This is a genomic window from Nocardia sp. NPDC052001 (genome assembly GCF_040680615.1).
In the GTDB taxonomy this organism is placed as follows: Bacteria; Actinomycetota; Actinomycetes; order Mycobacteriales; family Mycobacteriaceae; genus Nocardia.
On the sequence record NZ_JBFAXC010000001.1, the window covers coordinates 1,555,649 to 1,669,448 of the forward strand.

The following is a 113,800-nucleotide window of genomic DNA, read 5'->3' on the forward strand; positions in this document are numbered from 1 at the left end:
GGGCCGCTTCACCCCCGATGCCGCTGCCGCTCTCGGTCCGCAGATCGCCGAGGCGGGCCACGAATGGCTCGGCACCCCATACGTTTTCGGTGGCGGCACCACATCGGGCCCCAGTGGCGGCGGCTTCGACGAACCCGGCCTGACCGCCGCGGCCGTCTTCTCCGCCAGCAACGGCACCATTTCGCTGCCCGGCACCGCCGAACAGCAGTGGGAGATCGGCACCGAGGTGGCGCTGCTGAAGGCCAAATCCGGTGACCTCGTCTTCGGCAACTTCGGCCCCCGCGGCCCGGCCACGGTGGGCATCTACCTGGGCAACGGTCGCATGTTGCACGCCGAACCCGGCGGTAAGGTCGCCGAGGTTCCGCTGCTGAACGGTATGAAGGCCCGCCGCATCGGCCAGTGAGCCCGCTCACGAAATACACACTTGCACTGGTTCGTTGGGATTGGTTAGAGTGGCAAACGTTCTTGCCCCGATCGATCGGAGACAATGCGTTGATTTCCTGAGGTAACCGCCGCGTGGCCCGCAGTCCTTGCGCGCCGCATCTCGCGAGTACCTGTGGGAGTCCGCATGTCATTACCTGTTATTTCCATTTCCGATCTCGCATTCGCCTGGCCGGACGGCACCCCTGTTTTCGATGGTCTCGATGCCCGGCTCGGTCCGGGTCATATCGGCCTGGTCGGGAGCAATGGCGCCGGTAAATCCACGCTTTTCCGCCTGATCACCGGTGAACTCCAACCCGGTAGGGGATCGGTGACCGTTCCCGGGGTGCGCGGATATCTGCGGCAGGACCTCGGTCTCGCGGCGGGTCAGCGGGTGGATGCCGTACTGGGGATCGCCGAGATCCGGAAAGCGTTGCACCGCATAGAATCCGGAACCGCGGATGCGGCGGACTTCGAAATCGTCGGGAATGCCTGGGATATCGAGGAACGCGCACTGGCCTTGCTCGGGCGCCTCGGATTGCACTATGTGGCAGGCGATATCGCGCAATTGGATCGGCGACTCGAAACGCTCTCCGGCGGCGAGACCGTACTGCTCGGGCTGGTGGCCGAACTGCTGCGCGAGCCCGAGATCCTGCTGCTGGACGAGCCGACGAACAATCTCGATCAGGTGGCGCGCGAGCGGCTCTACGACGTGGTCGGGCAGTTCGACGGCACCGTGCTGACCGTCAGCCATGACCGGGAACTGCTGGAACGGGTGGATGCCGTCGCCGAGCTGCGGCAGGGCGAAATCCGTTTGTTCGGCGGTAATTTCAGCGAGTACGAGCGCATTGTCGAGGCCGAGCAGGAGACCGCGCGCGCCGCCATTCGCGATGCGCGCGGCGATGTCCGCAAGCAGGCCCGGGAATTGGTGGAGACCCATATCAAGCTCGATCGGCGTAAGCGGTACGGGCAGAAGATGTGGGATCAGAAACGCGAACCCAAGATCGTCATGGGCAATCGCAAACGCGAGGCTCAGGTATCGGCGGGCAAGTTGCGCAATCAGCACATAGGGAAATTGGAGGATGCGAAGGATCAGCTCACCGAGGCGCAGGAGAAATTGCGCGATGACCGGGAGATTCGGGTCGATCTGCCCGATACCCGGGTGTATCCGGGGCAGGATGTCATCGAATTGGATGAGCTCACCCTGGCGTGCGGGCCGACCGTATCGCTGAAGGTGATCGGACCCGAGCGGATCGCGCTCACCGGGCGCAATGGCGTGGGCAAAACCACTCTGCTGCATCGTATTCGACAGGAATCGCCGAAGGTGCCGTGGCGCATGCTGCCGCAGCGCCTGGATGTCTTCGACGAGAACCTTTCGGTATTCGAGAATGTGGCCGCGACCGCGCCGCACGCCTCGCCGGAACGGATTCGGGCGCAACTGGCTCGATTCCTTTTCCGGGGGAGCGCCGCGGATGTGCTCGCGAGCGCGCTCTCGGGCGGGGAACGGCTGCGCGCGGCGCTGGCCATGATCCTGCTGGCCGAACCCGCCCCGCGACTGCTCCTGTTGGATGAGCCCACCAATAATCTGGACCTGCCCAGCCTGCGGCATCTCACCCAGGCGCTGGCCGGATTCCAGGGTGCGCTCATCGTGGTCAGCCACGATCCGCGCTTTCTGGCCGAGATCGGGGTGACGCGCCGCCTGGAGCTCACCGCGGCCGGTCTGGCAGACGCCCCGGTCGAATAAGGGATGAGGTTTCGAGACCGGAGCAATCAGGACGCAATGCCGCCGCGAAGTGTCGGTACGGGAGAGTAAGGTTCAACGCTCCGGGCAGGTCCGGTCAGGCGGCGTTCGGCGTTCCGGTCTCGAAACGTTTCCAGGACTAAAGTGGGTGGTCTACGTGGTTGGACGGTCCGGTACGGTGTTCCGATCGAGGCCGGGAGAGGTGGTGGCATGACACAGAATCTGGAGAAGGCGAACGCCGGGCAATCGGAGAATGGCGAGTCCGCCACTCCTGTGCCCGGCGCTCCCGTGCGTCCAGCCTCGGCCGCCGTCCCCACTTCCGCGTCCCGCCGCGTGCGCGCCCGCCTCGCCCGCCGGATGACCGGCCAGCGCGGTATCGCCGCTGTGAAACCGGTGCTCGAGCCCTTGGCGACGGTGCATCGCGAGCTGTATCCGAAGGCGAATCTGGCTCTGCTGCAACGGGCTTTCGATGTCGCCGATGAGAAGCATCAGCATCAGTTCCGGAAGTCCGGCGATCCGTACATCACCCATCCGCTCGCGGTCGCGAACATTCTCGCCGAGCTCGGTATGGACACCACCACGCTGGTGGCGGCGCTGTTGCACGACACCGTCGAGGACACCGGCTATTCGCTCGACGAGCTCACCAATGAGTTCGGCACCGAGGTCGCCCACCTGGTCGACGGCGTCACCAAACTGGACAAGGTCAATCTGGGCGCGGCCGCCGAGGCCGAGACCATCCGCAAGATGATCATCGCCATGGCGCGCGATCCGCGCGTACTGGTGATCAAGGTCGCGGACCGGCTGCACAATATGCGCACCATGCGCTTCCTGCCGCCGGAGAAGCAGGCCAAGAAGGCGCGCGAAACCCTCGAGGTGATCGCCCCGCTGGCACATCGCCTGGGTATGGCCACGGTGAAATGGGAGCTCGAGGACCTCGCCTTCGCGATCCTGCACCCCAAGAAGTACGACGAGATCGTGCGCCTGGTCGCCGACCGCGCGCCCTCGCGCGATACCTATCTGGCAAGGGTGCGCGACGAGATCGTCAATACTCTTGCCGCGAGCCGCATCAACGCCATCGTCGAGGGCCGCCCCAAGCACTACTGGTCGATCTATCAGAAGATGATCGTCAAGGGCAAGGACTTCGACGATATCCATGACCTGGTCGGTATCCGCATCCTCTGCGATGAGGTGCGGGACTGCTATGCCGCTGTGGGCGTTGTGCATTCGCTGTGGCAGCCCATGGCCGGGCGCTTCAAGGACTACATCGCCCAGCCGCGGTACGGGGTCTACCAGTCGCTGCACACCACCGTGGTCGGACCGGACGGCAAACCCCTGGAAGTGCAGATTCGCACCCAGGACATGCACCGCACCGCCGAATTCGGTATCGCCGCGCACTGGCGGTACAAGGAGACCAAGGGCAAGCATTCCAACGATTCCACCGAAGTCGACGATATGGCGTGGATGCGTCAGCTCCTCGACTGGCAGCGGGAGGCGGCCGATCCGGCCGAATTCCTGGAGTCGCTGCGCTTCGACCTGAAGTCGCCGGAGATATTCGTCTTCACCCCCAAGGGTGAGGTCATCACGCTGCCGCAGAAGTCCACCCCCGTGGACTTCGCCTATGCCGTGCACACCGAGGTCGGCCACCGCTGCATCGGCGCGCGCGTGAACGGGCGATTGGTCGCGCTGGAACGCCAGTTGGAGAACGGTGAGGTCGTCGAGATCTTCACCTCCAAGGCGCAGAACGCCGGACCCTCCCGGGACTGGGCGAATTTCGTGGTGTCCCCGCGCGCCAAGGCCAAGATCCGGCAGTGGTTCGCCAAGGAACGCCGCGAGGAAGCCCTCGAGGCGGGTAAGGACCAGATCTCCAAGGAGGTCCGCCGGTCCGGGCTGCCCTTGCAGCGCCTGATGAGCGCGGACGCCATGACCAATCTGGCCGCCGAACTGCACTACACCGATATCTCCGCGCTGTATACGGCGGTCGGCGAAAGCCAGGTCTCGGCGCATCACGTCGTGCAGCGCCTGATGGCGCAGCTCGGCGGGGTCAGCGATGTCGAGAACGAGCTGGCCGAAAGGTCCACGCCGTCAACGGTTCCCTCGCGGCAGCGGCTCACCGGTGATGCGGGCGTGGAGATTCCGGGTGCGCCCGGTACGGTCTCCAAGCTCGCCAAGTGCTGCACCCCGGTGCCGGGCGACGAGATCATGGGCTTCGTGACCCGGGGCGGCGCGGTCAGCGTGCACCGCACCGACTGCACCAACGCGGATTCCCTTCGCGCGCAACCGGAACGGATCATCGAGGTCAAATGGGCCCCGTCGCCGTCCTCGGTGTTCCTGGTCGCCATTCAGATCGAGGCGCTCGATCGCACCCGCCTGCTCTCCGATGTCACCAAGGTGCTGGCCGATGAGAAGGTCAATATCCTCTCGGCGGCGGTCACCACTTCCGGTGACCGCGTGGCCATTTCGAAGTTCACCTTCGAGATGGGCGATCCCAAGCACCTCGGCCACCTGCTGAATGTGGTGCGCAATGTGGAGGGCGTCTACGACGTCTACCGGGTGACTTCGGCCGCCTGATCCGCACGACTCCGCACGGCGGCGCTTCCCATCCGATGGGAAGCGCCGCTTTTTCTTTCCCGCATCGGGAATCAAAGCCGCGTGACTAACTGTTGAAGTAGGTATAGGCGGTTAAATACGTGAAGGAGTCGTGTCATGACGGGGCACTATGCGCAGGTGGCGTTCACGCCCGCCGTGCGCGAGCATCAGCGCGAACACGGCAGTCTGCGCGCCTACGAGCGGATGGCGCAGGTACCCGAGGTGCCCGATCGCCTCGGGCCGAACGAGGCGTTGTTCATCGCCGAACGCGACAGCTTCTATCTCGCCACGGTAGGCGAGACCGGCTGGCCCTATATCCAGCATCGCGGCGGTCCGCGCGGATTCCTGAAGGTGATCAACGCGAACACCCTCGGCTTCGCCGACTTCCGCGGCAATAAGCAGTACATCAGCCGCGGCAACCTCGATCATGACGATCGCGTCGCGCTGTTCCTGATGGACTATGCCGCCAGGACCCGATTGAAGATCATGGGCCGGGCCAGAGTGGTTGAGGCGCAGCAGGATCCGGACCTCATCGCCGCCCTGGGCGATAAGGACTATCCGGCCCGGATCGAGCGCGCGCTGCTCATCGAGGTCGAGGCGTTCGACTGGAATTGCAGCCAGCACATCCCCGAGCTGTATCCGCGCGAGGAAGTCCTCGAGGCGGTGCAATCGCTGCACGACCGCATCGGCGAACTCGAACGCGAGAACGCGCGCCTGCGGGCGACCCCGCCTGGTTCCGATCTTGGTCGGTAGCATCGAGCGATGCCGCTGATCGAGGTCACCTACGCCGCCCATGTTCCCGAATCCGCCCTGCCCGCCCTGGCTGATGTTCTGCCACATCTGGTTTCGATCGCGGTGGAGTGTCCGGAGGAGCCCTACGACGGCGATCTGCGGCCGGGTGATGTCGAAATGCGTTTCCGCGCCCTGGGGCCGTTCGATGTGAGCGGCCTGGACGTCGTGATCGAGGTGCGCTCCAAGTTCTTCGAGAGCCGCGCGAAGAACCGGCAGGATCGGGCCGATGCATTGCACGCCGCCCTCGAAGCCGCCACCGGCCTGGAGAACTTCGGCGTCTACCTCACCTTCCCGATCGCCGCCTGGGCACAGTCGCAATAGCCTCGAACACCCAAAAACGTTGGGTGGCACTACGATCGTCGTGCACGCCGTGCGGTGGCGTGTGAGTGATCGGGGGTCGTATGGCTGGAATGTTCGAACCAGCCCATGCCGTATGTGGTCGATATCGGCTCGTCGAGGTGCTGGGTTCGGGTGGCTTCGGGCGGGTGTGGCGGGCGCACGATGAGGCGCTCAATGTCGAAGTGGCACTGAAGGAAGTGACGTTCGCGCGGATTCTGCCCGATGACGAACACCAGGAATTGCTGCTGCGGGCCAAGCATGAGGCGCGCAATGCCGCTCGGCTGCGGGATCATCCGAATATCGTCGGCGTCTACGACGTGGTCATCGAGCACGGGATTCCGTGGACGGTCATGCAGATCGTCAACGGCCAGTCACTGGAGCAGCGGGTCAAGACGGGCGGGCCGCTGTCGGTCGAGGCCACCGCGGGTGTCGCCGAGGCGCTGCTGAACGCCCTCGAGGCCGCCCATGACGCCGGCGTCGTGCATCGCGATGTGAAGCCCTCCAATGTCATGCTCGCCGCGGGCGGCCGAATCCTGCTGGCGGACTTCGGAATAGCCGTGCACGAATCCGACACCCTGGTCACCAAGACCGGGGTGCTGATCGGCTCGATGGAGTTCATGGCACCGGAACGCACCGGCGATAAACGCAGCGAACCGCCGAGCGATCTGTTCTCCCTCGGCGCGACCCTGCATTACGCGTGCACCGGCATCTCCCTGTTCCACCGGGACACGGTGACCGCCACCCTCAGCGCCGTACTCTTCGAACCGGTGCCGCCGATTCCCGCGGCCGGACGCCTGGAACCACTCATCACCGCGCTGCTGGCGAAGGATCCGACCGAGCGCCCGAGCATTCGAGCCGCCCGTGCCCTGCTGAATCGCCCGCAGCACACCGTGATTCGCCCCGGGACGGCACCGGAACCGATGCGCGAGCGCGCTCCGAACCCGCCCGTCCCCACCCCGGAGTCCCCGCCCGCACCCGAATCCCGCCCGGCGCGAGCGCCTTTCGGCAGAACCCGGCTACTGCGCACCCTCGCCGTCGCCGTCACAGTGATCATTCTCGGCACGGCCACGGTGCTGACCCTCTACCGGAACAGCGTCTGGTTCTCGAGCTTCGCCGATGACACCTTCGACCTGGCCGATGGCCTGTCCGTCGCCCCCGGCAGCTGCATCCGGAAACGCGACAGCGCCGACCCACCCCGCACCGCCGTCCCGTGCGCCGCCGCCGAAGCCGAATGGCTCATCGTCGATCGCCTCCATTTCGCCGCACCCCAGCCCACCGATGACGCGGCCAAAACCAATTTCAACCTGCGCTGCGATCGCACCGGCGGCGTCTCCTTCACCTACCCGGCACCCTCCGAACTCGAACTCTGGTGCCTGCGCCGCCGATGACCCGGCCACCGCGCGGCGGGTGTCCGGGCCACCGGTAGGCTGACCTCTCCCAGCGTCACTACCAGGAGAGTTCATGACCGCGTTCGAGAATGTCAGTGTCACCAAGAAGGCGAATGTCTACTTCGACGGCAAGTGCGTCAGCCACAACATCACCTTGGCCGATGGCACCGCGAAGTCGGTCGGTGTGATTCTGCCCGCGACGCTGACCTTCAACACCGGCGCGCCGGAGATCATGGAACTCATCGAGGGTGAGGCCAAGGTGACCCTGGCGGGCTCGGACGAGACCGTCGTCTACCGGGGTGGCGAGTCGTTCTCGGTGCCCGGAGACAGCAGCTTCCAGATCGAGGTCGTGGAGCCGGTGCACTACGTCTGCCACTTCGGCTGAGCTTCCGGTCGCGCCCGCGGCGCGCACCGCACGCCCGTGTCATCCCTGCGATGGCACGGGCGTTGTGCTGTCAGTCCAGGTGCTGGGCGTACCAGTCGGTGACGCGCCGCCAGGCCATGATGGCGGCGGTCGGGTTGTAGCGGGGCCCGGTGTCGTTGAAGAAGGCGTGATCCGCGCCGTCGGCGACGAAGGATTCGTGGGTGGCGCCGATCTTGTCCAGGGCGGCTTCGGCGGCGGGGCGGGAGGCGTCGACGCGGGAGTCCAGGGCTCCGTACACGGCCAGTACCGCGGCCTTGGTCTTGATCTCACCGTTGTCGGGGAAGGGGCCGTAGAACGGGGTGGCGGCCGCCAATTCCGGTGTGCCGGTGGTCAGTAGCAGCCAGACCAGGCCGCCGCCGAAACAGAAGCCGGTGGCGCCGAGTCGCTTTCCCGGTGTGCGACGCCCGAGTTCGGCCACACCGGCCCGCAGATCGGCGACGAAACGTTCCTGGGGGAGTTTGCCCAGTGCCGCGGTGGCGGCGGCCGGATCGGTGAAGGTGGCGGTGCCGCCCTCCTCGGAGAGCAGGTCCACGGCCAGGGCGTTGTAGCCGATGCCCGCGAAACGCCCTGCGATGGAACGGATGTGGTCGGTCAGGCCCTTGTTCTCATGGATCACCAGGACACCGCCGCGCGGTTGCGCGGCTGCGGCCCAAGCCGCCTGCAGGGTGCGGCCGTCGGGGCCGGGGAAAGTGATGGCGGCGGTGGGCAGCGCGGTCGCCGATCCCGGTGGCGGACCCGCGGGTGCGCCGGAACCCGGCGCGGCGCTACCGGTCGCCGATGTCGCTGGGGGAGCACCGGATTCATCGGCCTTATCGGCGCAGGCGGCCAGTAGCGCCACGGCGGCCGGTGCGCCCAGCCCGAGCATGCCCAGCCGGCGCAGCGCCTCGCGGCGGCTGAGCAGGCCCTCGACATGGTCGGTGGCGATTTCCTCTGCGATATAGCGCTGCAGCGGCGTCATGAAGATCAGCCTAGGCGCAGTGCGGGCGAGCCGGGGAACACAACGGCCTCGTCTTCGTTATGACTTCACGTCGCTGTAAATCAGGATCTGGAGGTGCCGCATGCGCGGTGTGCGTTTCGAGGAGTTCGGCGGACCGGAGGTACTGCGGGTGGTCGAACTCGACATCCCCGAACCCGCCGCGGGCGAGGTGACCATCGATATCGCCTACATCGGCGTGAACTTCGCGGATCTACAGGCGCGGTCCGTCGGCTACCGGGTGCCCGGTCTGCCGTTCGTGCCGGGTCTGGAACTGTCCGGCCGGATTCGCGCCCTCGGTGCGGGCGTCGAAGGTTTCGAGATCGGCCAGCCGGTCGCCGCGATCACCGAGGGCGGTGCGTACGCCGAGGTGGTGCGGGCCAAGGCCGCCACGGTGTTCCCGGTTCCCGAGGGCGTCGATTTGCGCACGGCCGCAACGCTTCCCACCGTGCTGCCCACCGCGTACGCGCTGGTGCACACCGTGGGCCGGGTACAGCCGGGGGAGACCGTGCTGGTGCAGGCCGCCGCGGGCGGTGTCGGTACCGTGGCCGGGCAGGTGGCCGCACTGGCCGGTGCGGGCGCGGTCTACGGCGTGGTTTCCAGTGCGGCCAAAGCGGATTACGCGCGCAAGCTCGGCTACGACGATGCCTTCCTCACCGACACCTTCGATGACGATGTGCGCGCCGCCACCAACGGCCGCGGTGTGGATCTGGTGCTGGACCCGGTCGGCGGTGAGACCATGCGCCGCAGTCTGGACACCCTGGCCCTGTTCGGCCGTCTGGTGTCCTTCGGCAACGCCGGCGGTGAACCCGCCTGGCAGATCGGCCAGCCCGAGCTGTATCCGCGCGGCCGGTCGATCGCGGGCTTCTCGATTCTGAGCCTGACCGCGAGCGAGCCTCAGGTGCTGCGTGAAATCGCCTCGCGCGCCTTCGAATTGGTGACCAGCGGCAAGGTCGAGTTGCCGATCACCGCCGAATTCCCGCTCGCCGAGGCGGCCGACGCCCATCGCCTGATGGACAGCCGCACCTCGACCGGGAAACTCATCCTCGCGGTCTGAACCGCGAAACCGGCCGGGAGTCAAAGACTTCCGGCCGGTCGCGACGTTCAGGCGGTACCCGGGTTACCGGGGTGCCATACGGATTGCGCCGTCCAACCGGATGACCTCACCGTTGAGCATCGGGTTCTCCACGATGTGGCGCACCAGCGCCGCGTATTCGGCCGGATCGCCGAGCCGCGCCGGATGCGGCACCTGTGCGCCGAGCGCCGCGATGGCCGAATCGGGCAGCGTGGCGAAAAGGGGCGTGTGGAACAGCCCCGGCGCGATGGTCATCACGCGAATCTTGATCGGGGCCAGGTCACGCGCCACCGGCAGAGTCAGGCCAACGATGCCGCCCTTGGAGGCGGAGTAGGCGGCCTGCCCGATCTGCCCGTCGAACGCCGCGACGGAAGCGGTATTGACAATCACTCCGCGTTCGCCGTCGGCCTCCTCGGTCGCCGAAATGCGCTCCGCCGCCAGGCGAATGACATTGAACGTGCCGATCAGGTTCACGTTGATGATCTTCTTGAACGCGTCGAGCGGGAACGCGCCCTGCTTGCCGACGGTCTTGATCGCATTGCCGATTCCTGCGCAGTTCACCGCGATTCGCAGCGTGCCGAGGCCCTGAGCTGCGTCGAGGGCGGCGGTCACATCCTCTTCGCTGGTCACGTCACCGGGCGAGAACACCACGCGCTCACCGAGTTCCTCGGCCACAGCCTTGCCGTCGGACGAGGGAAGATCGAGGATAACGACCTTCGCGCCGGCCGAGTGCAGTTCGCGCACGGTAGCCAGGCCGAGTCCCGACGCGCCACCGGTTACGACCGCGGCGATGTCTGCTGTCTTCACAAAACCTCCAAATATCTGGTCTTGTGAATGTAGATTCTGCTGTGGCGGTGCGGAAAAGCGGGTCCCCGGCGTGGTGCGCACACCATGCTCGCGGGCCTGCTATCGCACGCGCGCGTGAAAACAGGAGTGCGCTTCCGGCGCGTCGACGCGCTGGAATCCTGCACATGCGAAATAATTTCCGACTGGGACCGTCCTGACTGCGACGCACCCGGCGGCGCGGTGACGGCGGGCCGCCGTACGACGATCGATCGTCCCGTCACGACCAACCGCCGAGAGGGTCCGACGATGCAGCAAGACTCGCCTGGCTCCACGGAGACCCGAGCAATGTTGAAGTCGTACAAAAAAGTCTCGCGCTGGTATCCGGCGCTGGAACCGATGGCAGCCGACGGGAGTACGTCCGCACCCGCGGATGCCAACGGCGAGACGGTCTTCGGCGGCGAGGACGGCCCCGCGCGCTTCCCGCACTACATCCAGGACGACGAGCCCGAGCTGGAAATCCCGCCGGTGCCCGAATCGGTGCTCAAGCGCACACACTTCTCCGGCGCGTGGTCGGATTGGATGACCGATCGCGAGACCACCTCGTACACACCGAAACTCCGTTACCGCGATTCCACGGTGGTCGAATTCCCGTGGGAGGGTGAGCAAGACGATGCGCGCCCGGACGTCGCCACGGCACTGCTGGACGCCGTCGACACCGAGGCGGAGGCGCCCGCGCGCCCGGCCCCGGTGTCTCCGGCGCAGTTTCGCCGCAGACGGCTGTACGCCCTCGGATTCCTGATCGTTGCCATCCTGTTGCTAGCCGCTGCCGGTGGAGTTGCCCTATATGTGCTCAACTCACACAGCGGCACTTCGCAATCCATCGGCACACTCGGTATGGACTCGCAATCGGGTACGAGCGACCTCCCGGCGGCGTACAACAAAATGACGGCCACCGTGGCGATCGGCGACCATATCCCTACCGCGGGCACACCGGCTGGATAAGAGGGAGAGCTGACAGAGATGGATCAGGACTGGAGCCGCTGGCTCGACGAAGTGCCCGAAGAGGGCGAATCGTCGGACAGTGCCGCGCGTTCCAAGGCTCCGGTGGTGCGGCTGCGCAAGCGTCGCGGCGACTCCGGTGAGCCCGGCCCGGCGCCACGGCCGATTCTGGTGGTCGGCGGATGCGGTGGCGCGGGCGTGACAACGACCGCCCTCGGCATCGCCGGTGAGATCGGTGCCGCGGGTGCGCAAACCGTAGCCGTGGACGCCACTTTCGCGGGCAGCGATCTCGCATTACGTGGCGCCGATGAGCATTTGAGCCCGATCAGCCTGCAATCGTGGCTCTACGGGCGCGGTGACGATGAGGCCGCACCGCTCAAGGAATGCCTGTCCCGCGCCACCTCGGGCGTCGGCCTGCTGTGGCGCGATCCGGCCCCGCTGCGCCGCCGCGCGACGTATCTGACGGTCGCGCGCGCCATCAACGACTCCGGGTACACGCCCGTCTACGACGGCGGCAGCCCGATCGCGAGCCGGCATCTGCGGCCGCTGCTCGAGGACGGCGATATCGCTCTGGTGCTTGCGATCCCGGCGCGCGTGGACGCCGCCAACCGATTGCGGGTCACCCTGGAGTGGCTCGACGATCAGTTCGGCGGACCCGGCGAGGGGCAGGGCGGCGGAATTGTCGGCGATACCACAATCGTCGTCTCACATCAGTTGCCAGGCAGCGACTCTCGGATCGCTGATCATTTGCGGGAACACCTCGACGGTTGGGTGGGCGATATTCTCGAGCTGCCGTACGACCCTCACCTGGCCCGCGGAGAACTGGTGCGGCACAGCGACCTCGCGGCCGAGACACGCCGTGCGTATCGCCGCCTGCTTGCTGGAGTGGCATCATGACCGCAGCCATGAAGGAACGCCGATCTTCCTCCGAGACCGCTATGGCGGCAGGCGTGGTGCCGCCCCCGGAGGCCCGCCGCGCACCGATTTGGGACCGACCCGTACCCGGCGGCGGCCGCGCACCCCTGGTGTGGCTGCTCGGCGTACACGGCGGCGCGGGCGCGAGCACCCTCGCGCATGTGCTTGCCCCGGCGGCGGATTCGTACCGCCGCTGGCCCGGCGTCTTCGATCGCGAATCCCCGTTCGTGGTGCTGGTGGCCCGCGAAACCATCTCCGGCCTCACCCGTGCCCATGACCTGCTGCGCCAGCATCACGCGGGCCTGGCGGGCGACTGCGAGGTGCTGGGCCTGGTGACCGTGGCCGCCCGTCCGGGCCGCATCCCCGCCGAAATCCGCCGCTATCGTGATGTGGTCGGCTCGCTCGCCGGTCAGGTCTGGCAGGTGCCGTGGCATGAGGAGTGGACGCTGGTCGAACCCGATCAGCTCCCGATCTGGTCGCCCGGCGATCAGCCGCCGGTGCAGCGCAAGCGCAAACCCGATGCGCTGCAAGAGGTTACAACCGATGTCCGGGAACTGGGCCTGAGCATCGTCTCCGCCGCGCAGGAGGCGCTGGACGCCCCCCGCCCGGCACCCCCGGAAGCCGGGGAGTGATCATTGTGAACATTGGAAACCATTGCGCGCGAACATGTTCCCGGATTCCGGGAGCGGCGGAACGATTAGCCGAAGAAGGAGATGCCGGGACCGTGCGTGCGTGCGCGCCGGTCGGCGGCGAGATTGTCACTAGCAGTTCGCTTTTGGAGAAGGACAGACAATGAGCATGATCCTCGCCGTGCACGACGCGTATGGGCAGTTCCTCGCCCAGGTCGGTAATCCGACCCCGGAGGCGCCGCCCGCATCCGACAAATTGCTGAAGCTGGTTCGGTACTTCACCTGGTTCGTGCTGTTGTCCGGAATCATGGGAATCACCTACGCGGGCGGCAAGTTCGCCTGGGAGAAGTGGACGGGAGGCGGTTTGGAGTCGCCGAAGATGGTGGCAGGGGCCATGATTGGCGGAATCATCGCCACCAGCGCCGGAACCATCATGAACGCTGTGATCACCTAATGTCCGCCACAGTGGCCCTACTGGCCTACAAACAGATGCCGGCCGATGTACTGCGGCCGATGATGCAGCTGATCGACTGGCTGCTGTGGTGCGTACTGCTGTTCTGCCTGGCCTGGATGATCCTCTCGGCGGGGCGGCTGTGGTACGCGTTCCGCGACGATCTGGCCGCCAATGACGCGACGCACGGGGTGGTGGTGAGCCTGCTCGGCGCGATCATGGCGAGTTCGGCCAGCGGCATCGCACTCGCGCTGCTCCCGACGTAAGAGTTCAGGCATCGCAATTGTCCAGTGACGAAAAGACTTTGGAGGCGCCGTCATGAGCGAGAAGGAGTCGCCCGAGCGCGACCGCGTCTCGTTCGGCGTCATCGCCTCGGCCGCCGTGGTGGCGTTGATCATCATCGCGGGCGTCGTGGTGTACATCAACCACGGCGACAGCACCCCCTCGGCGGCGAAACCCGATGGGACGGCCCCCACCACCTCCGAACCGGGCGCGACCGGTTTCGCCTCACCCGAGGTGGATCTGTTCGGCCGCCGCGTCGACATACCCAATAACGCTGCCGGGCAACCGCTTCCGCAGCAGCCGAGTAAGCGCAAGGCCACCGATCAGGATTGGCTGACCGCCGCCCCCGAGGGCACCGTCGAGCCGCACGGCTGGCAGCGGGTGTACGGCGCATCGGTACCCTTCTCCACCTCCGACGGCCCCACCCGGCTGGAAGACGGTCTGGCCGTTGGCTATTCGCACACCCCCCAGGGTGCGGCGCTGGCGGCGGCGCAGATCACCTACCGCCTCAACGCCCGCCCCGCCGACCGTGAACTCTATGTGCGGCAGGTGCGTGTTTCCGCCCAGCAGGTGTCCGCCTACGACCAGGCGCTCGCGGATCAGCGACTGCCGAAACAGCAGCCGGAGAAGGTGACCCGCTATCTGGTCGCCCCGGACGGCTTCCAGATCGAGAACTACGCCGACGATATGGCCATCGTGCGGCTGGCCGCACGCGGTCCGGTGCTCGACAGCAGACAGACCTGGGCCGCGGTGCGACTGATCATGGTGTGGGACGCCGGTGACTGGCGCCTCAAACCATCGAGTTCCAAGGCCTCGCAGACCGAATACGTGGACTCCCTGGCCGGGTGGACACGGTGGTAGACGAACGAGTGGTGACCAGTGAAGTGGCCCAGCGACCCATTGAGGGGTGGAACCACATGGTGAGGCGTATCTTTACGATCCTCGCGGTCGTGTTCACCGTCATGATCGCTACGCCGACCGTGGCGTACGGACAGGACTACGGATTCGATCCGGCCTGCAACCAATTACACGACTCGCTCGATGGTCTCGGCATTCCCGGGCTGTCCCTGGGCGATGCCGCCTCGGCCGCGTGCAAGGCGGGCAATGTCGCGACCCATCCGACCGACGCGGCCGCCGCCGTACGCGATAAGGCGTGGGACTCCACCTTCGGCAAGGTGGTCGACTCGCTGATGAACGGCCTGGGCGAGGCGCTGATCCTGGCATTGACGTTCTGGATGAAACTGCCCAATGAACGGGTCAGCGATTCCGGATCGCTCTTCACCAAGATCAACGACTACACGTATCAGGTCCAGATACTGCTGTTAATGGTCTCCGTAATCCTGTCCGGCGCAAAGCTCGCCGAGGCCAGACGCGGAGCCGCGGTCAGTGAGGCCGCCGAATCGTTCCGAATGTACGCGCGCGTGGTCTTCAGCTCCTGGATGCTGGGCGCGGTGATCGTCGCCGCGACACAGGCTTCGGACAAGTTCTCCGAATGGGTAATCAACGACGCCACCAACGGCCAGGCCAAGGATCTGGCCGAGCTGATGGTGAAAACGTCCAAGCTGCAGGCATTCTCGCCGGGTCTGGTGTTGATCATCGCCATTGTCGGCCTGCTCGGCGCGCTCGCGCAGATCGTGCTCGCGATCGTGCGTCAGGGTCTGCTGGTGGTGGCCGCGGGCGTATTGCCGCTCGCGGCAGCGGCTTCGGGCACCAATACCGGTAAACAGTCCTATCCCAAGCTGATCAGCTGGATCATCGCGTTCATGCTCTACAAGCCGGTGGCGGCGATCGTCTATATGATCGCCTTCGTCACCGCGGGCAATACCGATGATCTGACCTCGACGGCCGGTCTGCCCGACGCCGATCAGGCGCAGCGCATGCTGGTCGCCATCGTGCTGCTGTGCAGTGCGGCCTTCGTGCTCCCGGCGCTCATGCGCCTGGCCACCCCGGCCGTGGCCATCGTCGGCAGCGGTGGTTCGGGTCTGACCGCCACCACCGGCACCCTCGTCGGTGTGGCCGCCGTCGGAGCCGTCGGTTCGCGCGCGGTCGCCGTGAAGGCGACGGCCGCACCGGGAGCCGCCGGATATGTCGGACCCGGCCGCGGCGGGCGACCGCCGGGCGGCGGTCCGCGCGGCGGAGGCGGCGGTGGTCCACGACCGCCCGCACCGCGTCCGGCGCCGGGCGGCGGCGGCGCGACGGCCGCGAGTCCTTCCGGTCCGGGCAACTCCGGCGCAGTACCGTCGGGCGCGGCGCGTTCGGCCGCGAACCGGGTCGCGCAGGTCCGGGCGGCCACCGCCAGCCTGAACAAGGCCGATACCGCCGCCGGCGATCTCGCCGGTGACCGCTGGGCCAACCGCGCACCCGACCTCGGCAGGAGCACCATTCCGCGATGACGATGACCGATACCTACGAGCGCCGGGCCTACGGTCTGTGGCAGAAGCCGCGCAGCGCAGGACTTTTCGGTCTGCGCTGGGGCGAGACCCTGGTCGGTTTCGCCGTCGTGATCAGCGGCCTGCTCACGGCGATGATCTTCGGGCCGATGCCCGCGCTCTTCGTCGCGGTATTCGGTCTGATCGTGATGGTTCCACTGGTGTGGCGGACGGGGGGCCGCTCGGGCTACGAGAACGGATTGATGATGTTCCATTGGTTGCGCGGCCGCAGCAAGGGCGAGCACGTCTACCGCGGCGGCCGGTTCTCCCGGATTCCGGGCGGTGTGACCCGGTTGCCCGGGCTGATGGCGCCGTCGCGGCTCTACGAGGGCATCGACGCCGGCGGTTACAGCTTCGGCATGATCCACCTACCCCAATTCGGCCAGTACACAGTCGTTTTGCGGGCCTGGCCGCAGGGGCACGAGGCCGTCGATCAGCCGGTCATCGACCGCTGGGTGTCGGCCTGGGGCACCTTCCTGGCCTCGCTCGGCCAGACGTCGGACATCGTGGCGGTGGTGCCGGTCATCGATACCGTGCCCGAGACCGGAAACCGTTTGCTCACCGAGGTTTCCGCGATCACCCGCCCCGAAGCGCCGGATCTGGCGCAGCAGGTCATGTACGAGCTGGCCACCGAACTGCCGCAGGAGCGAGTGCAGCTGCTGCCCCGGGTGGCCATCACGTTCAAGGCGACAACCGCTGAGCGGCGCAAGAATCCGGCGGAGGAGGCGGTCGAGATCGGCCGCCGCCTGCCCGGTATCTGCGCGGCGCTGGCGGAGGCGGGCGTGCGCGCCCAGCCCATGTCGGCCGACGATGTCATCTCCTTCATCCGCCGCAGCTACGATCCGGCCTCGCAGGCCGATCTCGAGGTGGCGGCGGGCGAACCCGGTGGGCACGGGCTGGATTGGGCCGATGCCGGACCGGTCTCGCATGAGGAGCGCTGGGATCACTTCATCCACGACGGCGGCCGTTCGGTCACCTGGGAGATGGACACCGCACCCGAGGGCGCGGTGGACGAGCGCGTGCTGCAGCGCCTGCTCGCCCCGAATCCCGAAGTGCCGCGCAAGCGCGTCACCATCGTGTACCGCCCGCACTCCGCGGGCGACGCCGCCCAGATCGTGGACGACGATTTCAAGAACGCTCTGGTGGCGCAGCAGAGTGAGCGCGGTGTCGTCTCGGCGGCGGCGTCCATTCGCGTCGGCGCCACCCAGCAGGCGCGTGAAGAACAGGCCAGGGGTCACGGTGTGACCCGCTTCGGGGCGCTGGTGACCATCACCGAACCCCTGCGCGGCGATCTGCCGCGCATCGAAGCCATTACCCGCGATCTGTCCACACAGTCGCGTTTGAAGATCCGGCGCTGCTATCGCTACCAGGCGGCGGCCTTCGCGGCCTCGCTCGGCTGCGGGGTGATCCTGCCGGAACACGCGACAATTCCGAAAGCGCTTGCGGGGTAACCCTTCATGCCACGTGACTTCGAACCTCCGGTCCGGGAACGCGATATCGCGCCACCCGCCCGCCGTTCCACGCGCCGGGACACGCCCCCGGAACCGGACCTCATCCCGGAGGATCCGGCCCTGCCGGTGACCCGCGTGGCCCGCGATGAACACCGCCCGCGCCGCGGTACCCTGCCGGACCGTCGCATGCTGCGCCGCGATCCGTTGCCCGACGGTCCGGTGCAACTCGGCCCGGATCCGGAATCGGCGGAGCCGGAACAGCATTCGAATCCGGAGACGCCCGCGGGCCCGGTTGCGCGGAACCGGGAAGAGCTCGCTGTCACGGCTGCGGAGTCGCGGCCGGAGCCCGAGGTGGTCGCGCCGGAACCGGAGCCCGATACGTGGTCTCGGGCCGGGCTCGGCGGCGTCGCGGATAGCGCTGTGCCGGAACTGTTCTCGGAACCGGAGCCCGAACTCTCCGCCGAGGAAATGCAGGACCGCGCACGATCCACCGAGGCGCTGCGATCGAGTGCGAGCTGGTCACTCGGCCGCCGGAAGAAGTTGCCCAGTCTGGAGCCCGAACCGTATTCGGGGCCGGAAACGGTGTCTCGCACCGAGATCGGTATGTCCGAGGGCGCGAACGCGTCCGCGGCGAACACGGCGGGCGGACCGGAATCCGCCGATGGCTCGAAACAGTCGGAGCGCGAACGCGCGCCCCGCGCGGCGGAGGGGATGCGCCCGCGCGGTTCGGATCGAGTCGAGGGGGAGCGCATGGACGAGGACCACACGCGAGGGTTAGCGGGTAGTGAGACCGCGGCCACGCTGGAAGCGGAAACCGCCGGGCGCGAACGGACTCCGGGATTCGACTCCGGGGAAGCCGCGGTCAGTGCGCGGCGCTCGCGCGGTACCGAGGGTGCGACGGCCGAGGGTTCGGCGCACGGTACGGAATCGGATCCGGCGATCCGGCGACGGGAAACGCCGCCGGGCCGGGAGGTCGCGCGCCGCGCCGACACGGGCGATCGGACGGCCGATCCGGCCGGACGGGAACACCGCCGGGCGGCGGGGCCCGAGCGGGAGGGACGACGCGGTGAGGGCCGGGACGCCCCGCGCGGTGGCGGAACCGAGGGGCCGCGCGGCCGCGGTCGCGAGTCGTCCCCGGCTGACGGCCGCGATATCGCGGGCGATGGGCACGAACGCGGGCATCGGGAGGGATACGACGCCACCCGTGGTGACGGTCGTGAACCCGGCCGCAGGCGTGCTGACGGTCGAGATGCGAGTCAGGGACGCGAAATCCCGCGCGGTGACGGTCGTGCGGCCGCGCGCGGTGAGATTCGCGGTGAGCGTGGTGAGGTTCGCGAAGGCCGCGGTGAGCGCGACGGGCGCGGTGAGGTTCGTGACGGGCGTGGGGAGCGCGATGGGCGGGCCGAGGCGCGCGAGGGTGCGCGAGATCCGCAGCGCGCCGCGGGAAGTGACGCGCGCACCGGTGAGGGCCGTAAGCGGCCCACCGATCCGGATCGGGTGCATTTGGGCGGGCGGACCGGTTCGCCCGGGCGTACCCGGCGGCCGCGGCCGGACGGTGAGCCGGGGGAGCGCACGGGGCGGGATCGGCGCGGGCGGACCGAACGCGGTGCGGCCGAAGCACAGGGCCGCGGGTCCGCGGGTAAGGGCAAGGGCGAGACCAGGAGTGAGCGCGCCGAGCGGACCAAGGCCGCGAAATCGGCTGCTGCCAAACGCCGGGCCGCCGCGAAGAAGAAGCAGAAGCAGGCCGGTCCGAAGCTGCTCGATGATTCGACGCGCGCCAAGCTCGAGGTCATCACCCGTGAGCAGAACGGGCTCGGCGCGCTGTGGGCGACCTTCCGCCTGCACACCGATGATCTGCGGCGGCGCAATTTCGCGGCGCGCGCGGAGCGTATGGAGTACGGCAGCTTCGACGAATTCGACCGCACCACACAGCAATTGACCGATCGCGGCTATATCGGCGCGGGCGGCGGGCGGATGAACGTGGTGGGCAGGCCGGTGGAGTACCGGGCCACCACCGCGCAGGTCGCGGGCCTGTGGCCGTGGTCGGTGGGCGCGGGCGCACCGCTGATCGGGACGCCGCTGGGTTCGCATCTGCATACCGGCGCACCGGTGTGCTTCGACCCGATGAACTGGTTCATGCGCGGCAGCTTCATCACCGCACCGAGCCTTTTCGTGCTGGGGCTCAACGGTTTCGGCAAATCCTCGCTGGTGCGCCGGATCGTGCTCGGCGGTGTGGCGCAGGGCATCACCCCGCTCATCCTGGCCGACGTCAAGCCGGACTACCGCAAGCTGGTGGAACTGGTCGGCGGTCAGGTCATCGATCTGGGGTACGGCCACGGCAAGCTGAATCCGCTGGCCGCGGGCGTGCTGGGTTCCATCGTCCCGATGCTGACCGAGCTGCCCGCACTGCACACCCAGGTGATGCAGGAGTTGCGGGCCCGTCAGGTCACCCTGGTCGCGGGTCTGGTGGAGCTGGTTCGCGGTGCGCGCGTACGGGATTACGAGGAGACCCTGCTGGCCACCGCGCTGCGCATTCTCTACCGCCCGGGCAGCGCGTTCACCCCCGACAAGCCCCCGATCATCGAGGATCTGCTCACCGTGATCGTGGCGGGCGGCGATGAACTCCAGCTCGACGCGGGCGCGGACAATCCCGACGAATACCAGAACGCGATCAAGGGCCTGCGCCGCTCACTGCGCGCGCTCACCCAGGGTCCGTTCGGTGCGGTCTTCAACGGCCAGACCACAACTCCCATCGACACCACCGCCACCGCGGTCTGCATCGACGTCTCGCATATCCCGAGCGGTGACAAGAAGCTCAAGGCCGCGGTCATGCTGGCCTGCTGGGCGGACGGTTTCGCCTCGGTCGAGGCCGCGCACGTACTGGCGGACGCCGATCTGGGTCCGCAGCGCTACTTCCAGGTGGTGATGGACGAGCTGTGGCAGGTGCTCGGCCTGGGCGATTTCATGGTCGACCGCGTGGACGAATTGACCCGTCTGCAGCGCGGTATCGCCACCTCGCTCATCATGATCAGCCACACCATCAAGGACCTGCAGGCCCTGGGTTCGGAAGCCGCCATCGCCAAGGCGCTCGGCTTCCTGGAACGCGCCCGCGCCAAGATCTTCGGCGCGCTACCGGCCGAGGAGATCGCCCGCCTGGACTCCACGGTCCCGTTCACCTCCGCCGAGGAGGATATGGTCACCAGCTGGTCCGCGCCGCAGGCGCTGACCGGTGAGGCGCTCAAACCGGGGCAGCAACGCCCGCCCGCGCCCGGCACCGGCAAATTCCTGCTCAAGATCGGTGAGGATCGGCGCCCCGGTATCCCGTTCCACATGGAGTTCACGTGGTCCGAGAGGGAAAGCGGAATCCACGACACCAACCAGCGGTTCAGTGAATTCACCGAATCCACCGCCCGCCGCGGCACCGACGACGGGAGTGTTACCGAATGATGCCGCACAGGTCCTACCGAAGAGTGTCGCCGGAAGTGCGCCAGGCCGCCGTCGAGCAGGTCATCGCACTCACCGGAAAACTGCGCTCGGAATCCGAGGCATGCCGGGTGGTCGCCGAACAGATTGGCGTGCACACCAATTCGGTGCGCAATTGGGTTCGCGCCGCCGAAACCCCAGGCCTGGAACAGATGGACGCCACCAACCTGCGCCGCAAAGTAGCTCTGCTGCAACAGCAGCTGGCCGCCGCCGCGGAAATGAACCGCACCCTGGTGGAAACCCTCTACGACGCCAAGCGGGGCATGTGACCGCGGGCCGGGTGACCCTATGACCGCACCGCCGGTACGTGGACACGCCGGGCCGGGAAACCCGCTGGTATGGCCCGGGTGTCGGTCACAGCGTCTAGCCTGGATATCAGGTCCGCAATCGCGCGAACAGCGCGCGACGGCCGGTGCGGCAACCGTACGAAGGACTGGGCAACGCACGAAACTGGTGGTGATGCTGGTGCTGAGCGTCGCAATGCTGGTGTCCGCGTGCAGTAGTGGCAGTGACGGTGATTCCAGGCCGAGCAGGCTGAATCCGCCGACATCCACCACGCGCCTGCTGCAGAGTGCCCCGGCACCGGACCCGACCACCGCGGACGGAGTCGCGGTGGCGGCGCTGCGCGAGATATTCACCTGGTATCCGGTCACCGAGACCCAGAGCGCGTCGCTGGGCCGGGCGCGGAAATGGCTGGGTCCCACGCTCGTCCGTACACTGGATACACCACCCACCAGCGCCGAAATGCCGAAGGCGACGCTGCAGTGGGCCGACTGGGCCAAGGCCGGAGCGCATATAGAGGCGTTCGCCTTCGCTTCGGGTGAGACCGCACCACCCGGGGCGGATCCCAATCGGGCGCAGTACAAGATCGGTATCGAACAGACGGTCGTCTATCCGGACGGGCGGCGCAGCCCGCTCCCGGCCAGTACGGTCGTCGCTACCGTCGTACGAACCAACGGCACCTGGCAACTCGACGGATTCCGTTGAGCGGCAACGACATACAGGTCATCTGAGGAGGCTGGAGATGGCGAAAGCACCGGTGAAGGATCCGGCCGACCCGGGTCCCGACCGTCAACTGCACATGATCTACGCGGGCTTCGCGGTCTTCGGAACCCTGTGGCTGGCAATCCAATTGGGCAATCTGCTGTCCACGCCGAAGCAGGACGTCCCGATCAACCCGATCGCCATCGGTGTGGCCCTGGCCAAGGGCAAGCTGGAATGGCGCTGGAGCTCGACCGTCATCGTGCTGCTGGTGATCGCCGCCGCCCTCGGGTACCAGTGGTACAAGCGGAAGGCGAAGGCGCGCAAGGCCGTCGGACGGCTCCCGGTCGACGACAAGGCCGACCACATGGGCAACGGCGGCGCCATCAAGGCGCTCACCGACGCGGGCGTGCGCGAGAAGGCCGAACAGCTCGGTATGCGCCTGGGGCGTGAGGATATGCCCGGCGTGCCCATCGGCATGTCCGTCGCGGACGGCTGCATGCTCTACGGCTCCTACGAGGATCTGCACATCGACATCTGGGGTCCGCGCCAGGGCAAGACCACCTCGCGGGTCATCCCGGCGATTCTCGCCGCCATCGGCCCGGTGCTGGTCACTTCCAATAAGCGCGATGTCGTCGATGCCACCCGAGATGTGCGCGACAGCAAGGGCAGTCCGATCTTCATCTTCGATCCGCAGGACATCGCGGTCGATCCGATGAACTCCGATGACCGTGCCCGCACCTGGTTCTGGGATCCGCTGGCCTGGGTCGACGCCCGCAGCGACGGATGCGAAATGCGCGCCGCCCGGCTGGCCGGACACTTCGCCGACGGTGATGACAGCTCCGGTTCGGTCGCCACCTCGACCGACAGCTTCTTCGATCAGGAAGCCGAGGATTTGCTCGCCGGTCTGTTCCTGGCCGCGGCGGTGGACGAGCGCCCCATCACCCAGGTGTGGGAGTGGGTCACCAACCCGCAGGACACCGAACCGATCGAATTGCTGCGCCGCTCCGGCCGTTTCCACTTCATGGCCTCGGGCCTGGCACAGCAGTACAACGTCGACGAGCGCACGCGCAGTGGCGTTTTCGGTACCGCCAAGAAGATGGTGCGCTGCCTCAAGCTGTCGAATGTGCACCGCTGGATCACCAAGGAATTCGGCGGCCAGCAGTTCGACGAACTCGCCTTCATCCGCGATAACGGCACCCTGTACTGCCTCTCGCTCGAAGGCCGCGGTTCGGCCGCCCCACTGGTCAGCGCGCTCACCGAGGCGGTCATCGACGTCGCCACCCGCGAGGCGTCCCGCTCACACGGCGGCCGCCTGGAGATCCCGCTGCTGGCGGTGCTCGACGAGGCCGCGAACGTGGTGCGCTGGAAGGATCTGCCCAAGCAGTACAGCCACTTCGGCTCGCGCGGCATCGTGGTCATGACGGTGCTGCAGTCGTGGGCGCAGGGCGCCCGCTGCTGGGGTGCGGACGGTATGGAAGCGCTGTGGGCCGCGGCCAATATCAAGGTGCTCGGCAGCGGTGTCGACGATACGAAGTTCCTCACCGAACGCTCCGAGGCCATCGGCGATTACGACAGCATCTCCCAGTCCGTCTCGGAATCCTCTGGCGGCAAGAGCTATTCGCGGTCGCTGGGTTCCTCGCGCACCTTCAGTGTGAACGGCCTGGCCACCCTGCCGCGCGGGCGCGCCATCGTATTCTCCTCCGGCACACCGGCGGTGCTGGTGCGCACCGTGCCGTGGTGGGAGGGTGAATACAACGAAGAGGTGAAGAAGTCGATCACGCATCACGATCCCTCACCTCGCCGCAAGACCGAAATCGTTGATCTGATCGGCGCGCCGTCGCTGATCAAGGCAGAGCCGGCGAGCGACGCCGGGCAGATTGAGGAGGTCCGGCCGCTGTGAACGAACAGCAGGAAACACCGATGGTCTACGCCAGCGTGGTGGAGTTCGTGGAGAACTATCTGAGCCTGGTGTACCGGCGGCAGGTAACCGATATCAGCGATACCGTCTGGTGCCCGGAATGGTGGAAGCACGCCGAGGCGGTGGCGCGCCTGGATGCCATGTGGCGCGCGTGGGAGCATTTCCGCAAGGACGGCAAAACCGGTCTGTCGGTGTGGTTTCTGGATCACGCCGATCCGCATATGGCGAAACTGTTCGACCCCAAGGGGCCGTTCAAGTACTGCAGCGTGCGCAACGGCCATAAGGACATGCTCACGCCGCTGCCGTTGAAGTCGCCGGTGGGCGGACTGTTCAGCGATCCCACCATGGGTGATTTCCGGATGTAGCACGCGGATCACCCCGGCAGGACAACGGGCCGAATCGGGGTCGCGCTGTCGAAAGCTATGTGGCGGATCGTGTTTCGACGCGATCCGCCGCTTCGCTGTATCGAGCCGAATGGATCAGGAACGAACGCGTTCGCGCCCGCGGGCTTCCTGTTCCCGGGCCCGGCGCTGTGCCACCGCGGCCTCCTGCTCCTTGGCGCGCACGGCCTCGGCCGCGGACTGCGCCTGCCCGACCTCCATCAACATGCGCACCGCCGCCAATTCGGGAGCGATACCCATGCGCGAAAGATGTTGGGCCAGAGCGGTTCGGCGCTCGACGGAGTCATAGCGCACCAGGGACTTGTTCATCGCGGCCTGGGTCGCGGCCATACGGGTGGCCTCGGCCTGCGCGGCGAACCGGTCCTTCTCGAGGGATACACCCTTGTCGAGCGGCGGCTTCTCGATCATCCGCGCGAGAGCCACATTGCGCGGATCCTTGGCCTTGGCATCCGCTGCCTCCCGGAGCTGACGCTCACGGGCTTCCTTCTGCCGGGCTTCGGTGACTTTGACGCGGGCTTCCGCCTCTTTCTGGCCACGTTCCCGGGTTCGCAGCGCGACAAGTGTCGCGAGCTGCAACATTTGCCTCATCATCGCCGCGGTTTCGCGGCCGATGTCGTCGAGTTCCTCGGCCATCGCATGCTCCCCGATGCTGCAGTGATCACTATGGATGATTGTGGTGCTTCGTCACGGACATCGCCACACGAACGGTAATTCGGGTAGTCATGTCCCGCCTGCAAACGTGGACACCGAGAGCACTTGGAGGCGTTGGGGTTACTGCCCGTTGGGGGTTGCCCGGTGGGCTGTACTACGCCGCTTCGTACTCCGTTCTACGAGATTACCAGCGAAAACTCGGATACCGCCGTACGCGCGCGTCGCGATACAGCATATATCGCACAATTCCGGCAGTGTGCGGAAAACTCAGGATTTTCTTTGGTTAGGAAAGCCTTACACAGAAGGTTCGGTGGCCGCTTCCCGCACGTTTCACTGGAAACCAAACGGTCCCGGTGTCGAATGACACCGGGACCGAAAGACCATGCCGGTCAGTCGTTTTGGGGCGGTCAGTCGATTTTGACCGACTTGATGGCCACGTTGTCGACCGGCGGGCCATCCTGTCCGCCGCCCTGCACGCCCGCGGCCGCGATCTTGTCGAGCGTGGCCAGACCGGCCTCGTCGACCGTCCCGAAGATGGTGTACTGCGGCGGCAGCTTGGAATCGCCGTAGACCAGGAAGAACTGGCTGCCATTGGTTCCCGGCCCGCTATTGGCCATGGCCAGCGTGCCGCGCTTGTAATCGATCGGGGTGTCCGCCGCCGGATCCATCGGGCTGATCCCGGCGGTCGGGTACTCATTGTCGAACTCGTAACCGGGTCCGCCCGAACCGGAGGCGCTGGGATCGCCGCACTGCAGCACCTTGAGGCCCTCGGTCGTGGTCATCCGGTGGCATTTGGTGTCGTCGAAGAACTTCTGGTTCGCCAGATTCTCGAAACTCTTTACCGTGCAAGGGGATTGCTCGGCGTTCAGCTGAACCGGGATCGGGCCCTCGGTGGTGTCCAAGGTTGCCTTGGCGTTCTTCACATCCGAGAGCTTGCCCACCTTGCCGGGCTTGTCCACCGGGCGCGCGGCCGGCGACTGCGCGGCGCGGAAATCACACGCGCTCGCGGTCGTATCGGCGTCATCGCCCTTGGTCCAGTAGTAGATGCCGACACCCGCCGCGACCGCGACCACGACGCCCACCGCGGAGGCGAGAATGGTCATCTGCTTGCGCTTGCGCGCCCGCTGGGCCCGGCTGGCGACCTGACGCTCCAGCTTCCGTTTCGCCGCAGCGCGTCGCTGTTCATTGCTCGGCACTAGCTAGTCCCTCCGTATCGGTTGCTTCCGGGCTAAGAGTGTGCCATCAGTTCCTGAGACAATCCCTTATAACCGCTGCACGATAACCGGTTGGACTTGCGGAAGCACCATGGGGAAAACTGGACGCCGTGACCAAGACCAGCAGCTTCCGTGCCCCGAAGGGTGTGCCCGACTATCTCCCGCCCGTATCGACGGAGTTCATCGCCGTGCGCGACGCGCTCATGAACACCGCTCGACTGGCCGGATACGGGCATGTGGAGCTGCCGATCTTCGAGGAGACCGCGCTCTTCGCGCGGGGTGTCGGCGAGTCGACCGATGTGGTCTCCAAGGAGATGTGGACCTTCGCCGATCGCAACGGTGAGAGCTTCACGCTGCGGCCCGAAGGCACCGCCGGTGTCATGCGCGCGGTCATCCAGCACGGGCTCGATCGCGGGCAGCTGCCGGTGAAACTCGCCTACGCCGGGCCGTTCTTCCGCTACGAACGGCCGCAGAAGGGCCGCTATCGGCAGTTGCAGCAGGTCGGCGTGGAGGCCATCGGCGTGGATGATCCGGCGTTGGACGCCGAGGTCATCGCCATCGCCGATCGGGGTTTCCGCTCCCTGGGCCTGGACGGCTTCCGCCTGGAGCTGACCTCGCTCGGTGACGATTCCTGCCGCCCGCAATACCGGGAGTTGTTGCAGGAGTTCCTGTTCAAGCTCCCGCTCGATGAGGAGACCCGCCGCCGCGCCGAGATCAACCCGCTGCGGGTGCTCGACGACAAGCGTCCCGAGGTCAAGGAGATGACCGCGGGCGCGCCGCTCATGATCGATCACCTGTCCGAATCCGCCAAGGCGCACTTCGATCTGGTGCTCGGCTACCTGGACGCGCTCGGTGTGCCGTACGTGGTCAACCCGCGCATGGTGCGCGGACTCGACTACTACACCAAGACCACGTTCGAATTCGTGCACGACGGTCTCGGCGCGCAATCCGGTATCGGCGGCGGCGGCCGCTATGACGGACTGATGGCCGAACTCGGCGGTCAGCCGCTGTCCGGCATCGGTTTCGGCATCGGCGTCGACCGCACCGTGCTGGCCCTGGAAGCCGAAGGCAAGTCCGCCACGGACGGTTCCCGGGTGGACGTGTTCGGCGTATCGCTCGGCGATATCGCCAAACAGCGCCTGGTCGTGCTCGCCGCACAGTTGCGCGCGGCGGGCATCCGCACCGACCTCGCCTACGGCGGGCGCGGCGTCAAGGGCGCCATGAAGGCGGCCGACAAGTCCGGCGCCCGTTACGCATTGGTGCTCGGCGATCGCGAGGTCGCCGAGGGCGAGATCGGGCTCAAGGATCTGAGCAATGGCGAACAGCGCCAGATCCCGCTGGACGAGGCCGTCGCCCGGGTGACCGCAGCCCTTGCGGGCCAACAGGATTGATCGACCTTCCCGGACGGCCCCCGCGCCGTCCGGGAAGCACGGCGATATCCGGGCGGATAGACCGCTCCGACTGGTAGCGTCCCGTGCGGCGCGCGGCCAGTGCGCCACGCCCACCGGCGCGCCTCCCGGATGAATGCGCAACCGTGACTGAACAATCCGCACCGGGGCCCGTCGCCGAGATCGGGCTCGATCTGATCGCACCCGAGGTGCTCGCGCCCGCACTGCGCCGATTGACGGTGGCGGCCATCGGCATCGGGGCGGGGGTGGGACTGCTGGCCGCGGTACTGGTGAGCTGGCAGGTGGGCGTCGCGGTGGGACCGGTGCTCGGCGCACCGACCGCGCTCTACGCGATCGCCGTGCAGCGCAGGCGAATTCGGCTGTCCGGCACCGAAATCCGAGCTCGGACCTGGCGCGGGGAGAAACGGCTCGATCTGGCCGCCGCCACCGGGGTGGAAATCCTGGTGCATCCCGGCCGCCTGAGCCGAATCGTCTTGCGCGCCACTGCCGGACCCGATACCCGCATCGTCCCGCTCGGCATGTACACCGATACCGGTGAGGGTCGCGAACTGCACCCGCTGGGCTTGCGCAAACTGGCCGACGCACTCTCCGCCTGCCCGCTCGCCGCCGCCCTGGCGGTCTCCGATGTGCTCATCCTGCAATCGCGGACCGAGGCGCGCGACGCCTATGCCGAGGAACGGCCGCTGTACCGGGCGGTCCGGCTGGTGCGGGATCGGGACGCGGTGTCCACGATTGTGCTGACCGACGCCGATATCGCCCAATTGGCCCGCTGATGGCCGTGTCCGCGCCGCGCGGCGGCAGGGCGCACACCCCGGCCTTATCGGGGTTGCCACGCCATATCGGCGGGCGCGAAATACTCGCACGTCGCAGGCTGCCGGAGGGTGCGGGTTCGGGTGTGGATCACCGCCGCGACCCCCCGCGGGCGGTGTCCGGAGGTCTCGCGCGCGGTGTCTGATTGCTCACGAACGGCCTCACGAGCCGGGTGTTCGGACGGTGAGCACGGTTAGGGTTGGGGCGGAGAATCGACTACCGCTAGGAGTTCGTCGTGAGCACTGCCGCTCGGCCGGAGCCTGTGACCGTCACCGTTACCGGGGCCGCCGGACAGATCGCCTACGGGTTGCTGTTCCGGATCGCCTCCGGGGCACTGCTCGGGGCCGATACGCCGGTGCGATTGCGACTGCTGGAGATTCCGGCGGCGGTGTCCTCGCTCGAGGGCGTGGCCATGGAGCTCGAGGACGGCGCGTTCCCGCTGCTGGCCGGGATCGATATCTCCGATGATCCGTGGGTCGGGTTCGACGGTGCGAATATCGCGCTGCTGGTGGGCGCGCGCCCGCGCACCGCGGGTATGGAGCGCGGGGATCTGCTCGCCGCCAACGGGCCCATCTTCACCGATCAGGGTGCGGCCATCAATGCCAATGCGGCGCAGGACATCAAGGTGCTGGTGGTCGGAAATCCGGCCAATACCAACGCTTTCATCGCCGCGAGCAACGCACCTGATGTGCCCGCCGCGCGTTTCACCGCGCTGACCCGCCTCGACCACAATCGAGCGATCGCGCAGGTGGCGAAGAAGACCGGTGCGGCCGCGGCCGATATCGAGCGAATCGCCATCTGGGGCAACCACTCCGCCACCCAGTACCCGGATCTGAGCTATGCCACGGTCGGCGGGAAGCCCGCGCTCGAGTTGATCGGCGATCAGGCGTGGGTGGAGAACGACTTCATTCCGACCGTGCAGCAGCGCGGCACCGCGATCATCAAGGCGCGCGGTGCGTCCTCGGCTGCGAGTGCGGCCAGCGCCGCCATCGACCACATCCACGATTGGGCGCTGGGCACCGCGCCCGGTGAATGGGTCTCCATGGCGGTGCCGTCGGACGGTTCCTACGGTGTGCCCGAGGGCTTGATCAGCTCGTTCCCGGTCACCTGCGCCGATGGCGAATACCATATCGTGCAGGGCCTGGAGATCGGCGAATTCTCCCGTGCCCGAATCGATCTCAGCGTCGCGGAGCTGGCGGCCGAGCGCGATGCGGTCATCGACCTCGGCTTCGCCAAGCGTTCCTGACCTAGCGCACCTTGGCGATGATGTTATCGCCGTACCACTTGATCTTGGTGATCTTCTCCTCCAGGGTCTCCGTATCGTGCTCCTTGGCGTAGGAGTTGCGGAAACCGACGATCAGATCGGTGATGCCCTTCTCCTCGACGCGCTTGACCCCGTCCGGGGTGTAGCCGTCGTAGGAGACGGCGTGGATCTCGAACTCGCCGGGATTGTCACGCTCACTGCGCAATTCGTTGATCCGGGCCAGATACTTGTCCAGCTCCTCGGCATTGCCGCCCGCGTGCATCCAGCCGTCGGTCAGGCGCACCGCGCGCTTGAGTGCGGCATCGCTGTGCCCGCCGACCAGGATCGGCAGCGGCTTGGTCGGCGCGGGGGTGAGCTTGATCTTCTGGATGTCGTAGAACTCGCCGTGGTACTCGAAGTACTCGCCGGTGGACAGGCCCTTCACGATCTCGATGCATTCGTCCAGGCGCTTGCCGCGGCGCTCGAACGGTACGCCCATGATGTCGAAATCCTCCGGCCACGGGCTGATGCCGACGCCCAGGGCGAAACGGTTATTGCTCAGGCGCGCAAGCGAACTCGCCTGCTTGGCGACCAGCACCGGCGGGCGGATCGGCAGTTTGAGCACGAACGGGGTCAGCCGCAGCGTGGTGGTGGCCGCCGCGATGGCCGCCGATAGCACGAAGGTCTCGATGAACGGCTTGTCCTCGAGGAATTCGCGGTTGCCGTCGGAGTTGTACGGGTACTTCGAGTCCGATTCGGCCGGATAGGCAATGCTGTCCGCCACGGTGATGCTGTCGAACCCGGCCGCCTCGGCCGCCTGAGCGAGGGGGATGTAGTAATCCGGGTTGGTCATCGCCTCCGCATAGGTGAAGCGCATCGGGTTCGTCCTCTCGACGGTGAGCAAGTTCGAAAACTAGAACAGATTCTAGTTGTTGTCGTGATGCTAGCCCGATAACGGCCGCGGCGGCAGATGAACCGGCCGAAACCTGCCACCCGGCCGCGATATCGCTGAGGTGCAGCATTTGTTGTAGCGCAGCCGTAGTCGACCGGCCCGTGCAGGTCTCGGTAGCTGAGATGGCCCAACCTAGGGGGTTGCCTTTCGAATCTGCACCTTGTTCTAATCCAAGGCATGACCATCGCCATCACCGGATCCGGGTCGGGCATCGGAGCGGCCACCGCCGCCGCGCTCACCGCGGCGGGCCACGACATCATCGGCATCGATCTGCGCAATGCCGATGTGACCGCCGACCTCACCGATCCGGCCGCCCGCGCCGCCGCCGTCGAGGCGGTGCTGGAGCGTTCCGGCGGTGTGCTGAACGGGCTCATCCTGTGCGCGGGCGTCGGCCCGCACGTCCCGGACCCGAACTTCGTGGTCGAGATCAACTACCGCGCCACCATCGCCTTCCTCGATGCGCTGTTCCCCGCCCTGCAGAAGGGCGAATCCCCTGCGGCAGTGGTGGTTTCGTCGGTGGCCTCCACCCACATCAAGTGGGAGGACAACCCGATCAACAAGGGTACCGAGGCCGAATCCTTCGCCTCCGCAGGCGATTTCGCGGGCCAGTACGCCTACGCCTCCTCCAAGAACGCCGTCACCGTCGCGGTCCGCCAGCGCGCCGTCGAATGGGGTAACGCCCGCGTCCGCCTGAACACCGTCGCCCCCGGCAGCGTCGACACCCCGCTGCTGCGGGCGGGTATGGACGATCCGCGCTACGGCGACGCCATCCGCAACTTCGTCGCCCCCATCGGCCGCAATGGCACCCCGGCCGAAATCGCCTCCCTCATCAAGTTCTTGATCGGTCCCGACGCGGGCTTCATCCACGGCGCGCAGTTCGTCATCGACGGCGGTATCGACGCCCAGGCCCGCCCCTCGGCGGTCTGACCCGGCGCCGGGCGATCCCCGGCCCACGAACGGTGGCCGTCGCCCGCGAGGTGTACAAATCCGCAATCGGTCTCGGCCCCCACGATGCCGCGGTCCCGGAGCAGCTACTCCGGGACCGCGGCATCATTTCGTAGGGGCTGGCAGCCGCTGGTGTGGATCCCGGCCACAAGCCCGCCGGGATGACGGTGGGGCGATTCGGCTGGGTGCCGGTCCAGGGCTGTGCGGTTCCGTGTATCCGTATCGAGTCAGAGCTGGTCCGAGATGTGGTCGCCGGTGGGCTCGTCGTCGGGCTGACCGATGACCCCGGGGCTCGCGACGCCGAGGTTGCCGGTGAGTTCGCTTTCGGCGGTGCGGCTTTGGTGAGGCTGGACGGTGCGGGAGGAATCCTGATCGGAGCCGCCGCGCTGGCCGGCGCCCGCCGCCGGGGAGCCCATGAAGCCGGGATTGGCGGGGCCGACCATGCCGGGTGTCCCCGCCGCTCCGGAGCCGAAGGGGTTGGCCTGGGCGGCGATTCGGCCGCCGGGGATCGAGGAGCCGGGGCCGCCGGGGACCGAGGGGATGCCGCCGCCGAGGCCGCCGCCGCCACCCGCGCCGCCGCCACCGGCCGCACCACCGCCGCCTCCGCCCAGGCCCGCGGCCTTGGTGTCGATATCGGTGGGGGAGTTGGGGTTCGGGCTCGCGGGGGTGGTCGCGGACGGGTTGATCGCGCCCTCCAGGAGCGACTTGGCCTGTTCCAGGATGGGCTGGCCGACATTCTGGGCGAGCGATTGGGCTACCTCGGCGGGGTTGACGCCGGTGCCGTTCCGGCCGAGCAGTTGGCCGATGACCGCGTTGAGTTGGGCGGTATAGCCGGAGAGTTCGCCGTGGGTCAGGTTGACGACGGTGATGGCCGAGCCGAGATGTTCTGTGGCGGAGGCGATCAGGGCGGTCTGGCCCGGGGGAGTCAGGGCCACCGGGGCCAGTGCCGTGGCCTGTGCGGCGAAGGATTGCGCGATGGCCGTGAGCTGGATATTGCCGCGCTGCACCACCGCGGCGGCCTGTTCGGTGAGGGCGGACAGATCGAAGCCGCGCTGGGTGGTTTCCTGACCGTGCGCCTGCGCCTGCTGACCCGCCGACTGCGCCTTATCGGAAGCCTGTCCCTGCCACAGTGATTCGACGGTTTTGAGCGCGCCGCCGCCGACCTGCACGGCGCTCTCGATGAATTTCGAGCCCTGGCTCAGCAGTGTCGCCGGGTTCACCGCGCCCAGGACACCGGTGCCGAAGCTGTTGATCAGATCCAGGAACGGTCTGAAGAGGGCGTCGATACCCGGAATCGCCGGGACGGACAGGCCCTTCATGAGGTCGCCGACCGGATCGGCGGGCAGCGGCGGCACCACCGGATTACCGGCGGCCCGGGTGAACGCGGCCTGCGCGGCATCGAGCGCGGCGGGGACACTGTTCAACGCGGTCTGGGCATTGCCGAGCACACCCTGGGCGTCGCTCAACGCCCGTTGAGCGCCGGACAGCGCACCGTGCGCGGAATCGAGTGCGGGCGAGATCGCACCGTCCAGCACCGAGGCGGCATGCGTATCGCCGCCCGAACCGCCCGGAAAATGCGGCAGGCCACCCGAGAGCGGGGTGCCGTCCTGTTCGAATTCCTTGCGGGACAAGGCGAATGCTGGTGGTTCGAAGTCGGCGATATCGGTGGGGAGATCACCGAGCAGCAGCGTGGGCAGCGCACCGGGGTACATGGTCGGCACTGCCTGCGCGGGATCGGCTGTCGGAGCGATCGGATGGTGCGTTCCGATCACGCCGGAATCGAGGGGCCTCATACCTGCTCGCCGATCCGGCTCGCCGCACTGCCCAGCCCGCTCGCGAAGGAGTCGTCGGTGGCGTCGTAGGTGGCGGCGGAACCGAAGGCGGTCTGCCCGATATGTGCGAATCGCTGGGACAGCGCGTTGATATCTCTATCGTGCAGTAGCTCGGCGACCGCGAAGCTGGCCAGGAAATCCGCGCCGATGAGTCCGAAGACGGGTGTCATGGCGGCAACGTGCGAGGCCGTGTCGATGCCGCCGGTGGCGGCGATATCGGCGGCTACGCCGTGCTGTGCGGTAGCGAAGCCGCGGACCGCGTCGGTGTCGACCGAGAGATCGGCCATGGGAGCCCCCCCAATCAGCGTGACTGGCATCGAGTCGAAAACACATGCGGTTGCGAATATAGCCCACCGAGAGTCCAGCTCGGCGTGCCGTTCGTCTCCACGCCGCAGGTAGAAGCGGTTTACGGATCGTCGCCCGGCCGTTCTTGCAAATTAGAACAAGTTCTATATTCTTCATCACATGAAGGTCGCAGTCACCGGCGCCGCCGGGTTCCTTGGCACCAATTTGCTTCGCCTGCTTACGGATCGCGGTCACGAGGTGACTGCCATCGATCGCGTCCGCCCCGCCACCGACACGCCCGGCGTGACGTGGGTGAGCGGCGATGTGCTCGATCCCGCCTCGATGCGCAAGACCCTCGACGGGGCCGAGGTGGTCTATCACCTGGTGGCGCTCATCACCCTCGCGCACAAGAACGATCTGGCCTGGCGGGTGAACACCGAGGGCGTGCGCGTGGTCGCCGAGGCCGCCCTCGAGGTCGGTGCGCGCCGCATGGTGCACACCAGCTCGATCCACGCGTTCAACCAGTACACCTGCGGTGGCGTCATCAATGAGCGCGCGCCGCGGTCCATCGATCCGGAACTGCCGGTCTACGACCGCTCCAAGTTCCAGGGTGAGATCGAACTGCGCAAGGTCATCGACAAGGGCCTGGACGCGGTCGTCTGCAATCCGACCGGTGTGTACGGCCCGATCGACCACACCGATTCGCGCATCAACAAGACCCTCTGGGATGCCGCGCGCGGTCGCGTCCCGGTCATGATCAGCGGCGGCTTCGACCTGGTCGACGTGCGCGATGTGGCCGGCGGCCTGGTGCTCGCGGGCGAGCGCGGTAAGACCGGTGAGAACTATCTGCTCGGCGGCCACTTCACCAATATGTTCGACGCCACCCGGCTCGCGGCCGAGGTGAACGGAAAGATGAAGCCCGCCTTCGCGATTCCGGCCAAACTGATCAACTCGCTGATGCCGGTGATGGAACCGGTCGCCAAGGCCATGGGCAGCGATCGCATCTCCAAGGCCGCCATGGGCGCGCTGCTGTCGGCCCCGATCGTGGAGCACGACAAGGCAACCGCCGACATCGGTTACCGGCCGCGCCCGGCCGAGGAGACCATCCGCGACCTCGTCGCGTTCTACAACGGTCAGAACTTCAAGGTCGTCCCGCAGAAGATCGCTTGACATCAGGCGTAACGCTTGACTTCAGGTAGAACAAATGTTCGACTTGGGTGGTGCGGTGGCGAAGCCAGACCCTGGAGGCCGATGACGGCGCGCTGCCCGGGCTCGAACGCGCGGGATTCGTTCGCAGCGTACAGACTCCGGAGTTCGAGGGCATCACCTTCCACGAGGTGCTGTGCAAGTCCGCGTTGAACCGGGTTCCCGAAGGCGGGAACCTGCCGTTCAATTGGACGATCAACCCCATGCGCGGCTGTTCGCACGCCTGCACCTACTGCTTCGCCCGCGGCACCCACGAATACCTGGATCTGGACGCGGGCAATGACTTCGACAGTCAGATCGTGGTCAAGACCAATGTCGCCGCGGTGCTGCGCCGGGAGCTGCACAAGCGCTCCTGGCATCGGGAAACCGTTGCGCTGGGGTCGAATACGGATCCCTATCAGCGCGCCGAGGGCCGCTACCGGTTGATGCCGGGCATCATCGGCGCGCTCACCGAATCGGGGACGGGCTTCTCCCTGCTCACCAAAGGCACCCTGATGCGCCGGGATCTGCCGCTGCTCACCCAGGCGGCGCAGCAGGTGCCGGTGCATCTCGCGGTGTCCATCGCGATTCTCGATCCGGAATTGCACGCCAGTCTCGAGCCCGGTACACCCTCACCGCGAGCGCGCCTGGAGTTGGTGCGCGCGTTGGCCGATGCCGGTTTCGCCGTGAATGTCATGGTGGCCCCGATCATTCCGTATCTCACGGACGGCCGCGCCCACCTCGATGAGTTGATCTCCGCCATCGCCGCCGCGGGCGCCGCGAGCGTGGTCGCATTCCCCATGCACCTGCGCGGCAGCACCCGCGGCTGGTTCCTCAATTGGCTCGCCGAACAGCACCCGGCGATGCTGCGCCGGTATCGGCAGCTGTATGGTCGCGGTGCTTCGGTGACACCGGAGTACTCCGCATGGCTACGCGGTCGGATCGAGCCACTGCTGGAGAAGCACGGTTTGAACCGCGAACGGCAGGCCGAACCCGAGGTGCGCGCCGCCGTATCGCAGACGCCCGACCCGCAACTGGCCCTGTTCGCCTGACGCCAGTCGCGCAATCTTTGCCTGATTCACCAATCTCTGCCCGTTTCACCGCTCACATCGCGGGCGTGCCGCGAATATAGCGGAGTAGTTTGGCGTTGGTACCTCTCACGGACGAGGAAGTGATGTAGGCGCATGGGAAACAGCGGTGCCCCAGAGAAATTGGAAAAGGTTGTAATTCGGTTCGCTGGCGACTCCGGCGACGGTATGCAGCTCACCGGTGACCGATTCACCCACGAGGCAGCCGCATTCGGCAATGACCTCGCCACCCAGCCCAGCTTTCCCGCCGAGATCCGCGCGCCCCAGGGCACGCTGCCGGGTGTTTCCTCATTCCAGATCCAGATCGCGGACTATGACATCCTCACCGCCGGTGACCAGCCCGATGTGCTGGTGGCGATGAATCCCGCCGCACTGAAGGCGAATCTGGAGGATCTGGCGCGCGGGGCGACCTTGATCATCAATACGGACGAATTCACCAAACGCAATCTCGCCAAGGTCGGGTATGCCGGTGATCCGCTCACCGATGACACTTTGACCGATTTCGTGGTGCACAAGGTGCCCATGACTTCGCTGACCCTCGGTGCGACCGAACCGACCGGTGTGGGCAAGAAAGACGGTCAGCGCGCCAAGAATATGTTCGCGCTGGGATTGCTGTCCTGGATGTACGGGCGGCCACTCGGTGGCACCGAACAGTTCATGCGGGAGAAATTCGCCGCCACGCCGGATGTGGCCGAAGCGAATATCCTCGCATTCCGGGCAGGGTGGAATTATGGCGAAACCACCGAATCCTTCGCCACCACCTACGAGGTCGCTCCGGCGACGCTGCCCGCGGGTACCTACCGGCAGATCACCGGCAATACCGCGCTCGCCTACGGCATCGTCACCGCCGGGCAGCTGTCCGGGCTGCCGGTCTTCCTGGGGACCTATCCGATCACCCCGGCCTCGGACATCCTGCACGAGCTGAGCAAGCATAAGAACTTCGGCGTCACCACCTTCCAGGCCGAGGACGAGATCGCCGGAATCGGTGCGGCACTGGGGGCTTCGCTCGGCGGGGCGCTGGGGGTCACCAGCACCTCCGGACCCGGACTGGCGCTCAAGAGCGAAACCATCGGCCTGGCCGTGATGACCGAACTGCCGCTGCTCATCGTCGATGTGCAGCGCGGCGGACCGTCCACCGGACTGCCGACCAAGACCGAACAGGCCGATCTGCTGCAGGCGCTGTACGGGCGCAATGGCGAATCACCGGTCCCCGTGGTGGCACCGCGTTCGCCCGCGGACTGTTTCGACGCCGCCGTGGAGGCCGCGCGCATCGCGCTCACCTATCGCACGCCCGTGCTGCTGCTCTCCGACGGCGCGATCGCCAATGGCTCCGAACCGTGGTCGATCCCCGAGGTGAGCGAAATGCCGCGCATCGACCCGGGATTCGAGCCTGCGGGCGATCCAGGCGATCCATTCGAACCCTATGCCCGCGACCCCGAAACCCTGGCCCGTCCGCTCGCGGTGCCCGGTACGGTCGGGCGCGCGCATCGCATCGGCGGCCTGGAAAAGGCCGACGGCAGCGGCAATATCTCGTACGAGCCCGCCAATCACGAACTGATGGTGCGGCTGCGGCAGGCCAAGATCGACGGCATCACCGTGCCCGATCTCGAGGTCGAGGATCCCAGCGGGCGCGCCGAACTGCTACTCATCGGCTGGGGCAGCTCCTACGGACCGATCGGCGAGGCGTGCCGCCGGGCCCGGCGGCGCGGCGTGCCGGTGGCGCAGGCGCATCTGCGGCATCTGAACCCGTTCCCCGCCAATCTCGGTGACGTGCTGAAGCGCTATCGCACCGTGGTCGCACCGGAGATGAACGGCGGCCAGTTGGCCATGCTGCTGCGCGCCCGCTATCTGGTCGATGTGCAGCCGTGGACCAAGATCGCCGGGCTGGCCTTCTCGGCACAGGAACTCGTCGGCGTCATCGACGCGGCACTGGACGGATCCATCGCGGAGATGGAACAGGCCAAGGCCTTCGCCGCCCGAGCGCGGGCCACCTACCGCACACCAGGGGGTAACGCATGACCATCCTCGAAAACCCGTTCGTGGGAACCGATCTCGGCCTGACCGGGCTGTCCGGGGTACCGCGCGCGGACGGACCGCAGAAGGCCAAGGACTACACCACCGATCAGGAGGTGCGCTGGTGCCCGGGCTGCGGTGACTACGTCATCCTCGCCACCGTGCGCGGCTTCCTGGCCGATCTCGGGCTCGAACGCGAGAACCTCATGTTCGTGTCCGGGATCGGATGCTCGAGCCGCTTCCCGTATTACCTGGAGGCGTACGGGATTCACTCGATTCACGGGCGTGCGCCCGCCATCGCCACCGGGCTCGCGGTCACCCGGCCGGATCTGTCGGTGTGGGTGGTGACCGGTGACGGTGACGCGCTGTCCATCGGCGGCAATCACCTCATTCACGCGCTGCGGCGCAATGTGAATATGACGATCCTGTTGTTCAACAACAGGATCTACGGGCTCACCAAGGGGCAGTACTCGCCGACCTCGGAGACCGGCAAGGTCACCAAATCCACGCCGATGGGGTCGATCGACCATCCGTTCAACACGCTGTCGGTGGCGCTGGGCGCCGAAGCCACCTTCGCCGCACGGGCTTTGGACTCCGACCGGGCCGGGCTCAACGAGGTGCTGCGGGCCGCCGCCGAACATCGCGGCACCTCATTCGTGGAGATCCTGCAGGACTGCCCGATCTTCAATGACGGGTCCTTCGACGCGCTGCGCCGCGACAACGCCGAATCGCATTTGATCCGGCTGCGGCACGGTGAACCCATCAGGTTCGGGGCAGAGAGTGAATTCGCCGTGGTGCGAAGCGGTTTCGGGCTGCGCGTGGTGCGCGCGGACAGCGTCGCCGACTCCGAGATCGTGGTGCACGACGCGTACACCGATAACCCGGAATACGCGTACGCGCTCTCGCGGCTCTCGGATCAGGACCTGTCACACGTGGTGACCGGCGTCTTCCGCAGCGTTGCGCGCGCCACCTACGACGACGGCGTGCGCGCACAGTTGGAGACGGCGGCCGAACGCACACCGGTACAGGGGAATTCGCTCCAGCACCTGCTCACCGGCCGCGAAACCTGGACGGTCGCCTGAGCTTTCGATAACTGAGAAGGCGTTCCGCAGGCGCTCGGGCATGACAACGAAGCGCTTGCGGGACGCCTTCCGCATGTCTGTCGCACAACACCATTGCATGGGTATATGTACGACCGTATGCTTACTTTCATGACCGCATTAGCGCACCCTTTGACCGAGGACACGGATCCGTATGTCCTGCCACCCACCGAACTCGCCGCACTGCTGTTCGACGCGCCCTGGCGGCGGTACGCGGTATTCGGCGACAGCCTGTCGGTGGGCGCGGGTGATGTCACCCCGGGTTACGCGGATCTGGGCTGGCCTACCCGCGTCGAGCGCGTGCTGCGCATGGTGCGCCCGGATCTGGAGTACCTCAATACCGCTCGCATCGGGGCCACCACCGCGCAGGCGCTGGCCGAGCAGGGTGAGCGCATCCACGATTTCGCGCCCGATCTGCTGCATGTGAACAGCGGCGCGAACGATATCGTGCGCCGTGAGCTCGATTGGGATCAGATCGAGCACGGTCTGCGCACCATGTACCGATTCGCCGCGGCCACCCGCGCCCAGATCGCCGTATACACCCTCGGCCGCGCCTTCGTCATCCCGGTCTTCCCGGATTGGGGCGACCGATTGCGCAGGCTGAACGACCTCACCCGCACGCTCGCTCGCGAATTCGATGCCGTCCTGGTGGATTCCGAGGATCACCCGCTCAATGACCGCCCGAACCTGTTGAGCGAGGACGGAATCCACTTCTCCACCTCCGGTCAGGCCATTCTCGCGACGCTCATGGTCCGGGAACTCGCACATCGCCTGGCCTGATCCGGACCAAAAAATTTTAGGGAAACTAGCTATGGTTGAGTCTAGTCAGACTCTGATATCGCCGCCCGCCCGGGATCGGTCGAATCTCATTCTGCCGGTGCTGTGTTCGGCGGCCTTCATGGCAATGCTGGACACCTTCATCGTCAACGTCGCCTTCACCGCCATCGGCGACGGCTTTCCGGGATCCTCGCTCGCGGATCTGAGCTGGGTGCTCAACGCCTACACCATCGTGTACGCGGCGCTGCTCATACCGGCCGGACGGCTGGCCGACCGATACGGCCGCAAACGCGGATTCCTCACGGGCCTGGCCGTTTTCACGGCCGCGAGCGTGGCGTGCGCCCTCGCGCCGAGTCTGTGGTCGCTGATCGGATTCCGCGCGCTCCAGGCGGCCGGGGCGGCGCTGCTCACACCCACCAGCCTCGGACTGCTGCTGACCGCGCTACCGGTCGAACGCCGCGCGACCGCCGTGAAGATCTGGGCCACCTCCACCTCCCTCGCCGCCGCGATCGGCCCGATCATCGGCGGGGCGCTGGTACAGCTGTCCTGGCAGTGGGTGTTCCTGGTCAATGTTCCGGTCGGGGTGATCGCCATGGTTGCGGCGGTCTACGTGGTGCCCGATCTCGAAGACGCTGTGGCAGGAAGGATTCCGGATCTGCTGGGCGCGCTGGTGCTGGCGCTCGGGCTCGGCGCGCTGGCACTGGCCTTGGTCAAGGGGCAGGAGTGGGGCTGGTCCGGGACGTCGACGCTCATCGCCTTCGCCGTGGCCGCCGCCGGATTCGGCACGGTGATCGTGCGCGTGCTGACCCACGCCATGCCGATCGTGGATCCGGGACTGCTGCGGGTGCGCACCTTCCTCTGGTCGAACATCACCGCGCTGCTGTTCTGTACGGCGTTCGGTGCCGTATTGCCCAGTGCGGTACTGCGATTGGAGACCGGTGCGCACTACAGTGCCCTGACCACCGGTCTCGCGCTCGCGCCGGGACCGCTCATGGTCATGGTTTTCGCCGTGGCCGGACAGCGCCTCACCCGGCGCGGCTGGCCCCCGAGTCGCATTGTCGCCCTGGGCAATGCGCTGTTCGCCTGCGGCGCGGTGCTGTTGGCGGTGAGTGCGGGCGAGGAGGTCGACTATCTCACCCGGGTCCTGCCCGGCTGGATGATCATCGGTGTGGGAGTGGGGTTTTCACTGCCCAGCCTGCTCGCCGCGGCGACCGTCGGCCTGCCGCCCGCGCACGTGTCGAGCGGCAGCGGTGTGGTCAATACCAGCCGCCAGCTCGGCTACGTCTTCGGCGTCACCATGCTCGTCGCCATCCTCGGCACACTGAGCGCCGACGCGGGGGCCGCCGTCACCGGGTTCACCCGCGCCTGGTGGGCCATCGCCGCGGTGGCACTGCTGAGCACGCTCACCGCGCTCGGCATTACCGCACGCGCCGAAGCGATTGCCTGACAGCGCTGTTCGCGACTACTTCAGGCCGGGCGGATTGTTCAGATCGCGCGCCGAGAAGGTGTCGCACATCTTGATCTGCCCGGACTTGTAGCCCGAGAGGAACCACTTCTGGCGTTCCTCGGACGAACCGTGCGTCCAGGCTTCGGGATTCACGCGACCGGTCGACGCCTTCTGAATGCGATCGTCGCCCACGGCCGAGGCCGCGGAGAGACCGTCGTTGATGTCGTTGTTGGTCAACGGCTTCAGGAACGGCTGATCCGAACCGGGCGCGGGCAGCTTATCGGCGTAGTACGCCCACACGCCCGCGTAGCAGTCGGCCTGGAGTTCGGTGCGGACCGCACCGGACTCCGGACCCTGCGGATCACGTTGCGCCCGATTGATATCGCCGAGCAGGTTCTGGATGTGATGGCCGAACTCGTGCGCTACCACGTACTCCTGCGCCAGCGGTCCGCCGCTCGCGCCGAAGCGATCCTTGAGTTCCTGGAAGAAGCTGGTATCGAAGTACGCGGTCTGATCGGCCGGGCAGTAGAACGGCCCGACCGCCGAGGACGCGCGGCCGCAGCCGGTGTTCACCTGACCGGAGAACAGCGTCACCTTCGGGTCGACGTATTTCTTGTTCACCTGCTTGGGCAGTTCGGTGCTCCACACCGCGTCCAAGCTCTGCACCGTCAGCACCACGCGACAGTCCACGTACTTGTTCGCGTCCGCACCGGTCTTGCAGTGATCGGGTGTTTTCACCGATCCGCTGTTGGCATTGCTGTCCGCACCCGTGAACTGTCCGAGCACACTCCCCGGATCGCCACCCAACAGCAATGTCGCTATCAGCACGATGATGCCCACGGCACCACCGCCGAGAACCAATCCGCCGCCCATGCCCGGTCCGCCACCGCCGCCGGAAACCCGGTTCGGGTCGATCTGCAGGCCCTCGTTGAAGGTCATACGCACTAGCTTGGCACGGCCGCACGGATATCGGTTTCCACTCGGGAAACGTGTCTCACTACGATGGGAGCGCACCCGGCGGACCCCGCGGTGTTTTCCAGCCCATCGAAAGGATTCCCGTGCTGCGCACCCACTTGGCTGGTTCGCTGCGAAGCGAGCAGGCCGGTCAGACCGTCACCCTCACCGGATGGGTGGCCCGGCGTCGAGACCACGGTGGCGTGATCTTCATCGATCTGCGTGATGCGTCGGGCGTGTCGCAGGCCGTCTTCCGTGAGGGCGAGCCCGCCGAACAGGCCCATAAGCTGCGCAACGAGTTCTGCGTGAAGGTCACCGGTGTGGTCGAGAATCGGCCGGCCGGCAGCGAGAACCCGAACCTGCCCACCGGTGCGATCGAGGTGAACGTCACCGAACTCGAGGTGCTCAACGAGTCCGCGCCGCTGCCGTTCCAGCTCGATGACGAGCCGGGCGAAGAGGCGCGCCTGAAGTACCGCTACCTGGATCTGCGCCGCGAAGGCCCGGCCCATGCCATCCGGCTGCGGTCCAAGGTCAGCGCCGCCGCCCGCGAGGTGCTCGGCAAGCACGCCTTCATCGAGGTCGAGACCCCGACCATGACGCGCTCGACCCCCGAGGGCGCGCGCGACTTCCTGGTCCCCGCGCGTTTGCAGCCGGGCAAGTTCTACGCGCTGCCGCAGTCCCCGCAGCTGTTCAAGCAGCTGCTCATGGTCGCGGGCATCGAGCGGTACTACCAGATCGCGCGCTGCTACCGCGATGAGGACTTCCGCGCCGACCGCCAGCCCGAGTTCACCCAGCTCGATATCGAGATGAGCTTCGTGACCCAGGAGGATGTGATCCTGCTGGCCGAGGACATCCTGGTCGCGCTGTGGAAGCTCATCGGGCACGAGATCAGCACCCCGATCCCGCATATGACCTACGCCGACGCCATGCGCCGGTTCGGTTCGGACAAGCCCGATCTGCGTTTCGGCATCGAGATCACCGAAATGGCGGAGTACTTCAAGGACACGTCCTTCCGCGTGTTCCAGGCTCCGTACGTCGGCGCGGTCGTCATGCCCGGCGGTGCCTCGCAGCCGCGGCGTCAGCTCGACGCCTGGCAGGAATGGGCCAAGCAGCGCGGCGCGAAGGGCTTGGCGTACATCCTGATTCAGGAGGATGGCACCCTCGGCGGACCGGTCGCCAAGAACCTGACCGATGCCGAACGTGAGGGTCTGGCCAAGTACGTCGGCGCGAACCCGGGCGACTGCGTGTTCTTCGCCGCCGGTGAGGCCAAGCCGCAGCGCGCGCTGCTCGGCGCGGCCCGCGGTGAGATCGCGCGCAAGTGCGGACTCATCGACGAGAACGAGTGGGCCTTCGTCTGGATCGTGGACGCCCCCATGTTCGAACCCGCCGCCGACGCCACCGCCAGCGGTGATGTGGCCCTTGGCCATTCGGCCTGGACCGCGGTGCACCACGCCTTCACCTCGCCCAAGCCCGAACATCTGGCCACCTTCGACACCGATCCCGGTTCGGCGCTGGCCTACGCCTACGACATCGTCTGCAACGGCAATGAAATCGGCGGCGGCTCGATCCGTATTCACCGTAAAGACGTGCAGGAGCGGGTCTTCAAGGTGATGGGCATCAATGACGAAGAGGCCCAGGACAAGTTCGGCTTCCTCCTCGACGCCTTCTCCTACGGCGCTCCGCCCATGGGCGGCATCGCCTTCGGCTGGGACCGCATCACCGCGCTGCTCGCCGGTGTCGACTCCATTCGCGAGGTCATCGCCTTCCCGAAGTCCGGTGGCGGCGTGGACCCGCTCACCGACGCCCCGACCCCGATCACCCCGATCCAGCGTCGCGACGCGGGACTCGATGTGAAGCTGGACGAGAACGGCAACCCGGTCAAGGCCGAGAAGTAGGCCGTACGAAAAACGAAGCACCCGTTGCCGATTCCTCGGCGGCGGGTGCTTCGTCGTTTCGGTGGATCAGTACTGCACGACCAGGCGGCCGGTGAGGAAGCGGTAGGCGTAGGTGACCGCGATGGCGCTGACCGGACCGGCGACCAGCAGGCCGATACCGCAGCAGAGCGCGCCCACGAAGGTGATGACCAGGACGGTCAGGGCCAGCAGCAGGATCTGCAGGACATTCGCGATCACCAATTGGGCGCTGGCCTTGATGGCGTTGATCGGATCCATTTCCTGATCGATCACGAAGTGCAGCGAGAACATGCACAGGATGCCGACGATCACGACCGGGAAGATGCAGAGCATCGAGGCGATCAGACAGGCCACGAACACGATGAGCGCGGTGAGCAGCACGCTGCCCGCGTTGACGAAGCCGAAGAAGGCCGGGAAATCCGGTGGGGTGCCATCGGTTTCGTAGAGGGCGCCGCGAATCATGGCCGCCTGCAACAGCCAGACGATCAGGGCCGCCACGGCGAACATGAGCAGCACACCCGCCAGCGACTGCACGTTCACGATATTGACCAGCAGCGTGACCACCAGCCAGGCGATCAGGCCGATCAGCACCATGCCGACCCAGGGAATCGGGTTGGCGCGGAAGCGATCCCAGCCGTAGGACACGGCATGGCCGACATCGAGGCGCTCGTACGGACGGGCCGTGATGGAGTTCTCGGCGGGTCCGGGCGGCGGAGTGCCGTCCGGACCCAGGGGCACGCTGCCGGGGGGAACGCTGCCCGGCGGGACATTGCCGGGCGGGAAACCACCCTGCTGGGGTGCGCCCGGCTGACCGTAACCCTGGGGGCCGCCCTGTTGCGGATATCCGCCCTGCGGACCGCCCGGTCCGAAGCCGCCCTGCGGTGCACCCTGCTGCGCGAAGCCGCCGCCCTGCGGATTGCCTTGCTGCGGTGGGAATCCGCCCTGCTGGGGGTAGCCGCCCTGCTGCGGATATCCGCTCTGGGGATTGCCCGGTTGCCCGAACCCGCCCTGGGGGTTGCCCTGCGGCGGGTAGCCGCCACTCGGATTGCCTTGCTGCGGTGCGAATCCACCGGCGGGCTGACCCTGCGGCGCGCCCGACTGCGGGTGCAGGCGGGGCGGGGGTTCCACGGCCTCGCCGTACTGCGCCGCGCCCGGACCGTCGAATTGCGGGTAGCCCGCGCGGCCGGGCAATTCGTGCCGGCCGTGCTCGGGTCCGCCGGAAGACGCTGCGGGTTCGGGGTTCTGGTGCTGTCCGGAACGGGCGGTCGAGCGCGGTCCGCCTTGGTCGCCGGGAATGTCGCCGGAGGGATCGTTCGGTGCGGAGGGCGGCGTGCCGGTCATGGTCGCGAGCCTTTCACATTTCCCGTTTTACGGTGTGGCGCACAGCAGTTGAACATGAGACAACTAGACCACCCCGGTTGTGTCAAGCAACCAGCGCCGTGTGGGCAAACCCTTGACCAAGACACGCCGGACGACGCGCGAAAGGTTGCGCAACCGCTCGCTGAAAGTGACCTGGTGCGAGTAACTTGGGACGAGATGACCGCACTATTGGCCGAACGCGCCGCCGAAGTCGTGTCCGCGGCACAACAGTTGCTCACAAAGCGAATGGGTGCTCCGGTAAAGCTGAGTGATCCTATGGAACTCAGCGGTAGTGGTAGGACGACGGTACTTCGCGTGCGTGTTGCGGAGAACGCGTTTTCACTTCCTCGCACACTCATAGTGAAGCAGGTACGTGGCGCCGCACAGGAACGACGCACCGGGGGCATGGCACCCGGTGTGGCCAGCATCGACTCCGCATTCTTGCGCGAGGCGGTGTCCTACCAGTTCACCACCGCGCTGGGGCGTGACCACCGGCCGGGGGCGTACCTACTCGCGTACAGCCTCCCCGACCGGCTGCTCATTCTCAGTGATCTGGGCGAGAACACCTCGCTCACCGCGGTCCTACAGGCGAACGCCGAACCCGCCGGGCGCAACTCGCTCATGGCATTCGCGCAGGCCCTGGGCCGCATGCACGCCGCCACCGTCGGCCGCGAGGCCGATTTCGTAGCCCTGCTACGCCGCGTCGATGTGGTGCACCGGGTCGACGGGATCGCCCAGCAGGCCGAGACCGCCGTATCCGAAGTGCCCGTCATGCTGCAGCGCGAACTCGGCATCGAGGTGCCGGGGGAGATCGCCGAACGCATCGTGCGTGGTAACCGACTGTTCTCCGCGGGGCGCTATCGCGCCTTCAGCCCCTCGGATCTGTGCCCCGACAATGTCATTCTCAACGAGGAGGGCGCACGCTTCCTCGATTACGAATGGGGCGGCTTCCGTGATGCCACCCTCGATATCGCGTACGCGCTGGTCTCCTTCCCCGGCTGCCTCTGCGATTTCGAACTCTCCCGCGAACGCGCCCGGCAGATGGTCGAGGCCTGGCGCTCGGAAGTGGTCGCGGTCTGGCCCGCCCTCGCCGATGACGATGTGCTCAACGAGCGCATTCTCGAAGCCCGGCTCATCTGGGTGTGGTTGTCCACCTACTGGTTCCTGCCCGCCGACCACACCCGCATCGCCGCGGCGCGCGAACACGGACTGTCGATTCCGCGCTCGGCCGCACTGATCAATCGCTGGGCCGCCCTCGCCGAGGACGCCCGCTGCACCGGTGACGATTCGCTCGGTGACTTCGCCGAACACGTCTCGGCGACCCTCGAAGAGCACTGGGAAGAATAGACAGCTTGGCGCTCGAAGGCCGGATCCCCTTCGGGGCCCGGCCTTTACGCTGTTCAGGGACTGTATCTGACCGCTGCGCGTCGGGTCAGACCATAGGGTTCGAGCGCGGCTCGATGCGGCCGCCACGCCGCACGCCGAAGGAAATACCGTGGCGGACACCGGTCTTCGGATCGGACACATCGGTCAGATAGAACCAGTCCATCTGCGCCTGATCCGCGTCCACGTGCAGCACGCCGTACCCGTGCGAATCCAGTTCCGCGTAGTGCAGATGGCGGTTCACCCCGACCAGCGCGGTCTCGGCGACGACCGAGGCGGTGCGCGGCGGGGTTTTGGTCATATCGCCCATGCTCTGCGAGGAGACCGACGGGACAACGAATTCCACGCCCGCGGTCTGCCCGGCCGGATAGTTGGCGGCATCGACGGGAATGTCCGCGGCCCACGAGGTATGGATATCGCCGGTCAGGAAGACCACATCCGCGATCCGGTTATCGGTGATGGCGCGCAACAGCTGCTGCCGATCCGCCGTGTACCCATCCCATTGATCCAGATTGGCCGGAATGCCCGACTCCGGAATGCCGATCAACTCGGTGAGCGCTGCCGTGGTCGCGGGCTCCAGCGGCGGGAACACCAGCGGGGCGATCATGACCGGATTACCGATCAACTTCCAGCTCACCGGGGCGGAGGTCACACCGGCTGTGACCCAATCCAATTGATCCTTGCCCGCGATGGTGCGATCCGGGCTGTCCACCACGCGCCAGCCCGGACCCGACTTGGCCTGCTGACTGCGGTAACTGCGCAGATCCAGCATGGACAATTCGGCCAGGGTGCCGAAGCGCAGTCGCCGGTACAGTCGCCGATCGCCGCCGGTGCGCACCGGCATCCACTCCAGATATGCCTGAAGCGCGGCCTCCCGGCGCGCCTGCCAGTCGCCCTCGATCGCGGGCTGATGGTTCTCCGCACCGCCGGACCAGGCGTTATCGGCCGATTCGTGATCGTCCCAGGTGCAGATGAACGGCACCCGCGCGTGCAGGCTCAGCAGATCCGGATCGGTCTTGTACTGCGCGTGCCGAATTCGATAGTCGGCCAGGCTCACGATCTCGTGCGCGGGGTCGTGCGGACGCACCGAACCGTTGCGGCCGCCGTATTCACCGCGCGGATATTCGTAGATGTAATCCCCGAGATGCACGATGGCATCGAGATCCTCGCGCGCCGCGAGATGCCGGTATGCCCCGAAATAGCCTGCCTCCCAATTGGCGCAGGACACCACGCCGAGGCGCAGGCGGTCGGGAGCGGCCGAGGCTGCCGGCGCGGTGCGGGTGCGACCGACCGGTGAGGTCTGGCCGAGAGCCGTGAATCGATAGAAGTATTCGCGCGCCGGAGCCAGTCCGGTCACATCGACCTTGATCGTATGGTCGGATTCCGCACTCGCCGTATGGTTTCCGGATGCCGCGATCGATCCGAATCCGGCATCGCTGGCAACTTCCCAGCGCACCGAAGTGGGTGCGCCCGCACCCGATCCGGGGGTCGCTTCCTCCGAGGGCGTGACGCGCGTCCAGATGAGGACGCCACCCGGTAATGGATCCCCGGAAGCGACCCCGTGCCGGAACACATCCGACTCCGCGCGCGCCGTCCCCGCCCCGAGTAGCGATACCGCGACCGCGACCCCACCACCCTTCAACGCGGAACGACGATCGAAGGGCGTAGCGATGATCTCGGTGAGGCGCACGCGTCGATCAGATCTGATACAGCACCCGCTAGGCAAATCTGGACGGATGAACAGTTCGTAACAACGCCGTGTGAACGTTCACACACCGCACAGCGATCTTGAATCATGCGTGACGCCGCCACCCGAGGCGCATTCGGGGTCGACGGCCCGCGAGCCCGAATAGGGCCTCGACCGGCGCTTGGCACGCCCGGAGACGGCGGTGCGGCGAATCCTGTCGTGGGTGGACGGTACGGTCGCGGGGTGAGTGACGGGTTGTTCGACGCGCCGGGGACGGAGGACGTGGACGAGGGGTTCGTGCCGAGTGTGGCACCGATGGGTGAGGGGTTCGCGCCACTGGCCGTGCGCATGCGGCCGCGGAATCTGGATGAGGTGGTCGGGCAGCAGCATCTGCTGGGGCCGGGATCGCCGCTGCGCAGGTTGATCGAAGGGTCCGGGGCGGCGTCGGTGCTGCTGTACGGGCCGCCCGGCACCGGGAAGACGACGCTCGCCTCGCTGATTTCGCAATCGACCGGGCGGCGGTTCGAAGCGCTCTCGGCCCTGTCCGCCGGGGTGAAAGAGGTGCGCGGGGTCATCGAGCTGGCGCGGCGGCGGCTCACCGTGGGTGAGCAGACCGTGCTGTTCATCGATGAGGTGCACCGGTTTTCCAAGACCCAGCAGGACGCGCTGCTGGCGGCGGTGGAAAACCGCATCGTGTTGCTGGTCGCCGCGACCACCGAGAATCCGTCGTTCTCCGTGGTGTCGCCGCTGCTGTCGCGATCACTGGTACTACAGCTGACCTCCTTGTCGGAGGCCGATATTCGCCAGGTGCTGACCCGCGCCATCGCGGATCCGCGCGGGCTGGCGGGGGAGTACACCGTCAGCGACGAGGCGATCGAACACATCGTGCGCATCGCGGGCGGTGACGCCCGGCGCTCACTCACCGCACTCGAAGCCTCGGCCGAATCCTCCCTGGACGGGAATGTCGGCGTGGAACTGGTGGAGGCCAGCGTCGACAAGGCCGCCGTGCGCTACGACCGCGCGGGCGATCAGCACTACGACGTCATCAGCGCGTTCATCAAATCGCTGCGCGGATCCGATGTGGACGCGGCGCTGCACTATCTGGCGCGCATGATCAGCGCGGGCGAGGATCCGCGATTCATCGCCCGCCGCTTGATGATTCAGGCCAGCGAGGAAGTCGGCATGGCCGATCCGACCGCACTGCAAACCGCGGTCGCCGCCGCGCAGGTGGTGCAGCTGGTCGGCATGCCGGAGGCGCAACTGGCGCTGACCCAGGCCACCATTCATATCGCGACCGCACCCAAATCCGGTGCGGTGGTGAAGGGTATCGGCGCGGCCATGGCCGATGTGCGCGCGGGCAAAGCGGGCGCGGTGCCGCCGCACCTGCGCGATGGTCACTACGCCGGTGCGGCGGCGCTGGGCAATGCGCAGGGGTACAAATACCCGCACGATCACCCCGATGGTGTGCTGGGGCAGCAGTATCCGCCCGACGAATTGGTCGGGACGGATTACTACCACCCCACCGATCACGGCTATGAACGCGAAGTCGGCCCCCGAGTCACCAAACTCCGCCGCATAGTCCGGGGAAAGTAGGAGTCGGCTACATCGTGCCGGTGAGCGCGATGACCGCGAAGTGCGCGCCCTGCGGATCGCTCAGTACCGAGAAGCGCCCGATCGGTATATCGGTCGGTGGCACCGCGACCGAACCGCCGAGTTCGGTGGTCTTGGCGACGATGGCATCGGTATCGGCGACGGCGAAGTAGACCATCCAGTGCGAGGGCACATCGGCAGGCCAGTTCTCATCCATCTGCATCATGCCGGCGATGGAATTACCGCCGACCTTGAATTCGGTGTACGTGGTGCTGCCGAATTCCGCTGTGCTGCTTTCCCATCCGAATACGTCGGCGTAGAAAGCCTTGGCGGCGTCGATATCCCGGCAGTTCAGCTCGCTCCAGCAGTAGCTGCCGGGCTCGTTGACGATGCCCGCGCCCTTGAAGTCATACGCCTGCCAGGCGGCGATGACCGCGCCCCGGGTATCGGCGAAGACCGCCATGCGGCCCTGTTCGGGAACATCCATGGGCTCCATGAAGACCTGTCCGCCCGCGGCCTGCACGGCCTTCACGGTGGCGTCGACATCGAGCACATTGACATAGGTGGTCCAGGCGGGCGGCTGACCCTCCATCATGATCGGCATGGCGGCGGCGACCTCATTCCCCTCGGTGCCCGCGAGGGTGAACATGGTGTATCCGCCGTACTGCGGATCCGGTGAGGAATTGGCCTGCCAGCCGAACAACTCACCATAGAAATTGGAGGATGCTGCGATATCGGGGGTGGCGAGATCCACCCAGTTGGGGACTCCCGGATCGTACGAGCTCATTTGCGGCATGGCCGACTCCTCTCGGGCGGGAAAAGTACCGGCTCATGGGCCGATGAGCCGACACCGCGAGCCTAGAACTCCCTGTCCCTGATGTCCGGTCATCGATCGAACCAGCCGTGTGACCAGCCGACCACTCGGCATGGTCGGTTGCGGGTAATAGCAATGTTTCTGCGTGTCATATCGCGAGTCGGCACGAATCGACTTTTACGCGCGACACTGGTGCATAGGGTGGCGACGTCGATCCAGGTCCACCCGGCAGAACGGAGGGATTCGGTGACCGCCATGGCTGATAGACCGCAGATGCTGGTCAGTGAGTTCGAGGAGCTCGCCAAGCACCAGGGCGAAACGGTGCGGCTGGAGTTCCTGTACGGGAAGCTGGGGGTCAAGGCGGTGCCGGACGGGGACCATATCGAGATAGTGCGCTGGCTCGCACGTCGCCTGCTCCCGCTGGGTGATGAGCTCTGGCTGTATCCCGAGGTTGACCTGAAGGTCGCGAAGTATCGCAACGGGCGCGCTCGCGCGGCCGCGGTCCTGGCCCCGGACGGCTCCTTCTCCGGTCAAGGGAACTGGGTCGACGCGGATTCGGTACTCATGGTCGTCGAGGTCACCTCGTACGACTCCGATACCGACCGGCGCGACCGCGTCGAGAAGCCCCGCGCCTATGCCGAGGCAGGCATCCCGATCTACCTGCTCATCGACCGCGATACCTGCGAGACAATCGTTTACAGCCACCCCGCCGACGGCGTCTACTCCTCGCCCATGCGACTTCCGTTCGGCGCGCGCGTAGAACTGCCCGCGCCCGTGGAGATCACCCTGGACACGGACGCTCTGAAGCACTGGGTTCGATGAATTCGGTTCCACTGCAATGAAGTTCGACCCGCGCCGCCGATGCCCTCGATCTGACCCGGGAACACAACCCGCACATGGGTTTCGGGCACGGCGTCCACCACTGCCTGGGAGCGCAGTTGGCGCGCATCGAACTTCAGGTGGTGCTCGACACGCTGCTGCGGCGCTTTCCGGCACTGCGGCTGGCCGTGCCCGATGCCGAAATCCCTTGGAAGCGTGGGATGCTCGTGCGCGGGCCGAGTTCGCTCCCGGTCAGCTGGTGATCAGTCCCGGAACAGGCCGTTGTCCCGGGCGATCCGCTCGATCTCCGTCGGGGTGCCGCCCATGATCACGCGTACGTGTTCGGTGACCAGTTCGACCGGCCAGTCCCACCAGGCGGCGCGCAACAGCAGGTCGATCTCCTGGTCCGGGAAGCGTTGCTTCACCGGCTTGGCCGGATTGCCGCCGACGATCGTGTACGGGGGGACATCGGCCGTCACGACCGCACCCGTCGCGATGATCGCGCCGTCGCCGATCCGCACGCCCGGCATGATCAGCGCGTTGTAGCCGATCCACACGTCATTGCCGACGACGGTGTCACCCCTGCTCGGAATCGAGGTGAGGATGTCCATGGTGTCCTCGGCCCAGGTGCCGCCGAAAATGGTGAACGGGAACGTCGACACGCCCGCGGTGGGGTGATTCGCGCCCGCCATGATGAATCGGGTGCCGGTGGCCAGCGCGCAGTACCTGCCGATGATCAGCTTCTCCGGTCCGAACGCGTACAGCACATTCCGGGTCTCGAACTCGGTCGCCGCGTCCGGATCGTCGAAGTAGCTGTAGTCGCCGACCTCGATATTCGCCGAGGTGATGTGCGGTTTCAGGAATACGGTGCGGTCCGTGTGCGGCAGTGGATAGGGCGTCGATGGGTCCGGGATCACACTCACCCCGGCGATGGTAGCCAGCGCCGGGCGGGGGCTGAAAACCCGCTGGACCGGGACCGGTAGGCTTGACATTTGTGCAGACCCACGAGATTCGCCGACGCTTCCTGGAGCATTTCGTCCGTGCCGGACACACCGAGGTTCCCAGTGCCTCGCTGATCCTGGCCGACCCCAACCTGCTGTTCGTCAACGCGGGCATGGTCCAGTTCGTCCCGTATTTCCTCGGTCAGCAGACCCCGCCCTGGGCGACCGCGACCAGCGTGCAGAAGTGCGTGCGCACCGGCGATATCGAGAATGTCGGCATCACCACCCGGCACAACACCTTCTTCCAGATGGCGGGCAATTTCAGCTTCGGCGACTACTTCAAGCGCGAGGCCATCACCTTCGCCTGGTCGCTGCTCACCTCGCCCGTCGAGGACGGCGGCTACGGCTTCGACCCCGAAAAGCTGTGGGCCACGGTCTACCTCGACGACGATGAGGCCGAGCAGATCTGGCTCTCCATCGGTATGCCCGCCGAGCGCATCCAGCGCCGCGGTATGGCCGACAACTACTGGTCCATGGGCATTCCGGGCCCGTGCGGCCCGTGCTCGGAGATCTACTACGACCGCGGACCCGAATTCGGCATCGAGGGCGGCCCGGAGGCCGACGAGGATCGCTACCTCGAAATCTGGAACCTCGTGTTCATGCAGAACGAGCGCGGCGAAGGCCGCGGCAAGGACGATTTCGAGATCCTGGGCCCGCTGCCCAAGAAGAATATCGACACCGGCATGGGCATCGAGCGCGTCGCGTTCCTGCTGCAGGGCGTCGACAATGTCTACGAAACCGATCTGCTGCGCCCGATAATCAGCAAGGCCGAGGAACTGACCGGCCGCAACTACGGTGTCGAACACGCCGATGATGTGCGCTTCCGCGTTATCGCCGACCACGCCCGCACCGGCGCCATGCTCATCGCCGACGGTGTGAACCCGGGCAATGACGGCCGCGGCTATGTGCTGCGCCGGCTGCTGCGGCGCATCGTCCGCTCGGCGCGTCTGCTGGGTGCCGACAAGCCGGTCATGGGCGAGTTCATGAAGGTCGTCAGCGAGCTCATGGCCCCCTCGTACCCGGAGCTGGCCACCGATTTCAAGCGCATCGAAACCGTCGCCGTCGGTGAGGAGAGCGCGTTCCTGCGCACCCTGAACACCGGTTCCAAACTGTTCGACGATGCCGCCTCCGAGGTGAAGGCCCAGGGCGGCAGCAAGATCAGCGGCACCGAGGCGTTCACACTGCACGACACCTACGGCTTCCCGATCGACCTCACCCTGGAGATGGCCGCCGAGGCCGGGCTCCAGGTCGATGAGGAGGGCTTCCGCTCGCTCATGGCCGAGCAGCGCGCCCGCGCCAAGGAGGACGCCTACTCGCGCAAGCACGCGCACGCCGACCTCACCGTCTACAAGGAATTCGTCGACCGCGGCGCCACCGAATTCACCGGCTTCGACGAACTCGCCACCGAGGCAACGGTTCTCGCGCTCATCAAGGATGGCGTGCGAGTGCCGGTGGCCGAAGTCGGCCAAGACGTGGAGATCATTCTCGATCGCTCGCCGCTGTACGCCGAGTCCGGCGGTCAGATCGCCGATCGCGGTTCGATCGTGTCCTCGCACGGGCTCAAGGTGCGCGTCAACGATGTGCAGAAGATCGCCAAGACGGTATGGGTGCACAAGTCCACCGTCGAGGGTGGTCAGCTCACCGAGGGTGACACCGTGCTCGCGCAGGTCGATCCGGCCTGGCGGCACGGCGCGACCCAGGGCCACTCGGGCACCCATATGGTGCACGCCGCGCTGCGACAGGTGCTGGGCCCCAACGCCGTTCAGGCGGGCTCGCTGAACAAGCCGGGCTACCTGCGCTTCGACTTCAACTGGCAGGGCGGGCTCTCCGAACAGCAGAAGGCCGATATCGAGGCCATCTCCAACAATGCCGTCGCGGACGATTTCGCCGTGAACACCTTCGTCACCGATCTGCCGTCCGCCAAGAAGATGGGCGCGATGGCCCTGTTCGGCGAGAACTACGGCGATGAGGTGCGCGTGGTGGAGATCGGCGGACCGTTCTCCATGGAGCTGTGCGGTGGTACGCACGTGCAGCATTCCTCGCAGATCGGGCCCATCACCCTGCTGGGTGAGTCCTCGGTCGGTTCGGGTGTGCGCCGCGTGGAGGCCTTCGTCGGCCTGGACTCGTACAAGTACCTCGCCAAGGAGCGGGCGCTGCTCGCCGGTGTGGCCTCCTCGCTGAAGGTGCCCTCCGATGAGGTGCCCGCGCGCGTGGAGCAGCTCGTCGAGCGACTCAAAGTTGCCGAAAAAGAGCTGGAGCGCACCAAGATTCAGGCCGTGCTCGCACAGGCCGGAACTTTCGCCGCGCAGGCGCAGCGCGTGGGCAAGGTGCTGCTGGTGGCCGCCGCCGCTCCCGAGGGCGTCGGCGCGGGCGATCTGCGCACCCTGGTCGCCGATATCAAGGGCCGCCTGGGCGCGGAACCGGCCATCGTCGCGCTGCTCGGCAATGACGAGGGCAAGGTCCCGTTCGTCGTCGCGGTCAGCAAGCACGCCCAGGATCTGGGTGTGAAGGCGGGCGATCTGGTGCAGTCCTTCGGCCCCAGCATCAATGGCCGCGGTGGCGGCAAGCCGGAGATGGCGCAGGGCGCGGGCTCCGAACCCGCTGGTATCGAGGCCGGACTCGCGGCCTTGCGGGCGCGGGTGGCCGAGCTCGCCGGGTGATGCCCCCTTCCGAACCCTCGGATTCCCCGGGCGTCGACGGCGACGCCCGGACTCACACCGGAACACCGGGATTCGCGGTGGACCGGCCCAGCCCCTCGGATGATCCGGGTCGCGGCAGGCGGATCGCGCTCGATGTGGGCACGGTCCGCATCGGCGTGGCCTCCAGCGATCCGGACGGCCTGCTGGCCACCCCGGTCGAGACCGTGCCCAAGGCGAAGAAGATCGCGCCCGGCACCCTCGCACCCGACCTTGACCGAATTGCCGAAATTGTGCGCGAATACGAGGCTGTGGAAGTGATTGTCGGCCTTCCCCGCACCTTGCGCGGAGAGAGCGGCTCGTCGGCTAAGCTGGCGGCCACCTTCGCGGGGCGTTTGCGGACTTTGATCGCACCGGTGCCGGTGCGGCTTTCCGACGAACGTTTGACTACGGTGTCTGCTGCACGGGCGTTGCGGGACAGTGGAGTTCGCGCGCGCGGGCAGCGGTCCGTCATCGATCAGGCGGCCGCCGTGTCGATCCTGCAGGGTTGGTTGGACGAACGGAGTGCAGCATTGAAGCCGCGCGGTGATGGTGATCTTGCATGACCGACCGCTGGACGCGAGCCGAGGAACGCTACCGGCAGAGCGCTGAACGCCGTTATCGCCGTGACGACCTGGACTGGTCGGAAGTCGACGATTACGAGGACGACACCACCGTCATCCCGCGCTATGAGGATGACGAGGACGATGAGCCGATCCTGGAGCCGGAACCGCCGCGCCGCCAGGCGCCCCAGCGCGCCGAGCGCGGTCGCGGTGGCAACGGTCGTGGCGGTAATGGGCGCGGTGGTTCGCGTGCCTCGGGCAGCCGCGGCGGACAGCGTCCGCGCCGCTCCCGCGCGGCCTCGCGCAAGGCCGCCGAGCGCAAGCGGCGGCGGCGGAACCTGATCGTCATCGGCACCGTATTCGTCGTATTGTTCGTCGGCGCGGCCGGATTCGCGACCTGGAAGTTCATGAACCGGTTCACCGCCGCCGAGGATTACGCCGGCGATCCGGGACCGCTGGCCGTGGTGCAGGTCAAACCCGGTGATACCGCCACCCAGATCGCGGACACCATGTTCGCCAAGGGTGTGGTCGCCAGTAGCGCCGCCTTCTACGAGGCCGCGGTGCGCAATGACAATATGAGCTCGGTGCAGCCCGGCTACTACGCCATCGCCAGTCACAGTCGTGCCGCGGAAGCCGTTGTCGCTCTGGTGGGTAAGAACTCGCGGGTCGGCAATGTGGTCATCTCCGAGGGCCGTCAACTGCACGACTCCACCGATGTGAGCACCGGCGCGCGCAAGGACGGCATCTACCGCAAAATCGCCGACGCCAGTTGTGTCGGCACCGGTTCGGCCGCCAAATGCGTGACCTACGACCAGCTCGAGGCGGCGGGCGGCAGTGCCGATCCGAGCGTGCTCGGGGTGCCGTCGTGGGCGATGGACCGGGTGCGTCAGGTGCCCGATCGCAGTCGGCAGCTGGAGGGCCTGATCGCCGCGGGCACCCTGGATTTCGATCCGAGTGGTTCGCCCGAGCAGATCCTCAAGCAGTTGGTGACCACGAGCGCGGCGACCTACGAGTCCACCGGGATCATGAATTCCGGTGCCGCCAACGGTCTTTCGCCCTATGACACGCTGATCGGCGCATCGCTGGTGGAGCGCGAAGCGCTGCCGCAGGACATGTCCAAGGTGGCGCGGGTGATCGTGAACCGGCTCAAGGCCGATCAGAAACTGGAGTTCGACTCCACGGTGAACTACGCGCTCCCGGCCACCGAGGTCGCCACCACGGACGCCGACCGCAATAAGAAGACCCCGTGGAATACGTACGCGATGGCGGGCCTGCCCGCGACGCCCATCTCCGCACCCTCGGTGGATGCCATGCGCGCCATGGAGAAACCCGAACCGGGGAACTGGCTGTACTTCGTCACCGTCGACAAACAGGGCACCACCCTGTTCACCGACAGTTACAGCGAACATCTGCGCAATATCGAAAAGGCCAGGCAGAGTGGAATTCTCGACAGTGGACGGTGAGCGCCGCAAGGCTGCCGTACTCGGCAGCCCCATCTCGCATTCGCGCTCGCCGCAACTGCACCTGGCCGCCTATCGCGCGCTGGGCTTGGACTGGACCTATGAGCGCATCGAATGCGATGCCGAACAACTGCCCGGCCTGGTCGACGGTCTCGGCCCGGAATGGGTCGGCCTGTCGGTGACCATGCCGGGCAAGGTCGCCGCGCTCGACTACGCGACCGAGCGCACCGATCGCGCCGAATTGGTCGGCTCGGCGAATACGCTGCTGCGCATCGACAATGGCTGGCGCGCCGACTGCACCGATGTGGACGGTGTGCGCGGCGCACTCGAGGGCGCGGGCGTGAAAGAGCTCGAGAAGGCCATGGTCATCGGCGCGGGCGGCACCGCCCGCCCCGCCCTGCTGGCCCTGGCCGAACTCGGCGCGCATACGGTGACGATCGTCGCCCGCAGCCCGCGCCGCGCCGCTGACACCTTGGAACTGGCCGAACGACTTGGCCTTTCGGCCGAGGTCATCGGCTTCGATCCGGACGGTATCGGCTTCGTCTGCTCCGATATCGACGCCGTGGTCAGCACCGTCCCCGCGGCCGGAGCCGAACCCATCGCCGAAGCGGTGGCCCACGCCCCCGTGGTCCTGGACGCCATCTACAACCCCTGGCCCACCCCACTCGCCGCGGCGGTGACCCGCGCGGGCCATACCGTGGTCAGTGGCCTCGAAATGCTCCTGAACCAAGCCTACGGCCAGGTCGAACAGTTCACCGGTCAGCCCGCTCCGCGCGCCGAAATGGCTGCGGCACTACAGGACTGACCGCATCATCCGGCTGCGGTTCGAAGGCGTTCCGGAAGGTGAAGGCGTGCGGTGTCGGACCGTGCGCGCGTAGGTGATCCAGGCGTTCCATCGACTCGGCCAGCGTCGGTGTGTATCCGATCGGCACCCACCACAGCACGACGATGGCCTCCTTGACGGGGAGGAACCATTCACGGCGGCGGCGCAGGAATTCCATGTGCTCGCTGCGGTAGACGTAGTTGAACATCGCCTCGCGTGATTCCCAGACGCTGAGGTTCACCAGGATGTCCGGGTCGGCCTCGTAGGGGCGCACGGAGGTCGCGTTGTTCGAGTCGGAGTCGACCAGTCGCCAGACGAAACCGGGGGACTCGTCGGCGAGGGCGTTGATGCGATCGAGTCCGGCGTAGAACTCGGCGACCCGCGGGTCGCCCTCGGGGGCGATCATGCGGCCGATATTGAAGAGCGCGAGATGCATGACCGAACTATAACTAATCTGTGTTTGTTTTAGAAAGGCTTACGCAGCATCGGCCCGGAGCCGGATCCATACGCGCCGTCCAGCCCGCCTCGGCGGCAACGCCTTCCAGTAGTGCGAAGTTCAAACCGCAGACCAGGGGCGGGAAGTCGACCGCGAGCTGATGGAAAGGGCAGTTGCGCAGGCGAATCACCTCACCGTCCAGGTGCGGCTCATAGCCGCGCTCGCGCAGCACCTCGAGCGGATCGCGGTCCACCATGGCGGGTCCGTGCTGCGCGGCGGCCTCGGCGATCGCCGCCTCGAACCCGGCGTGTTCGGTGACCTCGGCGAGAACCGTTGCCAGGGTGCGATAGTCGCGGGCGGGCAGGCTGACCGTGAATTCGGCCTCGGCGCGCCGATAGAACTTGGCGGGCCTGCCCGAACCGGGGCCGGTCTTACCCTCGGGCCGCCGGAAAACCGCGTCCAGGAGTCCGGCCTCGGCCATCTTGTCCAGGTGGAACGCGGCCAGCGGCCGTTTGATCTCGGCGGCCTCGGCGGCTTCATCCCTGCTCACATCGTGGTTCGCGGCGGCGATGTAGTCGTACAGCCGCCTGCGAATCGGATCCTGCAGCAGGGCGACGGCTTCGATGCTCACCCTGCATTTCTAGCAGCGTGCTCGGATCGCGAGCCGGGTCGCCGGGTACCGTGCATGGTGCCGGATCGGGAAACGGATACAGTTCTAGAACCGGTTTCAGTTAGGCCGGGTCAATTCGCAGGTTAAGGTGATCATCATGAATGCGTGGGTGTTGCGCGCCGTAGGTCTGGGAGCGCTGACCGTTGTGCTGCGGACCTTGCTCGGTTTCGCGATGGTGAACTGGCCGACCAATGGCTCCTGGATGCGGATCTTGTGCCTGATCGTGCTGGTCGCGGTCGTGGTCGCCTGGGGCGTGGTGGACGGCCGGCACGACCGCCGCGCCAATCCCGATCCCGATCGCGGCGCCGATCTGACCATGCGCTGGCTCAAGGCCGCGCTCGCCGGTGGCCTCGGCGCCGGTCTGGTCGCCTGGCTCCTGGACTTCCTGCCCAAGTTCGACCTCGGCGACAACGGCCTGCTCTTCGAGATCTCTTCGGGCGCGTCGTTCATCATCCTGATGATCTTCATTCCGGCCATGATCGGTGTGGCGCTGGGCCGCTACCTGGTCGGCCGCGAGTCCAAGAAGGGCTCGGCCAACACGAACACCGTCGCCTTGAACAAGGAAACCGCCGGCGTCTGACGCCTCCGCGACGCAGAACGCCCGCGGTCGATATCGACCGCGGGCGTTCTTTTTGTATGAAACCCGGTGTGGGCGAAGCCTTTCGCTACAGGAGGATGGCGGTGCTGCCGCCCGGGGTGGCCTCGCGGGCGATGGCCGAATAGGCCGCGGCCAGCAGGGACGGATCCGGGGCTTCCAGGCGGCCCGGTTTGGCCAGACCGTCCAGCACCACGAAACGCAGCATGCCCGAGCGCGTCTTCTTATCGGTCTGCATGGTGTCCAGCAGCTGGGGGAGCGCATCGGCGTCGTAGGTGGTGGGCAGGCCGACGCTCGCCAGCACGGTGCGGTGGCGTTCGGCGGTGGCATCGTCGAGGCGCCCGGCCAGGCGGCCGAGTTCGGCGGCGAAGACCAGGCCGACCGATACCGCCGCGCCGTGACGCCAGCGGTAGCGCTCGCGGCGCTCGATGGCGTGGCCGAGGGTGTGGCCGTAGTTCAGGATTTCGCGCAGATCCGATTCCTTGAGATCGGCGGCGACCACATCGGCCTTGACCTGCACCGCGCGCCGAATCAGTTCGGGCAGCACCTCACCGGTCGGGTCGAGCGCGGCTTCGGGATCGCGTTCGATGAGTTCGAGAATGACCGGGTCGGCGATGAAACCGGCCTTGATGATCTCGGCCATGCCCGCGACGATCTCATTGCGCGGCACCGTTTCCAGCGTGGCCAGATCGACCATGACCGCGTGCGGTTCGTGGAACGAGCCGACCAGATTCTTGCCCGCCTCGGTATTGATACCGGTCTTACCGCCCACGGCCGCGTCGACCATGGCCAGCAGGGTGGTGGGCACGTGCACGATGCTCACCCCGCGCATCCAGGTGGCGGCGACGAAACCCGCGAGATCGGTGGCCGCGCCACCGCCGAGGCTGATGATGACATCCTTGCGGGTCAGCCCGATCCGGCCCAGCACCTCCCAGCAGAATCCGGCCACGGCCAGATCCTTACCGTCCTCGGCGTCCGGGATTTCGATGCGATGCGCGTCGATGCCCTTGTCCGCCAGCGCCTTGCGCACCACCTCGGCGGTCTCGGCGAGCGGCGGCTGATGGAAGATGGCGACCGTGCGCACACCATTGCGCCCGGTCACCTGCTCCACCAGATCACCCAGCAGGCCGCGCCCGATGATCACCGGATACGGATCGGCGGTGCGGACCTCGATGCGGGTCGGCTCGCTCATGGATGCTGCTCCGATTCTTCTCGTACGGATAGTTCTGCTTGCTCCCCGCGCGCCCGGGCCCGAGCCCGCCGCGCCCTGGCCCGCCGCGACCGCCCCGCCCCCGGCTCCCCGGCCACCGAACCCGGCTGTACGCCGGCGGATTCGGCCTCTCCGGCGGTTGCGGTCCCCGCCGCGGAAGTCGCGGACCCGTCCGATGCTGTCCGGCCCCGCCCACGCGATTCGGCGGCGCCGACACGCGGTTGTCCGGTCGGGCCGGGGCGGGCTACATCGCTGCCACCTGCCTGAGGGTCGGCGTCGGTCGAAACCCCGGACGCCGTGTCCCGTCCGGATTCCGCCGAGCCACCTCCGCGCCTGCGAGACCCTCGACCGCGCCGCCGCCCCCTGCTCGGGGCGGTAGTCCCGCCCGAAGCGCTGAGTTCACCTGCGGCGGTGGAGCTCTCGGCGACCGACGGGTCGGCGGCCGATGCACTGCCGCCGGTGCCATTCGCCACGCCACCACCCGAACGCTGTGGGTCGTGCCCCGGGATTGCCGACTCGGACGGACCGGTGCCCGACGCGGTGGATGATCCCGGGTCGGTGGCATTCGGTGTGGGCGCGGCGGCGGGACCTGCGGGGCGGCGGCTGCGGCGGCGCGAACGGCGGTTGCGGCGTGCGGGTTTCGAGTCCTCGGTGGCGGCGGGCGCGTCCGGCGCGGTCGCCGGGGAGTCGATGGTGGTGAGGCTGTCGTCGCGCGGGTCCGAATTCGCTTCGGACGTAGGGGTATTCGGCTGGGTGTCGGGGGATTTGTCGCCGCGTCCACGGCCGCGACGGCGGCGTCGGCGGGACCGTGTGCGGGTCGAATCGCCGGGCTCGACGATCGGGGGCGGGGTGCCGGGGGTGGTTTCCTCCTGCGGCAGTACCGATTCCAGGCCGAGCTTGGCCAGGATCATGCGGACCACGCGACCCGGGCTGCGGCCGTCGGTGCGGACGCGGACCGAGGCCACCTCGCGGTAGAGGGGGCGGCGGATCTTCATGAGTTCGCGGTATTTGGCGGCCGGATCATCGCCGTTCAGCAGCGGGCGATTGGTGCTGGCGCCGGTGCGGCGAAGTCCTTCGCCCACACTGATTTCCAGGTAGACCACGGTGCGGCCGCGCAGAATCTCGCGGGTGGCGGCGGACAGCACCGAACCGCCGCCGAGCGAGATGATGCCGTGCCCGGCCAGTACGGCCTCGCGCACCACCTGTTCCTCGATGCGGCGGAACTCCGGTTCGCCATCCTCGGCGAAGATCTCCGGAATGGTGCGGCCGGTCTGTTCCTCGATCCCGGCATCGGTGTCATACAGGTCCAGCCCGAGTTCACGAGCGAGCTTGCGGCCGATCGTCGACTTACCCGCACCGGGCGGACCGACCAGCACCACACTCAGCGGCTGGCCGGTTTCCCCGGTCACTGTGGCGCGTTGCCCGAGGGCACGTGCGGGCGCGCGTTGATTCGCTTCACATAGCTGGTGATGTTGTCGACGGTCTCGTAGAGCGAGTCGCCGCCGAACTTCTCCAGTACGGCCTGCGCCACCACGAGCGCCACCATGGCCTCGGCGACCACACCGGCCGCGGGCACCGCGCACACATCGGACCGCTGGTGAATGGCCACGGCCTCGTCACCGGTGGTCATGTCCACGGTCGAAAGCGCCCGCGGCACGGTCGAAATCGGCTTCATGGCCGCGCGCACGCGCAGTGCCTCGCCATTGGTCATACCGCCTTCGAGCCCGCCCGCGCGATTGGTCGAGCGCAGCACGCCATCCGGACCGGGCTTCATCTCATCGTGCGCCTGGCTGCCGCGCCGGCGCGCGGTCTCGAAACCGTCGCCCACCTCGACACCCTTGATGGCCTGAATTCCCATGAGCGCGCCCGCGAGTCGCGAATCCAGACGCGCCTCACCGCTGGTGAACGAGCCCAGGCCGACGGGCAGCCCCTCGATCACGACCTCGACCACACCGCCCAGGGTGTCGCCGTCCTTCTTGGCGGCCTCGATCTCGGCGATCATGGCGGCCTCGGCGTCCTTGTCGAACGAGCGCACCGGGCTCTCGTCGATAGCGTCCAGATCGGCGGCGGTCGGCACGAAACCGGTGGTGTTCGCGGCGGTTCCGATGGATACCACATGCGAGATCACCTCGACTCCGAGCGCCTGCCGCAGGAAGTTCTTGGCCACGGTGCCCGCCGCGACGCGCGCCGCGGTCTCCCGCGCGCTGGCGCGTTCGAGCACATTGCGGGCGTCGTCGAAGCCGTACTTGAGCATGCCCGAGTAATCGGCGTGCCCGGGCCGCGGCCGGGTGAGCGGCGCATTGCGCGCGAGTTCGGCGAGTTCGGCCTCGTCCACCGGATCGGCGGACATGACCTGGGTCCACTTGGGCCATTCGGAATTGGCGACCTCGATGGCGATCGGCCCGCCCATGCTGCGGCCGTGGCGCACGCCACCGACCAGGGTGACCACATCGGCCTCGAACTTCATTCGAGCGCCGCGCCCGTAGCCCAGGCGCCGGCGGGCCAATTGCGCCGCGACATCGGCAGAGCTCACCTCGACACCGGCCACCATCCCCTCGAGGATCGTGACGAGAGCGGGGCCATGGGATTCTCCGGCAGTTATCCAGCGCAACACGGGTTACATCCTTCCATGTCAATGCGCCTGCCCGGACACGTGGTCCGCGCATGACGCTCATCACCGTGTGGCAAGCAGCGCAAGCACACTCGCCGCGCACATGGCCGGGCCGTGTGCGACGGTACCGATCGCGCCGCCGGAAAACGTTCCGGCCGGTAGCTTCGGTCCGGGCATAGTGCCCGGTCGGACCGCTGTCGCGGCGATCGAGCCGACCCCGGCGAGGGCGGTGAGCACCGGTGCGGCCAGCGCCGCCCAGACCCAGCACTGTGCGCCGCCGAGCGCGGTGGCGGCACCCAGCGCTAGGGCGAGTTTCACATCCCCGGCCCCGAGCGCCCCGGGTGCGCAGAGATGTACCAGTAGATAGGGAACCGCCAGGAGCAGCGCCCCGAGCACCGCGAGTGTGCCGCGCCCGGTGACGAATCCGTATCCGAGCACCGCGACGGCCCCGGGCAGGGTGAGCAGATTCGGCAGCCGATGCGCCCGCAGATCGAAGTAGCTCAGCAGTGCGCACCAGATCGCGAGGATGAACAGCGGCAGCGATTCCATACTTTCGAGCCTGCTCCCCGAGACGCCGCCGCGGGCCGCGGAATCACGAAATGTGGAGAACCACTTGACATGTGAACAACCAGGCTTTCTCCTACACCCGCCGATCAACGTGTTGCGTGTCGGTGTTGCGGCGTGTCGACGGTAGCTTGGACGCATGTCTGCTGCTCCCGATCCGGGCGCGCGCCCCAATTACGCGCAGCGCCGGGCCAACCTGCGCAACCTGCTCGTCGAGAACCGCGTCGATGCCCTACTGGTCACGGATCTGATCAATATCCGCTACCTCACCGGCTTCACCGGATCGAATGCCGCGCTACTGGTCTATGCCTGGAGCAGCGATGCCGAGCGCACCGTCATCTGCACCGACGGTCGCTACATCACCCAGGTCGGCGAACAGGTGCCCGATCTGCGCGCCGAGATCAATCGCGCCAGCGCGCGCCGCGTGGTCGAGATAGCGGGGGAGTGGCAGACCGGCCGCGTCGGCTTCGAAAGCCATATCGTCACCTTCGAACAGCATCGCGGTTTCGTCTCCCAGGCCACCGGCTTGGATCTGGTCCCGGTCTCGGGACTGGTCGAACAGTTGCGCATGGTGAAGGACGCCTTCGAGGTCGGCCGTCTGCAGGCCGCGTGTGATGCCGCCGATGTGGCCCTGGCGACCCTGCTCGAGCGCGGTGGCCTGCGTCCCGGCCGCACCGAACGCCAGGTGGCGCGCGAGTTGGAATGGCTCATGTTCGAGCACGGCGCGGATGCGGTCGCCTTCGAGACCATCGTGGCCGCGGGCGCGAATTCGGCCGTCCCGCACCATCGTCCGACCGATGCGGTGCTGGCCCAGGGCGATTTCGTGAAGCTGGATTTCGGCGCGATGGTCGACGGCTATCACTCGGATATGACCCGCACCTATGTGCTGGGTCAGCCCTCGGACTGGCAGCGCGAGATCTACGACCTGGTGTACGCCGCGCAGAAAGCGGGCCGCGAAGCCCTGACCCCCGGTGTCTCCACCCGCGCGGTGGACGCCGCCGCCCGCTCGGTCATCGAGGCGGCGGGCCACGGTGAACTCTTCGTGCACGGTCTCGGGCACGGGGTCGGCCTGCAGATTCATGAAGCGCCCGGAATCGCCAAAACCGGCACGGGTACACTTCTCGATGGCGTGGCGGTGACCGTCGAGCCAGGTGTGTATTTCCCCGGCCGCGGCGGAGTCCGGATCGAGGATACGCTCGTGGTTCGCCAGGGGGGCCCGGAGCTGCTCACCCGCACCAGCAAAGACCTGACCGTCGTCGACTGACGCCGGTTGACCGACAAACAGGAGATCGCAGGACAGTGGCGGACACCAGTGACTTCAAGAACGGCCTCGTGCTGAAGATCGACAATCAGCTGCAGCAGATCGTCGAATTCCAGCATGTCAAGCCGGGTAAGGGTCCCGCCTTCGTGCGTACCAAGCTGAAGAACGTCGTCTCGGGCAAGGTCGTGGACAAGACCTTCAACGCGGGCGTCAAGGTGGAGACCGCGACCGTCGACCGTCGCGATATGACCTACCTGTACCACGACGGCTCAGACTTCATCTTCATGGATGGCGAGACCTACGACCAGATTCACCTGCAGGAAGGCACCATCGGCAAGAACGCCGGCTTCCTGCTGGAGAACATGCAGGTCCAGATCGCGATGCACGAGGGCGAGGCGCTGTTCGTCGAGCTCCCCGTCGCCATCGACGTCATCGTCACCCACACCGAGCCGGGCCTGCAGGGTGACCGCTCCAGCGCGGGCACCAAGCCCGCCACCGTGGAGACCGGCGCCGAGATCCAGGTGCCGCTGTTCATCAACCAGGGTGACAAGCTGCGCGTGGATACCCGCGACGGTTCCTACATCAGCCGCGTCAACTCCTGACGCGCGGATAATGGTGACCGTGGCCAACCAACCCCCGGACAAGAAGTCCGCCGGTTTCAAGAAGCTGGGTGCGCGACACAAGGCGCGCCGACGTGCGGTGGACCTGCTTTTCGAAGCCGAAGCCCGCGATATCGACCCGGCCGATCTGCTGTCCGAACGCGTCTCGCTCTCCGTGCGGGACGATTCGGTGGCCCCGGTGAACCCCTACACCCGGGTCCTGGTCGAAGGCGTCGCCGACGATCTGGATCGGGTGGACGGCACCATCGAGTCCTATCTGCAGGATTGGGCGCTGTCCCGGCTGCCCGCCGTGGACCGCGCGATTCTGCGGGTCGCGGTGTGGGAACTGTTCCACGCCAATGATGTTCCGCCCGTGGTGGCGGTGGATGAGGCGGTCGAGCTCGCCAAGGAGCTCTCCACCGATGATTCCCCCTCGTTCATCAACGGTGTGCTCGGCCAGGTGGTGCAGGTCGCACCGCAGGTCCGGGCGGCCGCGGCGGCGACTCGCGCGCCGCGCGACGACGACAAGTAGGTAAGGGAGAGGCGCAGGGTGCGCAAGTACTTGGTGCTGGCGATGCGCACCCCGCGCTTCGATCCGGCTGTGGCACAGCCGCATCGGGACTGGCTCGATGGCGTTCGCTCGCGCGGGCAGCTGGTCGAGAGCGGCAAGTTCACCGATGACAGCGGCGGGGCGTACGTGATTCTCGCCGAAAGCCTGGACGCCGCACGGGATCTGGTCTTCACCGACCCCATTCATACGACCGGTGCGTCCGAACTCACCGTGTACGAATGGGAGATCACCGGCTGAGAGCCGGTGTGCCACAGCGAATGAGCGCCTCCGGAATCCGGATGGCGCTCATTGCCGTTCACCGGGTGTTTCTCGGCGCTAGTGATCCGCGCCGACGTGATCGTGCTTCTCGACCCAGCTCGAGGTGACCATCTGAACCGCCGCGCCATCCAGATCGGCGAGTTTGGTGGAGGTGAATCCCCGTGCCCACGAGGAGGTTTGCGCCCGGAACGGCGCCTCGTCGTCGGTCAGTGCCGCGATGATCGGGACCGCCGCCTGTTCCGGGATCTGGGCGTTGCGGAACGCCTGCTGGGTGCGCTCGACATAGAACTTCAGCGCCGGTGCGTACGGTCCGGCGGCGGCGAGCAGGGCCGGGATATCGATGCCCTGGCTGGCCACGAATTCACTTGCCACCGCACCGGGTTCGATCACATGGACCCGCACCCCGACGGTCGCCGCGACCGGTGCGAGCGCCTCCATGAAACCCTCGACGGCGAATTTGGCCGCGCAGTACGCCTCGTTGAACGGCTGCCCGATCACCCCGCCGACGCTGGTCACGGTGATCAACCGCCCGCCCGCCGCGCGCAGATGCGGCATGGCGGCGTGCGTCACCGCGACCACGCCGAAATAGTTGACCTCCATGACATTTCGCACCGGTTCGAGGCCGGTCTGCTCGATGGTCCCGACGAATCCGGCCCCGGCGTTATTGATCACCGCGTCCAGTCGCCCGTAATCGGAGATCACCTTCTGCACGCAGTTGGTGACCGAGCCGGAATCGGTGACATCCAGGGCCTCCACGCGGATCAGCCCGGCCACGCCGGCCTCATTGGCCGCGTCCATGAGCGCCCCCGCGCGCCCCACATCGCGCATGGTGGCCACGGTCTGCCAGCCCGCGCGCGCCGCGCCTATGGCGGTGGCCAGGCCGATACCCGTGGAGGTGCCGGTGATCAGGACGGTATTCGAGGAGCTCATGGAGTCTCGCTTCCGGTGGGATGCCGCGCCGCTGTCGTCTACGCACTCTATGCGGACGCCGCGCCCGAATCGGAAGGTTTGGCCGGTCTGCGCGCCGGGTCGCCGGACAGCACAGCGTGTCGATCCGTCCCGCGATTCCGAGGCGGCCGGGCGAGCGGGGTGGTCGGGCTAACGAGGTTGCAGCACAATCGTTCCCTTGGCGGCGCGCTGATCGAGCAGCTGGTGGGCCAGCGCGGCCTGGTCGAGCGGCAGTACGCGATCCACCAGCGGGGTGATCGATCCCGTTGCCGCGAGTTCCAGGGCGGCGGCGCGCGAGTTCGCGACACCGGCGAGCCAGGCCGGACCGGAGCAGCCGATCAGGGTGAGGCCGCGCATGATCAGATCCATGGCGGTGACCTGGGCGGGTGCGCCGGACAGGAAACCGTAGCTGAGCATGCGACCGGTCAGCGGGGTCATGAGATCCAATAGCGCGGTGGCGGATTCGCCGCCGATGGAATCGAACACCACGTCGATGGTCGCGCCGCCGAGCGATTCGCGCAGCCGTGCGGGCCACTCCGGATCGAGGTGGTCGATCACCAGATCCGCGCCGAATTCGCGAGCGCGCTCGGCCTTTTCGGGCCCGCCCGCGGTGGCGATGACCCGCGCGGCCCCGGCCTCCTTGGCGAGCTGGGTGAGATAGCCGCCGATTCCCGTTGCGGCGGCCTCGATCAGCACGGTCTCGGTGCCGGTGAGTTCGGCGGCCGCCAGCAGTGGAACGGTCACCGATCCGCTCATGGTGAGCGCGGCGGCGTCGATCGAGGAGAGCGCGTCCGGAATGCGCACCGCGGATTCGGCGGGGACACACACGAATTCGGCATAGGTGCCGAAGCTGTCACTGGCGACGATCACCCGCTGCCCCAGCAGTGCCGGATCCACCCCGTCCCCGAGTTCCACGATCACGCCCGCCGCCTGGGTGCCGAAGACGAACGGTTTCTCGAGCGGAATGGGAAACGCCCCCGATCGCAGCATGGTCTCCGGATACAACACCGGGATCGCCTCGCTGCGCACGAGCACCTGCCCGGCTCCCGGCCGCGGCGTCGGGACCTCATTCGGCACCAGGACGTCGGGCCCACCGGTGGCGGTCAATAGGATTGCCTGCATCGAAACCTCGTAAGTTGACTAGCGGTCCAGTTATGCGTCGCTACGATATGGACCGTCGGTCAACTTGTCAACGAAAGCCGAGGAAATGCCAGCTGAGCAGCCTGCGTCGATGGGGGAGAGCGCTGCGCCGTATCGGTCCGACGCGTCGAATGAACACGCCGCGTCGACGGAACGGGTCGCGTCGAAAGAGCGTGCCGTGCCGAAGGAACGCGCCGATGCCGCGCGCAATCGACGCGCGATTCTGGACGCCACGCGCGCGCTGCTGGCCGAATTCGGCGCGGACGCGATCACCATGGATCGGGTCGCGGCGGCGGCGGGGGTGGGTAAGGGCACCATCTTTCACCGCTTCGGCAGCCGGGCGGGTCTGCTGCACGCCTTGGTCGCCGAGCCCGCCGAGGCGCTGCTTGCCGCGATCACCACCGGCCCGCCCCCGCTCGGCCCGGGCGCGCCCGCGGGCGAGCGCTTGATCGCCTTCTTCGACGCGATGACGGTCATGATGGCCGAAAACGTCGAGCTCATGGCCGCTTACACGGGCGCTCCCATCCCCCCGCACCCCCGCACCGCCGAATTCCACGGCACCTGGGACCGTCATATCACCACCCTGCTCGGCGAAGCCCGCCCCGACCTCGACGCGGAAGCGGCGGGCCGCCTGCTCTTCAGCTCCGTCGGTTCGGAGGTCGCCCGCGCCATGGTCCGCGCGGGGGAGACCGAGCGCCTGCGCAATGCCATTGGCGCACTGGTGAAATCGGTGCTGACGGGCACGCCCGTGCCTTGATCCCGCATTGCCGGGTTGGTATCTGAGAGCACAAGTTTCGAACATATCTAGACGTAGATATGCGCATCTAAATATGAGTTTGTCGCGTGTCGGATACGCGGGCTGACGAAAGCAACGCATCCGCACTGCGATTCCGTGCTCACCTCATGAAATGCCTTGAACAAAACCTGGGTTGCGATGCGTCACCATGGTGCTGTCGCTACACCGTCCAGTGGGTGCCGGCTCGCGAGCGCATGTCTACTCCGCCTCGAAAGCCCAGACCGCAGCCGGGCGGCCGGTGGCTTTGACGCGCATGCGGTCGCCGGTGCGGGTGAGGCCGGGGATGGCGGCGAGGGTGCGGTTGAGGTTTCCGGGGTCGGGGCGGGAGCCTTCGAGGGCGGCGGTCAGTTCGACGGCGCGGGTGGCCGGAAATTGTTCGCCGATCAGGGGACGGGTGAATTCGAGGTGCTTCCACAGCATTTCGGCGAAGAGCCCGCGGGCGGTGTCGACGATGCGATTGTGGTCGAAGGCGAGGTGTGGCATTCGCTCGAAGTTGGCCCATTCGGCGGTATCGCCGTCATGGTCGCCGATGACCGCCCACATGGCGATGGACAGGGTGGGTCCGCGCGGGTCGCGGTTGGGCTCGTCGAAGGTGACCAGCTGGCCGACGGCGCGGATGGCGTCTTCGGGCACACCGAGTTTGGTGTGCACGGCGCGCCGGGCGGCCGCTTCCAGGCGTTCACCTCGGCCGAGCAGCACGCCGGGCAGGGCGAGTTCGCCGTAGAAGGGTTCCCAGCGCCGGGGCGCGACGCCCACCGTGACGGTGGCGTCATCGCGCCCGTAGCGCAGGGCGATCACATCGATGGATACCGCGGATTGTTGCTCCACAAGTGGATAATCATGCCGTAGCCGGGGGAGGATTCGCGTGTTCGGCCCGAGTTGGGCGAAATGACCGATTTGTTGCTGGCTTTCGATCGGCACGATCGGGTCCGTTCGCGGTGAGCACCACCGGCACGCCGAGCTCGGCCTCGCGGTATCCGGGCACATCTGCGGGCAGATCGGCCAGCACCGGTGTGGCGCGATTCAGCAGATCGGTCAACCGGAGCTGGTGGACCAGATCCTGCCAGGCCCCGAGATCGAGCCGGTCCACATAGCTCTCGGGCGTGAGATAGCCCGTGGCCGTGCGGATATCGCCGATCGCGTCGAGGTGGTTGACCACCAGTCCGTCCACACCGCCGCAGGCTTCCACGGCATAGCGCAGTAGGATCGGATCCAGATGCCCGCGCCGGAATTCGCCCTGATAGGCCCCGGTTCCATTGTGCCGCTCGGCAATCGACAGTTCGGCGTCCTCGGTGGGGAACGGGCCCGCCCCGTGCCGGGTGAAATAGCTCCGGGTGACGCCGAGGACATATCCGGGCGCGTCGAAACGGGCGAGCATGGCCCGGGCATTGCGCGGTTCCACCGTCGACCAGGTGGTGTACGGGTGCAGCCCGCGCCATTCGTCCAGCAGCGCTCCCTGCGCCCCCTCGAATACCAATCGCCCCTGTGCGGCGATAGCGGCCAGCTGATCACCCGGCAGAATCGCCACGGCGCGGGCGAATTCGGTGTACACGTCGACGAGATCGTCGATGGAGTCGTATCCGTGCACACTATTCGCGAGCAGCGGTGCGTAGTGCTGCTCCAATGCGATCAGCTTGCGCCGCAGCACATCCGGCCGCAGGCAGTCCGCCACCCGTGGCGCGTCGTGTTCGAGCGCGTAGCTCGCGGTCTCCCCGATCCCGATTCCGCACGAACCGTGCCGGGCAGCACCCCTCGTGTCTTCCCGGCGACGGTTGGCGGCCCCGTGGATCGGGGTGGTGAGCAGTGCCCGTTCATCGACGGACAGCAGTGACAGTGGATCGGCGATCCCGAGCAGTTCCAGCGCTCGCGCCTCGGCGGCCAGCGCGATGGGCTCGACCAGCATGTGGCGCGACAGCAGGGTCGGCACCCGGGACAGGGTGCCGGACCCGAACTGCCGGAAGGTGTGATGCCGCCCGCCGGCGATCACATTGTGCGCGGCCTGCGCACCGCCGTTGAATCGCACCACCGCGGCGACATCGAGCCCGGTCGAGGGCGCGCACAGCCAATCCACCGTCGCTCCCTTGCCGGCATCGCCGAACCCGAGGTCGACCACTATCAGGTGGCGATCGCCGAACATGGTTGTCTCCCTTCTAGTTTCCGAAGTCGACGTCATCGTCGCCGGTGGCGGCGGGCAGCGCCCCGGCACTGCGGGTGCGCCGCGCGGCCCCGATGGGGGCGAGCGCCTTGCCGACCGCGTCGGCCTCGTCGACCGAACCGATATCGCGCAGATCCGCGAGTCCCGCACCGAGATCGATGCGATCCTCACCGATGCCGATGGTCAGCGCGATGAGCTCGCACACCGCCGCCGGATCGTCCAGTCGCAGGAATCGCTCGCCGAGCAGTCCGCGCCAGTAGTCCGAGATTTCCGGATCGTTGTAGTAGCTGGACTGATTGGGCAGGATGTAGTGCACGTGCCAGCGGTCGGCGACCTCGCGGAACACCGATTCGACGGTGATATCGCGGTCCACCTTGTCGCCGATGACGCGGCGAATGTGCCGAGAAGCCAAGCGCGGCTTGTTCAATTCATCGCCGACGATGAACAGGTAGCCCTTCTGCCCGCGCTTGTCCCAGGCGTCGGTGGCGGTGTGCCGGGCCATGAAATACGCGGCCAGTTCATAGCTTTCGGACTTCTGCCCGCCGCCGTTGCCCTCCAGGAAGATGAGCCGCAGCTGCTCGTCCATGCGGTTGTCCGATTCGAACTGCCCGACCTGCAACGGAACTCGGTCCGAGTCCGCGTCGCCGATACCGCCGAACATGATCTGCGGATCCTCGGCATATCCCTTGCGCTGCAACAGCCCGTGCAGTTTGCCGAGCTTCTCCTGCATGATGCGCGGCACCGCGCCCATGGATCCGGTGACATCGAAGAGCACCGCGATGGGCAGCGAGTTCCCGTGATCATCCGAATCGCGGGATTCGCGGAACTTCACCCCCTTGGGATCGAGCGAGGGGTGCGCCTTCCAGTCGTCCCACGGCTGCGACCGCATATCCGCGGTGTAGCCGAAATCGTCGAGGCCGCGGGCGGCGCGGAAGGTGCGGGCGGCGTCGTAGGCGCTGTCGTCCCAGTTTCCGTAACCCATGGTGATCACTGTCCTTTCGTGAGCTCGAAGGGCCGGAAGCGGCGCTGTCCGTAAAGCCGGTCGAGCAGATCGTCGAATTCGCCGAGCAGGTCGGCGGCGTCGGGGCGCAGCCGCGGATCGGACTGCATGGACCCCGCGGCGAAGGAGCGCATCGCCGGGGGAGCGTGGCGGCCGAGCATGGTGAGCATCAGCCGGTGTGCGAGGTGGACATCGGTGGCGGGGGAGACCGCATCGCGGATCTCCGGCGGATAGTCGAGCGAGCCCAGGGTCGCGGCGGCGGCCGCGCCGGGGCGGGTGGCGAAGGACCAGCCGACCAGGACGACCCCGTGCTGGGCCGGATGGATCAGCACATTGGCCGGGCAGATGGCGGTGTGCACCCATCCGGCCAGCGCCGCCCCGGACAGGCAGCGCAGCAGCCGCCGGTGCATCCACGCGTAATCGCGCGGGTCCAGGCCGTCCGGATATTCGGCGTGCACGTCCGCGAGGGTGACGAAGCCGTCGGTGAGCGCGTCGAGCACGTTCACCGTCCGCTGCTCGCCGGTATCGGTGTCCAGGTGATCGACGGTGTCGGCAAGCACCGGGAAGTACGGCCGCAGCCATTCGTGTTCGGCGGTGACGATCGCTATGTCTCGCAACGCGTTTCGTTCGGCCGCGAGCAGTTTGTTGGCCGCGCCGTGCCGGGGGATCTTGACGATCCGGTCCCGGCCGCTGCGGTAGAGGTCCGCGACCGAGCCCCGGGCGTGCAGTGCGCCGATCGGATACGTTCCGCGCGCCCCGGTCACCCGCGGTGCGCCGGCATCGGCCTGCGACCACTGCCGGTACAGCTCGGTGAGCCGTTCGAACGCCCGGCGCGCCAGGTTGATCTCACCGGGTGTGGCGCGGTCGGGGTGCACCTGTGCGGCGAGCCGGTGATAGCGCCGCCGTCCCTCGGCGCGGGTGGCGGAATCGGCTGTGGCGGTACCGAACAGGTCTTCGGGCCGGTTGGCCGCCCGGATCGCCTCCGCTGTGTCTCGTACCGTCGTCATGCGTTTTAGCCTAGGAGACTAAAACGCGGAGCGCCACCCTTTTCGGGAAGTATTTTGTCAATGGGACTAAAACGCTAGACGGGCGGTCGTGCCACCCAGCCCGCGACCACGGCCGCACCCGTCGGCCGGTGCACCGCCAGGAATCCGAACGGCCGATCGAAGGTCACCTCGGTGTACCGAATGGTGAACCGATCGCGCGGGGGCATCCCGCCGGGCTGAATGCTGAACGCGGTGACCGCCGCCGCTTCGAAACCGGTCGCGCCGAATTTCGCGTACACGTCCTGCGCCCCGGCCTGAATGGCCAGCGGGGTGTCGGACATGCCGGGGAAGTGCCCGCTGTCATCGTTGAGCGCCGTGGTCAAACCGAACAGCCCGGGCTGCTCGAACAGATCGTGCATGGAGCGAACGGTGAACGGGGGCAGCAGAATTCGTTCGATATCGGACCGGCTGGTGCTCTCGATCTCGCGTACGGTCAACCCGGGGGCATCGGTTCCCACCGGCAATCCGGTGCGCGCGGGCACCGTGCCGTCGACGGCGTCGAGTCCGGCGCGCAGCACCTCGCCCGGGGTGCCGTCACCGAGCAGCAGATGGACATCCAGATCGCCGGTGCCTTCCACTACGACCCGGGTGACCGGCCGTGGCGTTTCCAGCACACTCGCATCCCTGCCGCCGCGCGTCGAGCGATCGAGCCCGGTCGCGGCGTATCCGCGCCACGGTCCCTCGGTGATCTCCATGCGGATCTCGGTGAATGCCGAGTGCCACCGCGTGCGCGCCACCAGCGCGGTGGCCAGCACCAGCAGGGTGTTCGTGTCGATTCGCAGGGGAAATCGCTCGATCAATCCATCGGTGTACTTGCTTGCCCATTCGTCCAGTTGAGCCTGGCCGCCGAGCACATCGGCGGTCCCGGGTGGCAGCGCGCGCAACCATTCGTCCCGCAGTCGGACATCGTGGCGCACCCATACCCCGAGCGCCGCCGAGATCGAATCCGCGTGTGTGAGCGTCTTCAGCATGGCCAGTGCCTGCGCATGTGCGGTCTCGGGTGAAACTCCGGCTGCCGCAGCGAGTTCCGATCGAGCGGGCTCATCGGCGGTCGCCGCCAGCAGTGCCAGCAGCGGCCAGACGCCGCATCCGGACAGCACGAAGTCGTCCGTGCCCGCCCGCTCGCACCAGCGTGCGGTGAGTCGATTGGCGGCGTGTACGTGGGCGGCGAGCTGTGTCGGCATGCGGTCAGCCTAGGGGCGGGAAGCCCGCCGAGGCCCTGAGATATTGTGAGTCAGAATCTTTCATCCACTCGGGCAAGGAGGCTGCGGATGGCCATCGGTGAATCGGTATCGAGTGCCACGGCGCGTTTGGCGGAGCTGCGATCCGCCGGATGCACCCCCGAACAGGCCTGGCAGTTCTTCGACGGGCTGCCCGCCGCGCGCGTTGAGGAGGTGACCGTCGGCCGCTGGCGCGGGGCCGAACTGGACACCGACCATCCCTGGAAGGGCATGCTGGTCGAATCCGGTTGGTACGGAAAGCAGTTCGACAGCGCCGACGCGGTGCAGCCGCTGCTGTTCAGCACCCCCGACGGGCAGATCTTCCCGGTGGACCCGCGCCGTGTCCCGCTCTTCCTCGCAGGCAAGGTGCCGGCCGCCACGCTGGGTCCGGTGCGCCGCTCGCTCGGTGTGCTGCGCCTGGCGCTGCGCACCAAGACCCCGCGCGCCCGGCTGCGCAATCTGGAATTCCGCGGAAAGTCCAGCGCCGCAATGATCTACGACGATCTGCCGATCATCGATATCTTCCGGCGGGTGGACGAGGACACCCTGCTCGGGGTGATGGACAAGCGCGGTCTGCGCGACCCGTACTTCTTCATCCTCTACCGGGATCGGTAGATCAGCCCGACCACCAGGCTTTTCGGCCTACCCTTGACCTGACCGATTGTTATCGCTCGGGAGGGGTGCCCGATGAAAGATACGACCTGTCTCATCGCCGGTGGTGGTCCGGCGGGCATGATCTTGGGGCTGCTACTGGCGCGCGCGGGCGTCGAGGTGACGGTGCTGGAGAAACACGCGGACTTCCTGCGCGATTTCCGCGGTGACACCGTGCACCCCACCACCCTGGAACTACTCGATGAACTCGGCCTGGACGAGGAGTTCGCGAAACTGCCGCAGCGCCGGTTGAATTCGGTGCAGATTCCGATCGCCGGGGGTATGCGGACCCTCGCCACCTTCGAGCACATACCGGGCCGGTACAAATACATCGCCATGGTGCCGCAATGGGATCTGCTGGATCTGCTCGCGCACGCGGCCGATGCCGAACCCACCTTCCGGCTGCGCATGAACACCGAGGCGACCGAACTGCTGCGCGAGAACGGCCGGGTCGCCGGGGTGCGCTATCGCACCGAAGACGGTGCCGCGGGCGAACTTCGCGCCGACCTCACCGTCGCCTGCGACGGCCGGAGCTCGACCCTGCGCGCCGCGGCGGGGCTGCCGGTGCGTTCCTGGCAGACCCCGTTCGACGTGTGGTGGATGCGGGTTCCGCGGCACGATATCGACCCGGCGGGCGCGGTACCGGTGCTCACCGCCGACCGGTTCGCCATCATGCTCGACCGCGGCGATTACTGGCAGTGCGCGATTCTGCTGGCCAAGGGCAGCGATTCAGCTGTGCGGCAACAGCATTCGGTAACCGAGATACTGCGGGATATGGCCGCCGCCGCACCCTGGCTGCTCGATCGCGTGGACGCGGTCCGGAGCTGGGACGAGGTCAAACTGCTCGATGTCAAACTCGATCGGCTCGATCGCTGGTACACCCCGGGCCTGCTCTGCATCGGTGACGCCGCGCACGCCATGTCACCGGTCGGGGGAGTGGGCATCAACCTGGCCATTCAGGACGGTGTGGCGGCGGCGACAATCCTTGCCCCGAAACTGATCTCGGGCACGGTCGGCACCTCCGATCTGGCCCGGGTGCAGCGCCGCCGCGCCGTTCCGACCAGGGTCATCCAGGGCATGCAGCGCATAGCGCACGCGCGGGCCATCGCACCCGCCGTGGCGGGCAAGCTCAATATCTCGAATTCCGCGAATACCCCACTGGCTCTTCGCGTTTTCCGCCGCCTGCCCGTCCTGCGCAGTCTCCCGCCCTACCTGGTGGCGCGCGGACTGCTCGCCGAACACGCTCCGGAATTCGCTCGCCGACCCTGAAACGGCCTGCGGCACTGCGCTATTACGCGTCCACGCCCACCGGTGCGACAGCGGAGAGCCGTTCGAACTGCGCATCGGAGAGTTGCACGGCGGCCGCCGCGATGTTCTCCTCCAGGTGTGCGATGGAGGTGGTGCCCGGAATCGGCAGGATATTGTCCGCACGGCGCAGCAGCCACGCCAGCGATGTCTGCGCGGTTGTCGCGCCGAGTTCGGCGGCCACGGCGGCGAGCGGTCCGTCCGCCGCCGCGTGCGCGCCCATCGCGACGGGGAAGAATGGAATGAACGCGATCCCTTGCGCCGCGGTGTAATCCACCACATCCTCGTGCTGCCGGGCCCCGAGGTTGTACATATTCTGCACGCTCGCGATGGGCGTGATCTGCTGGGCCGCGCGCAATTCCTCGACGCCTACCTCGGAGAGCCCGATATGGCGCACCTTGCCCTCGTCCACCAGTTGCCGCAGCGCGCCGATCTGATCTTCGAGCGGTACGTGCGGATCGACGCGATGGAGTTGCAGCAGGTCGATATGGTCGAGTTTCAGTCGCCGCAAACCCAATTCGGCCTGCTGGCGCAGATAGGCGGGATGTCCGAGCGGTACCCATTCGGTCGGTGACGGGCGCAGCACGCCCACCTTGGTCGCGATCACCACATCATCCCGATAGGGGTGCAGCGCCTCCGCGACCAGCTCCTCGTTCTCGCCCAGCGCGTACGAATCGGCGGTATCGATGAGGTTCACCCCGAGCTCCACCGCCCGCCGCAGCACCGCGATCGCCGCCTGCCGATCGGCGGGCGCCCGCCAGATATGCCCCATCCCCGCGTCGTATCCGGGTTCCGGCGCGGCGGCCAATCGCATGGTGCCGTAACCGATCCGGTTCACCGGAAGGCTGCCACCGAGTTCGAAACTCGCCATATCGCATCACTCCTCGCGCGCTGTCTGCTTGCGCAGCAAATGAACCCGAACCGCTCGGTTTCCATTCCGCGCGGTTCGCGATCCGGAGTTCAGCGCACGCCGCGCGTCCGGAATTGAATGCTGATGCGCGGCCCCACTGGCCGCCGCGTCTTGGGAATCGCATGCTCCCACGTCCGCTGACACGATCCACCCATCACGATGAGATCCCCATGCCCGAGCGGATACCGCAGGCTCTCCCCACCTCCGCGTGGCCGCAGCAGCAACGCTCGTGCAGCGCCCACCGACACGATCGCCACCATGGTGTCGTGTGTGGCGCCGCGCCCCGAGGTATCGCCATGCCAGGCGACGCTGTCATTCCCGTCCCGGTAGTAGCAGAGTCCCGCCGTGGTGAACGGCTCCCCGAGCTCATCCCGATAGTGCTCGCTCAGCGCATCGCGCGCCTCGTCCAGAACAGGATCCGGCAATCCCTGCCCGTGCTCGTAGAACGCCAGCAACCGAGGCACATCCACCACCCGGTCGTACATGGCACGCCGATCCGCCCGCCACGGCACATCGGCCGCAAGCCGCTCGAACAGCGTGTCGGCCCCGGTCAGCCAGCCCGGGAGCACATCCACCCATGCGCCCGCGCTCAGGACGGTGCGCCGGAGTCCGCCTAGCGCACCTACTTCGAGCTCGCCGAATCCGTCGAGCAGCGATCCTTGTAATGGCGTCGACATGAGATCGAACATACGTTCTATCTCGGACATGTTCAAGCAGCCATCCCGTTGGCAGCGCGTGTTGCCACACCAGGCCCCGCATAAATCAATTGGATCGATTTGTGCTCGGGAGAATCCGCTGGAGGTCGCCGCAACCGGCGGCCGCAATGGACCGCCTGTTGTTTGCCCAGGTCGGCAAGCTGCGATTCGCATGATTCGGTGCGATCAGGGCGGACCCGTCCCGCCATCTGCTTCGTGGTGATTCGAGCCATTGGGTGAAGCCGTAGAGGAGGCAGTAGCCGACTGTGCTGGTCAGCATCACCCGGCCGTAGGTGGCCAGCAGCGGGGAATTGCCGCCCAGTACGCGCACGTCGAGAAATGGTGCGGGCGTGTGGAGTTCGCGCATCACCAGCACGGCTCCGGCCGCGACGGCCAGGACCGGCAGATACCAGTGCGCGGCTTGCGGATTCATCAGGAACAGCGGTGCGGTCAGCAGTAGCGCGGTGAACAGGGCGATGCCCGGGATATCGAGTCCGGAGGTCTTCTCCCGCTGCGGCATAGCGGTTTTCGGCAGCTGCAGCAGTCCCGCGACCAGGCAGGCCACCGCCAGCGGAATATTGATCGCGAAGGTCGCGCGCCAGCCGCCGACGTGAATCAGCAGGCCGCCCAGGGGCGGTCCGATCACCACGATGGTCTGTGCCGCCACCGCGAGCGCGGTCAGCACGCCCGCCGGACTGTCCCTACCGGTGCGGTCCGCTTCACCGCGAATCAGGTACGTCGCCGCGGGATATCCCGCGCACGTACCGAATCCGAGCACGATCCGCGCTACCACCAGCACCCACAGCGCGGGTGCGAAAGCGCCCAGTACACCGGCGATTCCGGTGAGCGCCGCCCCGGCGAGGAACAGCCGGCGCGGTCCGAACAGATCGATGAGCCGCCCGACCACGGGCTGTCCGATGGCGGTGGCCAGATACAGTGCCGACACCAGCCAGGCCGTCTCGGTGGCGGGCGCGCCGAACGCCACCCCGATCGGCACCAGCGATACCGCGATGATCGACGAATTGATCGGATTGAGAATCGTCCCGAGCAGCATCGGGGTGAGCAGGGAGCGATCGAAGCAGTCCCCGTCCGCCGCCCGTCCGCGCCGTGCGAGAACCGAAGTCATTCCTGCCCGAGTCTTTCCAGCAGTGTGAGCCCTCGAGCACGATGCGCCGCTCATCCTCGGTGAACTTCTCCTGCATGACGGTGGCCAGCCATTCGTCGCCCGCGCGTCGCCTGCCCTCGTGGAATTCGCGCCCGGCATCGCTCAGTGACACCAGTTGCCGCCGCCGGTCCGCCGGATCCGGCCGCCGCACGATCAGCCCGCGTTCCTCGAGAATGTTCAGGGTGGCCGCGACCGCCTGCGGCCGCACCCGTTCGGCGGCGGCGAGGTCACTGGCCGAACTGTCCGCCTTGCTCAACCGGCTGACCAGCGATTGCTGTGACGGGGTGAGCTCGCGACTGTCCGATTGCTCCAGGAATCGCCTGCGCAGTCGCCCGACCAGAATCCGGAGGTCACGAGCGGCGCGGACGGCGGACCGGGAGACGGTGACAGTGGCATCGGTCATGACCCCACGGTAGATCGACAACCTGGAGTGTTCAATCCAGATTGTTCAATCTTAATTGTGTAATCGGCGGCGTGGTATGGGCGTACCATGACTCCCCATGCCACGTTTGGTCGATCACGAGCAGCGCCGCCGGGAGATCACCACGGCCGCCCGGCGCGTCATTGCCGCCGGGGGCCTGGAGGCGGCGACCTTCCAGTCGGTGGCGGCCGAGGCCGGGATCTCGGTGCGCCTGATCCAGTACTACTTCGGCGCGAAGCGGGAGCTGCTGCTCGCCACACACCTCGCGGTGGTGGTGGATTCGGGGGAGCGGTTCGCCGCCCGCGTCGGAGTGCTGGGTGCGGACGCGTCACCACGCGAGGTGATCGAGGCGGTATCGCTGGCGCTGCTTCCGCTCGATGACGTGAGTCATGCGGACGCGCTGGTGCTGGCGGCCTATCACGCGGCGGCGCTGAGCAATTCGGAGTTCATCAAACCCGAGGACACCCATGGCGCACCGCTGTACCTGGTCAATCTCTTCACCGAGCAGCTGCGCCGCAATCGCAAGCCCGGCAAGGCTTTCGACACCGCGCAATTGGACGCCCAGCTGATCGTCTTCAGTCTGGGCAGCATCACCCAGGGCGTGCTGATCGGCTCTCACACCCGCGAGCAGGTGGTCGAATTGATCCGCCACCTGCTCGATCGAATGCTGGGGGACTGTTAGTCCTCAGGCCACGCTCACGTGCGCGCGCACGAAATCGACCACGGCATCGGTGAATTCGTCATTGGCATCGCTGGCCGCGGTATGCGCGGCCGCGCCGATCTCGGCGTATTCGGCATGCGGCACCAGTGCGCGGAAGGACTGCACGCCCTCCTCACTCACCACATCCGAGAGCGCTCCGCGCACCAGCAGCACCGGCATGGTCAGCTGCCGGGCGGCGTCTTCCAGCGCCTTGGTGTGCACGTCGATCTGTTCGCCGCGATCACCGCCGAGCATGGCCGGATCCCAGTGCCAGTACCAGCGTCCGTCCTCGCGCTGGCGCAGATTGCGTTGCAGCCCTTCGGGATTGCGCGGGCGACGGCGATGCGGCAGATAGGCGGCCACCGCGTCGGCGGCCTCCTCGAGGCTGGCGAAACCCTCGGGATTGCTGTCCAGGAAGCTGATCACGCGCTGTACGCCCGCGACCTCGGGGCGGGGAACGACGTCGACGAGCACCAGTCCGGTGATGCGCTCATGCTGCGGATGCGCGCTGGCGATGAGCCCGGTGAGCCCGCCCATGCTCGCCCCGACCACGAATCCGGGCTTGCCGAGCTGCTCGAGCACCGCCATGAGGTCCTCGACCATGGCCGCGCGGGTGTAATCGCCGCCGGGCGCCCATTCACTGTCCCCGTGTCCGCGTGCGTCCAATAGCACCGCGTGCATGCCGGCCTTGGCCAGCGCGAGCCCGGAATCCTTCCAGGAATGGCGGGTCTGGCCGCCGCCGTGCAGGAACACCACCAGTGGTCCGTCCTGGGGTCCCCAGGAGTCACCGGCGAGGGTGATACCGCCGTGGCCGCGGAAGGTGACGCGGGCAGGTTCGGTGAAGTCGGCTTCGTTGCTCACTCTCCGAGCATCGCACAGACCGGTTTACGGTGTATGAAGACCTGCCGCCAAGCGGGACTCGGCGGGCGGATCGGCAGCTCGCATACTGTGAGCTTCCTCCCAGCGATGGGGAAAGGCCGGGCGTCGCTAGGAGACTGATCGGTCTAATTCATAGCTGTGCGGTTGCCTGGCCATGTCCGGGTTGTGAGGATTCGTATTCGAAAACTCCCTGGTGCGGGGCCTATGCGGCCCGATCGCGCCGAACCCGCACCTTGTCCGCGGGTGTGTCACGCACAACTCGCCGACCCGCCGCGAACCACTGGTTGCCACAGGGGTGCGGTGACGGCCCGGGTCGGCGGCGCTGCTAGGCTCGCAACCCGAAAAGACATCCTTTAACGGACCGTCCGGTGAGGCGGGGAAGGAGGTCGGCATGGCTGTGCCCGAAGACCGGGCTGCCAAGTCGAGCGCTGCTGACCACTCGCAGCGACACGATCCCGCACAGGTGGACGCGGGGCGCGAGCTGCTCTCGGATTCCGATGTCGGCCGCACCATCGCGCGCATGGCGCACCAGATCATCGAGAAGACCGCGCTGGATTCCGGCGATCCCGCCGCCCCCCGCGTGGTGCTGATCGGAATCCCCACGCGCGGAACGACTCTCGCCGCTCGACTGGCGAATCGCATCGAGGAGTTCGCCGGGGTCCGCCCCGCCGTCGGCTCCCTGGACATCACCCTCTACCGCGACGACCTGCGCAGCAAACCGCACCGTCCGCTCGAGCGCACCTCGGTGCCCGAAGGCGGAATCGAGGATGTGCTGGTGGTGCTGGTCGACGATGTGCTGTTCTCCGGGCGCACCGTGCGCTCGGCCCTGGACGGACTGCGCGATCTGGGCCGCCCGCGCGCGGTGCAGCTGGCCGTGCTCATCGACCGCGGCCATCGCGAACTTCCCATCCGCGCCGACTACGTCGGCAAGAACGTGCCCACCTCCCGCAGCGAGGACATCTCGGTACTACTGCGCGAGCACGACGGCCGCGACGGTGTGTACCTGCGTCAGGAGGGTGACAAGTGAAGCATCTGCTCTCGGTGACCGATCTGGATCGCGCCGCCGCCACCGAACTGCTCGACGACGCCGAACGCTTCGAACAGGCCCTGCTCGGGCGCGAGGTGAAGAAGCTGCCGACCCTGCGCGGGCGCACGGTCATGACGGTGTTCTTCGAGAACTCCACGCGCACCAGGGTTTCCTTCGAGGTCGCGGGCAAGTGGATGAGTGCGGACGTGATCAACGTCAGCTCGTCGAGCTCCTCGAACTCCAAGGGTGAATCGCTGCGCGATACCGCGCTGACCCTGCACGCGGCGGGCGCGGACGCGCTCATCGTGCGGCATCCGGCCTCGGGCGCGGCGCATCAGATCGCGCACTGGTTCTCCCAGATCCAGGAGCGCAGCGGCGGTTTCACCGGTCCCGGCCCGGCCATCATCAATGCCGGTGACGGCACCCATGAGCACCCGACCCAGGCGCTGCTGGACGCGCTGACCCTGCGTCAGCGGCTCGGTGATCTGGAGGGTAAGCGGATCGTGCTGGTCGGCGACATCCTGCACAGCCGGGTGGCGCGCTCGAACGCCTTCCTGCTCAGCACCCTCGGTGCGGATGTGGTGCTGGTCGCGCCGCAGACCCTGCTGCCGGTGGGCGTGCGGGCCTGGCCGGTGCGGATCTCGCATTCTCTCGACGCCGAACTCCCCGGCGCGGACGCGGTCATGATGCTGCGCGTGCAGGCCGAGCGCATGAACGGCGGCTTCTTCCCATCGGCGCGCGAGTATTCGATCAACTACGGCCTGAGCGAGCGCCGCCTCGGCATGCTCGACGAGCATGCGGTGGTACTGCATCCGGGTCCCATGCTGCGCGGCATGGAAATCGCGTCGGCCGTCGCCGATTCCCCCAAAGCGGCTGTGCTGCAACAGGTCAACAACGGAGTCCATATGCGCATGGCGGTGCTCTTCCGCCTGCTGGTCGGAACCGACGAGGTGGTGGCATGAACAACGTCCTGATTCGGAACGTCCGGCTGTACGGCGAGGGCGACCCGGTCGATGTCCTGCTGGCCGACGGTGAGATCCGTGAGATCGGTGCCGGTCTGAAGGCCGAGGACGCCGAAATCATCGACGGCACCGGGCAATTCCTGCTCCCCGGCTTCATCGACCTGCACACGCATCTGCGCGAGCCGGGCCGCGAGGACACCGAGACCATCGAAACCGGTTCCGCCGCAGCGGCTCTGGGCGGTTATACGGCGGTCTTCGCCATGGCCAACACCAGCCCGGTCGCGGACTCGCAGGTCATCACCGACCATGTATGGCGGCGCGGACAGCAGGTCGGCCTGGTCGATGTGCATCCGGTCGGCGCGGTCACGGTGGGCCTGGAGGGCAAGCAGCTCGCCGAAATGGGAACCATGGCAGCCGGAGTCGGCGCGGTGCGCATGTTCTCCGATGACGGCCACTGCGTCTACGACCCGCTGATCATGCGCCGCGCGCTGGAATACGCGAACTCCCTCGGCGTGCTCATCGCCCAGCATGCGGAGGAGCCGCGCCTGACCAAGGGCGCTGTGGCGCACGAGGGCCCGAACGCCGCCCGACTGGGCCTGGCCGGCTGGCCGCGCGCCGCCGAGGAATCCATCGTGGCCCGCGACGCCCTGCTGGCCCGCGATGCCGGTGCGCGCGTGCACATCTGCCACGCCTCCACCGCGGGCACCGTCGAACTGCTCAAATGGGCCAAGTCCCAGGGTATTTCGATCACCGCCGAGGTCACCCCGCATCACCTGCTGCTCGATGATTCGCGCCTGGAGACCTACGACGCGGTCAACCGCGTCAATCCACCGCTGCGCGAATCCTCCGATGTGACCGCGCTGCGCCAGGCCCTGGCCGACGGTGTCATCGACTGTGTCGCAACCGATCACGCCCCGCACGCCGAACAGGACAAGTGCTGCGAATTCGCGGCCGCCCGCCCCGGCATGCTCGGCTTGGAGACGGCTTTGTCGATCATCGTGCAGACGATGGTCCAGCCCGGCCTGCTCGACTGGCGCGGCGTGGCCCGCGTCATGAGCGAGAACCCGGCCCGCATCGTGGGCCTGGACGATCAGGGCCGCCCGCTCGCCGTCGGCGAACCGGCCAACCTGGCGCTGATCGATCCGAACACCGAGTGGACGGTGCGCGCGAAGGAACTCGCCAGCATCGCCCACAACACCCCGTTCGACGAGATGACCCTGCCCGCGAAGGTGACCGCCACCTTCCTGCGCGGCCGCGTCACCTCGCGCAACGGAGTCGCCGGCGCCCCGCGCGGTGGCGATGAGGTCTTCGCCGGTGGCGACCGGCGGGTGGGGAACCGAGGAGGACCGTAATGGAGCGAACACTGACGATCGTCGTGCTGCTCGCACTTTTCGCGCTGTGCCTGTGGGGCATGTACCGGGCCTGGACCGGCCGCGCGAAGAAGCAGGCGGCGTCGATCGGTGACCTGCCGGCCGTGCCCGCCGATTGCGGCGCACAGCTGCTGGAGCCCACCACGGGCCTCTACCTCGGCAGCACCCTGGCCCCGAGCTGGATTCAGCGAGTCACCGTGGGCGACTTGGGTTTCCGCGCCACCGCGGAATTGACCCGATTCGAGCGCGGCATCCTGCTCGAGCGCGACGGCGCGGGCACCATCTGGATTCCGCAGGAGTCGGTGACCGCGGTGCGCACCGAGCGCGGGCATGCGGGCAAAGTGATGACCGAAGGCGGTGTGCTGGTGATTCGCTGGAAGCTGCCGACCGGAACCGAGGTGGATACCGGATTCCGGGGCGACGACAAGACGGTGTACCCCGCCTGGATCGGGACGCCGCAAACAGAGACGACGAAGACGGGAGACGAGGCATGAGCAGCGACAACGTCGCAGTGATGGTGCTCGAGGACGGCCGCGTATTCCGCGGGACGACCTTCGGCGCACAGGGACAGACTTTGGGTGAGGCGGTGTTCTGCACCGCGATGACCGGCTACCAGGAAACCCTCACCGACCCCAGCTACGACCGCCAGATCGTGGTGGCCACCGCGCCCCAGATCGGCAACACCGGCTGGAACGACGAGGATGACGAGTCGAGCAAGATCTGGGTCGCCGGGTATGCCGTGCGCGATCCCGCGCGCCGCGCCTCCAACTGGCGTTCCAAGCGCACGCTGCAGGACGAGCTGGAGAACCAGAACATCGTCGGCATCGCGGGCATCGACACCCGAGCCCTGGTGCGGCACTTGCGCACTCGCGGTTCCATGAAGGCGGGCGTCTTCTCCGGCACCGCCCTGGCCGACTACGAGGAACTCGTCGCACGGGTCAACGGGCAGCCCTCCATGCTGGGCGCGGACCTGGCCGGTGAGGTCTCCACCGATGAGATGTACACCATCGAGCCGGTCGGCGAACACCGCTTCACCGTGGTCGCGGTCGACCTCGGCATCAAGTCCAACACCCCGCGCATGTTCGCCGAGCGCGGGATGCGGGTGCACGTGGTGCCCTCCAACGTCACCTTCGACCAGATCAAGGAACTGAACCCGAACGGGGTGTTCCTGTCCAACGGTCCCGGTGACCCGGCCACCGCCGACGGCGCGGTCGCGCTCACCCAGCAGGTGCTGCAGGCCGATATCCCGCTGTTCGGCATCTGCTTCGGCAACCAGATCCTGGGCCGCGCCTTCGGGCGCAATACCTACAAGATGAAGTTCGGCCACCGCGGCATCAATGTCCCGGTGATCGAACACCACACCGGGCGCATCTCGATCACCGCCCAGAACCACGGCTTCGCCCTCGAAGGTGAGCGCGGGGAGGTCTTCGACACCCCGTTCGGCAAGGCCGAGGTCAGTCATATCTGCGCCAATGACGGTGTCGTCGAAGGTGTTCAGCTGGTCAGCGGCCGCGCCTTCTCGGTGCAGTACCACCCCGAGGCCGCCGCCGGACCGCACGACGCCGCCTACCTGTTCGATCGTTTCGCCGGCCTGATGGAAGGTGCCTGATGCCACGCCGTACCGACCTCAATCACATCCTGGTGATCGGCTCGGGTCCGATCGTCATCGGCCAGGCCTGTGAGTTCGACTATTCCGGAACCCAGGCGTGCCGCGTGCTGCGGTCCGAGGGCCTGCGGGTCTCGCTGGTCAACTCCAACCCGGCCACCATCATGACCGACCCGGAGTTCGCCGACGCCACCTACGTCGAACCGATCACCTGGGAATACGTCGAGAAGGTCATCGCCAAGGAGCGCCCGGACGCGATCCTGGCGACCCTGGGCGGTCAGACCGCGCTGAACTGCGCGGTCGACCTGCACGACAACGGCATTCTGGAGAAGTACAACGTCGAGCTCATCGGCGCGGACTTCGAAGCCATCCAGCGCGGTGAGGACCGGCAGAAGTTCAAGGACATCGTCGCCAAGGTCGGCGGCGAGAGCGCCCGCTCCAAGGTCTGCTACACCATGGACGAGGTCCGGGAGACCGTGCGCGACTTGGGTTTCCCGGTCGTGGTGCGCCCGTCCTTCACCATGGGCGGCCTCGGTTCCGGTATGGCCTACAACGATGAGGATCTCGATCGCATCGCCGGTGGCGGCCTGGCCGCCTCGCCGACCGCGAACGTGCTCATCGAGGAATCCATCCTGGGCTGGAAGGAATTCGAGCTCGAGCTCATGCGCGACCGCAATGACAATGTGGTCATCGTCTGCTCGATCGAGAATGTCGACCCGATGGGCGTGCACACCGGTGACTCGGTCACCGTCGCCCCGGCCATGACCCTCACCGACCGCGAATACCAGAAGATGCGCGATCTCGGCATCGACATCCTGCGCGAGGTCGGCGTCGACACCGGCGGCTGCAATATCCAGTTCGCGGTGGATCCGGCCGACGGCCGCCTCATCGTCATCGAGATGAACCCGCGCGTCTCGCGCTCGTCCGCATTGGCTTCCAAGGCAACGGGCTTCCCGATCGCCAAGATCGCCGCCAAGCTGGCCATCGGCTACACCCTGGACGAGATCGTCAACGACATCACCAAGGAGACCCCGGCCTGCTTCGAGCCCACGCTCGACTACGTCGTGGTCAAGGCTCCGCGCTTCGCGTTCGAGAAGTTCCCGGGCGCCGACCCGACGCTGACCACCACCATGAAGTCGGTCGGCGAGGCAATGTCCATGGGCCGCAACTTCTCCGAGGCGCTGGGCAAGGTGCTGCGCTCGCTGGAGACCAAGGCCACCGGTTTCTGGACCCAGCCTGATGGCGACTGGACCGATGTCGAGGCCATCCTCGAGGATCTGCGCACCCCCACCGAGGGCCGCATCTACCAGGTGGAGCGGGCGCTGCGCCTGGGCGCGAGCATCGAGGACACCGCCAAGGCCTCGGGCATCGACCCGTGGTTCGTGGCCGAGGTCGCCGCGCTGGTCGAACTGCGCCAGGAGATCCTGGACGCGGCCGTACTGGACGAGCCGCTGCTGCGTACCGCCAAGCACTACGGCCTGTCCGATCGCCAGATCGCCGCGCTGCGACCGGAACTCGCGGGTGAGGACGGCGTGCGCGCGCTGCGGCATCGCCTGCACATCCGCCCGGTGTTCAAGACCGTCGACACCTGCGCCGCCGAATTCGAGGCCAAGACCCCGTACCACTACTCGGCGTACGAGCTCGATCCCGCCGCGGAATCCGAAGTGGCGCCGCAGAAGGAGCGCGAGAAGGTCCTGATCCTGGGATCGGGTCCGAACCGCATCGGCCAGGGCATCGAGTTCGACTACTCGTGTGTGCATGCGGCACTGACGCTGTCGGAAGCCGGTTACGAGACCGTCATGGTCAACTGCAATCCCGAGACCGTCTCCACCGACTACGACACCGCGGACCGGCTCTACTTCGAGCCGCTGACCTTCGAGGATGTCCTCGAGGTCTACCACGCGGAAACCGAATCCGGCACCGTCGCGGGCGTTATCTGCCAGCTGGGCGGTCAGACCCCGCTGGGTCTGGCCCAGAAGCTCACGGACGCGGGCGTTCCGGTGGTCGGCACCTCCGCGGCCGCCATCGATCTGGCCGAGGACCGCGCCGAATTCGGTGATGTCCTTGTCGGAGCGGGACTTCCGGCCCCGAAGTACGGCACCGCCACCACCTTCCCGGCCGCGAAGAAGATCGCCGCCGAGATCGGTTACCCGGTGCTGGTGCGCCCGTCCTACGTGCTGGGCGGTCGCGGTATGGAGATCGTCTACGACGAGCAGACCCTCGAGGGCTACATCTCCCGGGCCACCGATATCAGCCCGGATCGCCCCGTGCTGATCGACCGGTTCCTGGAAGACGCCATCGAAATCGACGTCGACGCCCTGTGCGACGGCGACGAGGTCTACCTGGGCGGCGTCATGGAGCACATCGAGGAAGCCGGTATCCACTCCGGCGACTCCGCGTGCGCCCTGCCCCCGATCACCCTGGGCCGCAGCGATATCGAGGCCGTGCGCCGCTCCACCGTGGCGCTGGCCAAGGGCATCGGCGTCAAGGGTCTGCTGAACGTGCAGTACGCGCTCAAGGACGATGTGCTCTACGTCCTCGAGGCGAACCCGCGCGCCAGCCGCACCGTGCCGTTCGTGTCCAAGGCCACCGCGGTGCCGCTGGCCAAGGCCGCGGCGCGAATCGCCTTGGGCGCCACCATCGCCGAACTCCGCAAGGAGGGCCTGCTCCCGGCCGAGGGCGACGGCGGGTACACCCCGATCGACGCCCCGGTCGCGGTGAAGGAAGCCGTACTGCCCTTCCACCGCTTCAAGCGGCCCGACGGCAGCGGTATCGATTCGCTGCTCTCGCCGGAGATGAAGTCCACCGGTGAGGTCATGGGCATCGACGCCGACTTCGGCACGGCATTCGCCAAGTCCCAGACCGCTTCCTACGGTTCGCTGCCGACCGAAGGTGCCGCCTTCGTCTCGATCGCCAACCGCGATAAGCGCGCCATGGTGTTCCCGGTCAAGCGCCTGCACGACCTGGGCTTCCGCATCCTGGCCACCGAGGGCACCGCGGAAATGCTGCGCCGCAACGGTATTCCGTGCGAGCAGGTCCGCAAGCATTCGGATGAGGCCACCGATCAGCCCAGCATCGTGGATATGATCAAGGACGGGGAAGTCGATATCGTCTTCAACACGCCGTACGGCAATAACGGTCCGCGCGTGGATGGTTACGAGATCCGCACCGCCGCGGTGAGCGCGAATATCCCGTGCATCACCACCGTGCAGGGTGCGGCCGCGGCCGTGCAGGGCATCGAGGCCACCATCAACGGCGGCATCGGCGTGCGGTCCCTGCAGGAACTCCACGCCACCCTGCGGGGCTGACGCGATGACGAGTTTCGGTGTGCGGCTGCGGGATGCGATGCGTAAGCACGGACCCGTCTGTGTTGGCATCGACCCGCATCCGCCGCTGTTGCGGGCCTGGGGCCTGACCGAGGACGCCGCCGGCGTGGCGAAGTTCGCCAATGCCTGCGTCGAGGCGTTCGCAGGTCGGGTGGCCCTGGTCAAACCGCAGGTGGCGTTCTTCGAAACCTACGGTTCGGCCGGAATCATCGTGCTGGAGGAGACGATTCGCGCACTGCGTGAGGCGGGCACCCTGGTGCTCGCCGACGCCAAGCGCGGCGATATCGGCTCCACCATGGACGCCTACGCGCACGCCTGGCTCGGTGACGGCCCGCTGGCCAGCGATGCCGTCACCGTCTCGCCGTATCTCGGATTCGGTTCGCTCACACCGGCTCTGGACCTGGCCCGCGCGAACGACCGCGGCGTCTTCGTCCTCGCGGCCACCTCCAACCCGGAAGCCGCCGAACTGCAGCGCATCACCGGTCCGGACGGCCGCACCATCGCCCAGCGCATGGTCGACGACGCGGCAGCGCTCAACAATGGCGCGGACTTCGGTTCGGTCGGTGTGGTCATCGGCGCGACCCTCACCGAGTCCCCGGACCTGTCCGCCCTCAACGGCCCCATCCTCATGCCGGGTGTCGGCGCGCAGGGCGGCGGAGCCGACTCCATCCGCACCCTGGTCCCCGCAAGCGATCTCGGCGCCGTCCTGCCGAACGTCTCCCGCGAGGTCCTCAAATCCGGCCCCTCGGTCGCGGCCCTGCGAGAGCGGGTCGACCGCCTCGCCGAGGAGTTCGCCTTCCTCCAGCGTTGAGCGGTATCGCGATAAAGGTCCGCCCCCGTATCGGTTTCGATACGGGGGCGGTGCCGTGATCGGCTACGGTTGCGGAACGAGACGGCTGTTCGTGCCGAAATGCTGTGGCAGCAGCACCGATTCGCGTGTCAGTGACGGACGATCCCGCAATTCCAGCGGCCTGCTACCGCCGTGCCACGGAACAACCTGCACCAATTTCCGATCCTTGACGAAGATGTAATAGCCGGACGGTATATCACGGTCGCCTGCGCTCTCCGGAAGATTTTGCCAACATCCGGTGGTACCCGCGTTCGTATTGAGTTTGGCTTCCGAGATATTGGGGGTGACGTCTGTCATCAGATCCCAGTCATCCGCCAGCCCCGCCGCGCGCGTGATGTCGCCCAGCGCGATCGACTCCGTTCCGCCCGCGGCATTTCGCAGTGCGGGCACCAATCCCGCACTCGCCCCGAGATTCTGGATATCGGTGCGAATCTCGAGTCCGTTCGGGCAGCGTTCCGCATCGCTGTGTGCGGTATCGGTCGCCGATGTGCATCCGCTCACCAGCATCGCCAGCAATACGGCGGGTATCGAGTATCCGGTCTTCATGCTCTCCCTTGCCTGAGTCAGTGGTGCGCCGGCAATGGGATTCCGGTGCCATCGGGGACGCCGGTATCCGTCTGGGCGACTGTGTTACTCCATGCGATGACCGGGCCCTCGGGATTCACCTTGTTGACGACGATGAGCTTACCGTCGTCGATCGCCGCCGAAACCTTGGAGGCGAGTTCGTCGGCAGAAGCGCCCGGATTGGCGAGCGCGATTTGCCGCCCGATATTGTTGTTGTAGAGATCCATCGCTTCCCGGTTCGCCGGACCGCCGATGCCTTCGTGCGCCGTGGCGAACGCGTTCGCGAAACCCGCACCGTATTTGTCGGTCATCAGGGCATTCCAGTAGGCGTGGCGGAACGCATCGCCCTGCCCATCGAAAACCGAATCGCCGAATTGGCCGTCCTTCGCCGCGTTTTCGGCCTTCAGCTTGATCGCCTGGAAATCCTCGAGCGTGCTCTTGGCGAAGAGCGGGCCACCCTGCTTGACGATCAGCGCCTGCAGGATCTCCGACTCCGACTCGGTCATCGACGAAGGGTTGAAGTCCGGGTCCACCAACCGGATCGCGGCGAGCACGGCCCCGTCCGGCCACAGGACCATCTTGTCCTTGGGGATCTGGTTCTCCTGCAGGATTCGCGCCAGCTCGGGATCGGTCGGAATCACCGCCATGCCCCGCTTCACCGTGTCCGACAGGTCTTCCAAGGTCTGCTGAATCTTGGTTTCGGTGAGGTCGGTATCCCTGATCTTCGCGAGCGCGTCCTTGATATCGTCCTGCAGATCGCTGGATTCCTTTTCCTTTTCGGCGATGGCCGACAGCGGATCCCACCAGTGTTCCTTGGCAGTTTCCCAGTTCGACTTCCGGGAAGCCACATCGCCGTTGTCCTTGCAGAACAGATCCCACTTCGAGGACTTGACGTCCTCGAGCGCGTTACGAATCTTGGCGATCTCACTGCGGAACGTGCTGTTGATGGACGAGATGATGTCCGGCAGTTGCTCGATGACGTCCACGGTCTTGATTCCGTCGGACTTCTCGGTGCCGCTCTGCTCGCGGGCCTTGTCTCCGGCAGGTCCTTGGAAGTACTCGTTCGATTTGGAGTACTCGCTGTCGGCCGAGTTGAACTCGGCCTCGATCAGCGGGATCACCGCTTTCAGTTGCGTCACAACGTTATCGAGATGGGAGAGGTTCCAGGCCAGGACCCTGGGAACGGTGATCTCCGCTGATACATCGGTCATCGGGGACCCGCCTGCTCGATTTCCCCGGCATTGGTCACATCCATCGCTTCGGCTATGACAACTCCGGCATCGGTTGCCTCGGCCATCTTCCGCATACGGCCGGCGTGGTACTTCAGCACCGAATCCAGATTGCAGAGGGTTTCATCGAGTCGCTTCGCGACCTGGCACGCTTCCATATCGTTCACGGCGTTTTCGCGACTGGGCCAGCCGAGCGGAACCTTGCCCTCGATGGCAACTCCCCGGTCTCGCATATGGTTCGCGAGAGCCTTCATTTTGACGATGTCGTATTGGACCATGAATAAACGGCCTTCATCCTGAACAGTAGGGTGTTCGGAAATCGATCGTGGTTCAGATCGAATAGGTGGTGCGCAGCGGGCGGTCGGGTTCGCCCCACTCCTCATCCGCGGCGGCGGATATCGCCGGGGTGGGCGGCGGCCCGAACTTCGCGGACACCGCTGCCAACTCCCGCGTCGCGGCGGCTTCGGCCTTTTCGCATGCGAGCCGGTGTAATTCGGTGATGATGCTCGCCAACCGCGCCGTATCGGCGCCCATTGCCTGGGGAGTGAGCCGCAGTTGGGTGATCCGCTTGTACGCGTCGACTTCCAGGACGATCAGTCGCCCGGTGGCTTCCGCCTGACCCCGGACCCGGGAAATGGCGTCGTCGATAGTGGCGGCGCGCTCACCGGCGCGTTCGTCCTCGCTCATCATTCGCGGCCCCGATCCGTCATCGCCGTTATCGCCTGGCGGCTCAACTCCTCCGCCCGCATGCGCGCGGCCCGATGCTGCTCGACGATCTTGGCCGCCAGCACCTCGGGCTCGAGTTCGCGTGCGTGGGGTGAGATCAGCAGATCGGTGATTCGTCCCGTGACGTCTGCCTCCACCGCCACCATGCGGTCGGCTGACTTCGCCTGTCCTCGGATACGCGCTATCGCCTGATCGAGCTGATCCGGCGCATGGCCAGCGTTCATGGCTCCCCCAATAACTCCTTGACACGGTTCCGGCTCCCCGTCCGTGCCGACGACATTAGTGGCCGTGATCAGCTGCGACCAAGTCGATGAGTGCAGGATGCGGCACGGTTCGAGGGCGCCTCTAATAGGTGGGTGCGCAATCCAATTCACGCACCGTCCGTTTCGGTACAGTGGTACGCATGTCCGACGCGGTGCAGCCCAACGCCATTCGCCACGCTCTGATTCTCGGTGGCGGCGGTGCTTTGGGAATCTGCTGGATGACGGGCCTGGCTGTCGGGTTACGGGAGGCCGGGATCGATCTGTCGCTGGCCGATCGCGTTGTCGGGACCTCCGCGGGTGCGGTGGTGGGTTCGGTGATTACCGGGCATGGCGATTTGCGGCAGTTGGTGGCGATGCCTGCGCCGGATGTCGATGCGCCGCAGATTGATCCGGCCGGGTTCGGTGAGATCATGGGGATTCTCGCTACGCCGGGCATCAGTGGGAACGAGGCGCGGCGGCGGGCGGGGGCTCGGGCGCTGGAGATGGGGGTCGGTGATCCGGATGCGCATATCGCGCGGATAGCCGGTGTCGCAGGGGTTTCCGAGTGGTCGGAGGCGGATTTCATTGTGACCGCCGTCGATATCACCACCGGTGAACTGCAACCCTGGACCCGTGACGGTGTGGCCACGCTGCCGCAGGCGCTGGCGTCGAGTACATCGGTTCCCGGTGTCTTCCCGCCGATTCCGATCGACGGCCGCTATTACATCGACGGCGGGATGCGGTCGCCCATCAATGCCGATCTGGCGGCGGGGGCGGATTTCATGCTGATCATCGAACCGCTGGCGCATATGTTTCCGCACGCGCCGTCGGACAGTGAATTGGGTGGCGCGACAACGCTGTCCATTATTCCGGACGCGGAGACGATCGCCGTCTTCGGCGTCGACCTGTTCAATCCGGCCGCGCTGCACCCCTCGTACGAGGCGGGTTATCGCCAGGCCGCCGATGCCGCGCCGCGCCTGAAAGCGGTGTGGCCCACGCGCTGACGGCAATCGGTGAACCCGGCGCGGCGTTGCGGCCGCGCTCGTACGCTGTCGGCATGATGTCGACAGCGGAGGTGCTCGCATTGGCCGGTGTGATCCTGCTCGGGTCCATGTCACCGGGTCCGGACTGGATGATCGTCATCCGCAATGCCGCCGTCACCGGCCGTCGCGCCGGAATCGCCTGTGCCGCAGGCGTAGCCGTGGGTGTGTTCACCTGGTCCATCGTGACCGCCGTGGGCATAGCGGGGCTGCTGGCCGCCTCGGCGATGGCCTATACGGTCGTCAAGCTCGCGGGCGCGATCTACCTGGGCTACCTGGGAATTCGCGCACTGCTCGCGGCCCGGCGCGGCGAATACGCGCCCGCCACGGCCGATTCCGGCCGGGAGCGCGGTATGGGCCTGGCCTTCCGTCAGGGTCTGCTGACCAACCTGTTCAACCCCAAATGCGCCGTCTTCTTCATCGCGCTGGTCCCGCAGTTCCTTCCGGCCGATCCCACCGTGCTGAGCACCCTGGAGCTGGGCATCGTCTGCACCGTGGCCAATCTGTCCTGGTTCGCGGCCCTGGCGATCGGCGTCGGCGCGCTCCGGCACGCCTTCACCCGCCGCCGGGTCCGGCGCGCCCTGGACACGGTCATGGGCTCGGTCATGGTCGCGCTGGGCCTGCGCATCGCCGTGCAGTCCAACTGATTAGGTTTGCGCTGTGTCGAACAACAACCTGGGCCTGCTGTCCTACGCCCAAACACGTGTCCTGGTAGACGATTTCACGACGAGCTATCGCTTCTATCGCGATGTCCTGGGCCTGCCGCTCAAACACCCCGATGAGAGCGGCGCGGAACCCGCCGACGGTCCCTACGCCTGCTTCGTCGCCGGTGACGCCGATCTGGCGCTGTTCACCCGCGCGTTCATGGAGGCCGCGGTGGGTGCCGAACACCGTCCGCGCGATGGCGTGGACGCCGTCGTGGTCGTGCTCCGCGTCGCCGATGTCGATGCCGCCGCGAAGACGCTGGAAGCGCGCGGTGTCGTACTCGCCGCGGGACCGGTCGACCAGCAGGCGTGGGGTATGCGCGTGGCCCATCTGCGCGCCCCGGAGGGCACCCTGATCGAGCTCTGCCAGTACGACGATTGATCGATCGCTTGTCCTGATCGTCCCCTGACGCTGCGCTGTGGGCGAAACGCCCGGGAAGTCGCATCCTTCGGGTTTCACCCGTCTGTGACGGCGTCAGGGGTCAGCGCGCCCGATCGGGGTGGCATTAGGGGGCTGGACCTGCGGCGGGATCGCGTGTTCGAACGGTGTTCGAATGGGTCGGGTGATCCGCGACACGCGGTGCAGTTTCGCGCGACACGCCGGGAAATTCGAAGAAGTTCCAGGTCGGATGATTACAGGTGGGTCACGGTCTGAATCGGACATCGGTAACGCTGTTCCGCGCATCCGCCGAAAGCCGAAAAACCCCTGGCCACAAGGGGATTCGTACACCTTCGCGATGAGCCGCCGGACCCGGTCGGACCGGCCACCCGGATGGCCGCATTCCGCCCGGTCGTGCTCGGAATCACGCGCTGACCTGGGGGGCGGGTTCGCAATCGGGAGGCGTCGTGGGTACGGTCGCTGAGACCGCCGGGTTAGAACGGCGGGAGTACATGCAATGAACGATGAGACGGAGGAACCGTGGCCCTTCCCCAGCTGACTGACGAGCAGCGCGCCGCTGCTTTGGAGAAGGCGGCTGCCGCTCGCCGTGCTCGGGCGGAGCTCAAGGAGCGCCTGAAGCGTGGCGGTACCGATCTGAAGACGGTCCTTGCTGATGCCGAGAAGGACGAAGTTCTCGGCAAGATGAAGGTGTCGGCACTGCTCGAGGCTCTGCCGAAGGTGGGCAAGGTCAAGGCAGCCGAAATCATGAGCGAGCTCGAAATCGCTCCCACTCGCCGCCTGCGCGGACTGGGTGACCGGCAGCGTAAGGCGCTGCTGGCCCGGTTCGACTTCACGGCAGATTAATCCGAGGGTGGTCGAACACACTCGGAAGGGACGACTGGTAGTACTGGTCGGCCCCTCGGCCGTCGGCAAGTCCACTGTCGTGCGCTGCGTGCGCGAACGACTGCCCGAACTGGTTTTCAGTGTTTCGGCCACCACCCGGGCCCCCCGGCCCGGGGAGGTCGACGGTCGCGACTACCGGTTCGTGTCCCGCGAAGACTTCGACGCCATGATCACGGCGGACGAGCTCCTCGAATGGGCCGATATCCACGGTGGACTACAGCGGTCGGGTACCCCGGCCGCACCTGTGCGTGCAGCGCTCGCGACCGGACACCCGGTCCTGATCGAGGTCGACCTCGAGGGAGCGCGCTCGATCCGCAAGGCGATGCCGGAAGCCACACTGGTCTTCCTGGCCCCGCCCAGCTGGGAGGAATTGGTCTCCCGGCTCACCTCGCGAGGCACTGAATCGCCCGAGGTCATAGAGCGAAGGCTGCTCACCGCCAAGACCGAATTGGCGGCCTGTGACGAGTTCGACATCGTCATAGTGAACGACGAGGTGACGACTGCCTGTGAGCAGTTGGTATCCTTGTTCGTTAGCACAATTTCGAGGTAGTTCTCGAAAGAACAACCGGCTCATCTTCGAAGTGAGCCGGTTTCACCCTTTCACACCAACCCGCAGGAGCCTTCCAGGTGAGTACGGAAATGAAGACCGCGGCTATCTACGACACTCCGATCGGCCTGACCAACCCACCGATCGATGAACTGCTGGAGCGGACTTCGTCCAAGTACGCGCTGGTCATCTACGCGGCCAAGCGGGCCCGGCAGATCAACGATTACTACAACCAGCTCGGCGACGGCATTCTCGAATACGTCGGCCCGCTGGTCGAGCCGGGTCTGCAGGAGAAGCCGCTGTCGGTGGCCATGCGTGAGATCCACGCCGATCTGCTGGAGCACTCCGAGGGCGAATAAGCCCCCGAGAGAGTAAGAGCCAGGCAACTCTCTACGGCGCTGGAGGCGTAGTGACGACAGAATCCACCCGGGGCATGCGGTGACCCGGGTCATCGTCGGTGTCGGCGGCGGTATCGCCGCATACAAGAGTTGCGCCCTCGTGCGCCGGTTCACCGAAACCGGGCACGAGGTGCGCGTCATCCCCACCGAGGCGGCGTTGAATTTCGTCGGCAAGGCCACCTTCGAGGCGCTGTCCGGCCATCCCGTGCACACCGGAGTCTTCTCCGATGTGCCCGAGGTGCCGCATGTGCGACTCGGCCAGGAAGCCGAATTGGTGGTTATCGCCCCCGCGACGGCGGATCTCATGGCGCGTGCCGCTTCCGGCCGCGCGGACGATCTGCTCACCGCCACACTTCTCACCGCCCGATGTCCCATCCTGTTCGCGCCCGCGATGCACACCGAAATGTGGGAGCATCCCGCGACGATCGCGAACGTGGCCGCCTTGCGCGCGCACGGCGCCACCGTGATGGAGCCCGCGCACGGGCGGCTCACCGGATCCGATTCCGGCGCAGGGCGTTTGCCCGAACCGGAGGAGATCTACGCGCTCGCGGCACTGCTGCTCGAGCGCAAGGACGCGATCCCGCGTGACCTCGAGGGCCGTCGCGTCGTCGTATCCGCCGGCGGTACTCGTGAACCCCTGGACCCGGTGCGGTTCCTCGGCAATCGCAGCTCCGGTAAGCAGGGGTATGCGATCGCCCGGGTGGCCGCGCAGCGCGGTGCCCAGGTGACGCTCATCGCGGGCAACACCATCGGTATGCCCCCGCCCGCCGCGGTCGAAGTCGTGCACATCAATACCGCCGAGCAGTTGAAGGTGGCGGTCGACAAGCATTCCATCGGTGCGGACGCGGTCATCATGGCCGCCGCCGTCGCCGATTTCCGGCCGGTGAACGTTGCCGCAGCGAAGATCAAAAAGGGTGCGGACGAACCGAATTCGATCGAACTGACCAAGACCCCGGACATTCTCGCGGGTCTGGTGCAGTCGCGCCGGGACGGTCAGCTACCGGGCACCGCGATCGTGGGCTTCGCCGCCGAAACCGGTGACGAACACGCCGATGTGCTCACTCACGCGCGCGCCAAACTCGCCCGTAAGGGCTGTGATCTTTTGGTGGTCAACGCAGTTGGTGAAGGCAAAGCCTTCGAAGTAGACCATAATGATGGTTGGCTGCTCGGTGCCGATGGCACCGAGATCGCCTTGGACCACGGATCCAAGGCACTGCTGGCCAGTCGAGTGCTGGATGCGCTCGGCCCCTTGCTCCGCTGAAGCCTCGGCACCGCAGGGTTCGGACGGCTGCCAAATGACGGCAGCTGTCTGAGTCACGATATGTTCGTCACCGGAGCGTCCTCGCGCCTTGTGACGAATTTATTGGCATAACCTGAGACAAAGGGTTGTGCGGTGGTGGAGAAGCGCTACCGTGGCAGCCCGATACGAGAAACCCGTTGAGGGAGAGGGAACAACTGTGCGCACGTCTGGCAGCCGCCTATTCACCAGTGAGTCCGTGACCGAAGGTCATCCGGACAAGATCTGTGATGCCATCAGCGATTCCATCCTCGACGCGTTGCTCGCGGCCGATCCGCGCAGCCGTGTCGCGGTGGAAACCCTGGTGACCACCGGCCAGGTGCACGTGGCCGGTGAGGTCACCACTTCGGCCTACGTCGATATCCCGACGATCGTCCGCGAAAAGGTGCTGGAGATCGGATACGACTCCTCCGCAAAGGGTTTCGACGGCGCGTCCTGCGGTGTGAACATCGCCATCGGCGCGCAGTCGCCGGATATCGCGCAGGGCGTGGACACCTCGCACGAGGCCCGCGTCGGCGGCGAGGACGATGACATCGCGCGCCAGGGCGCGGGCGATCAGGGTCTGATGTTCGGTTACGCCACCATCGAGACCCCCGAGCTCATGCCGCTGCCGATCTCGCTGGCGCACAAGCTTTCCCGTCGCCTGACCGAGGTCCGCAAGTCCGGTGTGCTGCCGTACCTGCGTCCCGATGGCAAGACCCAGGTCACCATCGAATACGAGGGCGATACCCCCAAGCGCCTGGACACGGTCGTCATCTCGACCCAGCACGCGGCCGATATCGACCTGGACAACCTGCTCACCCCGGACATCCGCGAGAAGGTCGTCGACTCGGTGCTCGCCGAGCTGTCGCTGCCGAATCCGTTGGACACCTCCAACATTCGGCTGCTGGTGAACCCGACCGGCAAGTTCGTGCTCGGCGGTCCGATGGGTGACGCCGGCCTGACCGGTCGCAAGATCATCGTCGACACCTACGGCGGTATGGCTCGCCACGGTGGCGGTGCGTTCTCCGGTAAGGATCCGTCGAAGGTGGACCGTTCGGCCGCCTACGCCATGCGCTGGGTCGCCAAGAACGTCGTCGCCGCCGGTCTGTCCGAGCGCGTCGAGGTTCAGGTCGCCTACGCCATCGGCAAGGCCGCCCCCGTCGGCTTGTTCGTGGAGACCTTCGGCACCGAACTGGTCGATCCGGCCAAGATCTCGGCCGCCATCGGCGAGGTCTTCGACCTGCGTCCCGGCGCGATCATCCGCGATCTGGACCTGCTGCGCCCCATCTACGCGCCCACCGCCGCGTACGGCCACTTCGGCCGCACCGACGTGGACCTGCCCTGGGAGCGCACCGACCGCGCGGAGAAGTTGCGCGCCGCCGCCGGTCTGTAATTGGCCGACACGGGACAGGCATCGACGGGAGCGCCGAGCACGGAGACCACCTCCGAGCCCGGCGCTCCCGCCGTCGTAGCCGCCCCCCGCCCCATCGCCCGGGTCCTGCCCCTCCTCGAACCGGCACACCTGGACCGGGATTTCGACTACCTCGTTCCCCCCGAGTTCGACTCGGACGCCCAACCCGGCGTCCGAGTCCGAGTCCGCTTCTCCGGCCGCCTCATCGACGGCTACATTCTCGAACGCCTCGAAAAGACCTCCCACACAGGCAAACTCGTCCGCCTCGACCGAGTCGTCTCCCCCGAAAAGGTCCTCACCCCGGAGATCCTGCGCCTCGTCACCGCCGTCGCCGCCCGCTACGCCGGCACCCGAGCCGACGTCCTGCGCCTGGCCATCCCACCCCGCCACGCCAAAGTCGAATCCGAGGGCGCGACCCCCAAACCCGCCACTCCGAAGAAGCGCCGCGGTAAGGCCGCCACCGCGAAAGCCGTTGCCGCCGAACCCGCCCCGATCGACCTCGACGACCCAGCCGACCCGATCCAGGACAGCGCGCCCGATCAACACGACGCTCTCCCGGAAACCGCTCCGGCAGCAGTCGAATCACCGGACACGGGCATCACCGAACAGCCCACAACTGCTGTTGCGCTGGAGGAACTTTCACCGGCTGCATCCGTGTCGGACGTGGTGGAGGGCGACGCGGAACCAAACCCCGGTCTTGTTGAAGATGTTGCGGGGCAGGAAGTTTCGGAGTTGTACCCCGAATGGGGTCGGTACGCGCATGGGCATTCGTTCCTCGGAGCGGTGGCGGCTGGGCGGGGGCCGCGGGCGGCTTGGCAGGCGCTGCCGGGGGAGGATTGGGCTCGGCGGTTGGCGGAGTTGGCCGCCACGACCGTGGGGAGTGGGCGCAGTGCGATTTTGATGGTGCCGGATCAGCGGGATTTGGATCGGGTGCTCGCGGAATGTGTTGCGCTGGTGGGGGAGTCGGCGGTGGGGTTGGCGGCCGGGCTGGGGCCTTCGGCGCGGTATCGGCGGTGGCTGGCCGCGTTGCGCGGGACTGCTCGGGTGGTGGTCGGGACCCGCAGTTCGGTGTTCGCGCCGGTGAAAGATCTTGGGCTCATCGCTATTTGGGATGACGGGGATGACACCTACGCGGAGCCCCGGTCGCCCTATCCGCATGCGCGGGAAGTGGCGATGTTGCGCGCGCACGAGACCGGGGCGGCATTCGTCGCGGCCGGTTTCGCGCGCACGGCCGAGGTGCAGGCGATCGTCGAATCCGGTTGGGCCCATGACCTGCTCGCCGAACGCAGCCTGCTTCGGCAGGTGATGCCTCGTCTCATCGCCCCCGGAGACACCGACGCCGCCCTGGAACGCGACCCGATGGCACGGGCGATCCGCATCCCGGCGGCCGCGTTCATGGCCGCCCGCCGCGCACTCGCAGCGGGCGAACCCGTGTTGGTACAGGTTCCCCGCCGCGGCTACATCCCCGCCCTGTCCTGCTCGAAATGCCGCACCCCGGCCCGCTGTCGCCACTGCAACGGCCCATTGGCCTTGCCGGACAACAACATCCGCGCTTCGACGGCGGGTAAAGCCACGACGGCGCGCGGTACCGCCGCCGCATCGGATGCGGGCCGAGGTGCCGGTCGCGGGACGACCTCTGATCAGCGCGGCGCGAGTCCGGCCAGTCGGGTCCGCGCCGCCTCGCAGGGAGCCTCGGGCGCACAGGACCGGGGACCCCAGCAGAGCGGCGAGTACGAGCAGCAGGGGCTGAATTTCGAGAACGATTGGGGTGCGCCCGGTCCCGGCGCGCAAGGACGTGACGGCGGAGCGCGCCCGCGCGGTTCCGGTGGGCGCGGAAACACCACCGCGTGGGCGCAGCCGGATGATCGCGGGGCCTCCGGCGCGTGGAGCGACCCGGGTGACCGCGGGGTTTCCGGCGGCCGGGCTGCCGCAGGCGGATGGGGCGACCCCGGTGACCGCGGATCTTCCGGCGGCCGGACCGACGCGGGTGACCGTGCGGCCGCGGGCGGCTGGGGGAATCCCGGACGCGATGGTGGCGGGCGCGGTCACGGCACGGGAGCGCAGGCCCGGGGTGCGCGGGATCGGGTTGATCTGGGCGTGGCGGTGGGGGTTGGGACGCCGCGCGGGGGTGCGGAGATGGCGCACAGTCCGGCGTGCCGGTGGTGCGGGATCACCGAGGCGGCGTTTCGGTGTGGGGCCTGTGGTTCCAGGGCGCTGCGGGCCGTCGTCATCGGTGCGGCGCGGACCGCTGAAGAGTTAGGGCGGGCGTTTCCTGGTGTGCCGGTGCGCGGGTCGGGTGGGTCGGCCGTGCTGAGTTCGGTGCCGGAGGGTGCGCAGGTGGTGGTGTCCACTATCGGCGCGGAACCCTCTGTGCCGGGCGGGTATTCGGTGGCGATGCTGCTCGACGGCTGGGCGCTGCTCGGCCGTGAGGATCTGCGGGCGGCGGAGGACGCGATGCGGCGGTGGATGTCCGCGGCGGCGCTGGTGCGGCCCGGCGGTCAGGTGATCGTCATGGCGGATCCGGCACTCGCGACCGTGCAGGCGTTCCTGCGCTGGGATCCGGTGGGGCACGCGCAGTTCGAGCTGGGGGAGCGGATCGATGTGCGGTTCCCGCCCGCGGTACGCCTCGCCGCCATCGACGGTACCGCCGATTCGATCGCCGAATTGCTCACCGAGGCAAAGCTTCCCGACATGGTCGAGGTACTCGGCCCGGTCCCACTGCCACCCGGTGCGCGAAAGCCGTTCTCCTCCGGCGATTCTCCCGCCGAAGTGGAGCGCATGATCCTGCGTGTGGACCGCTCGGCCGGATCCTCGCTGTCCAAGGCGCTGAGCATCGCCCAGGCCGTGCGCAGCACCCATAAGTCGGACGACCCGCTGCGCGTGCAGATAGACCCGGTCGACATCGGCTGAGAGCGCTTGCCGCCCAGTCGGACACTGCCCGCATTTGCCGCTTTTCTCAGCGGCTGCATGCCGCTATTCGCCGGTGATCTCGTGACGTGGAAGCGCGGCCAGTGCGGTCAGCGCGTTGAGAAAGCCACGGCGGTCGGCGGCTGGGACGCGGTCGAGGAGGCGGTCTTCGCGGGCTTGGATATCGGCTTGGGCCGCGTCACGTAGTCGGCGTCCGGCCGGGGTGAGGGCGAGCAGGCGGGCGCGGCGGTCGGCGGGGTCGGGGGTGCGTTCGATGAGGCCGCGGGCTTGCAGGTCGTCGAGTACGGCGATGATGCGGGTCTTGTCCGCGCCGATCTCTTGGGCGAGCACCCCCTGTCCGCGTGCGGGTCCTTCGCCGAGGGCGAGCAGTACGACGTATGCCCACATGCTCACCCCGTGTGCCGCCAGGATCGGCTGCTCGGCCGCCATCAGCGCGCGGCCGAGGGGAACGATCATCGCTGCCAGATCCGGGCGGGTTGTCCTCATGCGGACAAGATTATGCGGCGGTGCGGTGCGGCCGTTCGATCGTGTCCGCGGCGCGGGTCAGAATCTGTTCCGCGTCGAACCGCTCGGCCAGCCACGAGTCTGTTCCAATACCGACCCTGCCCCGCCACGCCTTGACGATCGCGGTGTGCACCGGCCAGCGCACGAATCGCCGCATATCGCGTTCGGATTCCCAGACCGTGATGGATCCGCCGCGCCGTTCGGCGGGTCTGCCCCACAGCCACAGCCCGACCGCGCCCTGCATGACCGGCCAGGTCCGGCCCAGTTCCAGCCCGATCTCGTAGATGGTTCGAACCTCCTCGTCCGACCCCGCCAGGAAGTCGGTCACGCTGACGAAAACGTCACCGGAGAGGTCTTGGCGGGGTCCGGGATTCCACGGCATCAGCACGGTGCCGTCGGAGAAGAGGTCAGATTTAGTATGCATATGTAGACGATAAGCAGGTGCGTACTAAATCGGCAAGGGGTTGTGCCGGCTTCAGCGGTACGCGGGCGCGACGCGCCGAGCCCATTCGGCGTAGCTGGTCGCCGGGCGTCCCAGGACGCGCTGCACGTCCGAGCTGACCTCCTGCTCGGCCGCGGTCGGCTCGCCGAGAATCGAAAGCGTGTGATCCGCAACGGATTCCGGCATGAAGCGCAGCATGTTGACCTTGGCCTCGTCACGGGTCAACTCGACGAACCGCAGCGGTTCCCCGAGCGCGGCCGCCAGCGCCTCCGCCTGTTCCCGCGGCGTGATCACCGCGGGCCCCGTCACCGTGTACGCCCGCCCGTGATGCCCGTCCTCGCGCAGTGCGGCCGCTGCCACCGCCGCGATATCGCCCGGATCGACCACCGGCAGCCCCACATCCCCGAACGGTGCGGGCACCATGCGCTGGGTCCGAACGGGTTCGATCCACGCGAAGGTATTGCTGGCGAACGCACCCGGTCGCACCGAGGTCCACTCCAGATCCGATGCCGCCAAAGCCTTTTCGAACGCGATGGTGCGGGCATAGCCCGCGCTCTCGGCTCGTGTCACCGCACCCTGCGAGGACAGGAACACCACCCGCCGAACACCTTGCGCGGCAAGGGTTTCGAGAATCTCCTCCGGTTCGGGCCCGGATACCAGCTGCTCACCGGTGATGAGCAGGAACAGTGCGTCCGCTCCGGCCGCGACCTCGGCCAGGCTGGCGAGATCGCCCACATCGCCGGTGCGGTGCTCGACGCCTTCGGGCAGTTCCACCGGCTTGGTGCCGCGCGATACCGCGACCACCTTCTCGCCCGCATCGGCGAGGATCCGAACCACGGTGCTGCCGACATTGCCCGTTGCTCCGGTTACCACGATCATTTCCGCTCCTGAGTTAGTTGACTGACTAACAAGACCGTAGAGCACTCGACCGGCGGTTGTCTATAGTGAGTTGTATGACTAACTCAGTGGGTCGCGGCGCGGGTAAACGCGAGCGGCTGGCCGACGCGGCCGCCAAGGTCTTCCACGAACAAGGCGTGGAGAAGACCACCATCGCCGATATCGCGCGCGCCGCCGAGGTGCCGGTGGGAAACGTCTACTACTACTTCAAGACCAAGGATCAGCTGGTCCAGGCGGCGATCGGCGCGCACGACCGCACCGCGAAGGAGATCATCGCGGCCCTGGAGCAGTTCGACAGCCCGGCCGAGCGACTCAAGGCGCTGGTGCGCGGCTGGGTCGATCAGCGCGATACCGCCGTCCAATTCGGTTGCCCCTCCGGCAGTCTCGCCACCGAACTGGATAAGCGCGCCGACGGCCTGGATCAGGAGCTGGCCGACGTCATGCGCGGCCTGCTGGACTGGATCGAATCCCAGTTCGCGGCAATGGGTCGCGACGATGCCCGGGAACTCGCGGTCGCGCTCTTCGCGTCCTATCAGGGAATCTCACTGCTCACCAACACATTCCGCGATCCGGACATGATGGCGGGGGAGGGGCAGCGCCTGGAGCGCTGGATCGATTCCCTGGCTTGAGCGCCCGCAATTCTCCGAGCCCTGGAATTGGGTTGTGGGAGAGTCGGCTCAGCTCAGCGTGGGTTGCGCCGGGCGCACACTCCAGCGGCCGTCCGAGCGAACGATCCGCACGGGGTGATCGAAGGCGTCGCTGATGTGCTCGGTCGTGACCACCTCATCAACGCGTCCGCTCACCAGGGCGCGACCATCGCGCAGCAGCATGGCATGCGTGGCCCCCGGCGGGAGCTCCTCGAGATGGTGAGTGACCAGCACCGACGCGAGCTCGGGGTGCGCATGCTGAAGCAGGTCGATTCGCTCCAGAAGTTGTTCGCGCCCAGCGAGATCGAGCCCGGTGGCGGGCTCGTCCAACAGCAGCAGTCGCGGTCTCGGCATGAGCGCGCGTGCGATGAGCGCTCGCCCGCGCTGCCCCTGCGACAGAATCGGCCAGGGCGCGTCATGCCGATGTGCGAGGCCGAGCATCTCGATCAGCCGATCGGCTTCGGCGAGCTGTTCGGCGCTGGGCTGCCAGCGCGGCACCAGCTCCGCGGTATTGGTGATGCCCGTCAGCACGACCTCGTGCACTGTCAATGGACTGCGCGGCGCATGCCGCGGGTCGACATGCCCGATGGCCGTGCGCAATTCGCGCATATCCACCCGCCCGAGGCGTTTGCCGAGCACTTCCACGCTCCCGCGCGTGGGATGCTCGAAGGCCCCCAGCATGCGCAGCAGGGTGGTCTTACCCGCCCCGTTCGGCCCCAGCAGCGCCCAGTGTTCGCCCGCGCGCACGGTCAATGAAACCGCTTGCAGGATAGCGTTTCCATCCCGCACGACATCGACCGCGTCGACCTGGAGCACCGGGTAGTCCGTCATCCCACAACCGTAGCAAAGTCCTCAGACAAGTTGAGGAGTGCGAGCAACGCCACAGTGCGCCGGAAACCCGCTGTGTAGGGTGGCGATATGGCGATCGAGGCGGTTCTCTTCGACTTCTCCGGCACCGTATTCCGATTCGAGGAATCGGAATACCAGAACGCCGATCTGACCGACGGCGACGGTCGTCCCCTCGATACCCACGAGGTCGCCGCCATCATGCGCGCGATGACCGCCCCGGTCGGCCAATTCGTCGAACTCGACGAGGAGGGTCAATACGCTTGGGAGCGAAGGGATCTCGATCCCGCCCTGCATCGCATCGCCTATATGCAGACCCTCACCCGCAAGGGTGTGCCGGAGGTGCCGGCCACGCAGATCTACGAGCGCATGCTCGACGCGGTGATGTGGACCCCCTACCCCGATACCGGTGAGGTCCTGCACGCACTTCATGAACGCGGTGTGCCGGTGGCCATCGTCAGCAATATCGCCTGGGATATCCGCCCGGCATTCAGCAGCCGGGGCTGGGACGGCTATATCGACGAGTTCACCCTCTCCTTCGAAGTGGGTGCGGTGAAGCCGGACCCGCGCATCTTCGAATCCGCTCTCACCAGCCTGGGCGTCGCCCCCGGGCGGGCTCTGATGATCGGTGACAGCGCCGAAGCCGACGGCGGCGCAACGGCTCTCGGCTGCGAGTTCGCGCTGGTGGATCCGGTGTCGGTGCTGGATCGCCCGAGCGCCCTGCGCGATATCGTCGCCTCGCGCGGTTTGATCGCCCGTCCCGCCTAACCAACCAAACCGGCAGGTTCGTGTCCCAGGACACACTTGCTGGCGACAGATTGCCGATATATCGTTGATAGCGTCAAGAACAACGACGAAGCCTTGAGGAGGCACACCATGGAACGCATGGAGAACTTTGACAACAGGGGCCGCGGGCCCTGGCGGCGACTGCGTAGCGATGAGCAGCAGGGCCCCGAACACCCGCGGATGCGACGCGGTGGACGCGGCGAATTCGGCCCGCGTGAGAACGGTCCGCATCGCCACGGTCACGGCCGTGGTTTCGGTCCGGAATTCGGTCCCGGCGGTTTCGGCCCGGGTGGTTTCGGTCCCGGTGGCGGCCCGCACTTCGGTCGTGGACGCGGTCGCGGTGGACGTGGTCGTCGCGGTGATGTCCGCGCCGCCATCCTGCTGCTGCTGCAGGAGCGGCCCATGCACGGCTACGAGCTGATCCAGCAGATCCGCGAGAAGAGCCAGGACGTATGGCGTCCGAGCCCGGGTTCCATCTACCCCGCGCTGTCGCAGCTCGAGGACGAGGGTTTGGTCATCATCGAGAAGGTGGCCGGTCGCAAGACCGCCAAGCTCACCGAGGCCGGTACCGCGTATCTGGAGGAGAACCGCGCTGAACTGGGCGATCCCTGGCAGGACGTCAAGGACGGCGTCGGCGATCAGGCGCTCGATCTGCGCGCGCTGATCGGTCAGCTCATGGGTGCGGCCGCTCAGGTCGCCGCGGCGGGCACACCGGATCAGGCCGCCAAGGCCGCGGAGGTACTCACCGAGGCGCGCCGGTCGCTCTACCGGATCCTCGCCGAAGACGACACACCCGAAAAGTAGTGGGGTCACAACACCGCAACCTGGTAGGCATTGTGACCGCTCACAAGCGATCATTCCTATATGGGAATTCGGAGGAGCCGGTCGCGAAAGTCGCTGTTGCGCAGCGTCGCACCGGTCGGGGTGATGGTGCTCGGGGTTATTGCGGGTATGACGGCGATGCCGGTCGAATCGGCGGCACAGCCCTCGGGGCAGCCGGTGGCAGGGACGATCTTCTTTCTGCCGCCGGTGGTGCCGACCGAACCCGGCCCGCCGCAGGACGGTCCGCTCGCGGCCGCCAACTATTTGAAGCTGCATCCGAACGCGACGCCGGAGGGGACGAACAACTTCGCGTGCAAGCCGAACGCTGACCATCCGCGTCCGGTGGTTCTGGCACACGGCACAGATTCCTCGGCCTATTCCGACTTCTCGGTCATCGGCCCGCAACTCGTGCAGGCCGGATTCTGTGTTTTCGCGGTGAACTACGGCGGTAAGCCGGGCGGTAAGAGCTACGGCACCGAGGATGTGTGGGCCAGTTCGGCGCAGATCGGAGCGTTCGTCGATCAGGTGCTCGCCGCGACCGGGGCCGCCAAGGTCGATATGGTCGGATTCTCGCAGGGCGCCAGCGTAACTCGCTATTTCATCAACAAACTCGACGGTGCGGCCAAGGTCGGCCAGTGGGTCGGCGTGGCCTCACCCAGCTACGGCGGTGTCATGTACGGCCTGGTGCCCGTGGCTCAGCAGGTGCCCGCGCTGTACACCGTTGCCGAACTGTTCAGTTCCGTCGCGGCGGTCCAGCAGGCGGCCGGTTCGGCGTTCATCACCGAGCTGAACGCGGGTGGTGACACCGTCCCCGGCGTGCGCTACACCACAATCGGCAGCCGGGTCGATGAGATGATCCAGCCCTTCGAGAACATCGCCCTGCGCGGTGCCGACGCGACCAATGTGGTGTTGCAGGACCTGTGCGCGGTGAACAAGACCGGACACTTCCACGAGGTCTACGACCCATATGTGCAGCAGTTGGTGCGCAATGCGCTCGATCCGGACCATGCGGTGACACCGGCCTGCGTGCCGGTCGCGCTGGGCACCGGTATCAGTGAAGTGGTGCTGGCGGCACATTCCTGAGGTGGTCGCGGCCCGGTGCGCGGCGTGGCGGTTCGTTCTTATCCGTAAAATGAGACGACCGTATTCGTTCGCACCGGGAGTAGTCCGTGACCATCCAGCCCGTCCGCCTGTTCGGCGATCCGATCCTGCGCGCTCGCGCGGCGGAGGTCGAGACCTTCGATCCCCAGGTGCGTCAGTTGGTGACCGATCTGCTCGACACCATGTACGAGAGCGGTGGGGTCGGCATGGCCGCGCCGCAGATCGGGGTGGGGTTGCGGGTGTTCGTGTACGACACCGGGGACGCGCAAGGGCATCTGATCAATCCGGTGTTCGAGGTCGTCGGTGACGAGACGCAGATCGGGCCGGAGGGCTGCCTGTCGATTCCCGGTGTGCGCGAAGATGTTTCGCGGGCCAATACGGTGATCGCGCGCGGCGTCGATATGGACGGCGCGGCGGTCGAGTTCCGGGCGGAAGGGCTGCTGGCCCGATGCGTACAGCATGAGACCGATCATCTCGACGGTGTGCTGTTCCTGCAGCGGCTCGATCCGGCCGTGCGTAAGGAGGCGATGCGCACCCTGCGTGAATCGTCTTGGTTCACACAGGGAATCACGGTGCTGGCCGCGTCCGAGATCGGCGGCGGCCGTCGCACCAGGGAACGGAGTCGTTGATGCGCTTGGTCTTCGCTGGCACGCCCGAACCGGCGGTGCCGTCGCTGCGGCGGCTCATCGAATCGGAGCGGCACGAAGTGGTCGGGGTGGTGACCCGGCCGGACGCGGTGGCCGGGCGCGGGCGCAAGGTGACGCGTTCGCCCATCGGACTGCTCGCCGATGAGTACGGGATTCCGGTGTTCACACCGCGTAAGCCGTCCGAACCCGAATTCATCGAGCAATTGACCGAGCTCGCGCCGGATTGCTGCCCGGTGGTGGCATACGGTGCGCTGCTGCCCGAGCGGGTGCTGGCGATTCCCCGGCACGGGTGGATCAACCTGCATTTCTCGCTGCTGCCCGCTTGGCGTGGCGCGGCCCCGGTGCAGGCGGCGATCCTGGCCGGTGACGAGATCACCGGCGCGTCCACCTTCCTGATCGAGAAGGGCCTCGATACCGGGCCGGTGTTCGGCACCGTCACCGAAAAGGTCCGGGTCACCGATACTTCGGGCATTCTGCTCGAGCGTCTCGCCGAAAGTGGCGCGCACCTTTTGGAATCCACCCTCGACGGGGTGGAAGCCGGTGCGCTGCAATTGGTTCCGCAATCCGCCGACGGCGTTTCCTACGCACCCAAGGTGGAAGTCGAAGCGGGCCGCGTGCGCTGGGACGAGCCCGCCCTCGCCATCAACCGCCGTATTCGCGCGGTCACCCCCAACCCCGGAGCCTGGACGGAGGTCGACGGTAAGCGCATCAAGCTCGGCCCCGTCGAAATGGTGGAGGAAACCCTCCCCGTACGCGAGATCGAGGTCCGCAAGTCGGGCGTCTTCATCGGCACCGCCACCACAGCCGTCCGCCTCACCGAGGTCCAACCCCAAGGAAAGCGCATGATGCCTGCCCTCGACTGGGCGCGCGGCGCCCGCCTCCAGCCCGGCGCGGTTACCGAATGACCCGCCCCGAGCGGGACGATTCCACCGGCAAACGCAGCCTCCGCCAAAGCGCAAGCCGCGCCGACGGAAACAGCCGGCGCCGCGACAACGGCGCTCCCCGCACCAGCGGCACCGACCGCCGAGACAGCGGAACCGCCCGCACCGGCGGCACCGACCGCCGCGATACGGGCATACCTCGTTCCGCCGGTACCGACCGTCGCGATAACAGCGGCGCTCGAGCCGGTCGCGACGACCGCCCCGCCAAGCCCGTGCGCCGCGACTGGCGTCCACGCGCGGCCAACGCGCCCTACGGCAAGCCCGCCACCCCATCCGGCGAGCCGAACCGCGGCGACAACGCCGGCGGCTCCCGCCAATACAAGTCGGCGCGCCCCGACAGCGACACCAAGCGCTCCTACACCGCGGGCAAGCCCGATTCGCCGCGCGGCACCTCCGAACGCTCCGGTGGAACCCGCACCGGCGGGAATCGTGCATCCGATGAGCGGCGTACCGGTGAATCGGGCCGCCAAGATTCCCGCGCCACAGGTGGGAGGTCCGGTGCCTCTTCCTTCGGGGATTCGCCGAGCAGTCGAGGTGGCGGGAGTGACCGCCCCCGTGGAAAGCGGGAATCCCTTGCGGGGCGCGAAGATCGGCGTGCCGGCTCGGGCCGGGCAGACCGCGGATTCGACGCGGACGTTGCCGGATCACGTGGGACCGGCGGCGACTTCGGTTCGGGGGAAACGCGATCCGGCGCACCTCGGCGGGAATCCGGGACCGCGCGGGGCAACTCCGCCGGTGGAGGCGGTGCGAGCCGCAAATCCGCTTCGGGTGGTCGCGAGTCCGGTGTGACGGGCGCGAAGTCACGCCCGTCGGGTGGTAAGTCCGGTGGGTCCAAGTCCGGTGCCGCGGGCGGGAAGTCCGTCGCGGCCGTGCACGGGGTGGATCCGGTGCGGGTTGTCGCCCGGGATGTGTTGCGGGCGGTGCGGGAGCGGGATGCTTACGCGAATCTGGTGCTGCCGGGGTTGTTGCGGGAGCGGAAGATCAGTGGGCGCGATGCCGCGCTGGCTACCGAGTTGACCTATGGGGCGGCGCGGTCGCTGGGGTTGTTGGATGCGGTGATCGAGGCGGGCGCGGGGCGGTCGGTCGAGGAGATCGATGGGCCGCTGCTGGATGCTTTGCGGTTGGGGACCTATCAGCTGTTGCGGACCCGGATCGGGGCGCATGCGGCGGTGGATACCTCGGTCGCGCTGGCTCGGGCCGAATATGGCGCGGGGCGTGCGGGTTTCGTGAACGCGGTGCTGCGGCGGGTGGCGGAGAAGACGGCCGAGGAATGGGTCGAGCAGCTCGCGCCGCAGGACACGCTGGGGCACTTGGCTTTCGAGTACGCGCATCCGGTGTGGATCGCGCAGGCGTTCGCCGATGCGCTCGGTGCGCGGGCGGGGGAGTTGCAGGAGGTGCTCGCGGCCGATGACGCCCGGCCCACCGTGCATCTTGTCGCCCGGCCGGGTGAGATCAGTGCCGAGGAGTTGGCGCTGGTCAGCGGTGGCGAGGAAGGTAAGTGGTCGCCGTACGCCGTCTATCTCGAGAGTGGCGATCCGGGCAAGCTGGAGCCGGTGCGCGAGGGTATGGCCGCCGTGCAGGACGAGGGCAGTCAGCTTGTCGCCCTTGCGGTTACGCGCGCACCCCTGGAGGGCCCCGATGGCGGCCGCTGGCTGGATCTGTGTGCCGGACCGGGCGGTAAGACCGCACTGCTGGGCGCGATCGCCGATATCGACGGCTTCCACATCGACGCTGTCGAGCCCGCCGAACATCGCGCCGACCTGGTGCGGCAGGCGGCGCGTGGGCTGCCGGTCGATATCCATATCGCCGACGGCCGCGAGAGCGGACTCACCCCGGGCTACGACCGAATCCTGGTCGACGCCCCGTGCACCGGACTCGGCGCGCTGCGTCGTCGCCCGGAGGCGCGCTGGCGCAGGCAGCCCTCGGACGTCAAGGATCTGGTCAAATTGCAGCGCGAATTGCTCAGCGCCGCATGGGATCTGGTCCGCCCCGGTGGCGTGGTCGTCTACTCGACCTGTTCCCCGCACCTCCCGGAGACGGTTTCGGTAGTCTCCGATATGGTGCGCCGCACCGGCGCCGAACAGCTGGACACCCGCGAATTGCTCCCGGGCGTACCGGATCTCGGCGACGGCCCGGGCGCACAGCTGTGGCCGCACCGCCACGGCACCGACGCCATGTTCGTCGCGGCCCTGCGCAAACCGCTGGAATGAATCGGATGTAGTCGAGAAATGCGGCCCGTGAATCGCGGGCCGCATTTTCAGTCGTGCGTCTTCTTCATTGCCGCGCGGGCGGATTCGGCCGCCACGACACCCATACGCCCGCCCGTGGCGCGCGGCGGCAGCGGATCGCCATCCACTGCGGCCGCTCGGTGTCATCCGGTCCGAGATCGGTGCGCCCGAGCATGCAGCTGCC

The 113,800-nt window shown here is 67.1% G+C and carries 110 protein-coding genes and 3 pseudogenes (2 of these 113 cut by a window edge); 73 read left to right on the plus strand and 40 right to left on the minus strand.

The features are described 5' to 3' along the window. From AB0L82_RS07345 to AB0L82_RS07375, 7 genes are all read left to right on the plus strand, one after another. Positions 1-403, plus strand: the 3' portion of a protein-coding gene (locus tag AB0L82_RS07345; protein WP_364632316.1) for a peptidoglycan DD-metalloendopeptidase family protein. The gene continues 1,580 nt to the left of window position 1, outside the view; the window shows 403 of its 1,983 coding nt (coding positions 1,581-1,983); its start codon lies beyond the left edge, outside the window; its stop codon occupies positions 401-403. A 165-nt stretch (positions 404-568) separates the two neighbouring features. Further along, positions 569-2,164 (plus strand): ATP-binding cassette domain-containing protein, encoded by a 1,596-nt coding sequence (locus AB0L82_RS07350; RefSeq protein ID WP_364632318.1) that lies wholly within the window; start codon positions 569-571, stop codon positions 2,162-2,164. A 207-nt stretch (positions 2,165-2,371) separates the two neighbouring features. Continuing rightward, on the plus strand, positions 2,372-4,729 hold the full coding sequence (locus AB0L82_RS07355; RefSeq protein WP_364632320.1) for a RelA/SpoT family protein: 2,358 nt from the start codon (positions 2,372-2,374) through the stop codon (positions 4,727-4,729). A 135-nt stretch (positions 4,730-4,864) separates the two neighbouring features. Next, positions 4,865-5,500, plus strand: coding sequence for a pyridoxamine 5'-phosphate oxidase family protein (locus AB0L82_RS07360; RefSeq protein WP_364632322.1), 636 nt, complete (start codon positions 4,865-4,867; stop codon positions 5,498-5,500). A gap of 9 nt (positions 5,501-5,509) precedes the next feature. Then, on the plus strand, positions 5,510-5,860 hold the full coding sequence (locus AB0L82_RS07365; protein ID WP_364632324.1) for a hypothetical protein: 351 nt from the start codon (positions 5,510-5,512) through the stop codon (positions 5,858-5,860). An 89-nt stretch (positions 5,861-5,949) separates the two neighbouring features. Next, the gene (locus AB0L82_RS07370) at positions 5,950-7,266 is read left to right on the plus strand and encodes a serine/threonine-protein kinase (protein WP_364632325.1); all 1,317 of its coding nucleotides are present in this window, start codon (positions 5,950-5,952) and stop codon (positions 7,264-7,266) included. Positions 7,267-7,339: 73 nt separating this feature from the next. Next, positions 7,340-7,651: a pyrimidine/purine nucleoside phosphorylase gene (locus AB0L82_RS07375; RefSeq protein ID WP_364632327.1), complete on the plus strand. Its 312-nt coding sequence runs from the start codon at positions 7,340-7,342 to the stop codon at positions 7,649-7,651. A 70-nt stretch (positions 7,652-7,721) separates the two neighbouring features. On the opposite strand, the gene AB0L82_RS07380 is transcribed toward AB0L82_RS07375, so the two are convergent. Next, positions 7,722-8,648 carry a dienelactone hydrolase family protein gene (locus tag AB0L82_RS07380; protein ID WP_364632329.1) on the minus strand — a complete coding sequence of 309 codons (927 nt, stop codon included), beginning with the start codon at positions 8,646-8,648 and terminating at the stop codon, positions 7,722-7,724. Positions 8,649-8,748: 100 nt separating this feature from the next. Between AB0L82_RS07380 and AB0L82_RS07385 the strand changes: the two genes are divergently transcribed. After that, positions 8,749-9,720: a zinc-binding dehydrogenase gene (locus AB0L82_RS07385; RefSeq protein WP_364632331.1), complete on the plus strand. Its 972-nt coding sequence runs from the start codon at positions 8,749-8,751 to the stop codon at positions 9,718-9,720. A gap of 63 nt (positions 9,721-9,783) precedes the next feature. On the opposite strand, the gene AB0L82_RS07390 is transcribed toward AB0L82_RS07385, so the two are convergent. After that, on the minus strand, positions 9,784-10,545 hold the full coding sequence (locus AB0L82_RS07390; RefSeq protein ID WP_364632831.1) for a 3-hydroxyacyl-CoA dehydrogenase: 762 nt from the start codon (positions 10,543-10,545) through the stop codon (positions 9,784-9,786). Between the two features lie 324 nt (positions 10,546-10,869). On the opposite strand from AB0L82_RS07390, the gene AB0L82_RS07395 reads away from it, so the two are divergent. The 13 genes from AB0L82_RS07395 to AB0L82_RS07455 all read left to right on the plus strand — a co-directional run bounded on the left by AB0L82_RS07395 (position 10,870) and on the right by AB0L82_RS07455 (position 24,430). Beyond that, positions 10,870-11,526, plus strand: coding sequence for a hypothetical protein (locus tag AB0L82_RS07395; RefSeq protein WP_364632333.1), 657 nt, complete (start codon positions 10,870-10,872; stop codon positions 11,524-11,526). Positions 11,527-11,544: 18 nt separating this feature from the next. After that, positions 11,545-12,420, plus strand: a complete 876-nt coding sequence (locus AB0L82_RS07400) for a hypothetical protein (protein WP_364632335.1) — start codon at positions 11,545-11,547, stop codon at positions 12,418-12,420. Then, the gene (locus tag AB0L82_RS07405; protein WP_364632337.1) at positions 12,417-13,070 is read left to right on the plus strand and encodes a hypothetical protein; all 654 of its coding nucleotides are present in this window, start codon (positions 12,417-12,419) and stop codon (positions 13,068-13,070) included. Before AB0L82_RS07400 ends, AB0L82_RS07405 begins: the two co-directional genes overlap by 4 nt. Before the next feature lie 160 nt (positions 13,071-13,230). Beyond that, positions 13,231-13,521, plus strand: a complete 291-nt coding sequence (locus AB0L82_RS07410) for a hypothetical protein (protein ID WP_364632339.1) — start codon at positions 13,231-13,233, stop codon at positions 13,519-13,521. Next, positions 13,521-13,784 carry a hypothetical protein gene (locus tag AB0L82_RS07415; protein WP_364632341.1) on the plus strand — a complete coding sequence of 88 codons (264 nt, stop codon included), beginning with the start codon at positions 13,521-13,523 and terminating at the stop codon, positions 13,782-13,784. The genes AB0L82_RS07410 and AB0L82_RS07415 overlap by 1 nt, the downstream gene beginning before the upstream one ends. Before the next feature lie 52 nt (positions 13,785-13,836). Continuing rightward, the gene (locus AB0L82_RS07420) at positions 13,837-14,661 is read left to right on the plus strand and encodes a hypothetical protein (protein ID WP_364632343.1); all 825 of its coding nucleotides are present in this window, start codon (positions 13,837-13,839) and stop codon (positions 14,659-14,661) included. 56 nt (positions 14,662-14,717) lie between these two features. After that, on the plus strand, positions 14,718-16,193 hold the full coding sequence (locus tag AB0L82_RS07425; RefSeq protein ID WP_364632345.1) for a hypothetical protein: 1,476 nt from the start codon (positions 14,718-14,720) through the stop codon (positions 16,191-16,193). Beyond that, on the plus strand, positions 16,190-17,680 hold the full coding sequence (locus AB0L82_RS07430) for an SCO6880 family protein (RefSeq protein WP_364632347.1): 1,491 nt from the start codon (positions 16,190-16,192) through the stop codon (positions 17,678-17,680). Before AB0L82_RS07425 ends, AB0L82_RS07430 begins: the two co-directional genes overlap by 4 nt. 6 nt (positions 17,681-17,686) lie before the next feature. Beyond that, positions 17,687-21,127: a hypothetical protein gene (locus AB0L82_RS07435; protein WP_364632349.1), complete on the plus strand. Its 3,441-nt coding sequence runs from the start codon at positions 17,687-17,689 to the stop codon at positions 21,125-21,127. 23 nt (positions 21,128-21,150) lie between these two features. After that, complete coding sequence (locus AB0L82_RS07440) at positions 21,151-21,432, plus strand: transposase (RefSeq protein WP_364632351.1); 282 nt, start codon at positions 21,151-21,153, stop codon at positions 21,430-21,432. Positions 21,433-21,622: 190 nt separating this feature from the next. Then, positions 21,623-22,150, plus strand: a complete 528-nt coding sequence (locus AB0L82_RS07445) for a hypothetical protein (RefSeq protein WP_364632353.1) — start codon at positions 21,623-21,625, stop codon at positions 22,148-22,150. Positions 22,151-22,187: 37 nt separating this feature from the next. Then, entirely contained in the window at positions 22,188-24,047 is a 1,860-nt protein-coding gene (locus AB0L82_RS07450; RefSeq protein WP_364632355.1) for a TraM recognition domain-containing protein, read from the plus strand. Then, entirely contained in the window at positions 24,044-24,430 is a 387-nt protein-coding gene (locus AB0L82_RS07455) for a DUF4913 domain-containing protein (RefSeq protein WP_364632357.1), read from the plus strand. The genes AB0L82_RS07450 and AB0L82_RS07455 overlap by 4 nt, the downstream gene beginning before the upstream one ends. A 114-nt stretch (positions 24,431-24,544) precedes the next feature. On the opposite strand, the gene AB0L82_RS07460 is transcribed toward AB0L82_RS07455, so the two are convergent. Next, entirely contained in the window at positions 24,545-25,099 is a 555-nt protein-coding gene (locus AB0L82_RS07460) for a hypothetical protein (RefSeq protein WP_364632359.1), read from the minus strand. Between the two features lie 425 nt (positions 25,100-25,524). Then, entirely contained in the window at positions 25,525-26,313 is a 789-nt protein-coding gene (locus AB0L82_RS07465) for a peptidylprolyl isomerase (RefSeq protein ID WP_364632361.1), read from the minus strand. Positions 26,314-26,441: 128 nt separating this feature from the next. Between AB0L82_RS07465 and hisS the strand changes: the two genes are divergently transcribed. The 3 genes from hisS to AB0L82_RS07480 all read left to right on the plus strand — a co-directional run bounded on the left by hisS (position 26,442) and on the right by AB0L82_RS07480 (position 29,796). Then, positions 26,442-27,722: a histidine--tRNA ligase gene (hisS, locus tag AB0L82_RS07470; RefSeq protein ID WP_364632363.1), complete on the plus strand. Its 1,281-nt coding sequence runs from the start codon at positions 26,442-26,444 to the stop codon at positions 27,720-27,722. Between the two features lie 143 nt (positions 27,723-27,865). After that, a complete protein-coding gene (locus tag AB0L82_RS07475) occupies positions 27,866-28,513 on the plus strand; it encodes a hypothetical protein (RefSeq protein WP_364632365.1) in 648 nt (215 codons plus the stop codon). Between the two features lie 272 nt (positions 28,514-28,785). Further along, positions 28,786-29,796 (plus strand): malate dehydrogenase, encoded by a 1,011-nt coding sequence (locus AB0L82_RS07480; protein WP_364632367.1) that lies wholly within the window; start codon positions 28,786-28,788, stop codon positions 29,794-29,796. Position 29,797: 1 nt separating this feature from the next. Here the strand turns inward: AB0L82_RS07480 and AB0L82_RS07485 are convergent, their stop codons facing one another. Further along, complete coding sequence (locus tag AB0L82_RS07485; RefSeq protein ID WP_364632369.1) at positions 29,798-30,670, minus strand: TIGR03619 family F420-dependent LLM class oxidoreductase; 873 nt, start codon at positions 30,668-30,670, stop codon at positions 29,798-29,800. 252 nt (positions 30,671-30,922) lie between these two features. On the opposite strand from AB0L82_RS07485, the gene AB0L82_RS07490 reads away from it, so the two are divergent. Further along, positions 30,923-31,672: an SDR family oxidoreductase gene (locus AB0L82_RS07490; RefSeq protein ID WP_364632372.1), complete on the plus strand. Its 750-nt coding sequence runs from the start codon at positions 30,923-30,925 to the stop codon at positions 31,670-31,672. A gap of 245 nt (positions 31,673-31,917) precedes the next feature. Here the strand turns inward: AB0L82_RS07490 and AB0L82_RS07495 are convergent, their stop codons facing one another. Both AB0L82_RS07495 and AB0L82_RS07500 read right to left on the minus strand, forming a co-directional pair. Next, positions 31,918-33,483: a hypothetical protein gene (locus AB0L82_RS07495; protein ID WP_364632374.1), complete on the minus strand. Its 1,566-nt coding sequence runs from the start codon at positions 33,481-33,483 to the stop codon at positions 31,918-31,920. Continuing rightward, the gene (locus AB0L82_RS07500; protein WP_364632376.1) at positions 33,480-33,809 is read right to left on the minus strand and encodes a type VII secretion target; all 330 of its coding nucleotides are present in this window, start codon (positions 33,807-33,809) and stop codon (positions 33,480-33,482) included. The genes AB0L82_RS07495 and AB0L82_RS07500 overlap by 4 nt, the downstream gene beginning before the upstream one ends. Positions 33,810-33,987: 178 nt before the next feature. On the opposite strand from AB0L82_RS07500, the gene AB0L82_RS07505 reads away from it, so the two are divergent. The 6 genes from AB0L82_RS07505 to AB0L82_RS07530 all read left to right on the plus strand — a co-directional run bounded on the left by AB0L82_RS07505 (position 33,988) and on the right by AB0L82_RS07530 (position 41,417). Further along, positions 33,988-34,977: an NAD-dependent epimerase/dehydratase family protein gene (locus tag AB0L82_RS07505; protein ID WP_364632378.1), complete on the plus strand. Its 990-nt coding sequence runs from the start codon at positions 33,988-33,990 to the stop codon at positions 34,975-34,977. Between the two features lie 50 nt (positions 34,978-35,027). Further along, entirely contained in the window at positions 35,028-36,044 is a 1,017-nt protein-coding gene (locus AB0L82_RS07510) for an Rv2578c family radical SAM protein (protein WP_364632380.1), read from the plus strand. Between the two features lie 132 nt (positions 36,045-36,176). Further along, positions 36,177-38,099, plus strand: coding sequence for a 2-oxoacid:acceptor oxidoreductase subunit alpha (locus AB0L82_RS07515; protein WP_364632382.1), 1,923 nt, complete (start codon positions 36,177-36,179; stop codon positions 38,097-38,099). Continuing rightward, the gene (locus AB0L82_RS07520) at positions 38,096-39,175 is read left to right on the plus strand and encodes a 2-oxoacid:ferredoxin oxidoreductase subunit beta (RefSeq protein WP_364632384.1); all 1,080 of its coding nucleotides are present in this window, start codon (positions 38,096-38,098) and stop codon (positions 39,173-39,175) included. The genes AB0L82_RS07515 and AB0L82_RS07520 overlap by 4 nt, the downstream gene beginning before the upstream one ends. Positions 39,176-39,304: 129 nt before the next feature. Continuing rightward, on the plus strand, positions 39,305-39,973 hold the full coding sequence (locus AB0L82_RS07525) for an SGNH/GDSL hydrolase family protein (protein WP_364632386.1): 669 nt from the start codon (positions 39,305-39,307) through the stop codon (positions 39,971-39,973). Between the two features lie 31 nt (positions 39,974-40,004). Further along, a complete protein-coding gene (locus AB0L82_RS07530; protein ID WP_364632388.1) occupies positions 40,005-41,417 on the plus strand; it encodes an MFS transporter in 1,413 nt (470 codons plus the stop codon). A gap of 15 nt (positions 41,418-41,432) precedes the next feature. Here AB0L82_RS07530 and AB0L82_RS07535 read toward each other — a convergent pair whose 3' ends face one another. Further along, positions 41,433-42,356 (minus strand): neutral zinc metallopeptidase, encoded by a 924-nt coding sequence (locus AB0L82_RS07535; protein ID WP_364632390.1) that lies wholly within the window; start codon positions 42,354-42,356, stop codon positions 41,433-41,435. Between the two features lie 119 nt (positions 42,357-42,475). Between AB0L82_RS07535 and aspS the strand changes: the two genes are divergently transcribed. Continuing rightward, positions 42,476-44,266, plus strand: coding sequence for an aspartate--tRNA ligase (gene aspS, locus AB0L82_RS07540; protein ID WP_364632392.1), 1,791 nt, complete (start codon positions 42,476-42,478; stop codon positions 44,264-44,266). A gap of 66 nt (positions 44,267-44,332) precedes the next feature. On the opposite strand, the gene AB0L82_RS07545 is transcribed toward aspS, so the two are convergent. Beyond that, positions 44,333-45,625 (minus strand): hypothetical protein, encoded by a 1,293-nt coding sequence (locus AB0L82_RS07545; protein WP_364632394.1) that lies wholly within the window; start codon positions 45,623-45,625, stop codon positions 44,333-44,335. Between the two features lie 195 nt (positions 45,626-45,820). Here AB0L82_RS07545 and AB0L82_RS07550 point away from each other — a divergent pair, with 195 nt between their 5' ends. Then, positions 45,821-46,990, plus strand: a complete 1,170-nt coding sequence (locus AB0L82_RS07550) for a kinase (protein WP_364632396.1) — start codon at positions 45,821-45,823, stop codon at positions 46,988-46,990. A gap of 85 nt (positions 46,991-47,075) precedes the next feature. On the opposite strand, the gene AB0L82_RS07555 is transcribed toward AB0L82_RS07550, so the two are convergent. Further along, positions 47,076-48,716 (minus strand): alkaline phosphatase D family protein, encoded by a 1,641-nt coding sequence (locus AB0L82_RS07555; RefSeq protein WP_364632398.1) that lies wholly within the window; start codon positions 48,714-48,716, stop codon positions 47,076-47,078. A 279-nt stretch (positions 48,717-48,995) separates the two neighbouring features. Between AB0L82_RS07555 and AB0L82_RS07560 the strand changes: the two genes are divergently transcribed. Then, positions 48,996-50,306, plus strand: a complete 1,311-nt coding sequence (locus AB0L82_RS07560; protein WP_364632833.1) for a replication-associated recombination protein A — start codon at positions 48,996-48,998, stop codon at positions 50,304-50,306. Between the two features lie 7 nt (positions 50,307-50,313). On the opposite strand, the gene AB0L82_RS07565 is transcribed toward AB0L82_RS07560, so the two are convergent. Beyond that, positions 50,314-51,099 (minus strand): VOC family protein, encoded by a 786-nt coding sequence (locus tag AB0L82_RS07565; RefSeq protein WP_364632400.1) that lies wholly within the window; start codon positions 51,097-51,099, stop codon positions 50,314-50,316. Positions 51,100-51,372: 273 nt separating this feature from the next. Here AB0L82_RS07565 and AB0L82_RS07570 point away from each other — a divergent pair, with 273 nt between their 5' ends. Both AB0L82_RS07570 and AB0L82_RS07575 read left to right on the plus strand, forming a co-directional pair. Beyond that, on the plus strand, positions 51,373-51,939 hold the full coding sequence (locus AB0L82_RS07570; protein ID WP_364632402.1) for a Uma2 family endonuclease: 567 nt from the start codon (positions 51,373-51,375) through the stop codon (positions 51,937-51,939). Positions 51,940-51,977: 38 nt separating this feature from the next. Beyond that, positions 51,978-52,199, plus strand: a pseudogene (locus tag AB0L82_RS07575) (cytochrome P450); the annotation flags it as partial. Here AB0L82_RS07575 and AB0L82_RS07580 read toward each other — a convergent pair. Continuing rightward, positions 52,200-52,859 (minus strand): CatB-related O-acetyltransferase, encoded by a 660-nt coding sequence (locus AB0L82_RS07580; RefSeq protein ID WP_364632404.1) that lies wholly within the window; start codon positions 52,857-52,859, stop codon positions 52,200-52,202. 71 nt (positions 52,860-52,930) lie between these two features. Between AB0L82_RS07580 and alaS the strand changes: the two genes are divergently transcribed. From alaS to AB0L82_RS07600, 4 genes are all read left to right on the plus strand, one after another. After that, entirely contained in the window at positions 52,931-55,597 is a 2,667-nt protein-coding gene (alaS, locus tag AB0L82_RS07585; RefSeq protein WP_364632406.1) for an alanine--tRNA ligase, read from the plus strand. Positions 55,598-55,674: 77 nt separating this feature from the next. Beyond that, entirely contained in the window at positions 55,675-56,178 is a 504-nt protein-coding gene (gene ruvX, locus AB0L82_RS07590) for a Holliday junction resolvase RuvX (RefSeq protein WP_364632408.1), read from the plus strand. Then, positions 56,175-57,638, plus strand: a complete 1,464-nt coding sequence (locus AB0L82_RS07595; protein WP_364632410.1) for an endolytic transglycosylase MltG — start codon at positions 56,175-56,177, stop codon at positions 57,636-57,638. The genes ruvX and AB0L82_RS07595 overlap by 4 nt, the downstream gene beginning before the upstream one ends. After that, positions 57,613-58,440 (plus strand): shikimate dehydrogenase, encoded by an 828-nt coding sequence (locus tag AB0L82_RS07600; protein ID WP_364632412.1) that lies wholly within the window; start codon positions 57,613-57,615, stop codon positions 58,438-58,440. Before AB0L82_RS07595 ends, AB0L82_RS07600 begins: the two co-directional genes overlap by 26 nt. Here AB0L82_RS07600 and AB0L82_RS07605 read toward each other — a convergent pair. Together AB0L82_RS07605 and AB0L82_RS07610 are read right to left on the minus strand one after the other, a co-directional pair. After that, positions 58,388-58,894 (minus strand): DUF3291 domain-containing protein, encoded by a 507-nt coding sequence (locus tag AB0L82_RS07605; RefSeq protein WP_364632414.1) that lies wholly within the window; start codon positions 58,892-58,894, stop codon positions 58,388-58,390. The genes AB0L82_RS07600 and AB0L82_RS07605 overlap by 53 nt on opposite strands. A 13-nt stretch (positions 58,895-58,907) precedes the next feature. Beyond that, positions 58,908-59,525, minus strand: a complete 618-nt coding sequence (locus AB0L82_RS07610) for a transcriptional regulator (protein ID WP_364632416.1) — start codon at positions 59,523-59,525, stop codon at positions 58,908-58,910. Between the two features lie 136 nt (positions 59,526-59,661). Here AB0L82_RS07610 and AB0L82_RS07615 point away from each other — a divergent pair, with 136 nt between their 5' ends. Next, positions 59,662-60,144, plus strand: a complete 483-nt coding sequence (locus tag AB0L82_RS07615; RefSeq protein ID WP_364632418.1) for a B-4DMT family transporter — start codon at positions 59,662-59,664, stop codon at positions 60,142-60,144. An 85-nt stretch (positions 60,145-60,229) separates the two neighbouring features. On the opposite strand, the gene aroB is transcribed toward AB0L82_RS07615, so the two are convergent. From aroB to AB0L82_RS07635, 4 genes and pseudogenes are all read right to left on the minus strand, one after another. Next, the gene (gene aroB / locus AB0L82_RS07620) at positions 60,230-61,351 is read right to left on the minus strand and encodes a 3-dehydroquinate synthase (RefSeq protein WP_364632420.1); all 1,122 of its coding nucleotides are present in this window, start codon (positions 61,349-61,351) and stop codon (positions 60,230-60,232) included. A gap of 911 nt (positions 61,352-62,262) precedes the next feature. Then, positions 62,263-62,754: pseudogene (locus tag AB0L82_RS07625) on the minus strand (shikimate kinase); the annotation flags it as partial. A gap of 20 nt (positions 62,755-62,774) precedes the next feature. Next, positions 62,775-63,983 carry a chorismate synthase gene (gene aroC, locus AB0L82_RS07630; RefSeq protein WP_364632422.1) on the minus strand — a complete coding sequence of 403 codons (1,209 nt, stop codon included), beginning with the start codon at positions 63,981-63,983 and terminating at the stop codon, positions 62,775-62,777. Between the two features lie 60 nt (positions 63,984-64,043). Further along, on the minus strand, positions 64,044-64,529 hold the full coding sequence (locus tag AB0L82_RS07635) for a prepilin peptidase (protein ID WP_364632424.1): 486 nt from the start codon (positions 64,527-64,529) through the stop codon (positions 64,044-64,046). A 154-nt stretch (positions 64,530-64,683) separates the two neighbouring features. On the opposite strand from AB0L82_RS07635, the gene AB0L82_RS07640 reads away from it, so the two are divergent. The 4 genes from AB0L82_RS07640 to AB0L82_RS07655 are packed head-to-tail and all read left to right on the plus strand — an operon-like array spanning position 64,684 to position 67,212. Next, positions 64,684-65,808, plus strand: a complete 1,125-nt coding sequence (locus AB0L82_RS07640; RefSeq protein ID WP_364632426.1) for a Xaa-Pro peptidase family protein — start codon at positions 64,684-64,686, stop codon at positions 65,806-65,808. A 35-nt stretch (positions 65,809-65,843) separates the two neighbouring features. After that, the gene (gene efp, locus AB0L82_RS07645) at positions 65,844-66,407 is read left to right on the plus strand and encodes an elongation factor P (RefSeq protein WP_364632428.1); all 564 of its coding nucleotides are present in this window, start codon (positions 65,844-65,846) and stop codon (positions 66,405-66,407) included. 19 nt (positions 66,408-66,426) lie between these two features. Next, positions 66,427-66,936 (plus strand): transcription antitermination factor NusB, encoded by a 510-nt coding sequence (gene nusB / locus AB0L82_RS07650; RefSeq protein WP_364632430.1) that lies wholly within the window; start codon positions 66,427-66,429, stop codon positions 66,934-66,936. Positions 66,937-66,954: 18 nt separating this feature from the next. Beyond that, the gene (locus tag AB0L82_RS07655; protein WP_364632432.1) at positions 66,955-67,212 is read left to right on the plus strand and encodes a YciI family protein; all 258 of its coding nucleotides are present in this window, start codon (positions 66,955-66,957) and stop codon (positions 67,210-67,212) included. A 78-nt stretch (positions 67,213-67,290) separates the two neighbouring features. Here the strand turns inward: AB0L82_RS07655 and AB0L82_RS07660 are convergent, their stop codons facing one another. Together AB0L82_RS07660 and AB0L82_RS07665 are read right to left on the minus strand one after the other, a co-directional pair. Next, a complete protein-coding gene (locus AB0L82_RS07660; RefSeq protein ID WP_364632434.1) occupies positions 67,291-68,163 on the minus strand; it encodes an SDR family oxidoreductase in 873 nt (290 codons plus the stop codon). Between the two features lie 168 nt (positions 68,164-68,331). After that, on the minus strand, positions 68,332-69,303 hold the full coding sequence (locus AB0L82_RS07665) for a zinc-binding dehydrogenase (RefSeq protein WP_364632436.1): 972 nt from the start codon (positions 69,301-69,303) through the stop codon (positions 68,332-68,334). A gap of 196 nt (positions 69,304-69,499) precedes the next feature. On the opposite strand from AB0L82_RS07665, the gene AB0L82_RS07670 reads away from it, so the two are divergent. Continuing rightward, positions 69,500-70,078: a helix-turn-helix domain-containing protein gene (locus AB0L82_RS07670; RefSeq protein ID WP_364632438.1), complete on the plus strand. Its 579-nt coding sequence runs from the start codon at positions 69,500-69,502 to the stop codon at positions 70,076-70,078. Positions 70,079-70,315: 237 nt separating this feature from the next. On the opposite strand, the gene AB0L82_RS07675 is transcribed toward AB0L82_RS07670, so the two are convergent. The 5 genes from AB0L82_RS07675 to AB0L82_RS07695 form a co-directional block, all read right to left on the minus strand. Beyond that, on the minus strand, positions 70,316-70,945 hold the full coding sequence (locus AB0L82_RS07675; RefSeq protein ID WP_364632440.1) for an NUDIX hydrolase: 630 nt from the start codon (positions 70,943-70,945) through the stop codon (positions 70,316-70,318). A gap of 10 nt (positions 70,946-70,955) precedes the next feature. Then, complete coding sequence (locus tag AB0L82_RS07680; protein WP_364632442.1) at positions 70,956-72,254, minus strand: adenylosuccinate synthetase; 1,299 nt, start codon at positions 72,252-72,254, stop codon at positions 70,956-70,958. Positions 72,255-72,267: 13 nt separating this feature from the next. Beyond that, on the minus strand, positions 72,268-73,254 hold the full coding sequence (locus AB0L82_RS07685) for a hypothetical protein (protein WP_364632444.1): 987 nt from the start codon (positions 73,252-73,254) through the stop codon (positions 72,268-72,270). Positions 73,255-73,259: 5 nt separating this feature from the next. Continuing rightward, complete coding sequence (locus AB0L82_RS07690; RefSeq protein ID WP_364632446.1) at positions 73,260-74,279, minus strand: J domain-containing protein; 1,020 nt, start codon at positions 74,277-74,279, stop codon at positions 73,260-73,262. A 74-nt stretch (positions 74,280-74,353) separates the two neighbouring features. After that, positions 74,354-75,502, minus strand: a complete 1,149-nt coding sequence (locus AB0L82_RS07695) for a serpin family protein (RefSeq protein WP_364632448.1) — start codon at positions 75,500-75,502, stop codon at positions 74,354-74,356. Between the two features lie 87 nt (positions 75,503-75,589). Between AB0L82_RS07695 and AB0L82_RS07700 the strand changes: the two genes are divergently transcribed. Together AB0L82_RS07700 and AB0L82_RS07705 are read left to right on the plus strand one after the other, a co-directional pair. Next, positions 75,590-76,153, plus strand: a complete 564-nt coding sequence (locus AB0L82_RS07700; protein WP_364632450.1) for a DUF4334 domain-containing protein — start codon at positions 75,590-75,592, stop codon at positions 76,151-76,153. Between the two features lie 72 nt (positions 76,154-76,225). After that, complete coding sequence (locus AB0L82_RS07705) at positions 76,226-77,458, plus strand: FAD-dependent oxidoreductase (RefSeq protein ID WP_364632451.1); 1,233 nt, start codon at positions 76,226-76,228, stop codon at positions 77,456-77,458. Positions 77,459-77,480: 22 nt separating this feature from the next. On the opposite strand, the gene AB0L82_RS07710 is transcribed toward AB0L82_RS07705, so the two are convergent. From AB0L82_RS07710 to AB0L82_RS07725, 4 genes and pseudogenes are all read right to left on the minus strand, one after another. Beyond that, positions 77,481-78,365: an aldo/keto reductase gene (locus AB0L82_RS07710; RefSeq protein ID WP_364632453.1), complete on the minus strand. Its 885-nt coding sequence runs from the start codon at positions 78,363-78,365 to the stop codon at positions 77,481-77,483. 89 nt (positions 78,366-78,454) lie between these two features. Next, a complete protein-coding gene (locus AB0L82_RS07715; RefSeq protein ID WP_364632455.1) occupies positions 78,455-79,081 on the minus strand; it encodes an alpha-ketoglutarate-dependent dioxygenase AlkB in 627 nt (208 codons plus the stop codon). Positions 79,082-79,166: 85 nt separating this feature from the next. Then, a complete protein-coding gene (locus tag AB0L82_RS07720; RefSeq protein ID WP_364632457.1) occupies positions 79,167-80,225 on the minus strand; it encodes an MFS transporter in 1,059 nt (352 codons plus the stop codon). Then, a pseudogene (locus AB0L82_RS07725) lies at positions 80,222-80,667 on the minus strand (MarR family transcriptional regulator). Before AB0L82_RS07725 ends, AB0L82_RS07720 begins: the two are co-directional and overlap by 4 nt. A gap of 97 nt (positions 80,668-80,764) precedes the next feature. Between AB0L82_RS07725 and AB0L82_RS07730 the strand changes: the two are divergent. Continuing rightward, entirely contained in the window at positions 80,765-81,367 is a 603-nt protein-coding gene (locus tag AB0L82_RS07730) for a TetR/AcrR family transcriptional regulator (protein WP_364632459.1), read from the plus strand. 3 nt (positions 81,368-81,370) lie between these two features. On the opposite strand, the gene AB0L82_RS07735 is transcribed toward AB0L82_RS07730, so the two are convergent. Next, positions 81,371-82,246: an alpha/beta hydrolase gene (locus tag AB0L82_RS07735; protein WP_364632461.1), complete on the minus strand. Its 876-nt coding sequence runs from the start codon at positions 82,244-82,246 to the stop codon at positions 81,371-81,373. 409 nt (positions 82,247-82,655) lie between these two features. Here AB0L82_RS07735 and pyrR point away from each other — a divergent pair, with 409 nt between their 5' ends. The 7 genes from pyrR to pyrF are packed head-to-tail and all read left to right on the plus strand — an operon-like array spanning position 82,656 to position 91,366. Beyond that, positions 82,656-83,291, plus strand: a complete 636-nt coding sequence (pyrR, locus tag AB0L82_RS07740) for a bifunctional pyr operon transcriptional regulator/uracil phosphoribosyltransferase PyrR (protein WP_364632463.1) — start codon at positions 82,656-82,658, stop codon at positions 83,289-83,291. Then, on the plus strand, positions 83,288-84,253 hold the full coding sequence (locus AB0L82_RS07745) for an aspartate carbamoyltransferase catalytic subunit (protein ID WP_364632465.1): 966 nt from the start codon (positions 83,288-83,290) through the stop codon (positions 84,251-84,253). The genes pyrR and AB0L82_RS07745 overlap by 4 nt, the downstream gene beginning before the upstream one ends. Beyond that, entirely contained in the window at positions 84,250-85,605 is a 1,356-nt protein-coding gene (locus AB0L82_RS07750; protein WP_364632467.1) for a dihydroorotase, read from the plus strand. The genes AB0L82_RS07745 and AB0L82_RS07750 overlap by 4 nt, the downstream gene beginning before the upstream one ends. After that, positions 85,605-86,117, plus strand: coding sequence for a transporter (locus AB0L82_RS07755; RefSeq protein ID WP_364632469.1), 513 nt, complete (start codon positions 85,605-85,607; stop codon positions 86,115-86,117). The genes AB0L82_RS07750 and AB0L82_RS07755 overlap by 1 nt, the downstream gene beginning before the upstream one ends. Further along, entirely contained in the window at positions 86,114-87,232 is a 1,119-nt protein-coding gene (carA, locus tag AB0L82_RS07760) for a glutamine-hydrolyzing carbamoyl-phosphate synthase small subunit (protein WP_364632471.1), read from the plus strand. The genes AB0L82_RS07755 and carA overlap by 4 nt, the downstream gene beginning before the upstream one ends. Then, positions 87,232-90,537 carry a carbamoyl-phosphate synthase large subunit gene (gene carB, locus AB0L82_RS07765; RefSeq protein WP_364632473.1) on the plus strand — a complete coding sequence of 1,102 codons (3,306 nt, stop codon included), beginning with the start codon at positions 87,232-87,234 and terminating at the stop codon, positions 90,535-90,537. The genes carA and carB overlap by 1 nt, the downstream gene beginning before the upstream one ends. A gap of 4 nt (positions 90,538-90,541) precedes the next feature. After that, a complete protein-coding gene (gene pyrF / locus AB0L82_RS07770) occupies positions 90,542-91,366 on the plus strand; it encodes an orotidine-5'-phosphate decarboxylase (RefSeq protein ID WP_364632475.1) in 825 nt (274 codons plus the stop codon). A gap of 63 nt (positions 91,367-91,429) precedes the next feature. On the opposite strand, the gene AB0L82_RS07775 is transcribed toward pyrF, so the two are convergent. Further along, complete coding sequence (locus tag AB0L82_RS07775) at positions 91,430-91,798, minus strand: hypothetical protein (protein ID WP_364632477.1); 369 nt, start codon at positions 91,796-91,798, stop codon at positions 91,430-91,432. Between the two features lie 31 nt (positions 91,799-91,829). On the opposite strand from AB0L82_RS07775, the gene AB0L82_RS07780 reads away from it, so the two are divergent. Further along, on the plus strand, positions 91,830-91,967 hold the full coding sequence (locus tag AB0L82_RS07780) for a hypothetical protein (RefSeq protein ID WP_364632479.1): 138 nt from the start codon (positions 91,830-91,832) through the stop codon (positions 91,965-91,967). 1 nt (position 91,968) lies between these two features. On the opposite strand, the gene AB0L82_RS07785 is transcribed toward AB0L82_RS07780, so the two are convergent. Genes AB0L82_RS07785 through AB0L82_RS07800 form a run of 4 tightly spaced genes read right to left on the minus strand, consistent with a single transcriptional unit; the run spans position 91,969 to position 94,148 of the window. Then, complete coding sequence (locus AB0L82_RS07785) at positions 91,969-93,180, minus strand: hypothetical protein (protein ID WP_364632481.1); 1,212 nt, start codon at positions 93,178-93,180, stop codon at positions 91,969-91,971. Further along, a complete protein-coding gene (locus tag AB0L82_RS07790; RefSeq protein ID WP_364632483.1) occupies positions 93,177-93,476 on the minus strand; it encodes a hypothetical protein in 300 nt (99 codons plus the stop codon). The genes AB0L82_RS07785 and AB0L82_RS07790 overlap by 4 nt, the downstream gene beginning before the upstream one ends. 52 nt (positions 93,477-93,528) lie before the next feature. After that, the gene (locus tag AB0L82_RS07795; protein ID WP_364632485.1) at positions 93,529-93,885 is read right to left on the minus strand and encodes a YbaB/EbfC family nucleoid-associated protein; all 357 of its coding nucleotides are present in this window, start codon (positions 93,883-93,885) and stop codon (positions 93,529-93,531) included. After that, the gene (locus AB0L82_RS07800) at positions 93,885-94,148 is read right to left on the minus strand and encodes a YbaB/EbfC family nucleoid-associated protein (RefSeq protein ID WP_364632486.1); all 264 of its coding nucleotides are present in this window, start codon (positions 94,146-94,148) and stop codon (positions 93,885-93,887) included. Before AB0L82_RS07800 ends, AB0L82_RS07795 begins: the two co-directional genes overlap by 1 nt. A 179-nt stretch (positions 94,149-94,327) precedes the next feature. On the opposite strand from AB0L82_RS07800, the gene AB0L82_RS07805 reads away from it, so the two are divergent. The 9 genes from AB0L82_RS07805 (at position 94,328) to AB0L82_RS07845 (ending at position 103,737) form a co-directional block, all read left to right on the plus strand. Beyond that, on the plus strand, positions 94,328-95,170 hold the full coding sequence (locus AB0L82_RS07805; RefSeq protein ID WP_364632489.1) for a patatin-like phospholipase family protein: 843 nt from the start codon (positions 94,328-94,330) through the stop codon (positions 95,168-95,170). 53 nt (positions 95,171-95,223) lie between these two features. Continuing rightward, on the plus strand, positions 95,224-95,853 hold the full coding sequence (locus tag AB0L82_RS07810) for a LysE family translocator (protein WP_364632491.1): 630 nt from the start codon (positions 95,224-95,226) through the stop codon (positions 95,851-95,853). A gap of 13 nt (positions 95,854-95,866) precedes the next feature. Beyond that, positions 95,867-96,292, plus strand: a complete 426-nt coding sequence (locus AB0L82_RS07815; RefSeq protein ID WP_364632493.1) for a VOC family protein — start codon at positions 95,867-95,869, stop codon at positions 96,290-96,292. Positions 96,293-96,829: 537 nt separating this feature from the next. Continuing rightward, positions 96,830-97,153, plus strand: a complete 324-nt coding sequence (mihF, locus tag AB0L82_RS07820) for an integration host factor, actinobacterial type (protein ID WP_067571887.1) — start codon at positions 96,830-96,832, stop codon at positions 97,151-97,153. Between the two features lie 7 nt (positions 97,154-97,160). Then, complete coding sequence (gene gmk, locus AB0L82_RS07825) at positions 97,161-97,742, plus strand: guanylate kinase (protein WP_364632496.1); 582 nt, start codon at positions 97,161-97,163, stop codon at positions 97,740-97,742. 89 nt (positions 97,743-97,831) lie between these two features. Continuing rightward, the gene (rpoZ, locus tag AB0L82_RS07830; protein WP_067571890.1) at positions 97,832-98,098 is read left to right on the plus strand and encodes a DNA-directed RNA polymerase subunit omega; all 267 of its coding nucleotides are present in this window, start codon (positions 97,832-97,834) and stop codon (positions 98,096-98,098) included. Between the two features lie 79 nt (positions 98,099-98,177). Continuing rightward, entirely contained in the window at positions 98,178-99,398 is a 1,221-nt protein-coding gene (gene coaBC / locus AB0L82_RS07835) for a bifunctional phosphopantothenoylcysteine decarboxylase/phosphopantothenate--cysteine ligase CoaBC (protein WP_364632498.1), read from the plus strand. 196 nt (positions 99,399-99,594) lie between these two features. Then, positions 99,595-100,809, plus strand: a complete 1,215-nt coding sequence (gene metK, locus AB0L82_RS07840) for a methionine adenosyltransferase (protein WP_364632501.1) — start codon at positions 99,595-99,597, stop codon at positions 100,807-100,809. A gap of 93 nt (positions 100,810-100,902) precedes the next feature. Next, on the plus strand, positions 100,903-103,737 hold the full coding sequence (locus AB0L82_RS07845) for a primosomal protein N' (protein WP_364632835.1): 2,835 nt from the start codon (positions 100,903-100,905) through the stop codon (positions 103,735-103,737). Between the two features lie 63 nt (positions 103,738-103,800). Here the strand turns inward: AB0L82_RS07845 and AB0L82_RS07850 are convergent, their stop codons facing one another. Genes AB0L82_RS07850 through AB0L82_RS07860 form a run of 3 tightly spaced genes read right to left on the minus strand, consistent with a single transcriptional unit; the run spans position 103,801 to position 105,580 of the window. Beyond that, on the minus strand, positions 103,801-104,241 hold the full coding sequence (locus AB0L82_RS07850; protein WP_364632503.1) for a MarR family winged helix-turn-helix transcriptional regulator: 441 nt from the start codon (positions 104,239-104,241) through the stop codon (positions 103,801-103,803). Between the two features lie 10 nt (positions 104,242-104,251). Then, positions 104,252-104,683 (minus strand): hypothetical protein, encoded by a 432-nt coding sequence (locus AB0L82_RS07855; protein ID WP_364632505.1) that lies wholly within the window; start codon positions 104,681-104,683, stop codon positions 104,252-104,254. A 51-nt stretch (positions 104,684-104,734) separates the two neighbouring features. Beyond that, complete coding sequence (locus tag AB0L82_RS07860) at positions 104,735-105,580, minus strand: NAD(P)H-binding protein (RefSeq protein WP_364632507.1); 846 nt, start codon at positions 105,578-105,580, stop codon at positions 104,735-104,737. Between the two features lie 74 nt (positions 105,581-105,654). Here AB0L82_RS07860 and AB0L82_RS07865 point away from each other — a divergent pair, with 74 nt between their 5' ends. Then, positions 105,655-106,227, plus strand: coding sequence for a TetR/AcrR family transcriptional regulator (locus AB0L82_RS07865; RefSeq protein ID WP_364632509.1), 573 nt, complete (start codon positions 105,655-105,657; stop codon positions 106,225-106,227). Between the two features lie 48 nt (positions 106,228-106,275). On the opposite strand, the gene AB0L82_RS07870 is transcribed toward AB0L82_RS07865, so the two are convergent. Further along, positions 106,276-107,076 (minus strand): ATP-binding cassette domain-containing protein, encoded by an 801-nt coding sequence (locus AB0L82_RS07870; RefSeq protein ID WP_364632511.1) that lies wholly within the window; start codon positions 107,074-107,076, stop codon positions 106,276-106,278. Between the two features lie 87 nt (positions 107,077-107,163). On the opposite strand from AB0L82_RS07870, the gene AB0L82_RS07875 reads away from it, so the two are divergent. The 6 genes from AB0L82_RS07875 to AB0L82_RS07900 all read left to right on the plus strand — a co-directional run bounded on the left by AB0L82_RS07875 (position 107,164) and on the right by AB0L82_RS07900 (position 113,598). After that, entirely contained in the window at positions 107,164-107,859 is a 696-nt protein-coding gene (locus AB0L82_RS07875) for an HAD-IA family hydrolase (protein WP_364632513.1), read from the plus strand. Positions 107,860-108,057: 198 nt separating this feature from the next. Continuing rightward, positions 108,058-108,681, plus strand: coding sequence for a PadR family transcriptional regulator (locus AB0L82_RS07880; protein ID WP_364632837.1), 624 nt, complete (start codon positions 108,058-108,060; stop codon positions 108,679-108,681). Between the two features lie 60 nt (positions 108,682-108,741). After that, positions 108,742-109,782, plus strand: a complete 1,041-nt coding sequence (locus AB0L82_RS07885) for an alpha/beta fold hydrolase (protein ID WP_364632515.1) — start codon at positions 108,742-108,744, stop codon at positions 109,780-109,782. Positions 109,783-109,868: 86 nt separating this feature from the next. Further along, complete coding sequence (gene def, locus AB0L82_RS07890) at positions 109,869-110,429, plus strand: peptide deformylase (RefSeq protein ID WP_364632517.1); 561 nt, start codon at positions 109,869-109,871, stop codon at positions 110,427-110,429. After that, positions 110,429-111,352, plus strand: coding sequence for a methionyl-tRNA formyltransferase (gene fmt, locus AB0L82_RS07895; protein WP_364632519.1), 924 nt, complete (start codon positions 110,429-110,431; stop codon positions 111,350-111,352). The genes def and fmt overlap by 1 nt, the downstream gene beginning before the upstream one ends. A gap of 821 nt (positions 111,353-112,173) precedes the next feature. Beyond that, positions 112,174-113,598 (plus strand): transcription antitermination factor NusB, encoded by a 1,425-nt coding sequence (locus AB0L82_RS07900; protein ID WP_364632521.1) that lies wholly within the window; start codon positions 112,174-112,176, stop codon positions 113,596-113,598. A gap of 64 nt (positions 113,599-113,662) precedes the next feature. Here the strand turns inward: AB0L82_RS07900 and AB0L82_RS07905 are convergent, their stop codons facing one another. Beyond that, a protein-coding gene (locus AB0L82_RS07905) for a hypothetical protein (RefSeq protein ID WP_364632523.1) crosses the window boundary here: on the minus strand, positions 113,663-113,800 show its end. It continues 489 nt past the right edge of the window; only the last 138 of its 627 coding nucleotides appear in the window; its start codon lies off the right edge, out of view — the gene reads right to left on this strand; it ends in the stop codon at positions 113,663-113,665.

What these genes read in the sequence shown, in the direction of transcription:
- AB0L82_RS07350 (WP_364632318.1), top strand. Translation starts at nt 569, where the DNA reads ATGTCATTACCTGTTATTTCCATTTCCGATCTCGCATTCGCCTGGCCG.
- AB0L82_RS07355 (WP_364632320.1), top strand. Translation starts at nt 2,372, where the DNA reads ATGACACAGAATCTGGAGAAGGCGAACGCCGGGCAATCGGAGAATGGC.
- AB0L82_RS07360 (WP_364632322.1), top strand. Translation starts at nt 4,865, where the DNA reads ATGACGGGGCACTATGCGCAGGTGGCGTTCACGCCCGCCGTGCGCGAG.
- AB0L82_RS07365 (WP_364632324.1), top strand. Translation starts at nt 5,510, where the DNA reads ATGCCGCTGATCGAGGTCACCTACGCCGCCCATGTTCCCGAATCCGCC.
- AB0L82_RS07370 (WP_364632325.1), top strand. Translation starts at nt 5,950, where the DNA reads ATGTTCGAACCAGCCCATGCCGTATGTGGTCGATATCGGCTCGTCGAG.
- AB0L82_RS07375 (WP_364632327.1), top strand. Translation starts at nt 7,340, where the DNA reads ATGACCGCGTTCGAGAATGTCAGTGTCACCAAGAAGGCGAATGTCTAC.
- AB0L82_RS07380 (WP_364632329.1), bottom strand. Translation starts at nt 8,648, where the DNA reads ATGACGCCGCTGCAGCGCTATATCGCAGAGGAAATCGCCACCGACCAT.
- AB0L82_RS07385 (WP_364632331.1), top strand. Translation starts at nt 8,749, where the DNA reads ATGCGCGGTGTGCGTTTCGAGGAGTTCGGCGGACCGGAGGTACTGCGG.
- AB0L82_RS07395 (WP_364632333.1), top strand. Translation starts at nt 10,870, where the DNA reads ATGTTGAAGTCGTACAAAAAAGTCTCGCGCTGGTATCCGGCGCTGGAA.
- AB0L82_RS07400 (WP_364632335.1), top strand. Translation starts at nt 11,545, where the DNA reads ATGGATCAGGACTGGAGCCGCTGGCTCGACGAAGTGCCCGAAGAGGGC.
- AB0L82_RS07405 (WP_364632337.1), top strand. Translation starts at nt 12,417, where the DNA reads ATGACCGCAGCCATGAAGGAACGCCGATCTTCCTCCGAGACCGCTATG.
- AB0L82_RS07410 (WP_364632339.1), top strand. Translation starts at nt 13,231, where the DNA reads ATGAGCATGATCCTCGCCGTGCACGACGCGTATGGGCAGTTCCTCGCC.
- AB0L82_RS07415 (WP_364632341.1), top strand. Translation starts at nt 13,521, where the DNA reads ATGTCCGCCACAGTGGCCCTACTGGCCTACAAACAGATGCCGGCCGAT.
- AB0L82_RS07420 (WP_364632343.1), top strand. Translation starts at nt 13,837, where the DNA reads ATGAGCGAGAAGGAGTCGCCCGAGCGCGACCGCGTCTCGTTCGGCGTC.
- AB0L82_RS07425 (WP_364632345.1), top strand. Translation starts at nt 14,718, where the DNA reads ATGGTGAGGCGTATCTTTACGATCCTCGCGGTCGTGTTCACCGTCATG.
- AB0L82_RS07430 (WP_364632347.1), top strand. Translation starts at nt 16,190, where the DNA reads ATGACGATGACCGATACCTACGAGCGCCGGGCCTACGGTCTGTGGCAG.
- AB0L82_RS07435 (WP_364632349.1), top strand. Translation starts at nt 17,687, where the DNA reads ATGCCACGTGACTTCGAACCTCCGGTCCGGGAACGCGATATCGCGCCA.
- AB0L82_RS07445 (WP_364632353.1), top strand. Translation starts at nt 21,623, where the DNA reads ATGCTGGTGCTGAGCGTCGCAATGCTGGTGTCCGCGTGCAGTAGTGGC.
- AB0L82_RS07450 (WP_364632355.1), top strand. Translation starts at nt 22,188, where the DNA reads ATGGCGAAAGCACCGGTGAAGGATCCGGCCGACCCGGGTCCCGACCGT.
- AB0L82_RS07460 (WP_364632359.1), bottom strand. Translation starts at nt 25,099, where the DNA reads ATGGCCGAGGAACTCGACGACATCGGCCGCGAAACCGCGGCGATGATG.
- AB0L82_RS07485 (WP_364632369.1), bottom strand. Translation starts at nt 30,670, where the DNA reads ATGCGCTTCACCTATGCGGAGGCGATGACCAACCCGGATTACTACATC.
- AB0L82_RS07490 (WP_364632372.1), top strand. Translation starts at nt 30,923, where the DNA reads ATGACCATCGCCATCACCGGATCCGGGTCGGGCATCGGAGCGGCCACC.
- AB0L82_RS07495 (WP_364632374.1), bottom strand. Translation starts at nt 33,483, where the DNA reads ATGAGGCCCCTCGATTCCGGCGTGATCGGAACGCACCATCCGATCGCT.
- AB0L82_RS07500 (WP_364632376.1), bottom strand. Translation starts at nt 33,809, where the DNA reads ATGGCCGATCTCTCGGTCGACACCGACGCGGTCCGCGGCTTCGCTACC.
- AB0L82_RS07505 (WP_364632378.1), top strand. Translation starts at nt 33,988, where the DNA reads ATGAAGGTCGCAGTCACCGGCGCCGCCGGGTTCCTTGGCACCAATTTG.
- AB0L82_RS07515 (WP_364632382.1), top strand. Translation starts at nt 36,177, where the DNA reads ATGGGAAACAGCGGTGCCCCAGAGAAATTGGAAAAGGTTGTAATTCGG.
- AB0L82_RS07520 (WP_364632384.1), top strand. Translation starts at nt 38,096, where the DNA reads ATGACCATCCTCGAAAACCCGTTCGTGGGAACCGATCTCGGCCTGACC.
- AB0L82_RS07525 (WP_364632386.1), top strand. Translation starts at nt 39,305, where the DNA reads ATGACCGCATTAGCGCACCCTTTGACCGAGGACACGGATCCGTATGTC.
- AB0L82_RS07530 (WP_364632388.1), top strand. Translation starts at nt 40,005, where the DNA reads ATGGTTGAGTCTAGTCAGACTCTGATATCGCCGCCCGCCCGGGATCGG.
- AB0L82_RS07535 (WP_364632390.1), bottom strand. Translation starts at nt 42,356, where the DNA reads ATGACCTTCAACGAGGGCCTGCAGATCGACCCGAACCGGGTTTCCGGC.
- AB0L82_RS07545 (WP_364632394.1), bottom strand. Translation starts at nt 45,625, where the DNA reads ATGACCGGCACGCCGCCCTCCGCACCGAACGATCCCTCCGGCGACATT.
- AB0L82_RS07550 (WP_364632396.1), top strand. Translation starts at nt 45,821, where the DNA reads ATGACCGCACTATTGGCCGAACGCGCCGCCGAAGTCGTGTCCGCGGCA.
- AB0L82_RS07565 (WP_364632400.1), bottom strand. Translation starts at nt 51,099, where the DNA reads ATGCCGCAAATGAGCTCGTACGATCCGGGAGTCCCCAACTGGGTGGAT.
- AB0L82_RS07570 (WP_364632402.1), top strand. Translation starts at nt 51,373, where the DNA reads ATGGCTGATAGACCGCAGATGCTGGTCAGTGAGTTCGAGGAGCTCGCC.
- AB0L82_RS07595 (WP_364632410.1), top strand. Translation starts at nt 56,175, where the DNA reads ATGACCGACCGCTGGACGCGAGCCGAGGAACGCTACCGGCAGAGCGCT.
- AB0L82_RS07605 (WP_364632414.1), bottom strand. Translation starts at nt 58,894, where the DNA reads ATGCATCTCGCGCTCTTCAATATCGGCCGCATGATCGCCCCCGAGGGC.
- AB0L82_RS07615 (WP_364632418.1), top strand. Translation starts at nt 59,662, where the DNA reads ATGAATGCGTGGGTGTTGCGCGCCGTAGGTCTGGGAGCGCTGACCGTT.
- aroB (WP_364632420.1), bottom strand. Translation starts at nt 61,351, where the DNA reads ATGAGCGAGCCGACCCGCATCGAGGTCCGCACCGCCGATCCGTATCCG.
- AB0L82_RS07635 (WP_364632424.1), bottom strand. Translation starts at nt 64,529, where the DNA reads ATGGAATCGCTGCCGCTGTTCATCCTCGCGATCTGGTGCGCACTGCTG.
- AB0L82_RS07640 (WP_364632426.1), top strand. Translation starts at nt 64,684, where the DNA reads ATGTCTGCTGCTCCCGATCCGGGCGCGCGCCCCAATTACGCGCAGCGC.
- AB0L82_RS07660 (WP_364632434.1), bottom strand. Translation starts at nt 68,163, where the DNA reads ATGAGCTCCTCGAATACCGTCCTGATCACCGGCACCTCCACGGGTATC.
- AB0L82_RS07665 (WP_364632436.1), bottom strand. Translation starts at nt 69,303, where the DNA reads ATGCAGGCAATCCTATTGACCGCCACCGGTGGGCCCGACGTCCTGGTG.
- AB0L82_RS07680 (WP_364632442.1), bottom strand. Translation starts at nt 72,254, where the DNA reads ATGTTCGGCGATCGCCACCTGATAGTGGTCGACCTCGGGTTCGGCGAT.
- AB0L82_RS07685 (WP_364632444.1), bottom strand. Translation starts at nt 73,254, where the DNA reads ATGGGTTACGGAAACTGGGACGACAGCGCCTACGACGCCGCCCGCACC.
- AB0L82_RS07690 (WP_364632446.1), bottom strand. Translation starts at nt 74,279, where the DNA reads ATGACGACGGTACGAGACACAGCGGAGGCGATCCGGGCGGCCAACCGG.
- AB0L82_RS07695 (WP_364632448.1), bottom strand. Translation starts at nt 75,502, where the DNA reads ATGCCGACACAGCTCGCCGCCCACGTACACGCCGCCAATCGACTCACC.
- AB0L82_RS07700 (WP_364632450.1), top strand. Translation starts at nt 75,590, where the DNA reads ATGGCCATCGGTGAATCGGTATCGAGTGCCACGGCGCGTTTGGCGGAG.
- AB0L82_RS07705 (WP_364632451.1), top strand. Translation starts at nt 76,226, where the DNA reads ATGAAAGATACGACCTGTCTCATCGCCGGTGGTGGTCCGGCGGGCATG.
- AB0L82_RS07710 (WP_364632453.1), bottom strand. Translation starts at nt 78,365, where the DNA reads ATGGCGAGTTTCGAACTCGGTGGCAGCCTTCCGGTGAACCGGATCGGT.
- AB0L82_RS07715 (WP_364632455.1), bottom strand. Translation starts at nt 79,081, where the DNA reads ATGTCGACGCCATTACAAGGATCGCTGCTCGACGGATTCGGCGAGCTC.
- AB0L82_RS07720 (WP_364632457.1), bottom strand. Translation starts at nt 80,225, where the DNA reads ATGACTTCGGTTCTCGCACGGCGCGGACGGGCGGCGGACGGGGACTGC.
- AB0L82_RS07730 (WP_364632459.1), top strand. Translation starts at nt 80,765, where the DNA reads ATGCCACGTTTGGTCGATCACGAGCAGCGCCGCCGGGAGATCACCACG.
- pyrR (WP_364632463.1), top strand. Translation starts at nt 82,656, where the DNA reads ATGGCTGTGCCCGAAGACCGGGCTGCCAAGTCGAGCGCTGCTGACCAC.
- AB0L82_RS07750 (WP_364632467.1), top strand. Translation starts at nt 84,250, where the DNA reads ATGAACAACGTCCTGATTCGGAACGTCCGGCTGTACGGCGAGGGCGAC.
- AB0L82_RS07755 (WP_364632469.1), top strand. Translation starts at nt 85,605, where the DNA reads ATGGAGCGAACACTGACGATCGTCGTGCTGCTCGCACTTTTCGCGCTG.
- carA (WP_364632471.1), top strand. Translation starts at nt 86,114, where the DNA reads ATGAGCAGCGACAACGTCGCAGTGATGGTGCTCGAGGACGGCCGCGTA.
- carB (WP_364632473.1), top strand. Translation starts at nt 87,232, where the DNA reads ATGCCACGCCGTACCGACCTCAATCACATCCTGGTGATCGGCTCGGGT.
- pyrF (WP_364632475.1), top strand. Translation starts at nt 90,542, where the DNA reads ATGACGAGTTTCGGTGTGCGGCTGCGGGATGCGATGCGTAAGCACGGA.
- AB0L82_RS07785 (WP_364632481.1), bottom strand. Translation starts at nt 93,180, where the DNA reads ATGACCGATGTATCAGCGGAGATCACCGTTCCCAGGGTCCTGGCCTGG.
- AB0L82_RS07790 (WP_364632483.1), bottom strand. Translation starts at nt 93,476, where the DNA reads ATGGTCCAATACGACATCGTCAAAATGAAGGCTCTCGCGAACCATATG.
- AB0L82_RS07795 (WP_364632485.1), bottom strand. Translation starts at nt 93,885, where the DNA reads ATGAGCGAGGACGAACGCGCCGGTGAGCGCGCCGCCACTATCGACGAC.
- AB0L82_RS07800 (WP_364632486.1), bottom strand. Translation starts at nt 94,148, where the DNA reads ATGAACGCTGGCCATGCGCCGGATCAGCTCGATCAGGCGATAGCGCGT.
- AB0L82_RS07805 (WP_364632489.1), top strand. Translation starts at nt 94,328, where the DNA reads ATGTCCGACGCGGTGCAGCCCAACGCCATTCGCCACGCTCTGATTCTC.
- AB0L82_RS07810 (WP_364632491.1), top strand. Translation starts at nt 95,224, where the DNA reads ATGATGTCGACAGCGGAGGTGCTCGCATTGGCCGGTGTGATCCTGCTC.
- rpoZ (WP_067571890.1), top strand. Translation starts at nt 97,832, where the DNA reads ATGAAGACCGCGGCTATCTACGACACTCCGATCGGCCTGACCAACCCA.
- AB0L82_RS07850 (WP_364632503.1), bottom strand. Translation starts at nt 104,241, where the DNA reads ATGAGGACAACCCGCCCGGATCTGGCAGCGATGATCGTTCCCCTCGGC.
- AB0L82_RS07855 (WP_364632505.1), bottom strand. Translation starts at nt 104,683, where the DNA reads ATGCATACTAAATCTGACCTCTTCTCCGACGGCACCGTGCTGATGCCG.
- AB0L82_RS07860 (WP_364632507.1), bottom strand. Translation starts at nt 105,580, where the DNA reads ATGATCGTGGTAACCGGAGCAACGGGCAATGTCGGCAGCACCGTGGTT.
- AB0L82_RS07865 (WP_364632509.1), top strand. Translation starts at nt 105,655, where the DNA reads ATGACTAACTCAGTGGGTCGCGGCGCGGGTAAACGCGAGCGGCTGGCC.
- AB0L82_RS07870 (WP_364632511.1), bottom strand. Translation starts at nt 107,076, where the DNA reads ATGACGGACTACCCGGTGCTCCAGGTCGACGCGGTCGATGTCGTGCGG.
- AB0L82_RS07875 (WP_364632513.1), top strand. Translation starts at nt 107,164, where the DNA reads ATGGCGATCGAGGCGGTTCTCTTCGACTTCTCCGGCACCGTATTCCGA.
- AB0L82_RS07880 (WP_364632837.1), top strand. Translation starts at nt 108,058, where the DNA reads ATGCGACGCGGTGGACGCGGCGAATTCGGCCCGCGTGAGAACGGTCCG.
- AB0L82_RS07885 (WP_364632515.1), top strand. Translation starts at nt 108,742, where the DNA reads ATGGGAATTCGGAGGAGCCGGTCGCGAAAGTCGCTGTTGCGCAGCGTC.
- fmt (WP_364632519.1), top strand. Translation starts at nt 110,429, where the DNA reads ATGCGCTTGGTCTTCGCTGGCACGCCCGAACCGGCGGTGCCGTCGCTG.